This is a genomic window from Novosphingobium sp. TH158 (assembly GCF_002855555.1).
In the GTDB taxonomy this organism is placed as follows: domain Bacteria; phylum Pseudomonadota; class Alphaproteobacteria; order Sphingomonadales; family Sphingomonadaceae; genus Novosphingobium.
Genome location: NZ_PKRT01000002.1, coordinates 167,148 through 282,490, shown reverse-complemented (window position 1 = coordinate 282,490; position 115,343 = coordinate 167,148). Strand labels below are relative to the sequence as shown.

Sequence of the window (115,343 nt, the reverse complement as noted above, 5' to 3'; positions counted from 1 at the left end):
ACAGTATCACGTCCTTCGCGAGGCCGGGACGGAACGGGCCTTCACCGGCAAGTACGAAAGCAACAAGCAGTCCGGCCTTTACAAGTGCTCCGGTTGCGGTGCGCCGCTGTTCTCCAGCGAGACGAAGTACAATTCCGGCTCGGGCTGGCCGAGCTACACCGCCCCGGTCGCAGGCGATGCGGTGGAAGAACACCGCGACGGCTCGCACGGCATGGTTCGCACCGAAGTGCGCTGCGCCCGCTGCGAAGGCCATCTTGGCCATGTCTTTCCCGATGGTCCGCTACAGGCAGGCGGCCTGCGCTATTGCATCAATTCCGCCTCGCTCGATTTCGAACCGCAAGCGCCGGGCGGAGCGGCCTGAGCGACCAATATTCGCCGGTCCTGCAATTTGGCATTAACTATCTCTACCGATCTGCTTAGTATGCGCAGCGGGGACGGGCGACCGGTTCGCCGAAGAGAGGGTTGACGCATTCCATGGCACGCAACGCCACCAGGCAACGGATCGGTTCGCAGGGAGAGCCACCGCCCCCCGTGCGGGTGAAGAAGAAGCGCGGCTGGTTCCGCAAGCTGGTGATCTGGGGTGTCGCACTGTCCCTGCTTGGCGCGATCTTCCTTGGCGTGGCCGTGGCGGTCACCATGCAGTCGGTCCCCACTTACGAAGAGCTGAAGCGCAGCCAGAGTGGGCAGACCATCCTGGTCCGCGCGCGCGACGGTACCGAACTGTTCAACATGGGCCCCAGCTATGGCAAATGGGTGCCGATCAAGGACCTGCCCAAGGTCATGCCGCAGGCGATGACATCGGTAGAGGACCGGCGTTTCTACAGCCATATCGGCATCGATCCGCTGGGCCTGATCCGCGCCGCCTTCGTGTCCGTGACCAGCGGCAAGTCTATGCGGGCGACCTCCACGATCACTCAGCAGCTGGCGCGCAACCTGTTCCTCAACAACAGCCGCACGCTGACCCGCAAGGTCAACGAAGCGGTCTGGGCCATGGCGCTGGAGGCCCGGTTCTCCAAGGAACAGATCCTCGAGCTCTATCTCAACAAGGTCTATTTCGGCGGCGGCGCCTATGGCGTCGATGCCGCCAGCCGCAAGTTCTTCGGCCATCCGGCGAGCGAGATCACCCTGCCCGAGGCGGCGATCATTGCCGGACTGGTCAAGGCGCCGTCACACTATTCGCCCACCGCCGATGCCAAGGCTGCGACCGACCGCGCGCAAGTGGTGCTGCAGACCATGGTCGATAACGAAGTGCTGACCCCGTCAGAGATGGCGGCGGTGGACATGTCGAAGGTGGTTTTCGCGCCCGAGGGCGGCACCAATTCGGTGCGCTATTTCACCGATTGGGCCCTGCCGCAGCTTGACCTGCTGGTGCCGGAAAACACCGAACCGGTCGAAGTGTGGACCACGCTGGATACCGGCATGCAGGAAGCCGCGACCAAGGCCGTGGTGGCGAACGTTCCCAAGGGGGCGCAGGGGGCGCTGGTCTCTATGGACCGCGACGGGGCGATCCTCGCCATGGTCGGCGGTACGGACTATGTCAGCTCGAACTATAACCGCGCAACGCTGGCCGTGCGCCAGCCGGGATCGGCCTTCAAGCTGTTCGTCTATCTTGCCGCGCTGGAAGCCGGGTACAAGCCCGATGATGCCGTGGTCGATGAACCGGTGACGATCGAAGGGTGGAGCCCGCGCAATTCGGGCGGCACCTTCGCCGGACAGATCGACGTTCGCACCGCCTTTGCCTATTCCAAGAACACGGTTGCCGCGCAGCTGGGCAACGAAGTGGGCTTCGGCGCCATCGCCGGGGTCGCGCGCCGCTTTGGCATCACCACGCCGGTCAATACCATGCCCTCGATGGTGCTGGGCTCATCCGACGTCCGCGTGATTGACCTGACCCGCGCCTTTGCCACCGTTTCCGCCAAGGGCGTGCCGGTGGAACCCTATGGCATCAGCAAGGTCGTGACCACCGACGGGCGCATGCTTTACCAGCGTTCCGCCCCGGGGACCCAACCGATCGTGCCGCAATACGTGATCGCCGGCATCACCGACCTGCTGCAGACCGCCGTGAACATCGGCACGGGCAAGGCGGCGCAGATCGGGCGGCCCGTGGCGGGCAAGACCGGCACGACCAGTTCCAACAAGGACGGCTGGTTCCTGGGCTTTTCCAGCGGCATCACCACCGGCGTGTGGATGGGCCGCGACGATGCCAAGCCGGTCCCCGGGCTGCAGGGCGGCACGGCCCCGGCGCGCGCCTTTGCGCAGTTCATGAAATATGCCGTCGCCAAGCGCCCGGTCGAAAAGTTCGATACCGAGCTGAAGCTTCCCGCCTGGCAGCTCGAGCCGGATGACGAGGTCATCATGGCCGATCCCAACGACTATTCCTTCGTCGATGAGCAGGGCAACCTGATCGAGCCGCAGGAAGGCCAGAAGCCGCGTCCGGGCGATCCGGCGGGCCGACCGGAGGACCTGGGCCTGCCGCCGCGCGCCGCCGAGGATGATTTCCTCAACGAGGCAACCGGCCGCGAAGCTCCCAAGGTGCGGCGCGGTTCGCAGCCGCAGGCCAACTGACCGCTTGGCTCCAATGAAAAACCCCTCCCGCTGGGGGAGGGGTTTTCGTTTTCCCTGAAGGCCCGCGTCAGCGCAGGCGGATGGGGATATAGGCTGCCGGCTGGCCGCGGCGCTGGATGCGCAGCAGCAGGGCCGAGCGGTTGGCGGCCTTTGCTTCCTTGATCGCTGCTTCCAGTCCGCTCAGCGTCGTGACCGCGCGGTAATTCGCGGAAAGCACGATATCGCCGCGCTGCAGGCCCTTCGATGCGGCATCGGATGAACCGTCAACAGCGGTGATGACCACGCCCTGCGTGCCCGGCGCCGCGCCAAGCTGGTTGGCGATCTGCGGCGTCAGCGGGATGGCCGAGAAGCCAAGCGCCTTCTCGATCGCGCCGTCGCCCTGCTTTTCCGGATCGCGGTTGAACGGGTTGTCGTCGGGATCGCCCTGGTTGCCGAAGTTCTGCTGGGCAAGCTCCTCGTCGGTCGGGCGCTTGCCGACGGTGACCGTCACCGTCATGCGCTTGCCTTCGCGGATCAGGTCCAGCGGAATGCGGGTGCCCGGATTGGTATTGGCGACGATGAAGCTGAGCGTCTGCTCCGGCGTCACGTCCTTGCCGTTGACCTTCAGCACGATATCGCCCGGCTGCATGCCGGCTGCGGCCGCGCCGCCACCCGGCTGCACGCCCTGGATGATCTCGCCGCGCTTGCGGGACAGGCCGAGCGAATCCGCCACGTCATCGGTGACCGGTGCGATCTGGACGCCCAGGTAGCCGCGTTCGATGGCAACGCCGCGGATCAGCTTTTCGACGATGGGCTGGGCGGTTTCCGCCGGGATGGCGAAGCCGATGCCCACCGATCCGCCCGTGGGTGAGAAGATGGCGTTGTTGATGCCGATGACCTGGCCCTTCATGTCGAACATCGGGCCGCCCGAATTGCCGCGGTTGATCGAGGCGTCGGTCTGCAGGTAGCGGTCATAGGCGCCGCCCGCGCCGGTGTTGCGATAGACGGCGGAAATGATGCCGGCGGTAACCGTGCCGCCGAGGCCAAAGGGGTTGCCGATGGCGATCACCCAGTCACCCACGCGGGCGTTCCGGCTGTCGCCGAACTTGACGAAGGGCAAGGGCCGCTTCGATTCAATCTTCAGCACGGCAAGGTCGGACTGCGCGTCCTTGCCGATCAGCTTGGCCGGAAATTCGGTGCCGTCAGGCATGGTCACGGTAATCGATTCCACCGTGCTGCCGCGGCCTTCGGCGCTGATTACGTGATTGTTGGTGACGACATAGCCGTCGGCCGAGATGATGAAGCCCGATCCCAGCGACTGCGCCTCGCGCGTTTGCGGGCCCTGTCCGCCGAACAGGTCGCCAAACGGGGTTCCGGCGAAGGGGTTGGTCTGCACGCGCACGCGCTGGCGGGTGGAGATGTTCACCACCGCCGGCTGGAGCTGCTGCGTCAGGTCCGCAAAGCTGCCGGGCGCGCCCGCGCGCGGCACGATCTGGCCCATGTGCTGGGCATCGTTCTGGGCCACCTGCGCCCCGGCCGGAACGCCGGTCGCCAGCGAAATCGCGGCACCGCCAAGGAGCAGCGCCGTAGTCACTCCATAAGCATATTTCACGGGCTTCACGTCCTATGGTTTCCTTTGTCTCTCGTTTTCGTCCCCGATGGCGGATTCACGCCGTGGAGGATGAACGAAGATTGAATGGCAAGGTTGCTGACTGCGATTGTCACCTTCCCTTGAACTGGCGCAGGTAATCGCTGTCGGGCGAGAGGATGATGGTGGAGCGACCCGGGTTCTTCTGGTTGGAGAAGGTTGCGTCATAGCTCTGCATGGCGCGCCAGAAATCGTAGAACTGGGCGTCCTTGCCGAACGAGTTGGCATAGATCTGCGCCGATTGTGCCTGGGCATCGGCGCGGATCAGCTGCGCGTTCTTCTGGCCTTCGGCGATGATCGTGGCCGCTTCCTGGTCCTTTGCCGCCGTCATGCGGGCAAAGGCGCTGTCCAGCGGTGTGCCGGCGGGCAGGTCGGCGCTCTTGATCCGCACGTCGATCACCTGCGCGCCGTATTCGCGTGCCTGCTTGTCGAGGTTGTTGCGGATGTTGACCATCGCCTGGCCGCGTTCGGCCGTCAGCAGCGACTGGAACGTGCGCTTGCCCAGTTCCTGCCGCAGGACCGATGAAAAGATCGGCTGCAGGGCCGATACGACACGATCGGACGAGCCGGCCGAGCGCACCATGCGCGCCGGATCGATGATGCGGAAGCGGGCATAGGCATCGACCTCAAGCGGCTGCTGGTCGATCGAGAGGACCTGCTGCCGCTCCATCGGCACGGTCAGCATCCGCTTGTCGATGCGGACCATGGTTTCCATGATCGGGATGCGCCAGGTGAGGCCCGCACCGGTGTTGCCGAAATCGTCACCCGGGCGGAAGCGGTTGATCACGCGCTGCGGTTCGCCCAGCCGCATGACTACGGCCTGCTGGGTTTCCGGAACGACGACCAGCGTGGAAAAGGCAAGCACGACGAGCGCCCCGATGGCTACCAGCGCACTCTTCTGCTCTTCGAACAGGCGGTTCAGCATCACTGGCCTCCCTGCGGCTGGGCCTGCTGCTGGGCGCGGCGCACCTCGGGCAGCGGAAGGTAGGGAGTGACCCCGCCGGATTCGACGATCACCTTGTCGTTGTTGGAAAGCACGCGTTCCATGGTCTCGTAATAGAGGCGGCGGCGGGTGACCTCGGGGGCGAGCTTGTACTGTTCGTATACCTTGTCGAACTCGGCCGCGTTACCCTGCGCCTGGTTGATTACCTGCTGCGCCCACTGGCGTGCGCTGGTCACTTCCTGCTGGGCGTTCTGCTGCGCGGCGGTGACGCGCTGGAAGGCCTCGATCACCTTTTGCGGAGCGTCGGTCTTCTTGATTTCGACACCGAGGATGCGGATGCCCGAGCGGTACGCGTCGAGGATTTCCTGCATCCGCACGCGCACCTGGTTTTCCACCGACTGGCGGCCCGAACCGCCCATCGCGTCCTTCAGCGGCACTTCGGCCACGGCGGCGCGCATCGCGGCTTCTGCCACTTCGCGCACGGTATCGTTCGGGTTGTCGAGCTGGAACTTGTAGAGCTTCAGGTCCTTGATGTTCCAGCGCACGAGATAGGAGATATCGACGAGGTTCTGGTCGCTCGTCAGCATCAGCTTTTCATCCTCGCCGGCGGGGATCGAATCGTTGCGGACCGAGGTAACCTCTTCGACCATCATCGTTTCGATCGGCCAGGGCAGTGTCATCGAGACGCCGGGGCCAACGGTGCGGCTGTACTTGCCCAGCGTGGTGACGATGCCCTGCTGCTTGGAATCGAGCATGTGGGTGGTCGACCATAGCAGCCAGACGGCGACCGCGCCGATGGCGATGGGCTTGGCCCACGACTTGCCATCCGGGCGCGGTGGCAGCTTGGGAAAGCCGAAGCCTCCCCCACCGCCGCCGGGGCCGCCGCCGCCCTTGGGCGGGCGCAGGATGTCCTCGATCGAGGCGGAGCGGCGCGGGCCTTCATCGCCCGCGGGCGGCAGCCAGGGATTGCGCGGCCCCTTGGGCGGTTCGGAGGAGCCGGCAGGGGGTGAATCGGGAGAATCGCCGGAACCGCCCTGCGGCGGCGTTCCTTCGCCATCTCCCCCACCCGAAGGGCCGGAGCCCCAGGGCGACTTGCGCCCGGCCATGGCAAGCCGGGCCCCTGCGATCGCGTCGCTGATGATCTTCATGCCGTCCGTTATAGGAAGCAGTTTGCGAATTAACAGGGGCCTAGAGCGGATTTTACCGGCGCGAATTGCCTGCTAGGGCGCGCAGGCAAATCAGCGAGGTTCGAAAGTGACAGACAACAGCGGCGACAATCTCAAGGCCCACCTGCCGCAGGCACTGCAATCGCGGGTCAGCGCGCTGCGCCTGGCCGATGGCGTGGCGACGCTGGTGCTCGACGTGGCCGGTCTCGATGCCATCGAGCGCGAGCGCAGCGAGGAAGCCGCGCGCGAGGCGCTGGGCAAGGTCGCCGGCGTCAACGAGGTGCGCGTGGCGATGACGGCGGACAAGCCACAGCGCCGCATCATAGCGGTCGGTTCCGGCAAGGGAGGGGTGGGCAAGTCCACGCTTTCCGCCAACCTTGCCGTTGCGCTGGCGCGGCTGGGCCGAAAGGTGGGGCTGGTCGATGCCGATATCTACGGCCCTTCGCAGCCGCGCCTGCTGCAGACCGAGGGGGTGAAGCCCAAGGCCCGCAATGACAAGCTGGTGCCTGTGGAAAGTCCCTTCGGCCTTGGCGTCCTGTCCATGGGCAACCTCGTCGAGGCAGACCGCGCGATTGCCTGGCGCGGTCCGATGGCCAGTGGCGCGCTGGGCCAGCTGATCGATGCCGACTGGGGTGATGCCGAAATCATCGTGGTAGACCTGCCGCCGGGCACGGGCGACGTGCAGCTGACCATGTTGCAGCGGCACAAGCCCGCCGGGGCGGTGATCGTCTCCACCCCGCAGGACCTGGCGCTGATCGACGCCACCCGTGCCATGCAGCTGTTCCATCAGGCCGGGGTGCCGGTGATCGGCGTCGTCGAGAACATGGCCGGCTATGTTTGCCCCCATTGCGGAGAGGTTTCCGATCCCTTCGGCTCGGGCGGGGCAGAGGCAGAGGCCGGGCGGCGCGGCGAAAGCTTCCTTGGCCGGGTGCCGCTGACGCTCAAGATCCGGGAAGACAGCGATGCCGGCAAGCCCCCCGCAGCCGGGGACAGTCCGGAAGGGCAGGCCTTCCTTGCCATTGCCAGACGCGTCCTGACATGGCTTGATAACCAGTAATGGTTTCACGGCGGGGCATTCTGGCAGGGGCGGCCATCGGCGGCGGGCTGATGGTGGCCTATGCCCTGATCCCGCGCAGCTTTCCGCTGCCGCTGGAACCGCGCGATGGCGAATGGGCCTTTGGCGCCTGGCTGAAGATCGGCAAGGACGGCTTGGTTTCCGTCGCGGTGCCGCAACTGGAAATGGGGCAGGGCATCACCACCCTGCTGCCGCAGATCGCGGCGATGGAACTGGGGGCGGACTGGCGCCAGGTGGCCGTCGAACCCGCACCGCCCAGCGGCGCCTATGCCAATGTCCCGCTGGCGGCAAAGTGGGCGGACCTGTGGATGCCTGCCCTGGCCGGCATGGCCAAGGGTGAGGATCCGGCGATTGCCCGCAACTTTGCCGAGCGCAACCGCTTCAACGTGACCGCCGAGGGCACCAGCATCGCTGCCTATGAACAGCCGCTGCGGGTGGCCGCCGCCGCCGCGCGCGAAATGCTGGCCCGGGTCGCTGCCGATCGCTGGGATATCGACCCGACCGAGTGCAAGGTGGAGGGCGGCTTCGTTACCCATGGCAAGCAGCGGTTCGGTTTCGGGCAGCTTGCCGAGGAAGCAGCAAGCCTCGATCCGCCGTCGGCCCCCGTCCTCCGCGGGGAAGCGCCAAACGAAAAGGGCGCCGGGCGAGCACTCGGCACGCCAAACCGCTATCCGCGTCTCGACGGGCCCAGCAAGGTCATGGGATCGGCCAACTTCGCCGGGGACGTGCGCCTGCCAGACATGGTCCACGCGGCCGTTGCCCACGGGCCGGTCGGCGATACGCGGCTGGTCGGCTATAGCGAAAAGCGGATCGAAGGGCTTTCGGGCGATATCCGGCTGGTCAGGGGCGATGGCTGGCTGGCCGCCGTTGCGAGCAACTGGTGGGCGGCAAACCGTGCGCTGGAAGTGCTCAGCCCCCAGTTCGCCACGCGCAACGGGGTTGAAAGCGACCAGACCTACACCGCCCTCGACAAGGCGGTGAAGAAGGCACCGACGGAGCGCATTTTGACCGAAGGCGATCCCGATGGAGCGATCGGCGGCAAGCCGACCGTCATCGCCCGCTACGACGTGTCTCCGGCGCTGCACGGCACGCTGGAAACCGCCAGCTGCACCGCGCGGCTGCGCGATGGCACCTGCGAGCTGTGGCTGGCGACCCAGGCCCCGCAATCCGCGCGCGAGGCGGTGGCAGAAGCGCTGGGAATCAATGCCAAGGACGTAATTCTCTACCCGGTGCCGGCAGGCGGCAGCTTCGATGCCCGGCTCGACCATCGCCATGCCGTACAGGCAGCACTGGTGGCAAAGGAGGTTGGCAAGCCGGTGCAGCTCACCTGGTCGCGCTGGCAGGAGCACCTTGCCGCCCTGCCGCGCACGCCGGCTGCGGCCGTGCTGTGGGCAAGGCTTGCCGAACCGGGCGGGCAGGTGCTGGGCTGGAAGACCCGCATTGCGGTTCCGGCCACCGGGGCCGCTTTCGGCAGGCGGCTGTTCGAAGGCGAAAACGCAATGGCAGCCATGCGCGCCAGCGATGGCGAGGCCGATCCCATGGCGGTGGAAGGGGCGGTGCCGCCCTATGGCCTCGGTAATTTCTCGCTCGATCACGTGGCTGTCGTCACCGGGCTTCCCGCCGGCAGGATGCGCGGGCAGGCTCATGGCTATACTGCCTTCTTCACCGAATGCTTCATTGACGAGCTGGCCCATGCTGCCAAGCGCGAGCCGCTTTCCTATCGCATGGAAATGCTGGGGGATGACCCGCGCCTTGCCGCCTGCCTGCTGCGCGTTTCCTCGCTGGCCAACTGGAACGGTGGCAACGACGCCAGCGGACAGGGACTGGCCTGCCATCGCATCGGCAGCGCCGAAGCGGGCGGGCGCATCGCGGTGATCGTCACTGCCCGGCGCGATGCCGAAGGTGGCGTGCTGGTGGACCGCATTTCCGCGGCCGTGGACATCGGGCGCGTCATCAACCGCGATATCGCCAGGCAGCAGCTTGAGGGCGGGCTGATCTACGGCCTGGGCCTCGCCGCCGGATCGAGCACCAGCTATGCCGAGGGCGTGCCCTATGTCGGCAAGCTCTCCGGCCTTGGCCTGCCCCTTCTGGCCCAGACACCCGCCATCGAGATCGACCTGCTCGACAGTACCGCCCCGCCTGCCGATCCCGGCGAGCTGGGTGTCGCCGCGATTGCTCCTGCCATCGCCAATGCCCTGTTCTCGGCCACCGGTTTCCGGTTCCGCCGCCTGCCACTTCTGGAGTATGCCGAATGATCCGCCCCGAAGGCCATCCCCCCGTCAAGACCAAGGGTGTTGGCGTGCTGCTGATCAACCTCGGCACCCCCGATGCGCCCACGCCCGCCGCAGTAAAGCGTTATCTTGGTGAATTCCTGATGGACCCGCGCGTGGTTGAAATCCCGCGCATTATCTGGTGGCCGATCCTCAACGGCATCATCCTCAACACCCGTCCGAAAATGTCCGCCCATGCCTATAGCCAGGTCTGGACCGATGCCGGCTCACCGCTGGCTGCGATCACCAAGGCGCAGGCGGAGGCCTTGCAGGTTCGGATGGGGGAGGGTGTGCAGGTCGATTGGGCCATGCGCTATGGCAACCCCTCGGTCGCCTCGCGCATCCAGGCCCTGAAGGACCAGGGCTGCGACCGCATTCTCATTGCGCCGATGTACCCGCAGTATTCCGGTGCCACCACGGCGAGCGCGATGGACGCGGTGGGCGCGGCGCTCAAGGCGATGCGCTGGCAACCCGCCATCCGCACCCTGCCACCCTATTATGACGATCCGCTCCACATCGCCGCGCTGGCGCAGGACACCGCGCGTCAGCTTGCCGCCCTGTCGTTTCGCCCGGAAGTGCTGCTGCTTTCGTTCCACGGCATGCCCGAGCGCACGCTGCACCTTGGCGATCCCTATCACTGCCAGTGCCGCAAGACCGCCCGCCTGCTGGCCGAGGCGCTGGCGAAGGACTGGGGCGATGTTCGGTTCGAAGTCACCTTCCAGTCGCGCTTTGGCAAGGCCAAGTGGCTTGAGCCGGCGACCGATGCGGTGATCGCGGCAGAGGCGCAGAAAGGCACGAAGCGCCTTGCCATCGCCGCGCCGGGCTTTTCCGCCGATTGCCTTGAAACCATCGAGGAGCTGGGCATCCGCGGGCGCGAGGATTTCCTTGAAGCAGGCGGCACCGATTTCGCGACGCTGGAATGCCTCAATGCCGGAGAACCCGGCATGGCCATGCTGGAAGCGCTGGTGCGCCGCGAACTGGCCGGCTGGGCCTAGAAGTCGATCGCGATGCCGTCTTTCACCCAGTCGCCATAGCGGGTGGGGGAAAGGCCATCGGGCTCCTCGCCCTGCTGCCGGGCCTTGTCGGGCTTCGGCGCGGGATCGTTGGTCCAGTGGGTGGGCTTGACGAAGCCCTTCGGGCGTTGGGTGGCGCGTTGGGTCATGCGACGCATATGGTCCCGCTGGCGGCGGGATGCAATCGCGGCTAGGGCCACGCCATGTCAGATGTTCCCGGCCTTCCCGCCCGCCGCGCCGCGCTCAAGCTCCTCGATGCCGTGCTGCGCCGGGGCGAAACGCTTGAGCAGGCGGCGCACAATGCCTGCCAGGGGATCGTCGGCGGGCCGGACCGGGCCCTGGCTATCGCGCTGGCGAGCGAAGCGCTGCGCTGGCTGACCGATCTCGACGCCCTGATTGACAGCGCCACGCGGGATGTCCTGCCGGAAGATGCCAAGCCGCGTTCGGTGCTTCGGCTGATGCTGGCAGGCTGGCTGCGGCTCGATACGCCGCCGCACGCCGTGATCGCCACGGGCCTGCCCCTGCTGGCCGGCGGGCCGCGCCGCTTGGCGCACGGTGTCTTTTCCACCCTGTCGAAGCGCAGCGCGAGCCTGCCCGAAGTGCCCAGCTTGCCCCATGCCGTGGCCGGGCGCTGGGGCGATCGAGCGCCTGCCATCGCCGCCGGGCTTGCCCTGCCGCCGCCGCTCGACCTGGCCTTGCGCGATGCGGGATCGACCCTCGACTGGGCGGAATGGCTCGGCGGCGTTTCGCTCATGCCGGGCCATGTCCGCCTTTCGCGGGGCGAGGCGGTGGAAAATCTCGCTGGCTATGATGAAGGCGCCTGGTGGGTGCAGGATCTTGCCGCCAGCCTGCCCGCGCGCCTGCTGGGGCCGGGCGAGGGGCGCACCGTGCTCGATCTCTGCGCCGCGCCGGGCGGCAAGACGCTGCAACTGGCGGCAGCCGGCTGGCGGGTAACCGCGCTCGACGTCAGCGCCAAGCGGCTTGAGCGGTTGCAGGCCAACCTGTCCCGCACCGGGCTGCAGGCAGAGGTGGTCACCGCCGATGCCCTGAAATGGCAGCCCGAGGCGCAGTTCGATGCCGTGCTGATCGATGCGCCGTGCACGGCCACCGGTACTTGCCGCCGCCATCCCGATGTCCTGCACCGTGTGGGGCAGAGGCAGATGGCGGAAATGGCGGAATTGCAGAACGCCATGCTCCACCGCGCCGCCGACTGGATCAAGCCGGGCGGGTCGCTGGTCTATGCCGTATGCTCGCTCGAAGCGCAGGAGGGCGAGGCGCAGGTGGCCGCGCTTGACCTCGCTGTCGATCCCGTGCGGCCAGAGGAACTGCCCACAGGCATCGCGCCCACTGCCGAAGGCTGGGTGCGAACCGATCCGGGGATGCTGGCCGATGCGGGCGGACTTGACGGATTCTTCATCGCCCGTTTCCGGGCCTAGTCCTTCAATTTCTCGGAAAAGCCCTTCTGCAGCTTTGCCAGCTTCGGCGGAATGACCGCCAGGCAATAGGGATTGCGCTGGCCTTCGCCCTGCCAGTATTCCTGATGATAGTCTTCCGCCGGGAACCACTCGGCGGGCCCTTCGATGGTCGTCACGGCGATCTTGTCGTGTGCGGCATTCCAGCGGGTGATGGCATCCTCGGCTTCGGCGTGCTGCACCTCGTCAAGCGGGAACAGCGCCGAGCGATACTGCGTGCCGACATCGTTGCCCTGGCGGTTGAGCTGCGTCGGATCGTGCGTTGCCATGTGAATGTCGAGCAGGTCGGCATAGCTGACGACCTCGGGGTCGAAGGCAATGCGGATCGCCTCGGCATGGCCGGTCGTGCCGGTGCAGACCTGCTTGTAGGTCGGATTGGGCACCGTGCCGCCGATATAGCCGCTCTCTACCGCGCTGACGCCGGCGATCGAGCGGAACACCGCCTCGGTGCACCAGAAGCAGCCACCTGCGAAAATTGCCTCGGCCATGGTCGTGCGTTCCTCCAATTGTTCTTTGCGCTCCAGATAGGCAGCGCTGCCCGGCTTGTCATCGTTGCGCGTGCAACTAATAAAGGCACATCCCCCCTCAAGGAGCATATTTTCCATGCGACGCACTCTCTTAGCCTTCTGCGCCCTTGCCCTTTCCGCCCCGCTTGCGGTTGCCACGGCAGAGCCGGCCGCCGCCAAGGCGAAGATCCCCGCCGACCAGGCGCTCGCCGTTGTCCTCGCCGATCCGCGCCGCGACGGCGACCGCATCCGCGACCAGTATCGCCACCCGGCCGAAACGCTGGCCTTCTTCAAGGTGAAGCCGGGCATGACCGTGGTGGACTACATGCCCTCCAGCGGCTGGTGGACGCGCGTGTTGGTTCCCTACCTTGGCGAAAAGGGCCGCTACATCGGCCTCAATCCCGATGTCCGCACCGCCAGCGATCCGATGAAGCGCATGTTCGCTGACCTTGGCAGCAAGTTCCCCGCGCAGGTAAACGGCTGGACCGGCGCCAGTGCCGACCGGATCGGGGCCTACAACACCGATACCCTGCCCGATGATCTCAAGGGCAAGGTCGATCGCGTGATGGTCATGCGCGAGATGCACAACCTTTGGCGGCAGAACCTTGTCCGGCGCGAACTGCTGGCCATCCGCGACCTGTTGAAGGACGATGGCCTGCTGGGCATCGAACAGCACCGCGCGCGGGCCAAGGCGGACTTCGGCTATGCCAGCGGCAACAACGGCTATCTGCGGGAAAAGGACGTGATCGCCCTTGTCGAAGCGCATGGCTTCGAACTGGTCGCCCGGAGCGAGCTTAACGCCAACCGCAAGGATCCGGCCAACCACAAGAACGGCGTATGGATGCTGCCGCCCAATTTCCGCGGCGTGACGGATGAAGCGGAAAAGGCGCGGCTCACCGCCATCGGCGAGAGCGACCGGATGACCCTGCTGTTCCGCAAGCGTCGCTGAGGTCCGCAAGCGCTGGCCCGCGCGCGCGGGCAATGCTAGGGCGGCGGCATGACCATGCTGACTGTCGCCGCCCTGCAACTGCCGCTCGGTTCCGATGACGAGGCCGAGAACATCGCCGCCGTTTCCTCGCTGGTCGAGCAGGCGGCGCAGGCCGGTGCGCAGGTGATCCTGCCGCCCGAACTGTTCTCGGGGCCCTATTTCTGCCGTGAAGAGGATGAAGCGCTGTTCGCGCTTGCCCGCCCGCTGGCGGATCATCCGTCGGTGATTGCCATGCAGGCGCTCGCCGCGCGCCTGAAGGTTGCCATCCCGACCAGTTTCTTCGAGCGCGACGGGCACCACTATTACAACACCATGGCAATGATCGGCCCAGACGGCGCGATCATGGGCACCTATCGCAAGAGCCACATTCCCGATGGCCCGGGCTATGAGGAAAAATACTATTTCCGCCCAGGCAACGATGGCTTCAAGGTGTGGGGCCTGTTCGGCGCGAAGATCGGCGTGGGCATCTGCTGGGACCAGTGGTATCCCGAAACCGCGCGTGTGCTTGCCCTGATGGGTGCCGAGGTGCTGTTCTATCCCACGGCCATCGGCTCGGAGCCCTATGACGCCGATCTCGATACCAGCCGCATGTGGCGCCGCGCCATGCAGGGCCACGCCGTATCCAACTGCATGCCGGTGGTTGCCGCCAACCGGATCGGCAACGAATGCGGCCAGAACTTCTACGGCCACTCCTTCATCGCCGATGAATGGGGCGATCTGGTGGAGCAGTTCGGTGCTGAGGAAACCGGCGTGCTCGTCCATCGGCTGGATCTCGCCCGCGCGGCAAGGCACCGGGCCGGCATGGGCTTCTTCCGCGATCGCCGCCCGCAGCTCTACGGGCGCATCGCGCAGGATATCTGAGCGCGGCGCTTGCTTCACCGCTATCTGATCGCGCTGGGATCGAACCGCCGCCACCCGTGCCATGGCGATCCCCGACGCGTGCTGGCCGCCGCCATTACGACGCTGGAACGCGATGGCTTGCGGCTTCTGGCCTGCTCACGCGCCATCGCCAGCGCACCATTAGGCCCGTCTCTGCGCCGCTATGCCAATGCCGCCATCCTGGTCGAAAGCGATCTGGGGCCGGAGGCCATGCTCGATTGCCTGCAAGACGTAGAACGCCGCTTCGGCCGCACGCGCAGGGGCCAGCGCTGGGGACCGCGGGTGCTCGATCTGGATATCGTCCTGTGGAGCGGCGGGACATGGGCCGTGCCGGGCCTGACCGTGCCGCATCCCGAATTCCGCAAGCGGGATTTCGTACTCCGCCCCGCGCTAGACGTGGCGGCGCACTGGCGCGATCCCATCACCGCACAATCGCTCCGCCAGCTCCACACCCGCTTGACCCGACCCCGTCCGCTCCCCTAGGGCGGCTCCAACGGTGAGGGCCCTTAGCTCAGTCGGTAGAGCAACTGACTTTTAATCAGTAGGTCGCTGGTTCGAACCCAGCAGGGCTCACCATCCAGTCCGCAAATTGCCGGGATCCCTTTTGCCGAGTGAGGCGGGGTGCAGTTCGCCTTGGGCATTGGGCGTGCGATTGCGAAGCGGATGTTCATTCGGGTTAACGCCGTTTATGTGGTTGCCATCGCCCGCCACAGAATGGACGTGATTTGCCCACTGCCGCCACGGTTACGACGTCCATGCCTGACCGAATCGCGAGTGGCGACGCCGCCTTGCGGCTTGATTGGCTCGATTACGTGCGGCTGTTTTGCGCGCTGTTGGTCATGCTGCATCACTATCTCGTGCTGGCACCCGATCCGCGGATAGGTCATGGCATCACGAGCTTCGGCGCATTTACCCAGTACACCCAATTCGCCTCGACCGCGCTTTTCTCGTTCCTGATGATCAGTGGAATGGTCGTCACGCTGGTGGCGCAGCGTGAGAGGGCATCAACCTTTGTAGCCAACCGCTTCGCCCGGATCTATCCGACGTTCGTGCTATGCATGGTCCTCACCGCAATGCTCTCCCCGCTCGGACCGCCGCGCTTCCTCGATACCTGGCCACAGGTTCTGGCAAACCTGGTCTTTTACGCTCCGGCTTTCGGCTACCGCTATGTCGACACTGTCTATTGGACGCTGGTGGTCGAGCTGAATTTCTATTTGGCGATCGCCCTCCTGATCCTCACGGGAGCCATTCACCGATTGCAGATTGTCGTGGTCGTTTGGCTCGCCGGTCAATCGACCGCTGTGCTTGCCGGCATTGATGTGGCCCTGTTCGGCAAGCACTATCACTTCTTTTCTGCGGGAATGGTGATGGCGCTGCTCTATCAGCGGCGGAACGAGCGACTGAACCTGTTCCTTCTAGCCGTATCCTACGTCCTGTGCCTGGTTACCTCGCGCGCTTATGCCCGCGCGCTGGGCTTCAGCGAGCTGGGCAGTGCGGTGTTCATCGCGGCAGTATTCGCCTTGTTCCTGGTGATGCGAGGGCGGAGCCCCCGCTTGCCCTTTGCGCGGCGGATCGGTTCGCTGACCTATCCGCTATACCTGCTGCATTTTTCGCTGGGCATGACGATTTTCTACTGGTGGATTACCGAGGCGAACAAGTGGTTCCTGGTGATCGGCACAGTGGCGCTGTTCCTGATGATCTCTCTGGCAATCGACCATGTGATCGAATTCCGGTGTAAATCGCTATGGAAGCGGCTCGGCATGGCGACGATCGCCCGCCCGCTCGTCTGGTGGGAAGGGCGCCGAGCAGCCACCCCGGACCACGCCCGACTTCCTTGAACGGTCGGCCGACCCCGATCGTCGGGGGCAAGGCTGGCGTTGAGCAGCTTCGTCGAAGTGCCCCGGTCACGGCATGCTGCCGCAAGAATCGACGGACCGAGATCTGCGTCTCCACCTGCATGAAAAGCGGGCGACCAGACGGCATCGCTGGCTGCTTGCGTCAGGTACTGGGCCGTCCCGGTGCAGGGCGATCGCGATGGATCCAACCGGTCAGGCTGAAGCGCGAATCGATGAAGCGATTCTCCGGACATCGCACCGGCAAGACCTCATGCGGCCACCAGGAGGGAAACACGACCAGCCGTCCGGACAGTGGTTGAATGTCATGACCGGGATCGCCGGGTCGCGCGCCGAGGCTGTGCAGGCGCAGGAATCCGCCGCTGAATCCGCTCGGAATGCGGTGGAAATAGCATACCGCGCTGATCATGCGATCGCCGCGCGCGGCCTGGTCTGATCGATAGGTATCGCTGTGCAGGGCGAAGAATGCACCGTCGCCATGCGCCGCCAGCTCCAATTCCACTGTGCTGGGGGTGAAAGGAGATAGCCGGAGCGCATCGACCCAGCCAGCGACCTGCGCCAGCAGGCGCTGTTCGTAAAGGCCGGCAAAAGCTCCGATGTCGCGCAGGACGCGACTGACGCGCGCCTCTTTCACTATCCCCTGTTCTACCTGTGCTTCCGAAAATCGCCCTTCGTTCGACAGGGCCCATTCGAAGAGAGCGTCACTTTCTTCGGACGACAGAAAATCGTCGAGCACGAGATGAGGCGGCTTCATCCGATCATTCCGTGCCTGGGGGAGTGGCCCGATGAGCGGTTTCAAGCAGGAATTGCCGGACAAACGCCTCCGACTGGCCGTCTGCCTGTCGCTGCATTCGCGCCGGGGGGACGGGGCCGGGGTGGCCCAGATGGGCGAACAGACCGGACAGGGTCGGCGTGTAGGCACCGAGCAAGTCTTCGTAGGCTACGGCGATCGGCGGTTGGGGCATGGCGCCGAGCAGGTTGCGCCAATGGCCATGGGCATGGTCGGCATAGCTGATCTGATGCAGGATCGCCGCAGCATCGTAGGTGGGTTCGCGCACGCGCTGCATTCCGGCGCCCTCAATCGCGCGCCACTGCCCCGTTTCGTTCGCGATGCAGGCCGACACGGCCTGCCGGACCCGATCGCGACGGAACAGATGGATCGTGATCGGTGCCGGAAACAGCTGTTCAAGCAATGCTGCCGCACTGCGATAAACAGAAGCCGGGACCCTTTCCGGCGGCTGTTCGATCAGGGGCGCAAATAACACCGGGTCTGTCTCGATCGCCAGTTCCTGGATGTCGCGCCACATCAGCTTGACTGACAGCGTGCCCGAAGGATCGGTGCGATGGCGCCACACGGCATCGCGAAGGTCAGGCAAGGTGTGCGCTTGCCATGCTGAAGCAAAGGCCGGCCGAAAGCCGGCGTGGAAATATTCTAGCGGACAGCCAAGGCCCGAGGCGAAGTAGAACGCCTCGCCCAGCAGGGTGCTTCCCGAACGCGGCAGCGTGCAGATGAGGATCGACCGCCGCGGAGGTCCATCCCACATCGGAAAGTCATGCGCTGCGGTCGTCAGATCGTAGGGATCACGCACCGCGAGCTCGCCTTGGGTTCATGCGTCACCGAACCAGCTGCCGTGAAAGCAGCATGGCCCTCGTCACGCGACGCGGTCAGGCAGTCAGGTTGGAAAGGCCGTCGCTCGGCCTGTAGGAGATGCCTTCAGCGGCCTCGACCGGCTTGAACGACACGATTTCCGGCTTCACCCAAGCTTCAGGCTTTGCGTTGGTGTCACCGCCCAGCTCAGCAGAGATATCCTTATCGGCCACAATCGAACTCCCTCTTGTGAATTGCCTCTGTGGCGCTTGCACAGCGGCGATTTATTCTTCATTACCTGCTTGGTCAATCGACTGAAATAAAAAGATTTTTACGTATTTTCACGTAGTTTTGGCGATCGCCAGGCCTTCTTGGCTACCTCAGGATGAAAACGGATCAGGGTGAAATGAGCGAGCTTGCGAACCAAGACCGGCTCGCCGTCCTTGATCGAGCCCGCGAACTGCTCGGCGATCGTGCCGACGTCGCCATGGGCCTGGCGCGGCAATATGCAGCGGTAGGGTGCCAGGCCAAGGCAGTTGAACTGGCCAATGCCGCATTGGACGGTGCGCCCGGCGATGGAGAGATCCGCGCGCTCGCCGGCGAAGTCCTGGCCCAGACCGTGCCTGATTGGCATTTCGTCATAACCCGCGATCAGGTCCGTAATCAGGCCTACGCAGGGGCGCTTGCCCGTGTGGTGACGCCGGATACGCTCGTGCTGGAAATCGGCACCGGCACGGGGCTGCTGGCGATGATGGCGGCGCGGCTGGGAGCCCGCGTCGTAACTTGCGAAGCCAATGCGGCGATCGCAGCGGCCGCCCGCGAAGTAATCACGGCCAACGGTCTGGCGGATCGCATCAGCGTGGTGAACAAGCACTCGACCGCTCTGGACCTTATGGAAGACCTGGGCCGGCGTGCCGACGTGCTGGTTTCGGAAATCGTCAGCAACGACATGCTGAGCGAGCAGGTCCTTCCATCGCATGCCGATGCTGCGCTGCGCCTGATCCGGCCTGATGCCCATGTCATCCCGGCGCGTGGCCGCATTCGCGCTGCGCTCGCTCACGATGCGCGCGCTGGAACCCGGCTGATGGACCAGTCTTCCGGGTTCGACCTGTCTGCGTTCAACCGGTTGGCGCGGGTACATTACGAAATCCGGGTGGCCGACCCTCGCCTTGCATTGCGCAGCTCCCCTGCCGACCTGTTCACCCTGGCGTTCGACGGCAGCCAGCCGAGCCGGGACGGGCGCACCACCCTCGAACTGGTATCGTCCGGTGGGCCGGTCAACGGCGTGGTTCAATGGCTGGCGCTCGATATGGATGAGCTGGGCCTCTACGAGAACGAACCGGGCCGTGGCGAATCGTCGTGTTGGGCATCCTTGTTCTGGCCGTTCGCGGCCCCGCTTGATACCAAACCCGGCGATGTCATCCGCATCGGTGGATACCACACTCAGGAACGGGTGCGGTTATGGCGGCAGCCCGATTGAAGCGATGGCCGAGGACCCGTGCCCGACACGCCGCATCATTTGTGCACCCTGGGTCTCGTGGGGCCCGGCGGGGGCCGAGATCGTGCTGTTCGATAGCCGAAGCGGCAGCTATCACGCACTCAACGCATCTGCGACGGCGATCTGGCTGCATTTGAGCGCCGGCCTCCAGCCATCCGCGATCGCCGCAACCATCGCGGCAGAGAACGGCATCCCTTCGGATCAGGCCGCCGCCGACGTCGACGGATTCATCGAGGCGGTTCTCGCCGCCGATCTGGCGGTTGTCGAATGAACCGGCATCTGTGCAATCCGGGAGTGGCAGTTTGAGCGCGATCGCGGGCGTAATCTTCCGCCAGGCGGAGCGGGTTCCACGCGGGCTGCTTGATGCCATGGCCGCTGCCGCACTGCCGCGCGGATCGGATGGTACGACCCTGTGGGAGGATGGCCCTGCCGGGCTGATCCGCTTCGCCCATCACACGACTGTGGAGGCGCAGGCCGAACGTCAGCCGTTCATCGGGCCGTCGGGTGCGGTCCTGCTGTTTGACGGCCGGCTCGACAATCGCGAGGAAATCGCCGCCTTGCTGGGCTGGGGCAACGGGATCCTGGCGGCCGCGGCGGATGGTGCCCTGGCACTCGCATGGTTCGAGCGCCGCGGACGGGACTTCATCCATGATCTGGCCGGCGACTTCGCAATCGCGATCCATGAGCCCGGTCGCCGCCGGCTGTCCCTGTTGCGCTCGCCGCTTGGCTGGCGGCCACTGGTGTGGACCTGGAACGGGGAGCGACTGGCTTTTGCCACCGACGCGCGCACCTTGATCGTTGGCCTGGGCATGGACCGCAGGCTTAACGAAGGCGCCCTGGCCGAATTACTGAGCGGTCGTTTTGTCACGCAGACCGAAACCTTCTGGGCGGCGATCGAGCGGGTTGAGCAGGGCGGTGCGGTGATCCTCGAAGATGGCCGGATCGAACGCTGGCGCTGGCACGGAGGCCCGTTCGAGGACTGGACCGACCGGTCATTCGACGATCATGTGGCGCAGTTTTCCGAACTGTTCGATCAGGCGCTTATCGCCACCTCGCGCAGCAACGGTCCGGTCTCCGCGCAACTTTCCGGCGGTCTCGATTCTTCCACTGTTGTTTGCCGCGGCACCGAGCTGTTTCGCGCGGGCCGCGTTGCGCGTGCGCCGCAAGCCATCTCCGCGCGCTTCCCGGGAGAGCCGCACGACGAAACACTCTGGTCCCGGGCAGTGGAGGACCATCTCGGAATCGAGGCGGAAGTCACCGGCTCGGTCCCCTTCAGCGTCGATGAAGCCGAGCGCTGGGCTGCGGAAAGCTTTTACCTGCCGCTGCGGCCGAACGTCCTCGATACGTTTGCCGGTGCCATCCACCGTCTTGAGGCGACCGGCAGGCGCGTCCTGCTGACGGGGGAAGGCGGCGACGACTGGCTCAACGGGTCGCTGGCCCATTGGCCGGATCTATTGCTGCGCGGTCGCTGGGGTGATCTGGTGCGCCATGGCCGTTCCTTCTGGCCGGATAATCCGGCGGCGCTCAGCGCTGCCAAGACGCTCGTTTCGGCAGCGCGACCTTTGATCCTGCCGCGGTATCGCCAGGCTGTGCGGCATCCGGCACTCGATTGGCGCAACCCTGCCACGGACTGGATCCGCCCTGAATGGAGCGCCCGCACCGACCTTCGGGATCGCTGGCGTGGTCCGTCGCCGCGTCCCGGTGTGCGGGGGTTCGCCCAGCAATCGCGATACACCGTTTATTCGCACGCAATGCGCTCGATCGTCGCTGAAGGCGCTTGCGCCTATGCCGAGAGCAAGGGCGTCGAGATCCGCCATCCCTTTCACGATGCACGGCTTACGCGGTTCTGCATGGGGGCGGCAGGCAATCACCTTCGCGACAAGACCTATCGCAAGCGCATACTGCGCGCGGCGACGCACGGCACCTTGCCCGAGATCGTACGCACCCGGACAACCAAGGCGATGTTCGTTGGCCATTCGGTCGATGCCATCGACGCCCTGTTCCGTCGGCGTGCCACCAAGGACCTGCTGCCCGTGCAGTTCGGCTGGGTCGACGGCGCGCGCATCGAAGAACTTCACGCACCCTTCGCCGCCTGGCGCAGGAACGGATCGACCGGTGCGCTGCCCACGCAGCCGTGGGGTCCGGTCTGGTCGGTCCTGGCGCTGGACATCTGGTTACGCCAGGCGGTGGGACTGTGATCTTGGATAATCAATTTCGGAGGCAATTGCAGCTATGGCCATGACCGAGCATACCCGGATCAGCCGCCGTGAAACCGTCGTTTCGGCAGACGTCAGCGATGATGCCATTCTGCTGGATATCGACAGCGGTTACTTCTTCCAGCTCAACCGCACCGCGGCCCGTATCTGGAGACTGCTGGAAACTCCGCAGACTTTGGGCGAGCTGACGCATAGTCTGCGATCGAGTTTCCCGGCCGATGGTGATGCCATCCCGGCCGACCTCCACGTGTTTGTGGCCGACCTCGTCGATCGCGGGATCGTTGTTGCGGCTGCCGGTTGAGCGCATTGGCGATGGCAGGTTGGCGTCCATGATCGCAAAGATTGTCCGCCATCGCCGCGACCTTCCGCTGCTGCTCGAAGCTGCGGCAGAGCTGACCGCTGCAACCATCGCAATCCGCTGCATGCCGTTCCGCGTGATATTGCGCAGCGCCGGGCGCGCTGCACAGCAGCCGCCGTCGGGCAAGGCGGCCCGCCTGGCTATCTGTGACCGTATAAAGTGGGCAATCGGCGCCTGCGCTCCACGCCTGCCCTGGCGTCCGTTGTGTTTTCCGCAAGGTTTGGCCGCCCAGCGGATGCTGCGCCGGCGCGGTGTCCCAAGCGTCTTTTACTATGGTGCGCGGATCGAGGACGAGGGGATGAGCGCACATGTATGGGTTTGCGACGGGGAGCGCGTGATCGTCGGAGGCAAGGTTCCGGCCGATATGCGGGTGCTGCTCCGGGTTCCGCCGGCCTCAGCGGAGGGCGGCTGCGCGTGAGCCCCTCGTGGAGCCATCCAGCCGCTCGCTTCCTGCTTGCCTGCGCATTGCCCGCAGATCGGGTTGGGCCTGGCACCCTTGCCGGGCTGGCCGGGCAGATCGAGGACTGGGACGCCCTTTCCGCGCGCGCGCTCCATGCCCTCGCCGAGCCTTTGGTTCAGGCACGTCTCGCGGAACTGGGAGCCCTGGTGCCCGATCCGGCGCGCCAGCGGATCGACCGGCTTGCTGCGGCTTCCGCCGCTCGAAACCTGCGGCTTTCCGCGCTGCTGACCAGCCTCCACGATACCTGGTTCGTCCCCAACGGAATTTCCTACGTCGCGGTCAAGGGCGTCACCCTTGCGCAGCGATACTATGGCACAATCTCTCGCCGCACCTGCCGGGACCTCGACCTGCTTGTCGACCCGGCATCCTGCGCGAAGACCATTCTTCACCTAGTCGACGCCGGATTTCGCCCCTGTCGCGGGTTCGAACTGCCTGACGAACCTGGAAAGCGAGAGGTTCACGTTAGCGCGATGTGCGACCTCAACGACGAGATTTCGCTCCGCTCGCCGGCTGGCGATCTGGTTGATGTTCATACCGCGCTCGACCTCACTGGCGCAGACTTTCCGACCTCGCGATTGCTGGCAAAAACCGAAGCGGTTTCAATACTGGGCCGCTCTATCCCGTGTCTGCCGACCGAGGAGCTGTTCGTCTTCCTGTGCTACCACCACAGCCGTCACCACTGGACGCGGTTGCACTGGGTCGCCGATATTGGCCGTATCGCAAGTGCGCCCGATTTCGACTGCGCGCGGGTACTGGCAGCCGCGCGCCGCAACGGCATGGAAGGGCTCGTCCAGGCATGCCTGGGGATGCTCGAGGAACTGGCCCTGGCGGTTCATGGCACCGCACCTGCCGGCGACGGTCTGGCCGCGACCATGGCGCGCCAATGTCTGACGCACCTCGACCCCGAGGCCGAAGCGCCGATGGAGACCTATGTGCGCGGGATCCACGACTGGCGATTCCGCTGGCGACACTGGTTTGTCCTGACCGGGGAAGAATGGCGGTATCGCCGCGGGTTTGCGCGCAAGCTGCGCAGCCTGCTGCGAAGCAGTACGCCGTCATGGGAAGTCTATCGTGCCATGCCTCTGCCACGGGGATTGCGCTGGCTTTACGTCCCGATGCGCACTGCCATGCATCTGCTGCGTCATGTGCCGCGCTGGTGATCCGCTCCAGCGCAGCGGCGCCACGGCGTTCCCGATCACGCAGCCAGAAGCGCGTCCAGCCCGGATGATATGTCCTGATAGATCGAATACGACGCCGGATAGGTCAGCGACCACGCTGGAACGGTCGCGAGCATCCGGTTGAGCGCCGTAACCGAACCTACCCGCTCTGCCGCAGCGCGCCCATTGGGGTTGAGCAGAACGATCTGATGCAGCCCCAGCTCGAACGCTTGAGGCCTCGGCAACCGTTCGAAGGCAACAGCGCCGTCTGCCTGGCGGTCGAGGAAAAAGATTCCGGCTATCTGGGGATGCGCAGTCCCGGTCGGGACCGAACCGGACGGCTCGGGCTGATAGCAGAACTTGCCGTCGTAACCCGTCAGCGCCCGCAATGCCGGATCGGGCAAATCCATTGCTCCGCTGGTTTCGGGCCAGATTGCGACATCCGACCCTGCCGGTAACGCCAGGAAGCTCGGGGTTTCCTGGACGAGAGCGGCATCATCGCTCAGGATCGACCAGCCGCCCACCGATGCAAGCCCGAGAGTCATCGAGGATTTTCCGGCCCCTGTCGCTCCCATCAGGAGGATCGCCTTCCCGTTCCGAGCCAAGGCGGCAGCATGGTAAGTCTCACCGCCAAGCAGCTTCGTAACGCGGGGGAGGATGCGCCGGGCCAGCAGATCCCCCAACAAGGAATTGGCGAGATCTTGCGCGAAGACACGGAGCCTGCTGCCGTCGGCGGTGGCCAGGATGATCCCGGCAGGCGTTTCAAAGCGAAGCTCGGTTCCCGTTCGGCCAAGCTTGATCTCGAAACGCCCTGGCCAGTCGAACAGGCGCTCATCCTCGTCCGGAGCCGGGCCTCGTCCCGTCTCGATTGCGATCTGTCCGAACGGCTGCCCGTGCGGCAGCGGGGAACGCAACCGGGTCAGGGGGAATTCGGATATGATCGCGATGCCACCGAAACTATAGCTAAACGACAACATGGGCTCCCGGGCGACTTTGCGGTGCCGCGATTTAGGTGATGGGGGCGCATGACGCCATCGCAAAATGATGTTCCATCCCGTCGCACGGCGGATATGAGGTGACCGTCCTTGAGGCTCCTGTTCGCGCACGATAATCGTTTCATCCGCCTCGGCGACGATGTCTGGTCCGCCGGGCAGTTTGGCGCGGAAGGCTGGCAGCGCTATCTTGACCACGCATCCCGCATGACCGTCGTCGCGCGCGAGCAGTTGATGCCGGATCAACCGCTGGACCAGTTGGCCAGGTCTTCGCGTGATCGCGTCGCATTCCATTTCTTTCGAGACCTTTCCAACCTGCGTGGCCTCTTGCTGAGGCGCAGTGCGGCACTCGACGAAATGCGAACGCTGGTGCGGGCTCACGATGCCGTCGTTGCCCGGATGCCTAGCGAGATCGGCCACCTTGCCGTCGCCGCGGCACGCATCGAAAGGAAGCGTTGCTGGGTCGAGATCGTCGGATGCCCGTCGGAAAGCTTGCGGCATCATGGCGGGCTTCGCGCGCGCTTCTATGCGCCTCTTGCTGCGGCCAGACTGCGCGCAGTTTCCCGTCGCGCCGAACACGCAAGCTACGTTACTGCGGACTTTCTGCAGCGCCGCTACCCCACCGGTGCGACGAATGTCCTTTCGGTTTCCGACGTCCTGCTGCCGGCCTCCGATATTCGGGTGCTGCAGGACAGGCTGGTCCGGATTGCCGCGCAGCCAGCAGATGCGCCGCTGAAAATCGGCATGATCGGGGCACTCCAGAACAAGAACAAGGGACTGCAAGTTCTGCTTCATGCCCTCGCGCGGGTGCGGGATCGCATGCCGCCGGTCCGGCTTCGCGTTGTAGGGCAGGGCGATCTGGATGCCTGGCGGAATGTGGCGCAATCGCTAGGCCTTGGTGACCTGACCGTTTTCGAAGGCAATATCGCGCAGCCGGCAGACGTGTTTGGCTGGCTTCGTTCGATCGATCTGTACGTCCAGCCGTCGCTTACCGAAGGGCTGCCAAGAGCGCTGATCGAGGCGATGTGTCAGGCCTGTCCGGCGATCGGGTCATCCGCGGGAGGCATCCCCGAATTGCTACCCGGCCCTGACTTGGTCGCGCCGGGAAACGCAAACGCCCTTGGAGAGCTTCTCGCAAGGAGGGTGGCCGATCCATCCTGGATGGCGCGCAGTGCGCAGCGCAATTGGGAAAAGGCGCAATCGTTCGAAACCAGTGTGCTTGAGCCTGTCCGCCAGGCATTCTGGCAACGGTTCCTGGCTGGTGCCTAGCGAACAGCATCGGCGAAACGGAATTTCTGCCAACTGCCTGTGTCGCTGAGTCACAGTCAGCAAGTTGCCGATCAAAAAAACGGATGCGCAATGCAAGCACCGCGCATCCAGTTTCAGGAATCGATCAGCGCGGCGCGTAGGCCCAGCCGGGGAAAACCGGCAGGCGGGGCGCCGAGACTACGAAGACATTACCGGCCTGGACGGCCCAGCCGCGGTAAGTGGGTACCACGGCAACCCGCGGCGAGAACGCGTAGGGCGCATAGGGTGCAAGGCCGCGATAGGCCCAGCCCGGATAGGCCGCACCATATCGTGCAGGTCCGTAGTGAGGGCCACGAACGCCGCCGTAGGGGCCGTGGTAACCCCGGTCGACGCGTCCGTAGGACCTGTCGCCGCGATGGTCGAAAGCCTGCCGGCCGGACCGGCCCCAATCGCCATAACGGCCGTCCTTGCCGGACGGCCGGTCGTAGCGTCCACGATCCCTGTCGCCATCCCAGCGCTTGTCGTGATCCCCGCGCGAAGCGTATTTCGAGCGGTCCCCGTCGTACCGGCGCGCCTCGTGGTTGTCCGAGCGCCCCTGGCGATAGTCATGGCCACCGTAGCCCGAGCGATAGTCCCGCGAGCCTTCCGACCGCGATGGTGACTGATGGGACAATTGCGTTCGCGAGCTCTGCGAACCGGAGCCCGACTGGTAGCTGCCCGAGCCGCCCGTGGGCCCGGATCGAGTCATTTGTGCACTGGCGGTCGCCGGCAAGACGGCCAGGACCACCGCTCCGAGCAGGGCTGACTTTCCTGCGGTAACGGAGACGGCGGGACCGCTGTGCTTTTCAGTATCCCGGATCATTGCATTCCCCTTTCAATTGCTTGGAGAGAAAAGAGGGTGGGAACGAATTCCCACCCAGTTTCTCTTGTGCTTTCACGGCTATGATTGCCGTTTGATATTGACCGACACGGTAGGGGTTAGGCGGTCAATTCCGTGGTTACACCCCGCCAATCGTGCTGACGGAGCTGTTGCCGACAGCCTGTGCGGTGACGCTGTTGCCAGTGTTGCGCATGACCGAGCCGGTGGTGGAACCGGTTACGCCCATGTTGAACGTGACGTTCGAGGCAGTCGCGGAGATCGCGCCGCTGTTCGACTGCACGCTCGCTACTGCATTCGACGGCAGGCCGGCACCGAAGGTCGCCATGGTCAGGTTGTTGACCGCCGAGTTACCGTAGGCCAACGCATTGACGGCATTGTTGCTCGCCGATGCAGCCGAGTTCGACATGGCAGTGCCGGTGCCGGAGTTGAGCACGACCGCGTAGGTTGCGGCATCGCTCAGCGCCGTGACTGCGCCCGAGTTCGACTGATCGTTCAGGACCACAGCCGTGCCAGCCGCCGAGGACGTGCCGGTGATCGCCGTGCCGGTGGTGGGAGCGCTATAGGTAGCACCCACCGCATAGCTCAGCGTGTTGCTGGCCGTGTTGCCACGGGCCAGAGCTGTGGTCGTATTGCCGTCGATGTTGACCGAGCTGCCGCTCAGTGCCTTGCCGGTGTTAGCCGTGGTCATGGTGAAGCCGACCGAGCTGGTCGCCGTCGAGTTGACAGCGGCATCGCTGATCTGGGTGTTACCCAGCGCAGCCGTTGCGCCGTTGTCCAGGGCCGAAACCTGCAGGGCATTGGCAACGCGGTTGGCAGAGGCTTCAGCCGTGGTCGAGTTGCTGTTGAAGGCAACGCGGCTGTCAGCCGTTCCAGCGGTCGTGGTGTCAGCCTTTTCGCTGTTGAACAGCGTGCTGCTTGCGGTGCTGTCCAGCGTGCCATCGGCGGTCTGGAAATTGACCATGGCATAGTCGGCGCTGGCCGTATCGCTGCTGGTCGTCACCGAGCCGACGGTGGCTGCGCCATCGAGGGCCGTTGCGGCAACTGTCATCGAGTTGCTGGCATTGTTGATGACACCAAGAGCGGTATTGGCATTGTTGCTCAGCGTGATCGCCGATCCATCAGCCGCCGCATTGACATAGGCGTTCATGCGGGAGGTGGCGTCGATGTCCGCCGTATCGCCATCCTGCACGTTGCTCAGCGCAGCCGTCGGGTTGATGCCCGCACCAGCATCGGTTGCAGAGAGGGTGACGCGGTTGGTTGCCGTGTTGCCCAGCGCTTCGCCGAACTGGATGTTGCCGCTCACGCTCAGGCGAGAATCCGACAGGGTCATGTCGTCTGCCTGGTCGATCGCATAGGTGGCGGCGATCTGCGTGTTGGAGCTGCTGTCAGCGCCGAGCGACTGAGTGCTGGCCAGGCTGTAATCGCCGGTGGCGGTCAGGTCGCCGGTGTTGTCGCCCGTCGCAGTGGCCTTAACGTCGGTGCCGTCACCGTTCATGGTGGTGGCAGAGGCGCTGAGGGTATTGCTGGCCGAGTTGGCGATGGCCGAGCCGCGGGTGACATTGCTGTTCACCGAGACCGAGCTGTCCTCGACATCGTCCGAAAGAACCACCGTCACGCCGGCATCGGAAGCCGCGGCGCCAGCCGTGGTCGAGGTGTAGCCGATCGAGGCCAGCACATCGGCATTGCTCGACTGCGCGTTGACCAGGCCTGCGTCGGTTTCGACCGTCGTGGCCGAAAGCGAAACGCTGTTGGTCGCCTTGTTGCTCGTGGCGAAGGCATCGAGGCCATTGCTGTTGGAGGCGATGCTCGAGCTGGTAACGGCACCGGTCACCGTGGTGCTGACGACCGAAGGATCAAGCAGCTTGGCTTCGATGTCGCTGTCGCCGCTGGTCTGGACGTTGGCCACCGAGAACGCGGAATCGACAGTCGCAGTGCTGGAGGTCGAGTTGTAGTCGCTGTTGGCGGCGGCGGTGGTGTCAGCGCTGAGGGTCAGCGATGTGGCCGAAACCGCAAGGCTGTTGGTCGCCGTGGCACCTTCGGCATTGGCCTGCAGCTTGTTCGACGAGGTGGTGATTGCCGACGAAGTGACCGTCCCGCCTACGTTGGTAAGAATGCTGTTGGCAGAACCGGTATCGACAGTGGCCTTGACGTTAGCCCCGTCCGAGATGTTCTGGACGTTGGCGACGGTCGCGACATTGGCGATTTCGCCACCGTTGGCATCGGCTGCCTGGCTGAACGTGCCACCAACGGCGATTGCAGTCGAATTGCTGGTGGTCGCACCGATGGCACGCGCCGACAGCGTGTTGGCATCATTGGTGACCGTGCTGCCGCCCGACACGTTGCCGGAGACGTTCATCTTGATAGCGGCATCGGAACCGTCCGCCGTGGTCGTCGCGGAAACCGAACCGGCGACGAGCTGGTCGTTGATCACGGCATAGCCCGCTTCGACGGTTGCTGCGCCCGAAACGATGGTGGCGGCCACATCCGTGTCAGGCGCGCCCAGAGTAATGCCCGTAGCGCTGACGGACAGCGAGTTGGTGGTGGTTGCACCCGTCGCGCGCGACTGCATGGTGTTGTTCGTCGACGCTGCCGAGGCACCGGTGGCCAGCGAGCTGACGGTGAGCAGGGTGGATGCAGTCGTTGCGGCATCGACCGAGCTGCTGGCGTCGTTTTCCTGCTGCGCAACAACGGCTGCACCTGCGCCTACGGTCGTGCCGGAAAGCGCGATGCCGTTGGTTGCAGTGCTGCCGATAGCCGTTGCATCCTGCGTCGTCGCGTCGAGCTTGAGTGCCGAGGAAGTGGCCGCCCCGGCCGTGAGCTTGACGGTGGATCCGTCATTGGTGGCGGACACGTCTGCCAGGGAGTTCAGCTGCAGGCTCGCCGCAACGGCCTTGGCAACCGCGTCGAGATCCTTGGTGCCCGCAGTGTCGGCGGTCGCGTTGGCAGTCCCCAGCGTCAGGCTGGTCGCGCCCAGAGTCAGCGTCTGGGCAACGGTGTTGCCGGTGGCCGTGGCGCTATCGGTCACGTTCTTCACCGTGTAGTTGCCGCCGGTGGTGGCGCCAACGGTCAGCGAAACCAGCGTATCCGTGGTGTCGGCATCGACAGCCACGTCGGCGCCGCCAACGCCGCTAGTGCCGGTGTTGGTCTGGCGAGCGGTGATGACTGCGGTGGTCGCATTTTCTGCCCCGTCGGTGTCGGAGACAGCAAGTGTATCGGTATTGCCTACCGCCGCCGCACCGGTCTTGGACGTCGAGCCGTCAAGCGTGATCGAGCCGTTGGTCGTCGCGCCGGCAGACATGGTGTTCGTGGCCGAGGTCACGTCAGCCGTGACACTCTTGGTGTTCGACTGGTCGGAACCGGTCGCGGAATCGGCGCCGGTCACAGTAATGACCGAACCGATTTCCACGGTCTGGGCCTGGGCAATGCCAAGCGACAGAGTGCCGATGAGTGCAGTGCTTGCGCCTTGAAGCAAGCGCAGCTTGTTTATTTTAATCTTGCTCATTTTTTTCTCCTAAGAATGAAGTGAAATTCAGCGCATGACTCTCATTTTTGCTATCAATTGCACCCCCGGCTTTTCGCGATAGATTGTTGAATCGGTTGCTTGCGGCCGCCAGGTCAGGTTGCTGACCGATGCGGGAATGCCTCGGCTGGCCAGGCCCAGGATCAGACTGGCAATTCGCTGTTCGAGCAGGCGATTGCGCTGGCCGGGTTCGAGCTTTTCGGTTTCCGGTGCGAGCAGGGAGATGCTAACGCTGCCACCCTGCCGGACGATCGTCGCGATGCGGTCTATGACCGCCTGAGCCGAAGCGCTGAGGTTCGGGTTGCCCAGTTCGTAAGCGACAGAGAAAGCCTGCGTCGCCGCTGCTGCCGATGCAGCCGGATTCTGGAGCGTGGCATCTCGCGTCGTCGCCGGCTTGGCGGGGGCGGCTGCAGGTGGCTGTGCGGGTTTGGCCGCGGGACGGGCAGGCACAGGCGCCTGCTTGGGGGGCAAGCCCGGTTTCGGCTGAGCGCCGGTCGACTTCTCTTGCGCTGCGGCTGGTCTTGTCCGCGACTGCTCCGTTGCAGCCACTGGCTTCGCGGCCAGACGCGGCGATGCCGCCAGTGACGGCTTTGGCGCGACGGCTTCCGGTGCTTGTGCGGGCCTGGGGCCAGGGGCGACAAGTGCAGCGACTGGCTGGGCTTGCGGTTGCGGTGCCGGGGGAAGTGCGGGAGGTCGCTTCCCATCGGTCGCCAGGTTTCGCTGCGAAGCCTTCAGAGCGTCTTGTTTTGCCAGCTTCTGGAAGATTGCTTCGGCTGACTGGGGCTGGATTTCGTCCGTCCTCAGAGCCAGGCACGCTGACGGATCGATCCCCGATATGCGGGCTACCAGCCGGATCGCGGCTTCTTCGATCGTGGCGCGGATGCCAAGCTGCAGCGGTTCCTGACCCTTTGCGCCCAGGTTTACGTTGACAAGGCCGATGCCGAAGAAGCGGAACGAATTTGCCCCGACTTCATAGCCAACAAACTGCTTGGACAGGCTGATTGCATCCATCACGACGAGCGAGCGGCTGTCCACGATCCGCAAGTCGATGGCGATGCTCTGGCTGTAAGTGCGCCCCTTGAAGCCGATGTTGTCCAGCGCTGCCTCTGCGCCACCTGACGACAGGTTGTAGTTCACTTCGGTGATGCCGCCGACGATGTAGTAGTCGGACGCCTGAACCGTGCCGCCGAAATAGGGCAGCCATGGCACGCGCTGGCCATTTACTTCCTGGTACTGGCCATTGCCGAGCTGGCGCCGGTCCATGTAGGCCAGTTCACGTTCCGCGATCGATGGATCGTAACGTTCGGCGATCCGAACCGTACCGCCCATCTTGCCCAACGCCGAGAACAGCATCAGCGAACCGCCCTGGGTAACGACGTTGCCCTCGTTGATCGAATAGCGACCGGTGAAATCCTTGATTTCGCCAACCCCGATCACCATCGGCTTGCGGCCCGTGGCTGCGAGTGTGCGGGCAAAGCAAGCGAGCGATGCTTCCATCGGTGTCAAATTGTCGCGCGCCGGGGTGCCGAGCTGGATGGGCACTTCTCCGGGCGCAACCACCTGCCGGCGCACCTTTGTCGGGAAGGGTGCGCAGGCGGAGGTGGCCGCCACCAGCAAGCAGGCACCGGCGAGCATGCCAGCGCGGCGCCGACGCGTTCGATCGGGTGGGCTTTTCCACCCCTGGCCTTGCGGTTTCATTGCGAGAATCCGGTCGGGCCGCTGAACGAACACCCGTTCGAACCGTTGATGCTGGAATCCTGAAGACCGCTGTTGTCCTGGATCGTGTTCAGGACCTGACGCGAAAGGTTGTTCGATGCATCGGAGAAGGAATCGCCCGTAACCGTGGCAAGCACCGGACCGGTGTTGTCTTGCCCGCTGTTGAGGACGACATCGCCTGTCAGTCCCTGGGTCGATTCGGACGCCGTCGTCTGATTGCCGAAAGAGCTGCCCGAAGCGCCGGTTGCGCTTGGCGTGTTGGCGGAGGCAGTCGTGCTTCCGCTGTTGCCAGATGAGCTGGCCGAGTTGCTGCAGCTGAAGTTGTTCTGGGTGGCGATGTTGTAGGTGTAGGTGGGTGAATTGTAGGCACCGCTCTGATTTTTCCGCCTGATCTCCTCGATATAGGCCATGTTGGCCATTTCGGCCGTAGACTGGAATTGCCAGCCTGCGTTCTCGCCAACGTTGTTGGCTCGCGCTTGGGGGTGCCCTACAGCCCCCGCGATAACCAGCGCACATATGACTTTACGTGCAGTCATGATTGTAAAAACCTTATCAAAGCACAAGAGATAAATGAGCATATTAGACTGCTCACGGAGTCATGTGTTACGACCTCATGCTCGTCGAGCGTAAGATATGATTAATATGATTTCGGATCAAAACGCGGCGTTTTGATGCGGAATCGGATCAAGCCGCCAAACAAACCGTTATAAACTAGATAGATAACGCGAAATATCTGCTGTAGCGCTTGGGCGTCGCCGCGGTGGACGCCCTTGACAATTCTGCTGTCATGGTTCGTTAGATTTTATGAACTGCTTTCGAGCCGTTGCGAAGGTTGCGGATCGCGCTGCCTTTCCGGCCTTGAAGTGCGGTCTCGGTTCTGCCGCAGGGCAAACTGCAGTTAAATTGCGCTGTCGGGTCTCGTCGCCCGTCACGGTACAGGATGCGTAAAGTGACCGAAATGTTTCCCGACCGCATATGCATCATCGACGATGATACGGACTTCGCGCAGTTTCTTGCCCAGTATCTCGAGCTTCGGAAGGCTCAGGCAAAGGTGTTCGGCTCTGCTGAGGAATTCATGCAGAGCAACTGGATCGACGAATTCGATTTCTTCATCGTCGACCTAGGTTTGCCCGGGCTGGATGGCGTCGATCTGACGGCACTGATACGGGCACGCTCCGATGCCGGCATTCTGGTTATCAGCGGTCGCATGGGGCCAGACGCCTTCAACTCGGCTCTCGCCGCCGGGGCGGACATGTTCGTCAACAAGCCGGTGCGGTTCGATCAGGTTTCGCATGCGATCTCGTCTGTCTGGCGACGGGCGCCCAAGACGAAAGCCCGGGATAATGGCTGGTCCATCGACAAGCACGGCATGGCACTGGTCACGCCTGATGGCACCGAAGTTTCGCTCAGCGTCCTTGAATCCCGCCTCATCCTGCGGCTGATGGACGCGGATGGCCAGCCCGTGACGCGCACAGATCTGGTCGAAGCGGCCGAAATGCATGGCGGGTCAGACCACCGCAATCTGGACGCCGCGATCTTCCGCCTCAGGCGGAAGATCGAGAAGGAAAGCGGAATGCCCGCTCCCTTCAAGACAGTCCACGGCGTCGGTTACCAATTTGTCGGCGTGCGGAATGATGGCGGCGGAGCCCCTGCCGAATGATCTCCCTGGTTGAGACTGTCGGCTATATCTACACGGGTCAGGCTATCGCCTTCTCGCTCTGCATCATCATGGTGGGGCAGTCGGATTGGCACAAGGCCGTGTGGCTGATCTCCAACGTGTTCGGGGTAATCGGCGTCTACTTCTCAGCCACGTTGGGAACGCCGACGGGATATTTCGGAATAACCTATCCTTTGTATGTCATCATTGCCGGGCTGCTGAAGGGGCTGGCTTTGGGCGATGGCAGGATCACCTGGCGTCGCAACCGTACCTACCTAGTGCTGGCGGTTGTGTCGGTTGGCCTCGTCCTGATTTCGCACGTCGTGCCAAGAAATTACCATCTGCTCTTCATATCCAGTGGCGGCATGCTCGCTATGGCGGCCTCCGCGTTCCGTCTTGTCCAGTCCCGCTACTGGCGTGGGTCGTGGGCTTACAATCTCATGAGCTTTGCGTCGGTTGTGGGATCGATGATCCTGTTTCCCCGGTTCCTCACGGCCTATCCGATCGGCAACGAGGTGCAATTCTACGGCAGCAACCATAACCAGATCGTCTCGGTCCTCGCGATCATTGTGCTGTCGTTCTTCATGCAGGTCGCCTTCATAGGACTGCTGGCAAAGCGCGAGACGCGACAGCGGGTGCTGGCAGAGCGGCGATCGACACGGGCGGCAGAACGCAATCGTCTTGCAAAGGCTGCCGAGGAAGATGCGGCACGGCGCTCGGAGGAGCGGCTTGGTTTTTTGCGCATGCTCACGCACGAGGTGCGCCAACCTATGAACAATGCCCAGGCTGCGTTGCAGGCAATCGTGATGGAGATGGCGCTGCCGCAGGCAACGCCTGCCAAATTGCAGAGCACGGTAAGCAAGACCCAGACGGTGCTGGACGAGATTGTCCTGACCCTGTCGAATGCAATTGCCGGAGCGACGCTGATCGAGCGCGGTGCGGGGGCCAGCTTCAAGGCGGTCGATGTCATCTCCGTTTGCGAACTTGCGATTCTGGACTGTCCGGTAAATGAACAGCACAGAATCGGCTTCACCCGGACCGAAAACGAAATCTTCCTCGATTGCGATCCGATTCTCATGCGCCTTTGCCTGCGCAACCTTCTGGACAATGCGGTACGCTACTCCCCGCGCGGATCCGCGATAGACTTCCGCGTGATCGTCGATGAGTCGAGCTTCGGCATCAAATTCTCCGTGACCAATGAACTTGCTGACGACCTGTCGATGCACGGCAACCTGTTTGAAAAAGGCAAGCGCTCCGTCGACAAGATCTATGAAGGTTATGGCGTCGGCCTGTTTATCGCCAGCGAAACCGCGAAGGTGCACTTCGGCACTCTGGCGTACCATCAGGCTTCGCCAAGTGTCGTTACTTTCGATCTCTTTATTCCGGCCTGATCCGGAGAAGCCCGCAGTATGCCGGCGGAGGAGAGAGTGTAGGTTGATGAAGATCGTGTCTGGCCGGGTGAATTCCCCTCAGCGCTGATCGCAAACAAGAAGCGGTGCAGTCGGTCGAGGGAGCCGACTGTCCGCAATGAAGGGAAACACGGGTCGCATGGTGCTGGATAATGTTCTTTCAGCTGTAATCCTGCAAAGCATCTTGCTTGCAACGACCAGCATGTGCATCATCTTCGTGGCAGACGAGCACTATCGCCGTCTCGCCTACGTATGGGTGTTTAGCAACTTCCTCGCCGGCATCTCGCTGTATTCCTACCCGGCCAATCAGCCTGATGCGTCCAACCTGTTCAATGCCACGAATTCAGCCCTCGCCCTGCTGGGGGCATTCATCAAGTTTGTCTGTCTGAGCGCCGTCGCACAGCGGGCCTTCAGACAGCGACCAGCACTCTTCGTGGCACTGACCGCCGCAGTGTTCGTGCTCGCATGCTACATCTTCACCACGCCTTACCGGTTAGTGACACTGAGCCTCGGGGGAATGGCTCTTTCGGGCGTAGCATGGCTCGCTATGCGCAATAACCGCGCCTGGCGGGGCCTGCCGGCCAGGGGGCTGTTGATGACTACCTTTTCAGTCTCCTTCGTCATGCTGAGCTTGCGCCTGCCAAAGGCCTATCCCTTCGGGGAGCAGCAGGCCTTTGTCGGAACCCAACTCTCGCAGATGCTTTCGCTTGCGGTGCTGATCGCGGTGACCGTTTTTCTCCAGATCGGCTTCCTATGGCTGATTACCGGCCGGATGGCGCGGCTGCACCGCCTGGCTGATCGCCGCAAGGCGAGCTTTGGCGCACATTCGCGGCTGCTGCGCGAATACAACCGGCAACTGTCGCAATCGGGGCAGGAGAGGCTGATCCTGCTGCAATTGCTGACGCATGAAGTGCGCCAGCCGCTCAACAACGCCCAGGCGGCAATCCAGACGATCATCGCGGAACTGAAGCAGGCATCCCACCAGTCATCCAACAAGCGCCTTCAGGCGATGGCCACGCGCGTCCAGACCATCATCGAAGCGATAACGCTGGCTCTTTCCAACGCCATTGTCGGCGCATCGCTGGTCCATCGCAAGGAAAGCAATGCGGAACATGCAATCGAGATCACCGATCTCGTTAGGTTCGCGGCGCAGGATTGCCCTTCGGCCATGCAGCACCGGCTGGACATTGCCTGTCCGAGCGAGCCCGTGTTCATCGCTGTCGACCCTGGTCTCATGCGGCTGGCATTGCGTAACCTGCTCGACAATGCCCTGAAGTATTCGCCACCTGAGACCGTAGTGCACGCCGAACTGCAAATTTGCGAACAGCGGATGGGCATTCTGTTTTCGGTCACGAACCTGGTATCCGATCCTGTCCATCTTCAGGGTGAAATCTTTGCCCTCAAGGTGCGCGGCGAGGGGCAGATCGGCGAAGGGGAGGGTATCGGCCTCTACGTCGTATCGCAGGTTGCGCGCCTGCACAGGGGCTCGGTATCATTCAACCAGCCAACCGCCGACACGGTCCGGTTCGAGCTGTTTATCCCATTCTGAAGGCGAGAGACGGCATTCGGCGTTCGCCCTTGCCGGCCCGGAAATGGCGTCTTCCCTGACTGCAATCCAGTGATAGATACCGTGTCATGCCTTTGCCTGACGATCTGCGCAGCCATTTGACACTGCCCGCCTTTGCGGCGCCGATGTTCCTCGTCAGTGGCCCTGAACTGGCCATTGCCTGCTGCAAGGCAGGCGTGATCGGATCTCTGACCCGCAACCATTGCCGCGACCTGGAGGATCTGGAAGAGCAGCTTCGCACGGTAAGGTATGCGCTTGACCGGTTCGGCGCAGCCCATCCCGATCGCAAGGTCGGCCCGCTTTCGGTCAACATCTCGCCCACGTTCGGCCGCGATGAATTCCGCCAGCATCTCGACCTTTGCCGTCGCTATGGGGTGCGGATCATCGTCACCTCGGTAGGCAACCCGACCGAGAATGCCCCGCTGGTCCAGGAATACGGCCTGCTCCACTTCCACGATGCCACCAGCGTCCGCTTTGCCGAAAAGGCTGCTGCAGCGGGAGTCGACGGGATCGTATGCATCGGTGCCGGCGGTGGCGGACATGCGGGCACCATCAGCCACTTGGCGTTTGTCCCGCTGGTCCGGCGCATGTTTGGCGGGATTGTCGTGATGGCCGGGGCAATCTCTACCGGCGCGGCCATCCGCGCAGCCGAGGTGTTGGGCGCCGATCTGGCCTATGTGGGGACGCGCATGATCGCCACCCGTGAATCCGCTGCGCCCGATGCCTACAAGGCCATGCTCGTGGCTGGCAGCACGACCGATGTCATCTACACCCGGGGGGTCAACGGGCTCCCCGCGTCGTGGCTCAAGGCCTCGTTGACGGAGATCGGGCTCGATCCGGACAACCTCTTCATTCCCGAAGGTCGCAGCACCGAGCACCTGCCTGCGGGCAAGACCCCCTGGCGCGACATCTGGAGCGGTGGGCAGGGCATCGCCCTGATCGACGATGTGCCCACTGTCGCCGAACTGGTCGAACGCCTGCAACACGAATATGTCGCCGCCTGCGGCGTGCCCGACATGGCGGATGCTGCCCGCGCCGCCCTTTCCCGGGGAGTCCCTGCATGAGCGAGGCGCGTGTTCTGCGCCAAGACCGGGATGGCCTTGCCACCCTGACGCTTAACCGGCCTGACAAGCTTAATGCTCTGGATAACGAGAGCTTCCATGAGTTCGACGCCCATCTGGCCGATCTTGAGCGGCAGACGGAGACAATCGGCTGCGTTGTCCTGCGCGGCAGTGGCCGGGGTTTCTGCTCTGGCGCGGATCTGACGTCGATCTCGCCGGGGACACTCCAGTTCAAGCCGCGGATTATCGACCGGCTGGCGGCGTTGCCCCAGCCGACGATCGCGGCTGTTCACGGCGTCTGCTATACAGGCGGTCTCGAACTGGCGCTGGCTTGCGATTTCATCGTCGCCGATGCCGGGGCTCGCTTTGCCGATACTCATGGGAAGTGGGGGCTGGTGGGTGCCTGGGGCATGGTCCAGCGCCTGCCCCGCCGGATTGGTGCCCAGGCGGCCAAGGCAATGATGATGACGGGGCAGGTTCACTCCGCAGCCGAAGCCCATGCCATCGGGCTGGTCGACCTTCTCGCCGGGGAAGGGGAGTTCGAAACCCGGCTCGCCGGTTTTGCCGGGCAGATCCTTGCCAACTCGTGGCATACGAATGGTCATACCAAGCGGCTGATGCGCCTTGCCGACGGGATGTCGCTTGAACAGGCCTTGCAGTACCAGCGCGATAACGAGCCCGGCCGTGCACCTGATTACGAAGACCGCATCGCGGCCTTCAGCAGGCGGGGACAAGGAGTGGCCAAGTGAACCCTCGGGAACTCTATCGCTCCAAGCTGGTCGATGCCCGCGAAGCCGTTGCAGCGATAGGCTCGGGCATGAACCTGGCGATGGGAATGGCGGTCGCCGAGCCTCCCGCCCTGCTTGAAGCCCTGGCCCAGCGCGTGGAGAAGGCGGCGCTTTCGGACCTGCGGCTGTGGTATTTCCACTCGCTTGAACTCGCCGCACGTACGGTCCTGAAGCCGGAACTGCTCGGCCGGGTTCGCCCGCACTGCATGTTCCTGAGCAAGGTGGAACGCGACCTTGTCTCGAAGCTCGGGGCCGATGCGATCGAGTTCGTGCCAGTGGCCTTCAGCCAGTCCTCGCAATTGCTGACAGAACGGGTCGAGCTCGATGCCTGCATCACCTGCGTCTCGCCCATGGATCGCAATGGCTGGTTCACCTTCGGCACCAGCAACGATTACACTTCAACCGCCGCGCGCAGTGCCCGCCGCCTCATCGTTGAGGTAAACCCGGCCATGCCGCGGGTGTTTGGCGATTCCCTGCTGCACGTTTCCGAGGTGGATGCGATCGTCGAGCATGCCGCTGCGCTTCCGGAAATCACCTGCGGCCAGCCGAGTGATGCAGAGCTGGCGATTGCCCGCACCATTGCCGACATGATCGATGATCGCGCCTGCATCCAGACCGGTATCGGGACGCTGCCGATGGCCGTCTGCGCCTTGCTGGAAGACCGCAAGGACCTTGGCATCCATACCGAGCTGTTCACCCCGGCGCTGGCCCGGCTGATCCAGTGCGGTGCCGTTACCAACAAGGCAAAGACCACGTACCCCGGTCGCAGCGTGTTCACCTTTGCGATGGGCGACCGGGCATTCTACGATTTCATCGACGACAACCCGTCGATCCATTCGCTGCCTGTCCAGGTCGTCAACGATCCGCGCCACATCGCCAAGAATGACAATGTCGTTTCGATCAATGGCACCCTTCAGGTCGACCTTGGCGGTGCCTGCAATTCGGAGCATCTCCTCGGCCGCCAATACAGCGGTTCGGGCGGACAGCTCGATTTTGTCCGGGGGGCGGCCGCTTCAAGGGGCGGAAAATCTATCATCGCCTGCGAGTCCACGGCCCGGGGCGGGGAAGTGTCGCGCATCGTGCCTTCCCTGACCGGCCCCGTAACCACACCGCGAAACGATACGCACATTATCGTCACCGAATTCGGCTGGGCAGACCTGAAGGGCAAGTCGCTTCACCAGCGAGCCGAAGCCCTGATCGGGCTGGCTCACCCGAAATTCCGCGCAGAGCTGGAAAGGGCACTCGGCGAACCCGCCCTCCTGCGGGACGGGCAGCGCTAAGGCCGCAAGACGCAACGTCGCGATCAGCCCGCGTGGCTGGCCGCGCCGATCTGCTGCCTAAGCGGCGTTTTCCAGCCTACTTGCGCTTTGACGCGTCAAAGGCACTCGGACCCTGAAGGCCGGCAAGCCCGCCATTGCAGGTCGCGAACAGCCCGCCAAGGATCTGCGGATCGGAGCTGAGCATGGCATCCATCTGGTTGAACTTGACGAACTGCTGATAGCAGTTGCGGGCCATGATCATTTCATATTCGGTGGTGCCGCCGTTCAGTTTGCCAAGGGCCCACTTGAATTTGGCAACCACATCGGCGCGGCTCTGGCAGTTTACGAACACCATGTTGTAATCTTTCAAGGAATTGCGGCCCGCGCAGGCAAGATAGTATCCCCTTGGCGCTTTGAACTTTTCCTCGGCCAGCTTGCGATCCCGCTCCTTCATGGCCGCAGCGAACGAAACCTGAAGCTTGGCATACTCGTCGCTGCCCAGGATTTCGCTTGCCGCAAGCCTGCCCATCCGGATGTTGCGATCGTCGCAGACATAGGAAATCTCTGCCTGCGGATCGTCCTGGGTCAGGATGATGCCCTTGTACGGATCCTTGACCCGCCAGGGCCACCAGGTGTCAAGGCCGCGCTCTATCTCGGTGATCCCGGCCGGGCCATGAACCTTCCTCTGGCAGTCCATGACGTATTTCTGGTGCGACACATAGCCGCCATCGATCGTCAGCAGCGTATAGTACCGGTAGTTCCTGCCAGCGACGAACAGGTCCCTGAGCGAATTCACATCGATGTAGGTCTTCCGGGAGGAGTTCGGGAGCCGGTAAAGCAGGCGGAAGTCTTCGCCTGCCGTGCTGCTTTTCTCATACTGCCGGTAAAGCTCTCCTGCGAGGGCCCGGTCGGCTGCGCTGATTCTCTCCGTCAGGCTGCTGGCCTGGCCGATGTATTTTTCGCCCGACGCTTCCCTGATGGCGGCATTGTCGAAAACCGCGATCTTGACCTTTTGGCCAAGCGCGACTGCCTGGATATATTCGTCACGCGAAACAGGCGTAAGCCCCCGTTCGCTCTCGATCGCGAAAGACTGGCTGCACACGGACCGGACCGTTTCGCCCCTGGCATTCCTTGCATCGCAGGCGAAATCCTTAGCTGGCTTGAACGGCATGATCTTGCCGCAAAATTCGACCGCCTTGAGAATTCGCGCGTCGGTCGGCTTGATTCCTGCCGCCTCGATGCGATCGACTGTGTTCTTCTTGGACAGAAGGGCGGTGTTGACGCAATAGCGCACGTCCTTGGGTACCTGCGACCATTCGGCAGCTCCCACGCTGCTTTGTGCTGTAGAAGGGGAAGTTGTTGCGAACGCCGCGAACGACGAAGCCGTCAGCGCAACAAGTGCCAGGTTCGCTGGGATTTTCCTCACCGCGTGCTCCACATTTCGACAGGGCACAACTTCACGCCCCCCGTCGGAGGACATCTAGCATGATGCCGGTTCGGAGCAATCTGCGGGCGCAGGAAATCCCGGCGGCCGGTCTACTTCACCGTGAAGGTGATCTTGCCGCTTGCGCGCATGCCGTCCGCACCGGTTCCCTGCCAGCGGATATCATAGGTTCCCGTCCACAGCGGCTGGCGCAGCGAAAGCGTCAGCTTGCGGTTGCCCTCCGACCAGGCCGAAGTGAAATTGCGGATCGGCATGTCACCGTGATCGGCCATTCCGGGCATGGCCGTCATCACGATGGCGGCGGTGGTTGCAGTGGGCTGCATCGCTTCGCTGAAAGTGACTGTGAGGACCTTCGGGCGGGCGACGGTCGATCCGGCCGCCGGTGTCGATGCCGCCACCTTTGCGCGGGCAAGGCCGGCCTGCGGCAGGCCAAGGGTGGCCAGCGCGAGGATCGAGGCCATGATGATCAAACGCGAATGCATGGAGATGTCCTTCTGTCTCAAAACCAAAAGCGCAGGCCGGCGACGAAACTGGTAGCGCGCGTCTTCTCGCCCGCTGCCCTAGCATAGTCCGCACTGCCGCCCACACGCCAGCTTTGTTCAACCCCGATATAGGGTGCGAATTCACGCGTGATCTCGTAGCGCAGGCGCAGGCCCAGTTCCACCTTGTCCAGCCCCGCGCCGATGCCCAGCTGCGGAATGTCCTGCAGCGAAAAGCCTGCTTCTACGCGCGGCTGCAGGATGAGGCGCTGGGTGATGCGCTGGTCGATCTCTGCCTCGACCCGGGCCGTCACATCGCCGCGGTGCGAGATGAAGAGCGCCGCGTCCACCTCGAACATGTAGGGCGCAAGCCCCTGCACGCCGATCACCGCATGGGTCGTATCAGGGCCGGCGATGTCCTGCCTCAGGCCGAGTTGCAGGTCCCAATAGGGCGCGACGGCCCCGGACCACAAGACCTGCACCTCTGCCTGTTCGATCTTTTCGCCAAAAGCGCCTTCGCCTTCGCTCTTGAACCAGAAACGGCTGGTGGGGCCGCCGTAATATACCTGCAGGTCCCAGAGGTAGCCATCGGCCCCGTCGCGAACCTGTGCTTCAAGCCGGTCGGCCTGCACCCACAGGACGGGGAAATCGCCGTGCGCGGCATGTTCGCGGTGCCGCTCGGCAGCCATGACATCGGCGCCCCAGATCGCATCGGCTGCGCGCGGCGGGCCGCTGCCGGCTTCGGGCGGCGGGGGCGTTTCCATGGTCGGTCCGGGCGAGATTTCGTTGCCGCCGGACTGCGGCGCGGTGTCCTCGCCATCGTCGACTTGCGGCTGGGCCGGAGCAGGGGGGGCAGCTTCCCGCGGCGGCACCTTCGCGCCATGATCGTGGCCGGGACCGGAATGATCCTGCGCCAGCCCCGGTGCCGAAGCCAGCGCGCTGCCGATCAGGGCAAGCGCGGCAAGGGCCGGGCGGCTCATGGCTTGTCTCCCGGGCCCATGACGGTGACGATCTGCATCATCCCGCCGTGCATGTGGTAAAGCAGATGACAGTGGAACGCCCAGTCGCCGGGTTCGTTGGCGGTCAGGTCGAAGGTGGCGCTGGCACCGGGCTGGACCGTGACGATGTTCTTGCGCGGCTGGTGAGCGGGCGGCTGGCCATTGACCAGTTCGAAGAACATGCCGTGCAGGTGGATGGGGTGAGCCATCATGGTGTTGTTGACGAGCTTGACGCGCACCCGCTCTTTCCAGGCAAAGCGGATCGGAACGTCGCTCACCGCATCGAACATGCGTCCGTCGAACGACCACATGTAGCGTTCCATGTTGCCGGTAAGGTGGATTTCCAGCAGCCGCGAAGGCTCACGCGTGTCGGCGTTGGGCTCAAGCGCGCTCAGCATCCGGTAATTCAGCACCCGGTGCTTCACATCGCGCAGGCCCAGCCCGGGATCGCCCAGCTTGTCCACCGGGGCCATCGAGACCATGTCGAGGCCCGGACCGATGGCGACATCGGGCGGCAGCAGCGAGATATCGCGCATCGGCATGCCCTTCATGCTGTGCCCCGACGCTCCCTTTGGCGCTGCTTGCCCACCATCGCCGGTGCCGGCCTTTCCGGCGCCATGATCCATGCCTGCATGCCCCATCGCCGAATGGTCCATCCCGCCGTGGTCCATGCCTCCGTGGTCCGTTCCCGCTTGGCAGCCATCGCTGGGGCCATGGTTCATGCCCATGTCGGCCATGGTCAGCAGCGGCGGTTCGCGCAGGGCGGGAACCGGCGCGCGCGCACCGGGGCGGCTAGCCAGCATGGCCAGCGCCATGCCCGAGCGGTCCATCGATTCGCAAACGATGGCGTAGGCCTCCTCGCCGCGCGGCTCGACCACCACGTCATAGGTTTCGCCCACCGCGATCTGCAGCTCGTCCACTTCCACCGGGCGCACGTTCTGGCCGTCTGCGGCGATCACGGTCATGGCAAGGCCGGGAATGCGGACGTTGAAATAGGTCATCGCCCCGCCGTTGATCAGGCGCAGCCGCACCTTCTCGCCAGGCGTGAACAGGTATTCCATCCCCTCCTTCGGTCCGCGCCCGTTGGCGAGGTAGGTATAGGTCGGCGCGCTGACATCGGCGATGTCGGTGGGCGACATGCGCATCTGCGCCCACATCCGCCGTTCCTCGCCGATCATCGGGTACTTGTCGGTCCAGCTTGGCAGCTGCCGGTTGAAATAGTGCTCGCCGGTGCGCAGACGCTGCATGATGAACTTGGGGTGGAGCGGGGTGAACTCGCTGAGCAGCAGGATATAGTCGCGATCGGTGCGTACCGGCTCGCCGGCTACAGGATCGATGATCAGGGGGCCGTAATGTCCCGATTGCTCCTGTAGGCCCGAGTGGCTGTGATACCAGTAGGTGCCCGATTGTCTGACGGGAAACTCGTAAGTGAAGGTCTGGTGCGGCTTGATGCCCGGGAAGCTGACGCCGGGAACGCCATCGAACTGGAACGGCAGCAGCAGGCCGTGCCAGTGGATAGAAGTGTCCTCGTCAAGGTGGTTGGTAACGTTCAGGCGGATGTTCTGTCCTTCGCGCAGGCGCACCAGCGGGCCCGGCACGCTGCCGTTCACGGCAACCCCGCGCCCGCGCCTGCCCTGGACCATGCGCATGCCCGCGCCGACGGAAAGGTCGATCACCGGGCCGCGGACTTCGTCGAAGCCGGCGCGGATCAGGCCGGTCGCCTGTTCGGAAAGATTGGCTCCCCGGGCCCATGCCGGGGCTGCTGCCAGCGCGGCCCCGGTACCAAGGCCCCGGATCAATCCGCGGCGCGACAGGTTTATCGGTTCGGACACTGCTTGCTCCTGCTGGGCTTTCGGGATATAAATACCCCCCCGGGGGTATGGCAAGAGGGCGCCATGGGGAAGAGCAAGGCCGCAACGCTGAACCGGTTGAAACGTATCGAAGGGCAGGTGCGCGGCATCGCCCAGATGGTCAGCGACGACCGTTATTGCATCGACGTGCTGCAACAGCTGCACGCAGTAAAGGCAGCACTGGCCAAGGTGGAAAGCGCCGTGCTCAAGGACCATGCCGCCTGCTGCGTTTCCGACGCGATCGGCTCGGGCGACCCGGCGGAGCAAAGGGCCAAGTTCAACGAGCTGATCGACCTGTTCGAGCGCGTCCGTCGCTGACCGGATTGCAGCAGATGCTCCCGCTGGCGGCGGTCAGGCTGTCGCGCGGCCCAGTCTTTGTGCCACCAGCTTCACCAGTTCACGGCGTGCCACCTTGTTCGAATGCAGGATCGGCACCTCCTCGCGGGTAATCCATACCCAGGCGCGAGGCACCTTGTAGCCGGACAGCCGCTGGCGCATGGCCGCCTCGATCTCCGCGAAATCCGGATCGCAGCCGTCGGCGGCGATCACCGCGGCAACCACCAGCTGCCCGCGTTCCTTGTCGGGCAGGCCGAAGACGTAGGCTGCCTCGACCGTGTCGAGCGCCTGCAATTCCATCTCGACTTCGGCTGGCGATACGTTCGATCCGGCGGTCTTGATCATGTCGCCGTCGCGCCCGACGAAGTGTACGCGGCTGCCCTCAACCTCGCACATGTCGCCGGTGCGGTAATAGCCGTCGGGCGTGAAGTGGACGGAACGCTCGATCTTGTGCAGGCCCGGGGTCACCGGATAGCCGCGCACCTGCATCTCGCCGATCCCGCCATCGGGGACGGGCTGGTTGTTTTCGTCGGCGATGCGGATGTCATAGCCGTCGGCGAAATGGTCCATCGGTGCGCAGAGGGGCCTTCCGGGCGCGCGGAACTCGTCGGCATAGGAATAGGGCCCCAACGTTTCGCTCATCCCCAGACCCCACCAGGGCTTGGGCTGTTTCGACAAGGCGGCAAGGTCTTCCTCGGTCAGCACCGAGCCCATGGCGTAGCGGCTGTTGCTGAGCGTGCGGCCCGGGCAGACCACGGTCGCGCCCGCCTGCAGGCCCGGCATCAGGTACATCATCAGTCCGCCGATCCAGAACATGGGCAACTGCGCAATTACGTCCTTGCCCTTTTCGATGCCGAGCATGCCGCGAAGGTAGCCGGTGCGGAACAGCACCGGGCCGTGATTGTGGCGCACGCCCTTGGGCAGCGCCATGGAACCGGAGGTGTAGATTTCCACCATCTGGTCCGATGGGTGAACCTCGCTCTCCACTGAAAGCAGGATCTCTTCGCTGACTTCGTCTGCCGCATCGGTCAGCCAGGACAAGTCGCGGATGCCCCCCGGCAGGCCGGCGCCGGCTGAAACGATCCAGCGCAGGTAGGGGACTTCTGCAAGTTGGATGGATTTTCCATCGGCAGAGAGCGCCGGCAGCGCCTCGGCGACGCGCGCCGCATAGTCATAACCCATGAATTCGCGTTGCAGGATCAGGCCGCCGATGTCCGACTGGCGCAGGACGCGCACCAGTTCGCCTGCCTTGATCAGGGTCGATATCGGTATCGCCACCGCGCCGATCCGCGCCGTAGCGGCGAGCATTACGGCAAAGCCCGGGCCGTTGCCTAAGATGAAGCCGACGCGCGAACCCTTGCCGACGCCGCGTGCCAGCAAGCCGCGCGCCAACTGCGCCGATTGCCGTTCCAGCTCGGCAAAGCTGATCGCTTCTTCCATCCCGTCGGTGCCTTCGGCGCGGACAGCCACGGCATCGCCATAGGCAGCGGCGCTGGCGCGCAGGAGCTGGGGAAGCGTTACCGCGGCCTTAGGGCTGGTCACCGGAAATTCTCCCCAACACGATTTTCTCTGCAAGCGACTTGGCGCAAGAATGCCTTACCTCGCAAGGGCGGATCGTCGAATTCGCGGCTGCGGTGCGTCCATTCGACTTTGCGCTTGCGCCGGGCGATGAAATCGTCCCCAAAGCCGCGATGCGCCGCCTGCCCTCCGTCGATGCCCTGTTGCGCCTGCCAGAGCTTGCTGCGGCGCGGGCCGAGCACGGCCATGCGGCGACGGCGCAGGCCGTGCGCACGGTCCTTGCCGGTTACCGGGCTGACCCGGCCTGTGATGTGCCGGATCCCGCAGGCCTTGCCTCAAAGGTCTGCGAAGAGCTGGCATCGCGCGCGCAATCCAGCCTGCGCCGGGTATTCAACCTCACCGGCACGGTGCTGCACACCAACCTTGGCCGCGCGGTCCTTTCCGAGGCGGCGGTCGCGGCAGCTGACCTGGCGATGCGGGCGCCCTGCGCGCTTGAATTTGACCTTGCCGGTGGGAGCAGGGGAGATCGCGACACAGTTGTCGAAGGCCTGCTCTGCGAACTGACCGGGGCGGAAGCGGCGACAGTGGTCAACAACAACGCCGCGGCCGTGCTGCTGGTGCTGGCGGCCCTTGCGGCGCGGCGCGAAGTGGTGGTCAGCCGGGGCGAACTGGTGGAGATCGGCGGAGCCTTCCGCATTCCCGACGTGATGCGCGCGGCAAATGTCCGGCTGGTGGAAGTCGGCACGACCAACCGCACCCACGCCCGCGATTTCGAACAGGCGATCGGCCCGCGCACAGCGGCGCTGATGAAGGTCCACGCCAGCAATTACCGGATCTCCGGCTTCACCGCCGAAGTGGCGCAGGCCGAAGTGGCCGCCATTGCCCATGCGCACGACCTGCCGTTCATCGAAGACCTTGGCGCGGGCAGCCTCATTGACATGACCGAACTCGGCTTGCCCAAGGAGCCTGTCGTGCGCGACTGCATCGCCGCCGGGGTCGACGTGGTTACCTTCAGCAGCGACAAGTTGCTCGGCGGGCCACAGGCAGGCCTGATCGTCGGGCGCAAGGACCTTATCGCCAGGATCCGCCGCCACCCGCTCAAGCGCGCGCTTCGCGTGGGCAAGATCACCCTTGCCGCGCTTGAAGCAACGCTGCTGGCCTATCGCAAGCCGGACCTGCTGGCGCGCGACCTTCCCGCACTCCGCGCGCTGACCCGGCCACTTGAGGAGATGGAGGCGCTGGGACAGCGCATCGGACCCTGCCTCGCGGCGGCTCTGGGCGAGGACTGGAAGGTTCGCACAGTCACCAGCACGGCCCAGGCGGGGTCGGGATCGTTGCCTGACAGGGCCATTCCTTCACTCGCTCTCGCCATGCGCCCGCAGGGCAAGCCGGGACGGGCGCTTGAAAAACTCGCTGCCCGGTTCCGCGCGCTGCCAGTGCCGGTCATCGGCCGGATTCACGACGGTGCCCTGCTGCTCGACCTGCGCTGCCTTGATGACGAGGCTGGATTTCTTGAACAACTGGAACTGCTTTGATGTCTGATGAACCCCGCCTCACTTCGCTCAGCCACGGCGGCGGCTGCGGCTGCAAGATTGCGCCCGGGGTGCTTTCGGAAATCCTCAAGTCCACTTCAGGTTTGCCTTTGCCCGCGGAATTGCTGGTCGGAATCGAGACGAGCGATGATGCCGCCGTCTATCGCGTGGCGGACGATCTGGCGATTGTTGCCACCACCGATTTCTTCATGCCAATCGTCGATGACCCGCACGATTTCGGCCGCATTGCCGCGACAAATGCGATCAGCGATGTCTATGCCATGGGCGGCAGGCCGATCATGGCCCTGGCGCTGGTCGGCATGCCGATCAATGTTCTCAGCCCGCAAACCATCGGCCGCATCCTGGAGGGCGGGGCGGCGGCAGCGGCAGCGGCTGGCATCCCGGTCGCCGGCGGACATTCGATTGACTCGGTTGAGGCGATCTACGGTCTTGTTGCCATCGGCGTGGTCCATCCCGACCGCGTGCTGACCAATCGCGGGGCGCGGCCGGGGGACGTCCTTGTGCTCGGCAAGCCCCTGGGTGTCGGCGTGCTCTCGGCGGCGCTGAAGAAGGGGGCGCTTGACCCCGCCGGGTATGCGGAGATGATCGAGAGCACGACGCGCCTTAACAGCCCCGGGCCGGAGCTTGCGGCAATCGAAGGCGTGCAGGCCATGACCGATGTTACCGGTTTCGGCCTTGCCGGGCATGCGCTGGAAATGGCGCGGGGAAGCGGCTGCGACATTGCGATCGACTGGCGGCAAGTGCCGTTGCTTCGCGGGGTCAGGGGCCTTGCCGGGGCCGGGTTCGTGACCGGGGCATCCAACAGGAACTGGATGAGCTATCAGTCACAGGTCATTCTACCGGATGATTTTTCTGTCGAGGACCGGGCATTGATCACTGATCCGCAGACGTCGGGCGGCCTGTTGGTTTCCTGTTCGCCCGATGCGCTCGATCAGGTGCTCGGCTGTTTCCAGCGGCACGGTCATGCTGGCGCGGCGGTGATTGGCGAGGTGCTGAATCCGGCCGGGGCGAGCCCCTCGCTTGCGGTTGCCCTGTAGCGCCGCTGTGCCATACCCGCAGGTATGAAGCGAATGCGCCCCTCGCCAGCGGGCACTGTGACGATGCCCGTCCTGCGCAGCGACTATGCCCAGTCGCTGGTGCCGGAAGACCGGGCCATCGCCATCGAAGCGCCAGTCGCGATCGAGATCAACGGCGTGGCCTATGCCGTGATGATGGCGACGCCCTGCGATCTGGAAGACTTCGTCATCGGCTTCCTGCTCTCCGAAGGACTTGCCTGGGCAGAAGAGATCGGGCCGGTCGGTTTGCACGAAGTTGAGGGGCAGGGCTTCATCGCCCGCGTCACCCTGCCGCCCCACCGCGCAGAGCCGGTGCTGGAGCGGGCGCGGCGCCGGCTGGGTGACAGTTCCTGCGGCATCTGCGGCATCGAAAGCATCGAACTGGCCCTGCGCCCGCTTGAGCCGATGCCGCCCGCACCATTGCCGCAAGGTGAGGCTATCCGGCATGCGCTGATGGCCATGCGCGCTGCTCAGGCCTTGGGCAATGCAACTGCGGCAACGCATGCTGCGGCATTTTGCGACCGGGAAGGGCAGGTGCTGGTCCTGCGCGAAGACGTTGGCCGGCACAATGCGCTGGACAAGGTCATCGGTGCGCTCGTCCGTCAGGAAATGGCGGCAAATCAGGGCTTTATGGCCGTGACTTCGCGGGCATCCTATGAACTGGTGGAGAAGGCCGTGCGGGCCCGTTGCCCCTTGCTCGTCGCTATCTCGGCGCCAACGGACCTTGCCGTTCGTCGGGCCCGGCAAGCCGGGCTTGCCCTGGCCGTGGTGGCACGCGACGATGCCATGCTCTGGGCCGCAGGGCCGGCGTTCGATTAGGCAGCAAAAAGCCCGCGCGCGGGATACCGCACGCGGGCTTCTGCATTGGTTCCGGATCAGGCGGCGCGCTTGCCCGAAAGCGGCATCGAGCCGAAGACACCAGCCTTGACGTCACCGTTGATCGCATCGCCATCGACCGTGGCGGTGCATTCCAGCGTCATCGGCATCGGCACCTTCATGTCCATGGACCAGGTCAGCGTGTTGCCATCGACCTTGCCGTTGGCCACTTCCATCGCGCCCATGCCGCCGGCCATCGAACCGGTGAAGCTGTCACCATCGACGACGACGGTGAACGTCCCGGCCTGATCGCCCATGGGCGTCTTGACGTTGACTTCGTAAGTGCCGGCAACAGACATCATGCTCTCCTTCAAAAAGGGTTTCTGGCGGGGTTCAACGGCCTTTCGTGCCGGCTGTCAATTGCCCTGTTTCGGCGCTTCGCGCAGTTCCACCGGCATGCCCAGCGACTTGAGCTGCGGCTCGACCACCTTGCGATCGCCGACCACGACGAAGACCAGTCCTTCCGGCTGGAGGAACGTCTTGGCGGCGTTGTTGAGTGCCGTAGCGTCAATTGCCCGGTAACGGGTGGGCAGGGTGGCATAGTAATTGTCCGGGCGACCCAGGCGATCATTGCCGACAACGGCGGAGAGGACCTGCCCATTGGTCTGGAAGCGGTTGGGCAGCCCGCGAATATTTCCGTCCGTCACGCGGTTGTATTCGATCGGATCGACCGGTTTCTTGCCCGGGAAGGCGACCATGTTGTCCAGCAGCAGGCGAATCGAATCACCCGTGCGGTCGGCCTGGACCGGGGCTGAGATGGTGAAGCTGCGTGGCCCCAGCGGGCTGGCGACGGCAGAGCGCACGCCATAGGACCAGCCCTTGTCCTCGCGCAGGTCGAGGTTGAGACGGCTGAGGAAGCCGTTGCCGAGCACTTCGTTGGCAAGGTCCAGCGCTTCCTTGTCCTGGTCACGCCCGGTAATCGGAAGGACCCGTCCGCCAACGATCACCGACTGCGGCGAATTGGGCCGGTCGATCAGGACGATGCGCGGATTGGGCGCGGGCACCGGCGCGGAAAGCGGCTTCTTCGGGGCGGCAGTAGCAGGCACGGCCCAGCCGCCGAATGCCTTTTCCAGCATCGGCTTCAACTGGTCCATCGTAATGTCGCCCACTACGGTGATCCGGGCGAGATCGGGGCGGAACCACTTGCCGTGCGCAGCGGCGAGTGCCTGGGGGGTGAGGGCGGAAACGGTCTCCGTCTCGCCCAGTCCGTCGCCGGGCAGGCCATAGGGGTGGGCCGGTCCGAACAGCAGGGGCGAAAGGCTGCGTCCGGCAAGGGCCGAAGGATTGGCCTTTACCTGCGCCAGACGCGCCAGTTGCTGCGTCTTCACGCGGGCGACCTCGCCCGGAGCGAATGCGGGGTTGAGCGTGACGTCGGCCATCAAGGCCAGCGAAGGCGCAAGGTTGGCGCTCAGCGCATCGAGCACGACCGAGGAACTGTCGAGCCGTGCCCCGGCCGAGATCGTCGCGCCCAGGCGCTCCTGCTCCTCGGCAATCTGGACCGAGCTGCGCGTGCGCGTGCCTTCATCGAGCAGCGACAGCATGAGCGACTGGGTGCCCGGCGTATCGAGCAGGTCGGCACTGGTGCCGGCATCGATATCAAGGCTTACCACCACCTTCGGCACCGCCGTGCGACGCGCCAGCGCGACGGGGATTCCGTTCGAAAGGGTGGCGCGCTCGACGGCGGGGAAGGCCAGGTCGCCGACGGGGGCAACCGGCGGGGCCGTGCGCGGGGCAGACTTCGCGATGGGCGGGACCGGCTTCTTCGGGTCCTTGGCGCGTGCCGGGCTGGTGGCTTCATCACCCCATCCGCCCATGGTGTCGCCCTTTTCGGTGCGCTGGCCCGGCACGACGTTTACCGCCAGTGTCGGACGCGAGAGCCACTTGGCGACAGCCGCTCGCACCTTTTCCGGCGTCAGCGCGGCAAGCGCTTCGAAGTCCTTTTTGTACTTTGCCGGGTCGTTGGCATAGAGCGCGCCTTCGGCAAGGGTCGAGCCCTTGCCGCCGAAATCGCCGACCACCTCAAGCGCGCTCAGTTGCGAGCTGACGGAACGCGTGGCGGAGCGGCGCACTTCGTCCTCGGTCGGACCTTCGGCGATGAACTTTGCGATGACTTCGTCAAAGGCCTTTTCGGCGGCGGCGCGATCCACGCCGGGCTTCACGTCCATTCGCGCCTCGATGAAGCTGAGCTGTTCATGCTGCTGCGCGCTGGCGCTGACCGAAACCGCCTGCTGGCTGCCGCGCACCAGCGCATTGTCCAGCCGCGAGCTGGACAGGCCACCCAGGATATCGAGGCCGACCGAGAGCGCGACCGACTCTTCCTCGTTCAGGCCCGGCCCGGTCCAGTTGCGGGTCAGCCGCAGGGTCGGCACCTGATCGGTCATGTCGCGGGTAACGGCTGCGGGAAGCGTCACCGGGCCGGCATCGACACGCGGCGCTTCCGGCCCGCGCGGGATCGAGCCGAACCACTTTTCCACCAGCGGCCGCGCCGTCTTCGCATCAATGTCGCCCGAAAGCGCCAGGACTACGTTGTTAGGGCCGTAATTGTCCTTGAACCACTGGCGCACGTCGGAAAGAGTCGCGGCATCGAGGTCTGCCATCGAGCCGATCGTCGAATGGCGATAGGGATGGCCGACCGGCAGCAGGCCATCGCCGACAAGGTAGTCGGCCAGGCCATAGGGCTGGTTGTCACGCTGGCGCTTTTCGTTCTGGACAACGCCGCGCTGCTTATCGAGCTTGTCCTGCGTCACCGCGCCCAGCAGGTGGCCCATGCGGTCGCTCTCCATGAACAGCGCAAGGTCAAGCGCGCCGGTGGGCACGGTCTCGACATAATTGGTGCGATCGTACCAGGTGGAGCCGTTGGTGCTGGTCGATCCCGCGGCCTCGAGCGGCACGTCGAAGTTCTCGACGTTTTCCGATCCGCCGAAGAAGATGTGCTCATACAGGTGGGCAAACCCGGTCTTGCCCTTCGGTTCGTGCTTGGAGCCGACGCGGTAGTAGGTCGTCACGCCGACGATCGGGGCCTTGCGGTCGGTATGGACAAGCACGCGCAGGCCGTTTGCCAGGGTGAATTCCTCGTAGGGAATGTCCACCGCCTTGACCAGTTGCGACAGTGGCGCGGGCTGCGCTGCGGGTTCCACGAATGGAACAGCCGGTGCAGGCGGCGGTGCGGAAGCCGCCGGGCGCTGCGCCTGGTTGGCGCAGGCGGACAGGGCAAGGGCAAACAGCGAGGGAACGAGGAAACGGCGCATGGGCACTCCGGGATGCGGGAATTTCATCAGCTTACCTTAGCGCGCGCGCGAGCAAGGGCCAGCCCGTTGTGTCGAAGTTTCGACGAGTTACGTCTGTGTCCGATGGGCGTGGAGGGCGCGGCACCGCGCCCATGCCGCGATGTAACAGTTTGCAACAGGCGATTGAAATGCGGCGGCAATCGTGAAACTCTCCAAGGTGACGGTGGAGGGTCGTATTTCCATGGACACGAAGGCAATTCTGGATCGCCGCGCCGTTGTCGCAGCGCTCGGCACAGGGGTCATGCTGCTGCCGCTGACGGCGCGGGCGCAGGTGCTGGGCAACCTTGGCGTCGGCTCGGGCCTTTCGTCCTTGCTCGGCAAGGCAAGCGATTCCGCGCTCGACAAGCTTGCGACGCCGGGGGCGTTCTATGCCGATCCGGCCATCCGCATCATGCTGCCGCTGGTTGGCGGGGCAGGGGGCACCATCGGCAAGCTGCTGGGCGGTGCAGAGAAGCTTGGCCTGTCTGACGGGATAACGCGCAAGCTCAACGATGCCGCCGGGCTGGCAGCGAAAGAGGCAAAGCCGGTGTTCCGCGCTGCGATAGACCAGCTGAAGCTGTCCGATGTTCCGGGAATCGTCGGGCAGAACGACGGCGCTACCCAGTATCTGCGCCGCTCGTCGGGCGAGGTGCTGAAGGGCAAGTTCCGTCCGCTGGTCGATGCCGCCCTGGTCAAGGTGGGCGCCTTCGGTGCGGTGGACAAGCTGGCGAGGAGCAATTCGCTCGTTCGTGCCGCAGGCCTTTCGCGCGACAAGCTCGGCAATTCGGTGACCGACCAGGCGCTCAACGGCATCTTCCGCTATATCGCGGGTGAGGAAGGCAAGCTGCGCAGCGACCCGCTGGGCAAGGCGGGAGGCTTGCTGAAGGGCGTTCTGGGGAACTGAGGCGGGCCTATTCGCCGGCGACTTCGGCCGAGCGCCAGACCAGTTTCGTCTCGCTGCCGGGGGCAAGCGTCATGGCCCAAATCTGCTTGCCGGGCTTGCGGATCAGTTTCCCCGGCAGGCCGGTGTACGTCCGGTTGTCGCCGGCGGGGAATTCCATCTCGTAACGGATGGCGAAGGGATTGGCGTTGCGCAGGGTAACCGTATGGGTCCAGCTGCGCTTCGCCTTGTCCGCCAGTTCCTGGTTCTCGACCGTCACGCCGGTCGGCTCGCCGAAAACGAACTCCACTTCCTCGTCCACCGCCTTGTTGCCGGTCGAGGTTTCGCCGACGACCTGCCGGCCGAAATCTCCGTCCTGATAGACCACCACCTTGCCGGCCGGTAGCGGATCGCCAAGGCCCTGGTCCTTGCGGTTGCGGAAGCGGAACAGCATCTGCGGGTCTTCCGGCGCGCCGTAGACCTTGCTGCGATAGACCAGTTCTCCGCGGACGCGCGGAGCGTTGAGGAAGGCGACCTGCTTTTGCGACCTTGCCGCGACGGTGACCGGGATCGGGATGCGGTAGAGCTTGAGATCGCCCAGCGATTCAGACTTCGCGGTGACTGCCAGGGCCACGTTCTGCGCTCTTGCCACTTTCCGCATGCCACTTACCACGATGTCGCGTTCCATGGGAGGCGACATGGCCATCATCGGCGCGCCCGGCGGCGGCGGAGGTGGCAGAGGCACGCCGCGCAAAGATATCTGGTGGGTTCGCCCGGCGGGCCAGCAGTCTGCCCACTTGTTGAGCCAGCGCGCCTCGTTCTTCAGCCGATCGCTGGTATCGTCGCGGGTCTCCTCGGAACGGGCGATCTCGCCGGCAACCGCACTGGTCGCGGCGTCGGGAAAGCTCGTCTCGTCACCACTTGCCATGGTCAGCCAGGAAAGCAGCGCCATCGACTTGCCGTCCTCGGCCAGTGTCGCGACATAGGTCGCGTCCCAGTCGAAACCCGTGGCGATATAGGCCAGCGTCACCGTGGTCCTGCCGCCCGGCTGGTCCTTCGTGGTCATGGTCAGTACCGGCTTGGCAGAGAGCGTTGCCGGCGCTTCGGGATAGAGCAGCGTCTGGTTGAGCCCGCTGCAATAGACCGCCTCGCTGCCCGCCGATGTCGTGACGACCAGCCGTTGGGCGGCCGAGCGGACAGTTGCGTGCTCTTCGCTCACCTTGCCGGTTGCCGGATCGGTGCGGCGCAGGATCACCGACTGCCCGGTAAACGCGTCGACCAGCCCCTTCTGCGAAAGCAGGGCGGCATCGCGGTTTTTCTCGCGCGGGCCGGTGCCGAACAGGATGGCCGATTGCGGCACGATGCCGCCGGCCACGCCTTCGAAGCGCAGCACCACTTCACCTGGCGGCAGGTCTACCTCGCGGGTTTCTGCGATCAGGGCGAAAGCGCCCGGCCGCGCCTTGTAGATGGCCTTGCCCGGAGCGCGTTGCGGATCGCGATAGATCGTGACCGCTACCTGGCCGGGAGCGGCAGAGGCGACCACCGGGCGCTCGGCCAGCGCAGCGGCGGGCAGCAACGCGGCAAACAGGGCGATCAGGCGGCGCAAGGGCACCTCCTTACCAGGGAGTCAGGAAGGTAACCGTGAGCTCGGTCTTGCCGTTGGCAGGCACCGGCACTTCCCAGCGGCGGGTATCGGCACTGTCCTGCACGCCGGGGAGCGATTCCTGCGGTACGCGCACATCGCGCCACCACCACCAGCGGCCAAGCCCCGACTGGGCGACATCAACCGTAACCGGCACGTCGCGCGCGTTGGTGACGATGTAGCGCATCTGTGTGCGGTAATATTTCTTCGGTCGTTCGGCGACGACTTCCTTCACCGTACCGTCGGGGTACGTGACCTTGTAGCGCGCGAACTTCTCCCATTCGTCGAGCGTGATTTCCTCGCGCTTTTCGACCACGGGCTGGACCTTCACGTCAAAGGCTTCGCCGGTACGCAGCGCCAGGTTCGAGCCGCCGGGTGTGTGGTCGATCCCGCTTTCGCCGATGAACTGCGCCTGTCCCTTCGAATCGCGCATGTAGACACGCACCGTTCCTGCCGGAAGCGCCGCGCCGACGCCGCCGGAGCGGGCATTCGAAAACTTGAGGATCGAACTGGCGCTTACCGCCTCTCCTTCGGCGCCCATCCATTCGTTGGTATATTCATAGCCCTTGCGCGCGGGTACGCCCGATACGTCGAGGAAGCTGACCTGCTTGGTCTGGGCATTGGCGATCGTGGTGCGGCCAGCGATGGGGTAGACATGGAAATCGCCCATCTGCTGCCCCCCGCTTTCGCTGCCGGGGCGGTTGCCGCGCGGAACGGGGCGCGGGTTGTAACCACCGTTATACCCGCCATACTGGTTGACCTGGCCGACCGACCCCGCGACCATCAGCACATTGGCATTGGTAAAGGTGGTGCCGGTATTGTTGGTCAGCGTGACCCAGCCCTGGACGTCGATCTTGCCGGCCTTCTCATCGAACAGCGTTACGTAATCGGCTTTCCAGCTCATTCCGGGGGTCAGGTAGGAAAGGGTCAGCGGTCGCGGACCGGCAGACTTGGCATCCATCGTCACCGAAAGGGTCGGGCGGGCGCGCAGGTTGGGCGGGATGGCATCGAAGATCACCCGCACCGGCAGGCCATCGTCACGCAGCACCTCGATCCGTTCACCGATCTTGAGCACGACGCCGCCGTTTGCCGCCATCACCTGCGCCCGCTCGCGGGTTTCCGCCCCGGTTGCGGGATTAGTGCGGACCAGCGTAATCGTCTGGCCCACGGCTTTTTCCATCAGCGCGGCGGGGGTAAGCAGGTCATAGTCGAAGTTCTGTTCGACAATGCCGAAGCCCTCGCCGGAAAGCGTCACCGTCTCGGCCCGGATCATGGCGGAAACGTCGGGAAATTCCTGCCGGCTGCGGCCATTGGGCAGCGAAACCTGCCGCACGTCCTGCACCAGCGCGAGGTTATTGTTGTAGATGGTGACCGAGACATCGCCCTGTGCCGACCGGGCGGGCTGGGCCGCGTTCTGCGCCGGAGCGCTGGCGGGTAGCAGGGCCATTCCGGCCAGAAGCGCAAACCGTGTCAGTCGCATGATTGTCCCCTTCCTGTGTCCCGGCAATGAGCCTGCATTGCGCCAGCCGAGTTGACCAGCCTCAATGCCGCTATGCATTTTGCCTGCTACACCCTCTTGTGTTGCCACAATGCCACACTATCTCTCGGTGTAACAGGAGGCTGATACACCCATGAACCTCGAAAAGTTTACCGATCGCGCCAAGGGATTTCTCCAATCGGCACAGACGGTTGCCATCCGTCTCAACCATCAGCGCATTTCACCTGAACACCTGCTGAAGGCCTTGCTGGAAGATTCCGAAGGCATGGCCTCCGGCCTGATCCAGCGTGCCGGGGGCGATGCCCGGACCGCCCTTGCCGAAACCGACAAGGCGCTGGGCAAGATCGCGGGCGTGACCGGTTCCGGCGCGCAGCAATCGCCCGGCATCGACAACGATCTGGTGCGCGTGCTCGATCAGGCCGAACAGGCCGCGACCAAGTCCGGCGACAGCTATGTCACGGTCGAGCGCATGCTGCTGGGCCTGGCGCTGGCGACCACTACGGCGGCAGGGCAGGCGCTGAAGGCTGCCGGGCTGACGCCGCAAGGGCTGGAGGCAGCGATCACCGCGCTGCGCGGCGGCAAGAAGGCCGACTCGGCTTCTTCGGAAGACACTTACCAGGCGCTCGAGAAGTTCGCCCGCGACCTGACGCAAGCGGCGCGTGACGGCAAGCTCGACCCGGTGATCGGTCGCGACGAGGAAATCCGCCGCACCGTGCAGATCCTCGCCCGCCGCACCAAGAACAACCCGGCGCTGATCGGCGAGCCTGGCGTCGGCAAGACGGCCATCGCCGAGGGCCTTGCGCTGCGCATCGCCAATGGCGACGTGCCCGACAGCCTGAAGGACCGCCGCCTGATGGCGCTCGACATGGGCGCGCTGATTGCCGGGGCCAAGTATCGCGGCGAGTTCGAGGAACGGCTCAAGTCGGTGCTTGACGAGGTGAAGGGCGCCGAAGGCGACATCATCCTGTTCATCGACGAGATGCATACGCTGATCGGTGCCGGCAAGAGCGAGGGCGCGATGGACGCAGGCAACCTGCTGAAGCCCGCACTGGCCCGCGGCGAACTGCACTGCATCGGCGCGACCACGCTCGACGAATACCAGAAGTATGTCGAGAAGGACCCGGCGCTTCAGCGTCGTTTCCAGCCGGTGTTTGTCGGTGAACCGACGGTCGAGGACACGATCTCGATCCTGCGCGGCATCAAGGACAAGTACGAGGTGCACCACGGCGTGCGCATTGCCGATAATGCCATCGTTGCCGCCGCGACGCTTTCCAACCGCTACATCTCCGACCGCTTCCTCCCGGACAAGGCGATCGACCTTATGGACGAGGCGGCCAGCCGAATCCGCATGGAGGTGGAAAGCAAGCCCGAGGAGATCGAGGGGCTCGACCGGCGCATCATCCAGCTCAAGATCGAGGAAATGGCGCTTGCCAAGGAGACCGACCAGCCGAGCAAGGACCGGCTGGCGGCGCTGCGCGATGAACTGGCCAACCTTGAGCAGCAGTCCGCCGAGCTGACCACCCGCTGGCAGAACGAGCGCGACAAGATCGCAGCCGAGGGAAAGATCAAGGAACAGCTGGATGCCGCGCGCATCGAGCTGGAGCAGGCCCAGCGGACCGGCGACCTCGCGAAAGCGGGCGAGCTTTCCTACGGCACGATCCCGGCGCTGGAAAAGCAACTCGCCGAGGCGGCCGGGCAGTCCGACAATGCCTTGTTGCGCGAGGAAGTGACGGCGGAGGACATTGCCTCTGTCGTCAGCCGCTGGACTGGCGTCCCCGTCGACAAGATGATGGAGGGCGAGCGCGAAAAGCTGCTCAAGATGGAAGAGGTCATCGGCAAGCGGGTGATCGGCCAGCACGACGCGGTTGTCGCCGTTTCCAAGGCTGTGCGGCGCGCCCGTGCCGGGCTGCAGGACCCCAACCGTCCGCTCGGCTCGTTCCTGTTCCTCGGGCCCACGGGCGTCGGCAAGACCGAACTGACCAAGGCCCTGGCCGGTTTCCTGTTCGACGATGACAGCGCCATGGTCCGCATCGACATGTCGGAATTCATGGAGAAGCACTCGGTCAGCCGCCTGATCGGCGCGCCTCCGGGCTATGTCGGCTATGACGAGGGCGGCGTGCTGACCGAAGCCGTGCGGCGGCGGCCCTATCAGGTCGTGCTGTTCGACGAGGTGGAAAAGGCCCATGCGGACGTGTTCAACGTGCTGCTGCAGGTGCTCGACGATGGCCGCCTGACCGATGGACAAGGCCGCGTGGTGGACTTTACCAACACGCTGATCATCCTGACCTCGAACCTCGGCAGCCAATACCTCGCCAACCTCGAGGATGGTCAGTCAGTCGAGAGCGTCGAGCCGCAGGTGATGGAAATCGTGCGCGGCCACTTCCGCCCCGAATTCCTCAACCGTCTGGACGAGATCATCCTGTTCCATCGCCTTGGCCAGGAACACATGGCGCCGATCGTGGAGATCCAGGTGGCACGGGTGGCGAAGCTGCTCAAGGATCGCAAGATCACGCTGGATCTCAGCGATGCTGCCAAGCGCTGGCTGGGCCGGGTGGGTTATGATCCGGTCTATGGCGCCCGCCCGCTCAAGCGCGCGGTTCAGCGCTACCTGCAGGATCCGCTGGCCGAAAAGCTGCTGGGCGGCGAGATTCCCGATGGTGCGACCGTGACGATCGACGAGGGTGACGGGGCGCTGTCCATAGCTGTCGCCTGACCCCCGAAAAACCTCTGCAGGGAGGGGTGCCGGAGCGATCCGTGCCCCTCCCTGTGTGATTCAGGCCACAGCTGCCAAAAAAGTGTCATTTGGTACTATATCGGGCGCTAAAGTCGCATTCCCGGCTTTGACAAGCCCCTAGGGCTATTGCAGGTTGGCGGAATCAACAGGGGCTGGATACCTAGCAAAACGGTTGAGCGGGTTTGCGCACGGGGCGCGAGAACTTCGATCTGTCCGTTTTCCAGTCCCGTGATTTGTGACTGGAGTTGTCATGGGGACTATTCGTACTTCTTCTGTGAAGGCGCTGGCTTTTTCCGCCTCCGCCATTGCCATGCTTGTTGCGACGCCCGGCTGGGCACAGGATGCCGCCGCTCAGGCGCCAGCGCAAAGCCAGGAACCGGACTGCACGCCGCAAGCCGATGGCACTCTGCCCGATGGTTGTGCGAACGGCGAAATCCTCGTCACCGGTTCGCGCATCAAGCGCGACACCTATTCCAGCCCTTCGCCGCTGCAGGTTCTCGAAACCGACGCGACGCAGGACGTGGGCCAGTTTGACCCGACCCAGATCCTCCAGCGCTCCGAAGCTTCGGCCGGCCAGCAGATCGACGCCACCTTCGGCGGCTTCGTGCTGAACAACGGTCCGGGTTCGACCACCATCAACCTGCGCGGCCTCGGTGCCGACCGTACCCTGCTGCTGATCAACGGTCGCCGCATGGCACCGGCCGGCGTGGAAGGCGCGCCGACCAATCCGTCGCTCAACCTGCTGCCGGGTTCGCTGATCGAACGTTACGAACTGCTGCTTGACGGTGCATCGTCGGTCTATGGTTCGGACGCTATCGCTGGCGTCGGCAACGTCATCCTCAAGAAGCGTTTCAACGGGCTTGAGCTGTTCGCCCGTGGCAATGCCAACCCGCAGGGTGGCGGCGACGACTACACGATCAGCGGTTCCTGGGGTAAGAACTTCAACAACGGCTTCATCGGTATCGGCGCGGAATACGACTATCGCGATACCGTCCGCCTGAACGACCGCGATTTCTTCAGCGGCTGCGACCGTAACTACGAAATCACCAACACCGGCGAAATCCGCACGCTTGGCCTCGCCGACAATGCCGCAGTGCGCAACCGCACCCCTGGCGTGACGGTGAAGGAAAGCGAGTGCAAGGTCACCGGCATCAGCGGCCGTATCTTCATCCCGCTGACCAACCTGGGTTCGGTCTATTACAAGCCCGGTTCGGCAGCCAACCTGGCCATTCCGAACTTCTCGGAATCGACCAACGCCGCCGGTCGCGACCTCGACCTCAATGGCGATGGCAAGCGCGACGTCGACTTCCAGGACGTGAACACCAATGCGGCTGACCTCGACCAGGTCTTCCTGAGCCAGCAGAAGCTGTTCAACGTCATGGCGGTGGGTGAGTACACCTTCCCGGGCGAAGCGAACCTCACCACCTTCTTCGAGGCGAACTACAGCCGCGCAGAAATCTTTGCTGACAATACCGGCACACCGCAGCTGTTCCCGTACCTGCCGGACATCAACCCGTTCAACCCCTGCTTCCGTACCCAGCACGGCGGTTCGGGCGTTGACTGCCGCGCTGCGGACAACACGCTGAACAACCGCGGTCTCTCGACCGGCTTCTCGCTGCCCGTGCAGCCGATCGTCGCGGTTCGCGGCGATCGCAACGGCACCGACGTGAAGCAGGAGCAGTACCGTGGCGTCCTTGGCCTGCGCGGCAACCTGCCGTTCATCGCGCCGAGCTGGAGCTTCGAACTTGCCGGCACCTATTCGCGTGCGGTCGGTCGTTCGGTTCGCTACGGTATCCGCGAGGACAAGCTGGCCCTGGCGCTCGGCATGGATCCCACCGCGGATTACAACGGTGACGGTATCGTCGATAACAACGGCGACGGCATCGCCGACGATTACGATCCGAACTTCGAACCCTATGCCCGCTTTGGCGACACCCAGGTCATCGGCGTCTGCAACGTCGCCGGCCTCGCCAATCCCAGCAAGGCCATGGCCGACCTGGCACAGGGCTGCGTTCCCGTGAACATGCTTGCCGGCAGCCTGCTTGGCTCGGCAATCGGCGACTTCGCCACCCAGGCGGAACGCAACTACCTGTTCGGCACCCGCGTGTTCAACACGGTCTACGAACAGACGCTGCTTTCGGGCTTCGTCACCGGTGACCTGTTCAAGCTTCCTGCCGGCGATGTCGGCGTGGTGCTCGGTGCCGAATGGCGCCGCGACAAGATCGACTCGCGTCCGGACGATATCGCGAAGAACGGCCTGTTCTTCGGCTTCTTCCAGGATTCGGGCGCGGTCGGTGCCAAGAACACCAAGGAAGCCTTCGCCGAACTCGATATTCCGCTGATCGCCGACGTTCCGGGTATCCGCGAGCTTAACTTCAACGTTTCGGGACGCCTGACGGACGACCAGTTCTACGGCACCAACGGCACCTACTCGATCAAGGCCACCTGGCGGCCGATCAACCAGCTGCGCCTGAAGTTCAGCTACGGCAGCTCGTTCCGTGCACCGAACCTGCGCGAGAACTTCCTGCTGGGTCAGTCGGGCTTCAACACGCTGTTCGATCCCTGCGCGGTGCCGACCGATGCCTTCGTGGGCAACGTCTACAACGCCTCGCTCGATACCCGCGAGCAGACCACGCTGGACAACTGCCGTCGTGAAGGCCGCGATCCGACCCGCGTCGGCATTGATCCGCAGAACCTGAATACCATCCAGTCCTCCAGCGTGGAAATCACCACCGGCGGTACCCTCGATATCAAGCCGGAAACGTCGAACTCGCTGACTGCCGGTTTCGCTTTCGAGGAAACCTTCGGCAACGGCTTCGACGTGGCGGTTGGCTTCAACTACTACGACATCAAGCTGAAGGACTCGATCATCGAGCCGTCGTCGCAGTTCATCATCAATGACTGCTACACGCGCGATGATGGTCAGCGCAGCCCGTTCTGCGATCGTATCGTCACTGATCCGACCGCAGCCGGCCGCTTCCTGATCTCGGAACTGAACTCGGGCTTCATCAACCTGAACAAGGAACGGGTCCGCGGTATCGACATCAACGCCTCGCTCTCGAAGGAAGTCGAGCTGTTCGGCAAGAACATCGATCTCGGCCTGAACCTGCGCGCCAACCACCTGATCGAGCGCAGCGATACCTTCGTGGATGACGTAGGTGTCGAAACCTACGACGACGACGCTGGCGAGTTCGGCCTGCCCAAGTGGACCGGTCGCGCCACCTTCACCGCCGATATCGACAAGTTCCGCTTCACCTGGGAAACGCGCTACATCGGCCCGGTTGCCCAGGATCCGGACGGCGTCGATCCGTTCAGCGACGTCTTCGGTCGCGGTCCGGACGGGCGTCCCACCGGTGTGACTGGCGATACCTGCCTCGGCAACGGTTCGGGTACCTACAGCAGCTCGACCCAGACCTTCACCGCGAACGGCCGTGTCCCTGGCGACAACGTGTTCTGCCGCGACGTCGGTTTTGCCAAGCGCCAGTTCCTCCACACCGCTTCGCTGCGTTACCGCAGCGACTCGTGGACGGCTCGCGTCGGTGTGAGCAACATCTTCAACACGCGTCCGCCGCTGGTGGACTCGAGCGAAGTGCTCGCGATTGGCAACACCGCGATCGGTAACGGCTATGACTATGATGGCCGTGAGTTCTTCTTCACGCTTGAGAAGAAGTTCTGATCCAGGTCGCCTGACCAAGGCATTGAAGCAGCCCCGTCGTTTCGGCGGGGCTGTTTTCTTTTGAGCCAGGTGGATCGCCGCAGCGGGAAGTGGCTAACCTGCCACCTGCCGGTTGACCGTTCTGCCCCGGCTGACTTAACTGGCCGCTTAATCCGCCTGGCAGGCGGCTATGAAGAGGGATCCAATGAAACTCGATTCGTCCATTTCCGCCGTTGTCACCGGCGGCGCTTCCGGCCTCGGCGAAGCTACTGCCCGGGCGCTTGCCGCCAAGGGCGTGAAGGTTGCCATTTTCGACATGAACGCCGAGCGTGGCGAGGCAATCGCTGCCGAGATCGGCGGCGTGTTCTGCCAGGTCAACGTTGCCGACGAACAGAGCGTTGTCGACGGTTTCGCCAAGGCCCGTGCGGCCAACGGACAGGAACGCGTGCTGGTCAACTGCGCGGGCATCGCCACCGCCATCAAGACGGTCGGCCGTGATCGCGAAACCGGCGCGGTGAAGCCTTATCCGATGGATTCGTTCGAGAAGGTGATCGGCATCAACCTCATCGGCACCTTCCGCTGCATCGCCAAGTTCACCGAAGGCGTGCTGACCGCCGATCCGATCGATGCCGATGGCCAGCGTGGCGTGATCATCAATACGGCTTCGGTTGCGGCGCAGGATGGCCAGATCGGCCAGGCGGCCTACACCGCATCGAAGGCTGGCGTGCTCGGCATGACCCTGCCCATCGCGCGCGACCTGATGAACGAAGGCGTGCGGGTCAATACGATCCTGCCCGGCATCTTCGAAACCCCGATGATGAAGAGCCTGCCCGAACCGGCGCAGATCGCGCTTGCGGCGGCAGTGCCGTTCCCCAAGCGCCTCGGCAAGCCGGAGGAATATGCCAAGACCGCGCTGTTCCTGATCGAGCACGATTACATCAATGCCGAACACGTCCGCATGGACGGCGGCATTCGCATGGGCCCGAAGTAAGAGCTCCGGGTGGACGCCGTGGTCGAGAAGAGCGAACTGGCCGCATCCGCGGGTGCGCGCACGCAGCTTCTCGACACGGCTTCCGCCATCATGCGCGAAGGCGACATCGTCGATATCTCGCTGTCCGACCTGTCGCGGCAGTCGGGCCTCAATTCGGCGCTGGTCAAATATTACTTCGGCAACAAGGCGGGGCTGCTCAAGGCGCTGATCGAGCGCGAATGGGTCGCCATCGTCAAATCGGTCGATGCCTTGCTGCGCAAGGATCTCGATCCCGAAACCAAACTGCGCATCCACATGGAAGGCGTGGTCGATAACTTCTTCCGCACGCCCTACACCCACCGCCTGCTGATGCGCCTGATCCGCGAAAGCGCACCAGACGAGGCCCAGAAGCTGGCGGATTCCACGATCAGGCCGCTGCTCGATGCCTATGAAAAGCTGATCGGCGAGGGCGTTGCCGCCGGCGTGTTCCGTCCGGTCGATCCGCAGCTGTTCTACTTCACCGTCATCGGCGCGGCCGACCGCTTCTTTTCCGCCCGGCTGGTGCTCAAGTACTGTTCGGATACCGACGTTCTCGACGAGGCATTGCGGGACCGCTATCGCACCCACCTCAACGATTTCGTCGTGGCCGGGATCCTGGTGCAAAGATGAACTGGCATATCGGCGTCATTGGCGGATCGGGCCTTGCCGAAGGTCTGGACCTTGAAGACGCCCAGGAGATTCCGGTTTCCTCCCCCTTTGGCAAACCTTCCGGACCCGTCGTTACTGGCCGCCTTGCCGGACGGCGGGTCACTTTCCTGGCGCGGCATGGGAAGGGCCATCGGCTGCCCCCCTCCGCAGTCGATTATCGCGCCAATATCGACGTCCTGAAGCGCTGCGGCGTGACCGACGTGCTGGCACTGTCCGCCATCGGATCGCTGCATGAGGACATGGCGCCCGGCCATTTCGTTGCCGTGGACCAGTTCATCGACCGCACGCAGGGCCGGAAAGGCAGCTTCTTCGGCGAGGGGCTGGTTGCCCATGTCTCGCTGGCGGATCCGGTCTGCGCGCGGCTTTCGAGCCTCGCCGCAGATGCCGCAGAGGCGGCCGGCGGCAGAGTGCACCGTGGTGGCTGCTATGTGACCATCGAAGGACCGCAATTCTCCACTCGCGCCGAAAGCGCCCTGTACCGCCAATGGGGTGCGCACGTGATCGGCATGACCGCCATGCCCGAGGTGCGCCTCGCCCGCGAGGCGGAACTGCCCTATGCCCTGCTCGGCATGGTTACGGACTATGACTGCTGGCGCGAAGGCGAGGCGGTGGGCGCGGCAGAGGTTTTCGCCGTGATGAAAGCCAACGCCGCCCTTGCGCGCGAGGCCGTGCGCAAGCTTGTCGAGGCCCTGCCGGAACAGCGGACGCCCAGCGCGGTTGACACGGCGCTTGACGGGGCAGTCGTCACGGCGCCCGCGGCTCGCGATGGTAAGCTCGTCGCCATGCTTGATGCCGTGGCGGGAAGGGTGCTGAGATGACGGAACTGGTCCTGCACGATTACTGGCGGTCATCTTCCGCCTATCGCGTGCGGATCGCGCTGAACCTCAAGGGCGTGGACTATCGCGGAGTCGAGGTTGACCTGCTGGCTGGCGAGCAGCGCAGCGATGACTATGCAACGGTCAATCCGCAACGGCTGGTGCCCGCGCTTGAAGTGAACGGACAGGTTCTTACCCAGTCCCTGGCGATTATCGACTGGCTGGACAGCCGCTTCCCCGAACCCCGGCTGATCCCCGCCGATCCGCTTGAGCGCGCGCAAATGCTGGCGCTGACCCAGATTATTGCGGCCGATGTCCAGCCATTGCAGAACCTGCGCGTCCTGAAATACCTGCGGGCCAATTTCGGTGCGGACGATGCAGCGGTGGAAACGTGGATTCGCCACTGGATCGGCGAAGGGGTGGCCGCCCTGGAAGCGCAGGCACCGGTAGAGGGGTTCCTTGGTGGCGCCGGTCCGGGACTGGCGGACGTATTCCTGGTGCCGCAACTGTACAATGCCAGACGCTACAAGCTTGATCTGGAAGCCTTTCCCCGGCTGGTGCGAATAGATGCCGCCATGCGGGCGATCGATGCCGTGGCGCAGGCTGCGCCCGAGGCGATCCGTCCTGCGTGAATCCCCTTGCGTGACAAACCGGTTGCATTAGAAATAGTTTCACTATGGCCAGACCAATTCCGCCGCTCACCGACTTCCTGCCATACCTGCTGGCAATCACCTCGAACGCGGTCAGCGGCCGAATAGCCGACGATTATCGCGTCCGCTTCGGCCTTCGCATCCCCGAATGGCGGGTGATGGCCGTGTTGGGAGATGGCGGTTCGATGACCCAGCGCGAGATGGTGCAATCCACCGTGATGGACAAGGTTGCCATCAACCGCGCCTGCAAGGTCCTTGAAGAGCGCGGCCTGGTAGAGCGCAGTCCCAACCAGCGCGATGGCCGCTCACACCACCTTGAACTGACGGAAGAGGGGCGCAAGCTCTACAGCGAGGTCATGCCGATGACCTACCACATCTTCGAGCGCATCTTCGCCGATATCGAACCCAGGGAACAGGAGGCGCTGAAGGCGTTGCTGGCCCGCATTCGCGATGGCGTCGTGGCGATCGACAGGGGGCCGAAGGCATGAAACTTGCCAGCCTGCCCGGGGGCCGCGATGGCCGGCTTGTCGTCGTTTCGCCCGATCTTGCATGGTATGCAGATGCCTCAACCGTAACCGCCACGCTGCAATCGGCGCTGGATGACTGGGAGCGGTTCGAGCCGCAGCTGCGCGCCCTTGCGGAAAACCTTGCGCACGGATCGGTGCCGCGCGAGCGTTTCCACGAGCGTGAGGCGCTTGCCCCGTTGCCGCGCGCTTACCAGTGGGCCGATGGTTCGGCCTATGTCAATCACGTGGTGCTGGTGCGCAAGGCGCGCGGCGCGGAACTTCCGGACAGCTTCTGGCACGATCCGCTGATGTACCAGGGCGGCAGCGATGACCTTCGCGGCGCGCGTTCCCCGATCGTCCTTGCTGACGAAGCCTGGGGCTGTGACATGGAGGCAGAGGTCTGCGTGGTCACCGGCGACCTGCCGCAGGGTGCCTCGCGTGAGGAGGGGCTGGCAGCCGTCCGGCTTGTCGGGCTCGTCAACGACGTGTCGTTGCGTAACCTCATCCCCGGCGAACTGGCCAAGGGTTTCGGCTTCGTCCAGTCCAAGCCCGCGACGGCGTTTTCGCCGGTATTCGTTACGCCCGATGAACTTGGCGATGGCTGGAAGGACGGTAAGCTCTCGGGCGTTTTGATGGTCGATCTGAATGGCGAACCTTTTGGCCGCGCCGATGCCGGGCAGGAGATGACGTTCGATTTCGGCACGCTCATTGCCCACCTCGCCAGGACACGGAACCTGGGGGCGGGATCGATTATCGGATCGGGCACGGTTTCCAACCGGGATGCCGATGGTTCGCCCGGCCGGCCGGTGAGCGAAGGCGGGCGCGGCTATTCGTGCATTGCCGAACAGCGCATGGTCGAAACCATCCTGACTGGCGAGGCGAAGACCCCCTTCATGCACCATGGCGACCGGGTGCGGATCGACATGCGCGACGCTGCCGGCCATTCGATTTTCGGGGCGATCGAGCAGGAAGTGGTCCCGCTCGCCTGATCAGCGTTTGCGCGTGATGCGAAAAGGGGCGGCCCGTTTGGAGCCGCCCCTCGTTTCTTCCGGACCCGGACGAAAGTTTATCCGCCGTTCTGGCCCTTGAAGCCGTCCATAAGGGCGCAGCCGGCCGGACCGATGATGACGATGAACAGCACCGGCAGAATGAACAGGATCAGCGGCACGGTCATGATCGCGGGCAGGCGGGCTGCCTTTTCCTCGGCGCGCATCATGCGCTCGTTGCGGAATTCGGCCGAGAGCACGCGCAGCGCCGATGCCAGCGGGGTGCCGTAGCGCTCGGTCTGGATCATCGTCGTTACCACCCCGCGCACAGCGTCGAGATCGACGCGATAGGCGAGGTTTTCAAAGGCCATGCGGCGTTCGGTAAGGAACGAAAGCTCGATCGAGGTCAGCGTGAACTCGTCACCCAGCTCGGGATAGGCGCGGCCCAGTTCGCGGGCCACACGGCCGAATGCGGCGTCCACGGTAAGACCGGCCTCGGCGCAGATCACGAGCAGGTCGAGCGCATCGGGAAGGCCCTTGCGGATCTTGTCGGTGCGCTTCTGGATGATGTTCTTCAGGTAGATTTCCGGCCCCTTGTAACCAAGGCCCAGGGCACCGGCGAAGAAGGCAAGCTTCTTGATCGGAGTCCAGTCCGGAAAGGCGTTGAAAACATAGACGGTCAGCGCCGCGGCCGTGCCGAACACGATCGGCAGCACCATGCGCGCGAAGATGACCGCGACGGCCCATTCCTTCTTGCGGATACCGGCCTGCGCCAGTTTCTGCTGGATGATCTGGACCTGGCTGTCCTGAAGGACCTTCAGCTTGTCCAGCGTGTCCTTCATCTTCTCGGTCGTCTGGTTCTTGCGAACCAGGCTCTGGCGGCGCTTGGACGTGTCCTTGACGATGCCGGCCTTGAGCTGCTCGCGCCGCTCGTTCAGCGCCTTCACGCGCTTGGCCATGGGATCGCGGATCGTCACGGCCGAATAGATCGCGAAGATCATGGCCAGCGCGGCGACAGCCATCAGGATCGAACCGACCCAGATGACGTCGATGCCGAGGATTGTGGGTCCGGGCGGGGTTTTCAACATGGTTGCCGTCTTTCCTCGCTCAGATTTCGAAGCTGACCATCTTGGCCATGATGCCCACGCCGATGCCCATCCACACCAGGCCACCCAGGCCGGCGACCATCAGGCGCTCGTCGGCGAAGAACTTGCCGATGTAGTCGGGGTTGATCCACCACAGCAGGGTGAAGACCACGAAGGGCAGCGAGCCGACGATGTAGGCAGAAGCCTTGGATTCCGAGCTCATCGCCTTGATCTTCAGCTTCATCTGGGCGCGCTTGCGCAGCACGTCGGCCAGGTTCGAGAGCGTCTCGGCGAGGTTGCCGCCGGTCTCGCGCTGGATGGCAAGGGTGATGCAGAAGAACTGGAACTCGGGGATGCCCAGGCGGTCGGCGGTTTCCTGGAGGGCATCCTCCATGGTCTTGCCGATGCGGATACGCTCGGTGATGAGCTTGAATTCCTCGCCCACCGGGCCGGGGATTTCGCCCGAGATCACCGCCAGCGTCTCGGTCACCGGAAGGCCCGAGCGCAGGCCGCGGACGATCAGTTCGATGCCGTCGGGGAACTTGGAGATGAAAGAATTGATGCGGCGGCTGATCATGAAGCCGACGACCATGTGCGGCAGGCCGGCGCCCAGCAGCAGGCCGGCACCAAGCGAGAGCATGGCGGCGTGCGACTTGAGATAGACCACCACCGTGACGACCAGGGCCAGGCCCAGCGAAGCGTAAAAATACTGCTGCAGCGTCCACGGCATGCCAGTGCGGTGCAGGCGCAGGGCCAGCGCCTCGATGCGCGATCCCGAACCGGCGATCTTGTGCATCTTCGGCTTGCGCGAGGCGATGGCCTTGCGCATCTGCGCCTCGACCCGGTCGGTCGTGCTTTCGGAATGGCGATAGCGCACGGATTGCAGCCGGCGCGCGCTTTCCTTGGCCGGATTGGGGCCGGACAGTGCCGACCAGCCAAGCACCATCATGGCCATCAGGCCGCAGGCGATCAGCAAAAGTTGCAGCAGGCTCATGCGCCTTTACTCCGCCTTTTCAAACACGAGGCCGGACGATTGCCGGCCGGAAGCGAAGGCCCGGATCACGCCGGGGCCTTCTCCTTCACCTTGCCCTTTTCCTTCTTGGCAAGGATCGACTTGAGATCGAACTTGCCAAGCAGGCTCTTCTTTTCCTTGCCCGTAACCGGTGCCTCTTCGGCATCGCCCACGCCCAGGATGTGGCTGGCGACATCGCGCACGACTGCGCCGGCCTTGGTGGTCCGGTTCGCTTCGGCAAAGGTCTGGCCCAGCTTCGCGGCGTTGGCTGCGCCCTTCAGGTCGAACGGAATGGCGAAGTTCACCTTTCGCTCGATCGAGGCTTCGAAGTCAGCGCGGCTGATCTCCTGCGCCCCGGTCTGCACCTTGTTGGCCACGACGATGGTCTGCGCGTGGGCGGCATTGGCCTTGAGCCACGAAAGGATGCGGATCGCGTCGCGCGCCGAAGCCAGGGTGAACTCGGTCGCGAGGATCAAGACGTTCACGTCTGCCATCAGGTGCGGGAAGTTGATCAGCATGTTGCGCGGCAGGTCGATCACCGTCATCTCGAAGGCCTGCCGGAATTCTTCCTCCAGCTGGATGAAGGCCGTGCCGTCGGTCATCAGCGGCGAGTTGATCGGCGCTTCTGCCGAAAGGATCGACAGGTTGTCGTTGGCGCGGATCATGGCGCGTTCGATGAACAGGCCGTCGATGCGGCTCGGGTTCTCGATCGCGTCGGTCAGCCCGCGGCCCGGCTCGAGATCGAGGCTCAGCGCGCCAGTGCCGAAGTGCACGTCAAGATCGAGCAGCGCCGTCGGCATCTTGTGATCGGTCGAGAACAGCCACGAAAGGGACGTTGCAAGCAGCGAGGCGCCCACGCCGCCGCGGGTGCCGACAACCGCCGTCGAGATGTGGCGCTTGGCGGCCGAACCTTCGGCATGGCGCGGCTGCGAGAACACGGCTTGGGCCTGAACCAGCGCATCGCGGATCTGGCCGGGCTGCAGCGGCTTCAGCAGGTAATCGTGAATGCCGCTGGCAACGAGGTCGCGATAGAGCCGCACGTCGTTGACCTGGCCGACCGCGATCACCACCGTACCGGGTTCGCAAACCTCGGCCAGCGCGTTGATGTCGTTCAACGGGTCGCCGCTTTCCGACAGGTCGACCATCAGGATGTTGGGGCTGGCCGTGATCGAGAGCGACTGGACGGCGTTACGCAGGCCACCCTTGTTGCACTTCTCGGGCTGCCAGCCCATTTCGATCACGACCGGGCGCAGCACTTCCAGCGCTGCCTCGTCGCACAGGAATGCGGCAAAGGGATCGCGGTTGCCCGGTATGGATGCTTTCCAGGGAGCGTTCATGGCTTAGTTGCCCTCCTTGCTGGACTGCTGCTTGACGGTCGTGCCGCCGTTGCCGGTCGGCTTCGCCTCGCGGTACGTGTCGATGGCCTTGTTCGAGCTCATGACGGTGGTGCCGCCAGCGTTGGTCGAGCCCTTGATGAGGTCTTCGGGGTTGGCGACCATGGCGGCGAGGTTGCCGTTGATCGCGCAGCCATAGCCGCTGGCCGTGGCGTTGTGCATGTTGGTGTCCGACTTGGTGCCCCAGTCCGGGCAGCCACGAACCGATGCGGTGGAACGCGAGACGACGACGCGGACGGTGCCGGGATTGACGTAGCCCGGGGTCGCCGGGGCCTCGCCGGCAAGCAGCATGCCATAACGTGCCACAACGGCTTCCACCGAAGCGCGGTTGGCGCTCGAACTGGTGGGATCATCGATGGTGATCTTGTCGCCATAGCGCAGGTCGAGCGCTTCGAACCAGCCGGACAGGCGGCGCTGTTCGGAAGGGGCAAGGCCGCCGCCCGAAGCCGTCAGGTCCATCGTATAGTTGGTCCGCTGCACCACCGGCTGGTGGACGCTGTCGAGGCTGCGGTTCACCGGAACGCCGGAGCTGGTGCAGCCCGAAAGGCCGGCCGAGCCGAGTGCGAGGGCGAGTGCGGCTGCTGCCGTGCGATTGAACAGGTTGCTCATGGGTCTCACCTTCCTCAATTCAGCGAAAATCCGGGGCGCGTCTCATCGCCCGCGGCGGCGGTCTTGGGCTTGCCCTTCTTGGCAGGCTTGGCCGGGGTTTCGGGTTCCAGAAGCTCGCCGACCTTGGGGGCGACGTTGGCATCGGGAACGGTCGTCGGCTTGGGCCGGTCACCGCCGGTCTTGCCGTCCGACTGGATGTTGCCGAAGATCTGCTGGCCAAGGTTGGCGGCCTGGAAGCCGTCGGTCGGCAGCTTGATCTCGTTCGCGTTGACCGGGTTCACCAGGTACGGCGTGACCACGATCACCAGCTCGCTCTGGCCCTTGCGGAACTCGTTGGAGCGGAACAGCGAACCCAGGATCGGGATGTCACCCACGCCGGGGGCCTTGTCGATGGTCGACTGGGCATTGTTGCTCATCAGGCCGGCGATCATGAAGCTCTGGCCCGAACCGAGTTCCACGGTGGTTTCCGCGCGGCGGATCGTCAGGGCGGGGATCTGGAAGCCGTTAAGCGTGACGGCGCCTTCCGACGACAGCTCCGACACTTCCGGACGGACGCGGATCGAGATGCGACCGTTCGCAAGGACCGTCGGCGTATAGGCTAGGCTGACGCCGAAGCGCTTGTATTCCACCGTCGTGGTGCCCAGGCCCTGACTGATCGGGATCGGGTATTCGCCACCGGCCAGGAAGTCGGCGGTTTCGCCCGAAAGCGCGGTCAGGTTGGGGCTGGCAAGCGTGGTGATCAGGCCATCGCGTTCTGCAAGGTCGAAAGCGGCACCAAGATCGAGGCCGAGGAACTTGCCGAAGCCGCCGATGGTCGTCTTGCCGGAAAGGCCGTTGAACGTCACCTTGCCGGGCACGCCCGGAGTCGTCGGCGTAGCAGCCACCGGCGGGGTGATCTCGATCGCATTGCCGCGACCGCTGGCCACGCCGAACTTGAAGCCGCTGGTGCTGTCGTTCGAGAGCAGGTTGCCGCCGATTGCGCGAACCAGCGAGCGGCTGACTTCGGCAAAGCGGACCTGCAGGTTGACCTGAAGCGGAGTGGCCGTCTTCAGGCGGGTGATGACGTTCGATTCCTTGCCCATGAAGGCTTCGACCAGGCGCTTGGCCTCGGCCGCATCCTCGGGCGCAGCAACCGTGCCGGTCAGCAGGACCGTGTTCGTGCCCAGCGTGGAAACGCCGATCTTGGCGTCCGGCATGGCGAGGTGGAGCATCTGGTCCACCGAGTCGAGGTTCGAGCTGACCCGGACATTGGCCGACCAGACGATCTGGCCCGCGGAGTTGCTGGCATAGACCGTGGTGGTGCCGCCGCCCTTGCCGAAAACATAGAGCTGGTTGGGCGACTTCACCTGAACATCGGCGACCTTGTCATCGGCGACGAAAACGTCTGCCATGCGACCGGGAACGTTGATCAGCTGGCCACGACCGATGGAGAGTGCGACATCCTGAGCCGCGCGGGTCACCGACTGGGCCTGGACGGTGCCGGCGGGCGCGAAGGCCAGCGGTACCGAGACGCAGGTGGCAGTCAGCAGGGTGATGAACAGGCGTTTCATGGTCTTGCCCCTCGAAAGCGCGGCGGATTTGCGGATTGCGTTGCTGGTCATGGCTTACTTCCCGACCTCTTCTTCGGTGGTCACCTTGCCGCGGGTGACACGGACAACCGGGCCGACCTTGACGAAGGGGTTGCCTGCAGCCGCATTGCGCGGTCCGGCAGCGTTGACTGCGGCGGTGACGATCTGCTTGGCCATGTCGGCGCGGCTGGTCGGCATCGACGAACGCTGGAAGCGCGAGACGTCGCCACCGGTCGAGAACGAACCCTTGCTTTCGTCGGGGCGGTTCATCGCGGCGGTGAGGATGCGTTCTTCCTCTTCCTTGCTGGCGCCGGTGGGCACCTTGACCGCGCCGCTGGCGACGAGGCGTTCCAGCTCGGCCTGGTTGTCGGCGATCGAGCGCAGCGCCAGGCTCAGCGTGCCGATGGTTTCGGCAACGGCGATCTTTTCGGCGATCTTGGGCGTCACTTCGAGCGTGACGGTGCGGAATTCACGAACCACGGTCTTGCCGTCGACAACTTCGCTGTCGGTGGCCTGGTCGGTGGCGAGCACGCGCAGGTTCTTGAGGATCGTTTCGGTGGCCTTCAGCGCCTGGCCTTCACCGCCATCGCCGCGCACCGTCTGGGTGAGCATCAGGTCGATGTGGTCGCCCGGGAAGATGAAGCCGGCAACGCCAGTACGGGCCGAAACGTTGATCGTGATGGCGCGCATGCCCGGCCCGAGAGCCGCAGCGAGGAAGCCGCGGTCGCCCGGCTTGACCAGAGCGCCCTGGGTGACCGGCTGGCCGGCCGTGACCGGATAACGCACCACCGTGCCGAGCAGCTTGGCCATGTCCGCCTCGCCTTCGACGAAATAGGCATCCTGGACCATGTCCTTGGGCCACAGCTGGAAGCTGATCGAATCGGCCGTGATGATCGTGCCGACCGGCAGCGCCCGCTGGGCGACGAGCACCTTGGGGCCTTGCGGCACCGCCTGCTGGGCGGCTTCCGCCTTGGGCGCGGATGCGCCGGCGAACAGGCTACGGGCGGCCAGCGCCGTACCGATCGCGATGACCAGTGCGCCAACCAGCAGCAGGAGTTTCTTCTTGTCCATGGCTTTTCAAGGCCCCCTTGGGAATTCCCGGATACGTTCCTAAGAATGGTTCCAATTGGTTAAAAACAGGTTCACCCTGCCGGATGCGCCGCCAGCATCGGCAGGCTCTTGTCCACGAGGGTGAGCAGGCCGGCGCTCGCAATCGCGATGCCGTAAGGGATGGCGGCCTTGCCCTGCTTGCGCAGGGCCATCCGCCAGGCGGCGATCATGATGGTCAGCACGCCGCCGAGCAGCGCCATGACGATCACGAGGAACAGGAAGTGCGAAGGCAGCACCCAGAGGGCCAGCGCGGTCAGCAGCTTGACATCGCCGCCGCCCATCATCCGCATGGCGAAGAGGCCGGCAGTGAGAACGAACGTAGCCAGTGCCAGGCCCAGCTGGATGCCTACGCCCGGCCACAGCGAAAGCCCGCTTGCCCACCAGTAGAGCGGGGCAGCAAGGGCCACTGCGGCGTTCAGCCAGTTATCGATCTGGCGGCGCTTGATGTCGGTGAAGGCAGCAACCAGCAGCGCGATTGCCAAGGCGCCAATCAGCCCATAGGAAAGGATTTCGCTGCGCAAGGCACGCCCCCCGGAATTTGAACCCCTGTGTTCAATCGGCGGGTCTAGACGTCAGTGATTACCAAATAGTAACCAGAGCGCTGAGGCTGGAATTAGGGATGCATACGAGGTGAGCGAAGCATCCCGGCAACCATTCGACGGACGCACAATCCCCGCCGGAGCCACGGAATCCCGCTGGATTGCGCCAGATGGCCACGCGATCCGCCGGATCGACTGGCCGGCACCGCAGCCGTGCCGGGGCTCGATCCTCTTCCTGCCTGGCCGTGGCGACTTTTACGAGAAGTACCTTGAGGCCCTGGCCTACTGGAATTCCCGTGGCTGGCGGGTAACCAGTGCGGACTGGCGCGGGCAGGCCGGTTCGGGCCGGCTCGGTTCCGATGCCGTGACCGGCCACGTCGGCGATTTCGTTCAGTGGGTGGATGACCTTGCCGCCCTGTGGGAGGACTGGAAAGCCTCCACGCCCGGTCCGCACGTGCTCGCCGCGCATTCGATGGGCGGGCATATCGTGCTGCGCGCGCTGGTGGAACGAAGGGTCGATCCCGATGCCATGGTGCTTTCTGCCCCGATGCTGGGCTTCCACACCTATGGCTTGCCTTTGCCCGTGCTTCACGTCGCCGCGCGCTTGATGTGCGCGCTGGGCGATCGCCGCCGGCCTGCATGGAAGTGGAGCGAGAAGCCGGGACAGGTACCGGAAGGGCGGGACGTGCTGCTCACCCACGATGCCCGCCGCTATGAGGATGAGATGGTCTGGCGCGAACAGCGCCCCGAACTGGTGATGGGGCCGGGCTCATGGGGCTGGGTCGAGCGGGCCTATGCCTCTGCCCGCCTGATGTTCGCAGCCGGCCGGCTTGAAGCGGTCGGGACCCCGGTGTTCATCGTCGCCACTTCGGAGGACAAGCTCGTCAGCGCCGATGCCATCCGCCTCGCCGCCCGGCGGCTTCCCGCCTGCGAAATGCTGATGTTCGGCAAGGAGGCCCGCCACGAAATCCTGCGCGAGGCAGATGGCGTGCGAGACCGCGCGCTTGCGGCCATCGACGATTTCCTTGACCGCAAGGCCCCGAAGCGGAACTAGCGCGCAAATGATTCCCCGGTTCGATATTGCCATTGTCGGCGCCGGAATGGCCGGTGCAAGCCTTGCCGCCGCGCTGGCGGACAGCGGCAGCCGCATTGTGCTGATCGAGGCCGAGGGCCAGCCGGGCTATCACGCCACCGGCCGTTCGGCCGCGTTCTGGACCGAGAGCTATGGCGGCCCAGGGGTCTACCCGCTGACTGCGGCCTCCGGCGATGCCCTGCGCTCGGGCGGTTACCTACATGAGCGCGGGGCGCTGACCATTGCCCGCAAGGGTGCCGAAGCGCGGCTCGATACCTTCGCCGACGAATTCGCGGGGCTTGGAGTAGCCGTCGAGCGGCTCGATCGGGCCGGACTTGAGGCGCGCTTGCCCGGCCTCTTGCCCGAATGGTCGGTCGGCGCGCTTGAGCCCGATTGCAGCGATATCGACGTGGCCCGCCTGCACCAGGATTACCTGGCGGCCACCCGCCGCGCGGGGGCCGAACTGTGGACGCGGGCCCGGCTGGCAAATGCCGCGCCGGATGGCGATGGCTGGCTTGTGGCCTGCGAGGACGGCCGCGAGTTGCGTGCCGGCCTGCTGGTCAACGCAGCGGGGGCCTGGGCCGATGGCGTGGCGCAACTGGCGGGTGTTGGCCCGCTGGGCTTCACCCCGTTCCGCCGGACCATCGCACAGCTGCGTACCGCACCCGAACCGCCGGTTGACCTGCCCCTGGTGCTGGACCTTGACGAGAAGTTCTATTTCAAGCCCGAGGCTGGCCGTCTTTGGCTCTCTCCGCATGACGAAGTGCCCAGCGCCCCTTGCGATGCTGCGCCGGAGGAGCTGGCGGTTGCCGAAGCGATCGAGCGGATGCAAAACGTTGTAAACTGGAATGTGGAACGGGTGGAGCACAAGTGGGCCGGGCTGCGCACTTTCGCGCCCGATCGCCTGCCGGTCTATGGCTTCGACAAGCAGCAGCCGCGCTTCTTCTGGTTCGCAGGACAGGGCGGTTTCGGCATCCAGACGGCCCCGGCGGCGGCTGCGCTGGCGGCTTCCCTGATCACCGGGAGCGGCAACAGTCCGGTTGACCCCCAGCCTTATTCGCCGGGAAGATTCCGCTAGAAAACCGTGGTTTGTGCGCTAATCTCATTGCCGGGAAAACCAGCCGGAAAGGGACGCAAACCATGGCTCACCGCTTCGAAATCCGCAAGAACAAGGCCGGCGAGTTCGTCGCCTACTTCTGCTACAACAATGAAACGATGTTCTGGACCGAAGGCTATGCCAGCAAGGCCAGCGCGCAGAACGCAATCGAATCCATGAAGAAGAACGGCCCCGGCGCTCCGGTCGAAGACAAGAGCTGACCTCATCGGCGTTCAGCCGCGTGAAAGCCGGCTGACCCTAGCCCGCAAGTCAGGTTCGCGCGCAAGCCGGATCGGGTTCCGCAAGGTGCGGGGCTGAGGCCAATGCGCGCGATTTAGGGGAATGCCCATGAACAACCGGTCTTTCGGCACTATCGCCGCTACGCTGGCGGCCTTCACCATGATGGCGACGCCGGCCTTTGCCGCCGCGCCTGTGCATCACGCCCGCCACGGTACACCAGCGGCTGGCAGCCTGCCCGCCGATGTCGCACAGAATCGCGGCTGGGGTGGTTGGGGTCGTGGCTGGAACGAAGGCTGGGGTCGCCGTTATCGTCACGATGATGGCGTCAGTGCCGGCGATGTTCTGGCCGGCGTGCTGGTGATCGGCACGATCGCCGCGATCGCTTCTGCCGCCAGCAAGAGCAGCAAGGACAAGCGTGAGCGCGAGCGTGATGATCGCGACCGCCGCGATGACGATGGCTGGCGTTATGGTGACGACCGGCGCGAAGATACCCCTCAGGACTGGGGCCGTTCGCGCTCTCTGGACAGCGCAGTGGACGGCTGTGTTGCCGAGGTGGAGCGTGGCACCAGCAGGGTCGATACCGTCGATGCCGTCAACCGGGATGGCGAAGGCTGGCGCGTCGAAGGGCGCACCAGCAACGGCTCGCCGTGGAATTGCTCGGTCGATGGATCCGGCCGTATTCGCGGGTTCTCGGTCGAAACCGCGCAACCCCTGCGCAACTGATCAGTCCGTCCCTCGATGGCGCTGCCTGCTGCCATAGGCGGGCAGCGCCAGTTTTTTGCGGATTGCCGCCCCGCGCAGGGTAAAGCCTGCGGCCATGGCCACGGACCAGGCGAAATGGCGATCGAGCGAGGATATCGCCGCTGCCAGCGTTGCGGAGAGCGCTGCCGCCGTCACGTAGAGTTCCGGCCGCATCAGGATCGAGGGGCGCCCGGCAAGCACGTCGCGGATAACCCCGCCGACGCAGCCGGTGATAATCCCCATCAGCACGGCGGGAACCATGGGGACGCCAAAGGCGAGCGACTTGGCGGTGCCGATCACCGAATAGGCGGCGAGGCCCGCCGCATCGGCCCAGTCGAGCAATTCGCCTTCCCACCAGTGCGTGGGGGTGAACCAGGCAAGCAGCGCCGTTCCCAGGCACACCGGTGCAACCCAGGGGTCATGAATCCAGAAGACGGGCGCCCCGATCAGCAGATCGCGCACTGATCCGCCGCCAACGCCGGTTACCAACGCAAAGAAGGCCACGGTCACGAAGGTCTGGCGCAGTTGTGCGGCAAGCAGCGCTCCGGTGAGGGCAAACACGGCTATGCCGGCAAGGTCGAGCGCTGCCGGGATCGAGGCGAGAGGGAAATCGGGAGCTGTCATCGCCGCTTCGCCGGAACCGGGCGGAAGGTGACCGGCTTTCCGGCGCTGTCTGACGCCTGGTAGCCGCCGCTAGGTTGCCAGAGCCACTTGCTGTCCATCGATTGCGGATCATTGGCCGGTGCAGCGCGCATCGATCCGGTGAAGTCGATGCCGGAGGCTGTTGCCCGGGCCTTGCCTTGGCCCACCCCGCCAAGCGAGTTGATATAGGTGAATTCCACCTCGGCAGCGGCATGGCTGTAGATGGTCTCGCCGCGATAGGCAGCCTTGCCGTCGATCGTCACAACATGCCGGTCGCGGACGTGCTTGCCGCCGAAGACCTTTTCGAAACAATGGGTGTCGCTCGCGCCCGGGCCGATCGAAGCAACGAAGCACTTGCCGGCCAGCCGGTCGAACATGGCGAGCGACTGGTCCGGCGGGCCGTCCGCCGCAAGAGCCGGGACTGCGGGGGCGAGCGACAGGGCGAAGAGGCAGGTTCGCATGCCGCAAGCATAGCGCAAGGCCGGCTGATTCCTAGCCGGCGCTTGAACATGCCCCCACGGCGATTGACAATCGCGAGGATGCTGGGCTTAATGATCCACACTATATCATAACGGGAGAAGGCCGGTGCGCGATTTCGCCAAGGTCGATTTTTACACCGACGCCGAACTGGTCGAGGAAACGCACGAATACTTCCACTGGCTGCGCGCGCAGGGGCCGGTGACCAAGCTGCCCGGGCGCAACGTCTACGCCGTGACCGGCTTTGACGAGACGATCCAGCTTGCGCTCGATACGGAGCATTTCAGCACGATCAATTCCGTGATCGGCGCGGAAGTGAAGCTTCCCTTTGAGCCCGCCGGGGACGACATTACCGCCGAGCTGGAGGCGGCGCGCAGCAAGATCGAATTCTCCGACCAGATCACTTCGCAGCAGGGAAAACGCCATGCCGACCTGCGCTCGATCCTGGCCCGCCTTTTCACGCCCAGCCGCCTGCGCGAACTGGAGCCGGGGCTGCGTGAAACGGCCGACAGCCTGATCGAGGAATGGGTCGCCGACGGCAAGGTGGAGGTCGCCACGCAATACGGCGGTCCCTATGCCACGCTGGTGATCGCCGACGTGCTGGGCCTGCCCGATGATGTGCGCAACCGGTTCCGCAAGCTTCTGGAAGGGACGGTTCCGGTGAAGATCGGCGCAACGCGCGAAGAAATGATGCAGAACCCGCTCGTGGCGTTGGGCAAGGACCTGTTCAAGATCCTTGCCCGTCGGCGGCTGGCTAACCATCCGCTGATGGCACCCTTTGCCCGCCTGCTCGGCAAGCGGGACGACGTGCTGAATGACGTGGCGACTGCCCGCTTCCCCGATGGGGCCAAGCCGGGTCTGGTTGACATTACCGCGCTGTCTGCCTTCCTATTCGGTGCCGGCCAGGACACGACCAACCGCCTGCTTTGCGCCTGCCTGAAGGTCATCGCCGAACGGCCAGACGTGCAGCAGGCGTTGCGTGACGACCCGAAGAAGATCCCCGACTTCATCGAGGAGTGCCTGCGGCTCGACGGTGCAGTGAAAAGCGGCGGGCGCATCTGCCAGAAGACGACGACGCTGGGCGGCGTTGAGATCAAGGCCGGCACGGTGATGATGTATTCGCCGATGGCCGGAAACCGCGATCCCCGCCGTTGGGAAAGCCCGGACGAATTCCGCATGGACCGCCCCAAATTGAAGGAGCACCTGGCCTTCGGACGTGGCGCCCATACCTGCATCGGAGCCCCGCTGGCGCGCCGCGAGGTGACGGTGAGCCTTGAGCGCCTGCTGGCCCGGATGGGCAATATCCGGCTTTCAGAAGCGCATCACGGCCCCGAAGGCGCGCGCCGCTTCCGCCACGAACCGACCTATGTGCTCAACGCACTGGCCGAACTGCACCTGGAATTCGATCCGCTGCCCGGCTGATCACTTGGCGCGGCGACGCCGGCGGAACAGCAGGATCGCGCCCAGCAACGAGGTTGCCAGCGCCGTGCTGCCCAACGTCCATACCCAGGGGTTGTGCGCGTTTTCCCGGCCTTCGAGGTCCATGATGTGCAGGCCCCAAAGCAGGTCATAGGCGCGCCACCAGCGGGTGCGCAGCGCCAGCACCTCGCCACTCTGCGCGTCGATGTAAAGGTTCGTGCCATCCGCGAAGCTGGCCTGCCAAGATGGACGCGGGCGGCGCAGTTCGAGCGGAGCGGCGTCTGCGGCGAAAGCGCTGATCCCCAGCAGGGCGTGCTTTCCGGCATAGGTCGACGAGGCGATGCGCCGGGCCTCTGCCTCGTCCACCGGGCCAAGCCGTGCTCCGCTGCGGGCATCGAAACGCTGCACGGACTTGTCAGCAGTTGTGACCGTCCAGACCGGACGTCCCGCCTGGTCGACAAGGGCGATCCTGGCGATGCTCCCGGTTGCACGCGGCGCGACAAGCCCTGCGGCATCGACCGGCACGGCAGGCCTGCGCAGGTGCTCTCCGCGCACTTCCTCGATCGGCCGGGCGGCCATGAACAGGCCGCTGGCAAGCCAGAGCAGGACAGGAATTGCGACGATCCACCCCAGCCAGATGTGCCAGCGGGCGAAGCGGCGCATCATGGTTTCAGTCTTCGTCTTCGACCAGGGCCTGAACCTTGTTCAGCACGGCCTGAATGCGTTCCGCTGCCTCGTTGAAGGTTTCGACCTCCTCGCGCGCATTGTTGCGGCCGCGGGCTTCCTTGGCGGCTTCGAGGTAGCCTTCCATGTCCGCTTCGAGAGCATCGACGAGGATTTCGAGCTCATCCTGGTTGAGCTTCAGAGAAACGGTGCTGGACATGGGATTTCCTTCTTAATCGGCTGAGCCATTGCAGGCGCGCTGGGGCGACCCGGCCGCCGGTTAAGGCGCCGGATTGCCATGGCGCACGCGCCCTCGCAATGGCGAAAAGGTCTCAGATGTGGATCGGTTTGCCGGTCACGGCCATGGCGGCTTCCTTGACCGCTTCCGAATGGGTCGGATGGGCGTGGCAGGTATAGGCAATGTCTTCCGACGTGGCGCCGAATTCCATGGCCTGTGCCGCCTGCGCGATCATCGTGCCTGCCACCGAAGCGATGCACCACACGCCCAGCACGCGATCGGTGCGGGCATCGGCGATCACCTTCACGAAGCCATCGGGCTCGTGATTGGTCTTGGCGCGGCTGTTGGCCAGCATCGGGAACTTGCCGACCTTGATCTCACCCTGTTCGCGGGCGGCTTCCTCGGTCAGGCCGACGCCGGCGAATTCGGGCATGGTGTAGACCACGCCCGGGATGACCGCATGATTGACGATGCCGGTGCCGGTGGCGATGTATTCCGCCACGGCAATGCCTTCGTCCTCGGCCTTGTGGGCGAGCATGGGACCGGGAATGACATCGCCGATTGCACGCACGCCGCCGACGCTGGTGCGGAAATCGTGGCCGGTATCGATCTGGCCGCGCGCGTTGAGCTGCAGGCCGATCGCCTCGATGTTAAGGCCCGCCACGTTCGGGCGACGGCCGATGGCGACAAGCACGCAGTCCGCTTCCAGCGTTTCGGCGGCACCGCCCTTGGCCGGTTCCAGCGTCAGCGTTGCCTTCTTGCCCTTGACCACGGCGCCCGTGACCTTGGTGCCCAGCTTCAGCTCCATGCCCTGCTTCTTGAACACCTTGGCGGCTTCCTTGCGGATATCGCCGTCCATGCCCGGAAGCAGCTGGTCGAGGAATTCGACCACGGTCACCTTGGCACCGAGACGACGCCATACCGAGCCAAGCTCCAGCCCGATAACGCCGCCGCCGATCACCACGAGGTGCTGCGGCACCTTGGCAAGCGCCAATGCGCCGGTGGAATCGACGATCACGCCCTTGTCGTTGTCGACATCCACGCCCGGCAGCGGGGTAACGCTCGAACCGGTCGCGATCACCACTTCGCGGGCGGTGTAATCCTTGCCGGCAACCGTGATGGTATGCGCATCCTTGAATGCGCCATTGCCCTTCAGCCAATCGACCTTGTTCTTCTTGAACAGGAATTCGATGCCGCCGGTGAGCCCTTTGACAGCTTCCGCCTTGTCTGCCTGGAGTGCGGCAAGATCGAGTTCGACCTTGCCGAGCTTGACGCCATAGCGGGCGAGCGAGCCGTTGGCGGCTTCCTCGAACTTTTCGGAGCCGTGCAGCAGCGCCTTCGACGGAATGCAGCCAACGTTGAGGCAGGTTCCGCCAAGCGTTTCGCGGCTTTCCACGCAAGCGGTCTTCAGCCCCAGCTGCGCCGCGCGGATCGCGCCGACATAGCCGCCGGGACCGGCGCCGATGAAGATCACGTCATAATCGTAGGTCTGGTCAGCCATGGTCGGCTCCTTACAGGTCGATCAGGAGGCGGGTGGGATCCTCGATCGCTTCCTTGATGATCTTCAGCGCGGTCACGGCTTCGCGTCCGTCGATGATGCGGTGGTCATAGGACAGGGCGATGTACATCATCGGGCGGATGACGATCTCGCCATTGCGGACAACCGCGCGGTCTTCGATGCGGTGCAGGCCGAGCACGGCCGACTGCGGCGGGTTGATGATCGGGGTGGACATCAGCGAGCCGAAGACGCCGCCGTTGGAAATGGTGAAGGTGCCGCCCTGCAGGTCGGTCAGCTTCAGGGTGCCTTCCTTGGCCGCCTTGCCATAATCGGCAATCGCCTTTTCGATGCCCGCGAAGGACAGATCCTGGCAATCGCGCACGACCGGCGTGACGAGACCGTTGGGTGCCGAAACCGCGACCGAGATGTCGACGTAGTCGTGATAGACGATTTCGTCGCCTTCGATGTAGGCGTTGACGGCAGGCACGTCCTTCAGCGCCAGGCAGGCTGCCTTGGCGAAGAAGCCCATGAAGCCAAGGCGCGTGCCGTGCTTCTTCTCGAACAGGTCCTTGTACTTGTCGCGAGCGGCAATAACGGCCGACATGTCGACATCGTTGAAGGTGGTAAGCAGCGCGGCATTTTCCTGCGCTTCCTTCAGGCGACGGGCGATGGTCTGGCGCAGGCGCGTCATCTTGACGCGTTCCCCGTTGCGGCCCCCGGCAGGGGCGGCGGCAGGTGCAGCCGGGGCGCTGGTGGTGGTGGCAGGGGCCGAGGCCTTTGCAGCGGCGGCGGCGATCACGTCTTCCTTGGTGATGCGGCCGTCCTTGCCGGTGCCCTTGATGCTGGCCGGGTCGATCCCGTGCTCAAGAATGGCACGGCGCACCGCCGGAGAAAGAGTGACGGGATCGCCCGCCGGCTCACCGGCCGGAGCGGCGGCAGGCGCAGGCACCGGAGCGACGGCAGGTGCAGCCGCTGCGGCAGCGCCGCTGCCTTCCTCGATGGTTGCGATCAACGCGCCGACCGAGACGTTGTCGCCTTCCTTGGCAAGCTGTGCGCCCATGACGCCGGCAACCGGTGCCATGACCTCGATCGCGACCTTGTCGGTTTCAAGGCTGGCAATGGGCTCGTCTGCCTTGACCGCCTCGCCGGGCTGCTTGAGCCACTGGCCGATGGTGGCCTCGGAAACGGATTCGCCCAGGACGGGAACTTTGACTTCGGTGGACATGGTGTTTCCTCAAGCCTTCTTCTGGCGGCGGATTTCCTTGCGGACGGACAGGCCCAGCGCATCGGCGACGAGCGCGCCCTGTTCCATGGTATGGCGCTTGGCGAGACCCGTGGCGGGCGATGCGCTGGCCGAACGGCCGGCATAGCGGGCGCGGGTGATGCGGCACTTCGCCGCCTCCAGCGCTTCCTCGATCAGCGGTTCGACGAAGAACCAGGCGCCGTTGTTTTTTGGCTCTTCCTGGCACCAGACGACCTCTTCGAGGTTCTTCATGCGCGAAATGCGCAGGGCCAGCGGCTCCCCGGGGAAGGGGTAGAGCTGTTCGAGCCGCAGCACGGTGGTATCGTCCAGCCCTTCGGCATCGCGGGCTTCCATCAGGTCGTAGCCGACCTTGCCCGAGCACAGCACCAGCCGCTTGATCTTGTCATCGGCGGGCGGAGTCCGGTCAGACATGATGCGGCGGAAGTGGCTTTCGCCGATGAAGTCCTCAAGCTCGGACTTGGCCAGCGGGTGGCGAAGCAGGCTCTTGGGCGTCATGATGATCAGCGGCTTGCGGAAGGGCCGGTGCATCTGGCGGCGCAGCGCGTGGAAATAGTTGGACGGCGTGGTGATGTTGCACACCTGCATGTTGTCCTGCGCGCAAAGCTGCAGATAGCGTTCAAGCCGGGCGGACGAGTGTTCCGGGCCCTGGCCTTCATAGCCGTGCGGCAGCAGCATCACGAGGCCGTTGGCGCGCAACCACTTGCTTTCCGAGCTGGCGATATACTGGTCGATGACGATCTGCGCACCGTTGGCGAAATCGCCGAACTGGGCTTCCCAGAGCACCAGCGTCTTGGGGTCGGCGCTGGCATAGCCGTATTCGAAGCCCAGCACGCCGTATTCCGAAAGCGGGCTGTCATGCACTTCGAAGTGGCCATGCGGCACGGTGTTGAGCGGGACGTACTTGTCCTCGTTGGTCTGGTCGACCCAGACCGCGTGACGCTGGCTGAAGGTGCCGCGCCCCGAATCCTGGCCCGAGAGGCGCACTGCATAGCCTTCCGACAGCAGCGATCCGAAGGCCAGTGCTTCGCCGGTGGCCCAGTCGAAGCCGGTGCCGGACCGGAACATCTCGCGCTTGGCTTCCAGCACGCGGTCCAGCGTCTTGTGAACCGTCAGACCTTCGGGAACCGTGGTCAGGGTGCGGCCAAGGCTTTCCAGCAGCTTGCCGTCGATGCCGGTCGGCACGTTGCGCCGCGCGGTTTCGGGATCGACCGGCTTGTTGAAGCCCGACCAGCGACCGCCAAACCAGTCAGCCTCGTTGGCCTTGTAGGTCTTGCCGGCCTCGAATTCCTTTTCGAGGTGGTCGGTAAAGCCGTTGACGATGCCGGGCGCGAAGCCGTCGTCGATCACGCCTTCGCTCACCAGGCGGCTGGCGTAAAGCTCGCTCACCGGCGGATGCTGGCGGATGCGCTGGTACATCAGCGGCTGGGTGAAGCCGGGCTCGTCGCCTTCGTTGTGGCCGAAGCGGCGATAGCACCACATGTCCACCACGATGTCGCGACCGAAGGCCTGGCGATAGTCGATCGCCAGCTTGCAGGCGAAGGTTACCGCTTCCGGATCATCGCCGTTCACGTGGATGATCGGCGCCATCACGCCCTTCGCAACGTCCGAAGGATAGGGCGATCCGCGCGAGAACTGCGGGCTGGTGGTGAAGCCGATCTGGTTGTTGATGATGAAGTGGATGCAGCCGCCGGTGTTGTAACCCTTCACGCCGGAAAAGCCGAAGCACTCCCATACGATGCCCTGACCGGCAAAGGCGGCGTCGCCGTGGATCAGCACCGGCAGGACCTGCTTGTGACGGCCCTTGCCGATATCGTCGCGGAAACGCTGGTAGGCGCGCACCTTGCCCAGAACCACCGGGTCCACCGTTTCAAGGTGGCTGGGGTTGGGCATCAGGCTCATGTGCACCTTGATCCCGTCGAACTCGCGGTCGGTGCTGGTGCCGAGGTGGTACTTGACGTCACCCGAACCGCCGACGTCTTCCGGATTGGCCGTGCCGCCCGAGAACTCGTGGAAGATCACCTTGTACGGCTTGGCCATGACATTGGCGAGCACGTTCAGGCGGCCGCGATGGGCCATGCCGTAAACGATTTCCTTCACGCCCAGCTGGCCGCCGTACTTGATCACGGCTTCCAGCGCCGGGATCATCGATTCGCCGCCATCAAGGCCGAAGCGCTTGGTGCCGACGTACTTCTTGCCAAGGAAGCGCTCGTACTGCTCGCCGCGGATCACGGCGGAAAGGATCGCCTTCTTGCCTTCGGGCGAGAATTCGATGTGCTTGTCGGCGCCTTCCATCCGGTCCTGGAGGAAACGGCGTTCCTCCACGTCCGAGATGTGCATGTATTCAAGGCCCACCTTGCCGCAGTAGTTGCGGCGCAGCGTATCGACGATTTCGCGCACCGTGCCCCATTCGAGGCCGAGGTAGCCGCCCAGGTAGACGCGACGATCAAGATCGGCCTCGGTAAAGCCGTGGTAGGCCGGGTCGAGGTCTGCCGGGATCTCCTGCTTGGCGATGCCCAGCGGGTCGAGATTGGCCGCGAGGTGCCCGCGCACGCGGTAGGTGCGGATCAGCATGACCGCGCGGATCGTGTCCGAAGCGGCGGCCTCGAGCGCGCGCTCGTCCAGCGCGGCACCGGCCTTGGCCGTTGAGGCCTTGATCGCTGTCTTCAGGCTCATGGGGTCGAGCGCCTGGGTCAGATCGTCTTCCGACGCTCCGCCCACAAGCGGCCATGACCGCCGCTGCCAGCTGGGGCCGGGCTGCGGGTCTGCCGGATAGAAATCGTAGCTCTCGTTACCCATGAGTCACCTACAGCGCAGCCGGTTGGCCCGGCCGCTCCAAGTCCGTGTTTTCAGGGCGAGGGCGCTCCCGGGGAGGAAAGCGGCTCATGCCCTGGTTATGCTTGCTCCGGCCTGAAGCGAAGGCTCAGGCAAGTTCCTTAAGCACTTCGACCAGGGTCGTGCCGAGCTCGCTGGGCGAGGGAGAAACGCGGATGCCCGCTGCTTCCATCGCTGCGATCTTGTCTTCCGCACCGCCCTGGCCGCCCGAAACGATGGCGCCGGCATGGCCCATGCGGCGTCCCGGAGGCGCCGTGCGACCGGCAATGAACCCGACCATCGGCTTCTTGCGACCGCGCTTGGCTTCGTCTGCCAGGAACTGCGCCGCTTCTTCTTCCGCCGAACCACCGATTTCGCCGATCATGATGATCGACTTGGTCTCGTCGTCGGCCAGGAACATCTCGAGGACGTCGATGAAGTTGGTGCCGTTCACCGGGTCGCCGCCGATGCCGACCGCGGTGGTCTGGCCAAGGCCGGCGTTGGTGGTCTGGAACACGGCTTCATAGGTCAGCGTGCCCGAGCGGCTGACGACGCCGACCGAACCCTTGGAGAAGATGTTGCCCGGCATGATGCCGATCTTGCACTCGTTCGGGGTCAGCACGCCGGGGCAGTTCGGCCCGATCAGGCGCGACCTGGAGCCGGACAGCGCGCGCTTGACGCGAACCATGTCGAGCACCGGAATACCCTCGGTGATGCAGACGATCAGTTCCATCTCGGCATCGATCGCTTCAAGGATGGCATCGGCTGCGCCCGGAGGCGGAACGTAGATGCACGATGCGGTCGCGCCGGTGACGGCCTTGGCTTCGGCCACGGTATCGAACTGCGGCAGGTTGAGGTGCGTGGTGCCGCCCTTGCCCGGCGTGACGCCGGCAACCATCTGCGTGCCATAGGCCAGTGCCGCTTCAGTGTGGAACGAGCCGGTCGAACCGGTCATGCCCTGCGTGATGACCTTGGTGTTCTTGTTGACGAGAATGGACATCGAAATCGCGCTCCGGGGAGGGAAGTGGGAAAAAGAGAGGGGGGCTTTCGCCCCCCGCTCGTGATCAGGCGAGGCTGCCGTCGATGCCCTTGCAGGCGCCGACCAGTTCCTTGACCGCGTCGATCGAAACCTGGAGGCCGGCCTTGGCGGCATCGTCCAGCTCGATCTCGACAACCTGTTCAACGCCGTCCGAACCGATGATCACCGGCACGCCGACATAGAGGCCGTCGATGCCATACTTGCCGTCGACATAGGCGGCGCAGGGCAGGACGCGCTTCTGGTCGCCCAGGTAGCTTTCGGCCATGACGATGGCGCTGGCGGCCGGGGCGTAGAACGCCGAGGTGCCGAGCAGGCCGACGATCTCGCCGCCGCCAACCGCGGTGCGCTTGATGATCGCGTCGATGCGTTCCTGCGTGGAACGGCCCATCTTGATGAGGTCGGGAACCGGGATGCCCTTGACGGTCGAGTACTGGGCAACCGGCACCATGGTATCGCCATGGCCGCCAAGCACGAAGCTGGAAACGTCACGCACCGAAACGCCGAATTCCTGCGCGAGGAAGGTCGAGAAGCGGGCCGAATCGAGCACGCCGGCCATGCCGACCACCTTGTTGTGCGGCAGGCCGGAGAATTCGCGCAGCGCCCAGACCATCGCGTCGAGCGGGTTGGTGATGCAGATCACGAAAGCGTCGGGGCAGTTGTTCTTGATGCCTTCGCCAACAGCCTTCATCACCTTGAGGTTGATGCCCAGCAGGTCGTCGCGGCTCATGCCCGGCTTCCGGGGGACGCCGGCGGTGACGATGACAACGTCCGCACCCTTGATGTCGGCATAGTCGTTCGAGCCGGTGACGTTGACGTCGAAGCCTTCGACCGGGCCGCACTGCAGCAGGTCAAGAGCCTTGCCCTGGGGCACGCCCTCGGCAATGTCGAACAGGACGACGTCGCCCAGTTCCTTCTGAGCTGCCAGATGGGCAAGCGTGCCGCCGATGTTGCCGGCGCCAATGAGGGCAATCTTCTTGCGAGCCATGTATTGCATTCCCTGTTGCGGGAGAATCTCGCGATAAAGGGCGTGCCGCACTAGTCCCGCTGGCATGACGGTGGCCCGGTTTACGCCGAGTGCCCTAGGCCCCTGCGTGAGGGATTGCAAGTCAGGAAATGGCCAGAATACGGGATTTTTATGCAAATGCGAAGCAGTTGCAATAAGGGCCCAGGCAAGCCTGACCCAGTCTTTCGAAACCAGCCGTGCTGAAGCATCGCAGCGCAAGGCCCGGACTGCACGGCCCGGGGCTTACGGCTGAAACGGAGGGTGGAATTCTGCCGGCAGTGGCCGGAGGTTCAGGCCTGCAGCTGCGCGACCTGGCTTTCCAGACGGCGCGCCATGCGCCGATCAAGCTGGCGACAGATCGCCAGCCAGTGCCGGCCGTTCTGCTCGTCATTGGCGGCAAACGCGGCCACGGCCTCGTTGCGGGCAACGTCGGCTGCGGCCAGTCCGTGCCGCGCGAAGTGAAGCAGCGTGGAACGCAGCACCTGCGGATCGGCCATCAGATCACCGATGGGGCGGCCGTTGTCATTGGCGGCCCGGCTTGGCCCCTTGCGCTCGAACATGCGGGCAAGGATGGCGTCGTTACCGGTGCGGGAAGCGGCGAAGTGCAGGGGCATGTGTGGTTCGGCAGGCTCGGCTGTTTGTCTCTGCAGCCGTGATAGGCCAAGCGCGAAAAGGCTTCCTCTACGCCTATGGTTTACACGTGTTTACTCTCGCCAGCTCAGGTGCCGGGCTGGGCAATCCACTGGCCCGAGTTCTGGTATTCGGGCCGGATGCCCTGGGAATCCGGAAGTTTCTCGCCGCGATAGAGCCGGTCTCCGCCGCGTGCCTGCACTTCGGGGGCATAGCTGGGGGCAGGTGCCGGTCGCGCGGGGGCAAGTCCGCCCTGCGCGGTGGGCACTACGCTGGTCTGGGCGTTCTTGAGGCCCTGTTCGTAAGCTTTCTGGATCAGCAGCGGATCGACTGCCGGATCGGCCTTGCTGGCGGGGATCGAACTGCGCGGGTTCGGCGCGGGGAGGGGTTCGCCGCCAACATAGGCGGTGCGGAACGCCCCCGGTGTGCCGGCAGGCCCATTGAACTTGTAGAACCGGTGCGCGCCGATGGTGCCCAGGTAATGCAGCTTGGGCGCCCAATAGGGATTGACCGCAATGGTGTGATAATGCGTCGCCAGCCCGACCGGGGCATAGACATAGCCCGATAGTGCGGCACGGGCGACGCTCTCTGCCCGCAGCCAGAACATGCGGTGCGGCACGCGATTGAGCGCGCCATCGCAGGTGAACGAGAACTGGCAGCCCGTGGTCCGCTCCGAACCCTGGAACACCACGCCGCAGACCGTATTCGGATAGGATGGATGGGCCACCCGGTTGAGCACCACTTGCGCCACGGCGCGCTGCCCGGCATCCGGTTCGCTGGCGGCCTCGTAATAGATCGCCTGGGTCAGGCAGGTCAGCGCCCGCTGCCGGTCCATCTCGCTGCCGGTCACCCGCATGGACCGCGCCGTGGGACCGCCGAAGGGATCGACTGGCGTCTGCCCGTTTTCATAGTCCCACTGCGCCCCGGTATCGAGCGGCCTGGTCGGCTCGTCCGGTGCAAGATAGTAGAAGGCCGAACCGGGAAAGCTGTCGCCGGTGCGTTCGAAGGGCATGGGTTCAAGCTGGACCTCGGCGCGCCCGGCATTGCCGATGGCGAAGTTCGTCCACTCGCCCGGCGCGGCGATGGCCGGGAAGGCGACTGCCGCCAGAAGGACCGCCGCCCGCTTGCCCACGTGCTGCCGGCGTTGGCGGGCGCCGATGCCGGGCGCGCGCCGACCAAGCCGCGCGGCGAAATCGCGCGGCCGAAGTTCGGCATGGACCGGCATGGTGGCGAACATCGTTTCCTCGCACCCGTTACGCGCTTGCGCGTAAACCGCAGCACCCCTTGCTTGCACGTGCCGAATCCGCACCGTGCCGGAAGGGGACACCCGGCGAGTCTAGGGTAAACCGGTTAATGAACCTTGCTGGCGGAACGAGGCAGGTCAGCGGAAAAATGACCAGTTCTCAAAATTTCCCGCCGAATTTTCGTTACCTTTGACGCAGGTCAAGGTCAGCAGGCGGGCAGGGTCCTAGGCGGGGTGGGCAAGCTCTTCGGAGCTTCCGCTTTCTCCCCGCCTCGAGCGGCTGTCACACGTGAACAGCCGCTCGTTTTTTGTGCGCGCAAGGCGCCGGCGGGATTGGTTGCAGCGATCTTCCGAGCCGATCAGACAGCGGAACTGAAGCGGCGCAGGCTGTCCTGGCGATAGACGTCGAACCGCGCGGCAATGGTCCGCGCATAGGGCAGGCCGGCCGGCGTGATCGACAGCCATTCGCCATCGATTGCCGCAAGGCCGCGTTCGATGAACGGGCGAAGCCCCTCGCGCAGATCGGCCAGCAGTTCGCCGCCGACTTTGGCCCGACCCTGGCAGAGCAGCGCCTCGATGATGGCAGCGCGGGCTTGGTCCTGCGCATCGCGGCGCACGCCCAAAGCGCCCGGCAGGCGATCCTCCGAAAGGATCGAGCGATAGGTTCCGGCGTTCTTTTCGTTCTGCACGATGACATCGGGGAAGCAGCTGATCGCGGTTGCCCCCAGGCCAACGAGGAAATCGGCCCGGTCTTCGGTGAAGCCCTGGAAATTGCGCCGCAGGGTGCCGTTGCGCACCGCCTCGGCCATCGGATCGCCGGGCCGGGCAAAGTGGTCGAAGCCTACCGGGACATAGCCGGCGCGGGTGAAGAACTCGTGGCCGAAGGCGGCCATGGCAAAGCGCTCGTCCTGTCCGGGCAGGGCACTGGCATCGATCCGCTTCTGGCGCGGGATCATGTGCGGCACATGGGCATAGCCGAACAGCGCCACCCGATCTGCCCCAAGCTCGACCGTGCGAGCCAGCGTCGCCTCGAGATCCTCCATCGTCTGCCCGGGCAGGCCATACATCAGGTCGAAGTTCAGCGACGTGATGCCGCCGCGGCGGAGAAGGGCGGTTGCCCGTTCGATCTCCTCATCGGGCTGCACGCGCCCGATGGCCTGCTGCAGGCGCGGCGAGAAGGTCTGCACACCAAGGCTGGCCTTGGTAACGCCGATCACCGCCAGCACGGAAACCCAGGCAGAGGTGAGGTGCCGCGGATCGATTTCCACCGACCATTCGGGCGATTCCAGCGGCATGTGCACTGTCAGCGCATCGGCAAGACGGACAAAGTCGGTCGGCTGCAAGGCGTTGGGGCTGCCGCCGCCAAAGGCAATGCGGCGGATTTCCCCGCGCTTGCCCAGTTTGGCGCCGGTCAGCGCGATATCGTGGTGCAGCGCATCGAGATAGGCTTCTAGCCGGCTGCGCTTGTTCGCCGCCGCCGTGTTGCAGCCGCAATACCAGCAGATCTGCTCGCAGAAGGGGATGTGCAGGTAGAGCGAAACCGCTCCCGATACCTGCGCCAGTGCGGCCAGCTGGTCCTTCTCGCCAACAGAGCCGTCAAACTCCGCCGCCGTCGGGTAGGACGTGTAGCGGGGCACGGGAGTTGCCAGCAGGTCAGGATGGTAGGGCCACATGATGCGACTATCTTGCCGTGAAACCGGAGAGTTTCATTGCGTCGGGTCAAATTGCCGCATCGGCTTCTTGCGGCTGCCGCTGGAATGGCACCCCTTGGCGCAGCAGGGGCTTTCCTGGCTGCGCGCCGGTCCGCCGGGGATCGGCAGCTCGATGGTGCGCTGTGAATTGGCACCGGCACAGATCGGCACGACGAGCCCGGCCGATGCCGCCGCAGGCCCGGTGCTGAAGGCAGCCGGTCCCAGTGCAACCAGTGCAAAAATCGCGAATGCCTGGTTCACTGCGCCGGGCCCTCATCGTCGATGAGGATGCGGTTGGCCGAGCCTTCCATGTCATCGAACTGGCCGCGCTTCAGCGACCAGAAGAAGGCGAACAGCCCCATGCTGCCCATGACGAGCGCGAGCGGGATGAGGAGGGCAATCGAGTTCATCTTGCGGCCCTTACCAGCCTGAGGGAATTGGCCACGACGATGACCGAGCTGGTCGACATGGCGACAGCAGCCATCAACGGGGTGAGGTAGCCGCCCATGGCGAGCGGCACCGCGAGCACGTTGTAGCCGATGGCGAGGACGAAATTCTGGCGCACGACCGACATCGTGCGCCGCGCCGCCGCGATTGCCCGGGGAAGGGCAAGCAGCGAATCGCCGAGGAAAACCATGTCGCTTGCCTGCCTGCCGACATCGCTTGCCGAACCCGGTGCGATCGAGGCGTGCGCGGCAGCGAGCGCGGGGCCGTCGTTCAGTCCATCGCCGGCCATCAGCACCTTGTGCCCGCTCGCCTGAAGCCGCTCGATGGCTTGCTGCTTGCTGGCCGGGGTTGCGGCGCACTCGGCGGTCAGCCCCACTTCACGCGCGACGGTGGAAACGGCGGCGGCATTGTCGCCCGAGAGGATCGAGCTTTCGATACCCATGGCTTTCAGGCGGGCCAGCGCTTCCACCGCATCGGGGCGCAGCGCATCGGCGAAGGTGATTAGCCGCACCGGCTCGCCTTCGATATCCAGCGCCGTGGCCATCGAGGTGCTGGCATCGGGACGGCGCAGCGAAACGGCCTTGCCGTTTACCGTTGCGGACACGCCGAAGCCCGGCTTTTCGCTGGCGCCTTCAATCGGGGAGGCGACGACACCGGCCTTGGCCAGCGCTTCTGCAAGCGCGCGGCTGAGCGGGTGGGCGCTGTTCGATGCGAGGGCAAGGGCGATTCCCGCTGCCTGGGGCGACAGGGCGGCAAGGGCTCGTTCATCGGGCACGGGACGGCCGAGCGTGAGCGTTCCGGTCTTGTCGAGCAGGGCGCGGGTCACCTGGCTCATGCGTTCGAGCGCGGAGGCGTCCTTCACCATCACGCCCTTTTTCATCAGCGCGCCCGAGGCGACGACCTGGGCCACGGGAACGGCGAGGCCAATGGCGCAAGGACAGGTGATGATCAGGACGGAGATGGCAATGACCAGCGACTGGTGCCAGCCGGCACCAAGCGCCAGCCAGGCAAGTCCGCTGACGAGAGCAAGCGTGTGGACCGACGGGGCGTAAAGCTTCGATGCGCGATCGGCGATGCGGACATAGGCAGAGCGCGACTGGCCTGCCGCTTCCATCAGGCGCGCAATTTCCGCCAGCGCCGTGCCCTTGCCCGCGCGGCTGACCTTCACGTCCACCGGGGCATCGAGGTTCAGCGTTCCGGCCAGCACTTCCGCACCTTCGCTGGCGGGGATGGGGGCGCTTTCACCGGTGAGGAGCGACTTGTCGAAGCGGCTGGAGCCAGCGGATATGACGCCGTCCGCTGCGAGACGTTCACCGGCGGCCACGCGCATGACCATGCCGGGCACAAGATCGCGAGAGGGCAGCCATTCGACGGTGCCGGACCGGCCGACGACCATCGCACCGGGCGCAGCCTGGCGCAGCAGGGCATCGACGCCGGCGCGGGCGCGATCGCGCATCATGGCGTCGAGCGTGCGTCCGGCCAGAAGGAAGAACAGCAGCATCAGCACGCCATCGAACCAGGCATGGTGGCCGCTGGTGAAGGTTTCGTAGAGGCTGAGAGCCGTGGCAAGGGTGACGCCGATGGTGATCGGCACATCCATGTTGGTGCGCCAGTGCTTCACCGCGCCCCAGGCCGAACGGAAGAACGGCAGGCCGGAATAGGCGATCGCCGGAACCCCGATCAGCGCCGAAATCAGGTGGAACATGTCGCGCGTTGCGCCCTCGGCACCGTACCAGACGCCGACGGACAACTGCATCACGTTCATCGCGCCGAAGGCGGCGACAGCAAGGGGGGCGAACAGCGCACGCGCGGCGGACGGCGGCGGCGCCATGTCTTCCTCGCGCGGCTGGCTGGCGAAGCCGGTTGCGGCAAGGGCGGAAACCAGCCGAGGGGTATCGACCGTCTGGTCGTGGCTTACGCGTACCTGCCGCGCCGTGAGGTTTACCCGCGCCGAGGCGACGCCCTCGATCGCACCAAGCGAGCCCTCGACCTTGGCCATGCAGCCGGCACAATGCATGCCGGGCACGACAAGCACCGTCTCCGTCAGCGTGTCGGGGGCAAGGTCGCGGGCAGGGGCGTTCATCGCACGTCCTGCTCGGTGCGGAAGCGCTGGCCCTGCGCGGTCACTTCAAGCCGCACGCGCCAGCGCCCGGCGGCGAGCTTTTCGCGGCTGGTGTAGCTTCCATCGGCTGCGCGTTCGAAGGTGAAGTCCTGCGATTGTTCCAGGCCAAGCGGATGGCGGGCATGGGCGGTGAGTGTGACCTCTGCGGCGGACACGCCCTCAAGCGTGATGGCCAGGCGGTTGTCGGGCAGGCGGCTGGCGCGGGCCTTCCAGCCCAGCGCCTTTTCCTTTTCTGCTTCGTCCAGCCAGGTGTTGAACTTCTGGCTGGCGACATAGGAGTTATCGACCACCGTGCCGCCAAAGCTCTTCATCGCGAGCCGAGCCATGGTGAAGTTGACCACGATGATGACGCCGAAGAAGGCGATCAGGATCGCTGCCATGTGGTAGCCTGTGAAAGGCCGGGGGCTGGCCTTGCTCATGTTCATTCTCCAGGTGTGCTGAAGTGGGTTTCAGACCGGTCGCCGCCGCCATCGGCATCCTGCGCGGCGAGCTGGAAGGCAAAGTCCTGCCCGGCGGTGCCAGTCGGCACCATCACGTAGGCGCGCACCGGCAGGGTGGTATCGGCCGGAACGGTCATCGTCAGTTCGCGGGCTGCCTGCTCGCGCGGCATGGAATCGGTCCACATCACCGCGCCGGGCAGTCCTTCGATCGAGACCTTCATCGGGCGGGGGCGGTTTTCCATGTTCTTGAGCTTGAGCGTCCAGGCATTGCGGATCTCGCCCTTGCTGAGAACCATGTAGGGCGGGTTGCGATCCTTCTGTATGGCGAGGTCGATATGCTTGCGGGTGCCGAGCATGAACAGCAGGCCCAGGCCCAGCGCGCTCCAGATCGCGAGATAGACCAGCGTGCGCGGGTGCCAGATCAGCTTCCAGTGCGCAGTTGGCGGGGCGCCCTTTTTCTCGGATTCGGCATCCTCGAGCGTGGCATAGTCGATCAGGCCGCGGGGGCGGCCGATCTCGGCCATGACGCGATCGCAGGCATCGATGCACAGGGCGCAGGTGATGCAGCCGATTTGCGGTCCTTCGCGGATGTCGATGCCGGTCGGGCAGACGGCCACGCACTGGCGGCAATCGATGCAATCGCCAACCGCGCCGGGGTTCTTTTCGGCCTTCTTGATCGACCCGCGCGGTTCGCCGCGCCAGTCCTTGTACGTGACGATCAGGCTCTTTTCATCGAGCATGGCCGACTGGATGCGCGGCCAGGGGCACATGTAGACGCACACCTGTTCGCGCATGAAGCCGCCGAACCAGAAGGTGGTGGCGGTCAGGACGGTGACGGTGGAATAGGCGATGGACGCCGCTTCACCGGTCCAGAACTCCCCCCACAGTGTGGGAGCGTCGGCGAAATAGAGGATCCATGCGCCGCCGGTGGAGAAGGCGATCAGCAGGTAGATTGCCCACTTGAAGGTGCGCCGCGCGATCTTGGCGGGGCCCCAGGGGGCGGCATCGAGCCGCAGCTGTGCGTTGCGATCGCCATCCAGCCAGCGGTCAAGATGCTGGTAAAGGTCGGTCCAGACCGTCTGCGGGCAGGCATAGCCGCACCATGCACGGCCGACGGCGCTGGTCACCAGGAACAGGCCGATGCCCGCCATGATCAGCAGCCCGGCCACGAGGTAGAACTCCTGCGGCCAGATTTCGATCGAGAACATGTAGAACCGGCGGTGCGCCAGATCGATCAGCACCGCCTGGTCCGGGGCATAGGGGCCCCTGTCCCAGCGCAGCCAGGGGGTGATGTAGTAGACCGCGAGGCACGCGATCATCACCGCCCATTTCAGACGGCGGAACTTGCCGTCGACCTTGCTGGGACAGACTGCCTTGCGTTTTTCGTAGAGCCCTTGGGGGACTTGGGCCGGATTACGCATGATACCTTACCTTGTTTGCCCCTGGGGAGCGCCGGCAGCCGCAGCGGCAGCCGGTTGGGCAGGGGCGGGGGCGGGGGCGAACTTCTCGCCGCCTCCGAGCGAGTGGACATAAGCAGCCAGCATCTTGATCGTTACCGGATCAAGCCGCTTGCCCCAAGCCGGCATCGCACCTGCATGGGCGACATTGATGCTGGCGACCACGTCGGACTTCTTGCCGCCGTAAAGCCAGATCGCATCGCTCAGGTTCGGTGCGCCGAACTGGCGCAGGCCCTTGCCGTCGGCACCGTGGCAGGTGGCGCAGTTGGCGGCGAACAGGGCCGCACCGCTGCCGGTCGCCCCGGCCTTGCCCGAAAGCGAAAGCACGTGGTTGGCAACGTCGCTGACCTGCGCGGAAGTCAGGATGCCGTCCTTGCCGAAGTTCGGCATCAGGCTCATCCGCGTGGCGCTGTCGTCCGGCGAACGGATGCCGTGGATCAGGGTGGTTTCGATGGCCTTCAGGTCACCGCCCCACAGCCAGTCGTCGTCGTTGAGGTTCGGGTAGCCCTTGCTGCCGGCGCCCAGCGCACCATGGCACTGCACGCAGTTGACACGGAAGGCCGCCTTGCCGCCCGCGACGGCTGCCGCCATCAGTTCAGGCTTGGACTGCAGTTCCTCAATCGGCACGTTGGCCAGTTCGGCGCGGACCTTGGCGTGGATCGCGTCGCCTGCCGTCTTCTCGGCGGCGAGCTGCCCGCGGCTGGTCCAGCCCCACAGGCCCTCGGTGCCCTTCGACAGCAGGGGAATGGCCGGATAGACCACCACATAGGCAATCGAGAACAGGATCGAGGCGTAGAAGGTCAGCACCCACCAGCGCGGCAGCGGGGTGTTGAGCTCTTCGATGCCATCCCATTCGTGACCGACAGTTGCCGTGCCGGTGGCTTCATCGATGCGCTGTTCAGCCATTGTCGTCTTCCTTGAAGATGCTCATCGCGGCGTCGTGGTTGCGTTGGCTCGCGCCGGGACGGAAGGGCCACAGCGCGAAGACCGTGAAGGTCACCACCATGGCGAGCAAGCCCCAGCTGTCTGCCAGCTGGCGCAGGGTTTCATATGTCGAGTGCGGAGAGATCACCGGCCCTTCTCCTTGGCGAGATCTTCCTGGGCGGAGACCGCGTTGACGTCGACCATGGTGCCGAGCACCTGGAGGTAGGCGATCAGCGCGTCCATTTCGGTGAGACGCGAGGGGTCGCCGTCGAAGTCACGGACCTGTACCTTGGGGTAGCGCTTGGCGACATCGCCCGCATTCAGCGGGTCGGCCTGGCCGACAAGATCCTCGTTCGCCTTGGCGATCTGGTCCTTGGTATAGGGCACGCCGACATTGCTGAGTGCAGTCAGATCGGCCGACATGTCACCCGCCTTCAGGTCGCGCTTGGCGAGGAAGGCGTAGGGCGGCATGATCGATTCCGGCACCACCGAGCGCGGGTCCTTGAGGTGATCGACGTGCCACTGGTCGGAATAGCGACCGCCGACACGCGCCAGATCGGGACCGGTGCGCTTGGAGCCCCACTGGAACGGATGATCGTACATCGATTCCGCGGCGAGGCTGTAGTGGCCATAGCGTTCGACCTCGTCACGGAACGGACGGATCATCTGGCTGTGGCAGACGTAGCACCCTTCGCGCACGTAGATATCGCGCCCGGCCTGTTCCAGCGGGGTGTAGGGACGGACGCCCTCCACCTTTTCGATCGTGTTATCGATCCAGAACAGCGGGGCGATTTCCACGATGCCGCCGACGGTCACTGCCAGGAAGGCGCATACGCCAAGCAGTGTGATGTTGCGCTCCAGCTTCTTGTGGCCGGAGAAGACGTCCTTTGCGTTTGCAGACATGGTTCGTTTTTCCCTTAGGCGGCGGCTGCAGGCAGCGGGTGGTCACGGCTGGCATCGAACTTGGCATCGTCCATCGGGGCTTCGACGCGAAGCTTGCCGGCGATCGTCTGCCAGACGTTGATGACCATGATCACGGCACCGGCGAGGTAGAGCAGGCCACCGAATGCACGCAGCAGGAACATCGGGTGGAGGGCGGCAACCGTTTCGGCGAAGGAGTTCACCAGGTAGCCGTCGACCCCGTATTCACGCCACATCAGACCCTGGGTGATACCTGCAACCCACATCGAGGCGGCGTAGAACACGATGCCCACGGTGGAGAGCCAGAAGTGCCAGTTGACCATGCGCAGCGAGTAAAGCCGCTCGCGGTTCCACAGGCGCGGGACGAGGTAGTAGAGCGTGGCGAAGGTGACCATGCCGTTCCAGCCGAGCGCACCGGAGTGCACGTGGCCGATCGTCCAGTCGGTGTAGTGCGACAGCGCATTAACCGAGCGGATCGACATCATCGGGCCTTCGAAGGTGCTCATGCCGTAGAAGGCAAGGCTCATCACGAACATGCGGATGATCGGGTCGGTGCGGATCTTGTCCCAGGCGCCATTCAGCGTCATCAGGCCGTTGATCATGCCGCCCCAGCTGGGCATCCACAGCATGATCGAGAAGACCATGCCCAGCGTCTGCGCCCAGTCGGGCAGAGCCGTGTAGAGCAGGTGGTGCGGACCAGCCCAGATGTAGAGGAAGATCAGCGCCCAGAAGTGGATGATCGAAAGCCGGTAGGAATAGACCGGACGTTCGGCCTGCTTGGGCACGAAGTAGTACATCATGGCCAGGAAGCCGGCGGTCAGGAAGAAGCCCACGGCGTTATGGCCGTACCACCACTGCACCAGCGCGCCCTGCACGCCCGACCACAGCGGATAGCTTTTCGAGCCGACGATGCTGACCGGCAGGTTCACGTTGTTCACCAGGTGCAGCATGGCAACCGTGATGATGAACGACAGGTAGAACCAGTTGGCCACGTAGATGTGCGGTTCCGCGCGGCGCGCCAGAGTGCCGACGAAGACCACCAGGTAAGCCACCCAGACGATCGTCAGCCAGAGGTCGACGTACCATTCGGGCTCGGCATATTCCTTGCCCTGGGTGATGCCCAGAAGGTAGCCAGTCGCGGCCAGCACGATGAACAGCTGGTAGCCCCAGAAAACGAAACGGGCGAGGCCGGGGAAGGCCAACCTCGCCCGGCAAGTGCGCTGGACCACGTAGAATGACGTGGCGATCAGCGCGTTGCCTCCGAAAGCGAAGATCACGGCCGAGGTATGCAACGGCCTCAGGCGCCCGAACGTCGTCCATTCGAGGTCGAGGTTGAGGACCGGGAAGGCCAGTTGCAGCGCGATGAAGAGCCCGGCGGCAAAGCCCGCCATGCCCCAGAACACCGTGGCGATAACCCCCCAGCGAATGACGTCGTCATAATATTTGCCGCGATCTTCCGCAGCGGGCGGATTGCCGGAGTAGTCTCCGCTCCGCAGGGCGACGACAAGACCGATCAGCGCGGCGAGCGATGCGATGCCCATATGGACGGCAAAGCCCCAGTCCGCGGCAGCGGCAGTTGCGACGATAGCAAGAAACAGCACGACCAGCCAAATGCCGGCGCGCGAAAGTACGCGTTCCATGAGCCTTCCCTCATAGTGTCTGAACGCCGCAGAAAGCCTGAACCCAGCCCTTCCAACGGCATTACCGCCCCTGCGCCTGCCTTCGGCGGGGCTCATTGACCCGGATCAAATTGCTAGCGCGAGTGAGAATATTTCGCAGTCCGCCGCGATTTTGCGCTCGATCAAGAAAAGACCTGATCCCGGTCAATGCCTTGGCTGTCGAAGCGGCCGAATGACGCCCCCGACGCCGCGCAAATCCCGCATGGGGCGGGAGGGCGGCGAACAATGAGGGAAACCATGAAGAAGATCGCGATCACCGCCGCCCTGCTTGCGGCTGCAGCCGTCAGCGCCCCGGCCCAGGCCGGCGATGCCCAGGGCAAGTGGCAGGTCAAGATCCTGGCGACCGGCGTGCTGCCCGATGCCAAGATCGACACCGGCGCTCCGGTAATCAACGCGGGTGTGCTCAACGCCACCAACGACACACAGGCGAACGACAATGTCGTGCCGACGCTCGCCGTCGAATATTTCGCCACCCCGAACTTCTCGATCGAGACGATCTGCTGCTTCACCCAGCATCACGTTTCGGTCACCGGCACGCCGTCGCTGTCGAACGCGATGGATCACGTCCTGATCCTGCCCGCCACGGTGACCCTGAAGGCCCACCTGCCGGCCGGCGCGTTCAAGCCCTATGTCGGCGCTGGCGTGACCAACTTCTTCATCTTCGGCGAAAAGCCGGGTTCCAGCCTGCCTGCAACCGTGACCAGCGCCAAGCTCGACAACACCTTCGGCTTCGTGCTGCAGGGCGGCGTGGACATCGCGGTCAACGACAGCGGCATGGGCATCAGCCTTGACGCCAAGAAGTACTTCGTCCGTCCGCGCTCGCACTTCTATGCTGGTGCTACCGAAGTGCTCAGCGCCAAGCACAAGCTTGACCCGTGGGTTCTCAGCGGCGGTGTAACCTTCCGCTTCTGATCCGGTGTTCGGGCCGGGCAGGGGGACATTCCCGGCTCGTACAGGAGGGCGCGTATCGCGGAAGCGATGCGCGCCCTTCGCTTGTTTTGCGCCCGGTCAAAGCAACCATTGCGCGGCAACCGTCATGATCGCGGAAAATCACGCATCAGGAGGGTGCCATGAACGAGATCACCAAATTCATCGACCGGTCTGCCGATGTCCTGCCCGCCGAACGGCACGGCGTGGAAGCCTATATCAGCCCCGAATATGCGCGGGCCGAGCAGGACAAGCTGTGGCGCAAGTGCTGGCTTCAGGCGGGCCGGCTGGAAGATATTCCCGAAGTTGGCAACTTCATCACCTATGACATCCTCACCGACTCGGTCCTGATCGTCCGTGCCAAGGAAGGTGAGGGGCCGGGCGCGATCAAGGCCTTCGCCAATGTCTGCACGCATCGTGGCCGCCGTCTGGTCGATACACCCAAGGGACAGCGCAATGCCCATGGCAAGCGCGCCAACTTTGTCTGCGGCTTCCACGCCTGGACTTTCGACGTAACCGGCGAAAACGCGGGCGTCTGTTCCTACATCCAGCAGAAGGAGGAATGGGGCGGGGCGCTGAACGATGCCAATACGCGCCTGGGTGAATTCAAGGTGGATACCTGGGGGGGCTGGGTCTGGATCAACCTCGATCCCCAGGCCGAGCCACTGCGCGATTACCTTGAGCCTGCCGCGACCATGCTCGACCCTTTCCAGCTTCAGAACATGCGCCCGCGCTGGCGCTACTGGACGGTGTTCGACTGCAACTGGAAGGTGGCGCTCGAAGCCTTCAACGAGACTTACCACGTCGCCGGCACCCACCCCGAATTCATGGCTTTCGGCGATTTCACCGGCTGGGGTCGCCAGCAGGGCAAGCACAGCCACATCGGCTATGACGTGCCCAAGGATGCCGATCCGACGCTTGGCGAGAACAAGGGCAAGCTGCGGCTGGGAACCGGCGATCCGCGTGTGGCTACCGCCGAGCTCCAGAAGTTCACCTGGGAAGGCGTGAACACCAACACCACCCAGACCCTCTACGAAGTCGCGCAGACGCTGCCCGATGCCCTGCCTGAAGGCACTCCGCCCGAAGAGGTGCTCAAGTACTGGCTGGAAACCGCCCGCCGTATCGACGCCGAGCGTGGTGTCGTCTGGCCGGCGGTCGATTCCTCGCACACCGGCGCGAGCGGCACGTCCTGGCAGATTTTCCCGAACCAGCAGATCGGCCACGCGGTCAACAACATGCTCTGCTACCAGGCCCGCCCTTACGGTTTCGATCCGGACAAGTGCTATTTCGAGGTCGCCGTTTATGAACTCTACCCCGAGGGCGGTGCACCCGAAACGCAGTGGGGCTATCTTGAGCCCGTCCAGTTCCCGCACGTCTTGCAGCAGGATTTCTCGAACATGGCGGCTGTGCAGCAAGGCATGAAGAACGTCGCTTTCCGCGGCAATATCCCCAATCCGAAGAACGAAGGCGCAGTCACCAGCCTGCACCGCAACCTGGCGCGCTACATGGGCACCGGAGCACCCGAACCACTCAAATGAGCGGTCTTTGGGACAGCTTGAAGGGGGCGCCGGTCAACCGGCGCCCCTTTTGATTCACGTCAAGGATGGGCGGGCTGCGACTCGCTAGCCATAATCAACAGAACTGTTGATTAGCGTTCAAACGCCGGAGGATGCCATGTCGATCTACAATCCCACCGTCTGCCCCGAAGTCACGCCTGAACAGAAGGCGGCGATCCATGCCAAGTACCTGGTCGAGCGCGATCGTCGCATCAAGAAGGACCACAACGACCAGTACATTCCGGCCAGCGGCAAGTGGAAGGACATCTACGAGGTCGATCCCTATACGCCCGTCGCCCCGCGTGACCCGATCACCGGCGAAACGGACTGCGTAATCCTGGGCGCGGGCTATTGCGGCATGATGGTGGCTCACCAGCTCAAGAAGGCGGGCATCACCAACTTCTACAACGTCGACCACGGCGGCAATTTCGGCGGCACCTGGTACTGGAACCGCTACCCCGGCATCCAGTGCGACAATGACAGCCTGGTCTACATGCCGCTGCTCGAAGAAACCAACTACATGCCGTCGAAGAAGTTCGCCGATGGCTATGAAATCTACGATCACTGCCAGATCATCGCCGATACCTTCGGCCTGCGCGAACACGGACTGTTCCACACGCTGATCGAATCGCTGAAGTGGGACCCCGAAATCAACCGCTGGCATGTCGGCACCAACCGCGGGGACAACATCAAGGCCCGCTTCGTGGTGCTGGCCATGGGGCCGCTCAACAAGCCCAAGCTGCCAGGCATCCCCGGCATCGACCAGTTCAAGGGCAAGATCTTCCACACCGCCCGCTGGGACTATGACTACACCGGCGGCGAATGGCGCAATCCGGCGCTGACCAAGCTGGCCGACAAGAAGGTGGCGATCATCGGCACCGGCGCCACGGCCGTGCAGGTTGTCCCCTATCTCGCCAAGTACGCCAAGCAGACCTACGTCATCCAGCGCACCCCCTCGACCATCGACGAGCGCAACAACCGCCCGATCGATCCCGACTGGTACAACAGCCAGGAACCCGGCTGGCAGGAAAAGCGCATCCGCAACTTCCACGAAGCGGCCATGGAATACCTGCGTCCGGGCGATCCCGACCTTGTCGAGGACATCTGGACCGAAATCAGCAAGAATGTGAACGCTGAACTGGAAGCCGAAGGCTGGCCGGAAATCTCCATGGAGGAATTCCAGGCCCGCCGCGAGATGATGGACTATCGCGTGATGGAGCGCCTGCGCGCCCGCTGCGACATCGTCAAGGATCCGGCCACAGCCGAAGCACTCAAGCCCTATTACCGTTACCTGTGCAAGCGTCCTGCCTCGAACGACGATTTCTACCCCTGCTTCAACCAGGACAACGTCAAGCTGATCGACGTTGCCGAGACGCAGGGGCTGGAACGGTTGACCGAGAATGGCTTCGTCCACGACGGCGTGGAATACGAGATTGACTGCCTGATCCTGGCATCGGGCTATGAAGTCACCAACGATCTCGATCGCCGCTGGGGCATCAAGACCATCGAGGGCGAAGGCGGCCTTTCGATCTACGATTACTGGCGCGACGGTTTCCAGACGTTCCAGGGCATGACCGCGCACAACTTCCCCAACATGTTCTTCACCGGCTTCACCCAGGCCAGCCCGAACGCCAGCAATTCCAAGACCTTCATCGATCAGGGCTTCCACATCGGCTACATCGCCAGCGAAGCGCTGCGTCGCGGTGCGGTGCGCATCGAGCCGGATGCCCAGGCGCAGGAAGACTACATCCGCACCCTGCGTTCGATCGCGGTCGATACCTCGGAGTTCACAAACGAATGTACGCCCTCGTACTTCAACAACGAAGGCGACCAGCAGAAGAAGCGCGGCATCTTCGGCGAGCCCTGGGGCCACGGCTATTACGCCTTCTCCGACATGCTTGATGCCTGGCGTCAGGCCGGCAAGCTGGAAGGGCTCAACCTCACCTTCGAACAGGTCGCGGAGCCGGCGGAATAAGCCGGCCCCCAGGAGAGGAGATCTTTCATGAACAAGCCCGAAAAGATTGTCGCCGAGGACCTGTCGGATGCCGTGACCTATCCGGTCGAGGCCTTCATCAGCCGCGAATATGCCGAGGCAGAGCCTGACAAGCTGTGGTCAAAGGTGTGGCAGCAGGCAGGCCGCGTGGAGGAACTGAAGCAGGTGGGTGACTTCATCACCTACAATATCTGCCACGATTCCATCCTCATCGTGCGCGACACGCCGACGACGCTCAAGGCGTTCCACAACGTCTGCCCGCACCGTGGCCGCCGGCTCGTCGGCAATAACACCGGCGGTGGGCCAAAGACCGTGGCTCAGGACAAGGGCGCGCACTCGGCTCGCGGCAGTCAGATGAAGTTCGGCTGCAATTACCACGCCTGGACCTTCAACCTTGACGGCGATGCCACCTACATCCCCGACAAGGAGGACTGGCAGGGCGCGCTGGACAATGTCTGCACCAGCCTGACGCCGGTCCAGGTCGATACCTGGGGCGGCTGGATCTGGATCAACATGGATCTTGAGGCAGGCCCGCTGCGCGAATGGCTGGAGCCGATCGCATCGCTGATCGACCCCTTCGAGTTCGACAAGATGCGCTATCGCTTCCGCTACTGGGGGCTGTTCGATTGCAACTGGAAGGTTGCGCTCGAAGCGTTCCTTGAGCCCTACCACGTGCAGGGCACGCACCCGCAGCTGATCAAGTACGGCGATTTCTACTCGTTCTCCAAGGCCTTCGGCTTCCACGGGCAGACCGGTTTCGATTCGAAGGCTCACCGCGATGCGGGATCGGCAGTCGAAACCTCGGTCCACCGCGCAGCAGGCGATGGCGATCCCCGCACGACGATCGCGCAGATGCAGGCGGAGTACTGGGAGACCATCGGCGCCTCTACCTCCGAAACGCTGGTCAAGACTGCCCAGCGCCTGCCCGAGGAGCTGCCCGAAGGCACGCCGCCGGCAGAAGTGCACAAGTACTGGATGAAGATCGCCAAGGAAGCCGATGCGGCGCGCGGCGTGGAATGGCCGGACCTGACCGATGCCCAGATTGCCGCGGCAGGCCTGGCGCTCTCGATCTTCCCGAACGTGAACTTTATCCCGGGCCCGACCTTCAGCCTTGCCTATCGCGTGCGCCCCTGGGGCACCGATCCGGACAAGTGCATCTTCGAGGCTGTTGCGCTCGACCGCTTCGGGGAAGGCGAGGAGCCGGAGACCGAATGGACCTTCGTTGAGCAGGATCTCGACAAGTGGCCCTATGTCATTGCGCAGGACATCTCGAACATGGTGGAGATGCAGCGCGGCTACAAGTCACGCGGGTTCAAGGGCAACCTGCCGAACCCCTGGCAGGAGCGCAAGGTGACGAACCTGCATCGCGGCCTTGCCCACTACATGGGAACCGGCGGGCTGACCCGCATCGACTGACCGTGCCTGCCAATCGCCGGAGCGTTGCCGTGATTTGCGAAAGATCAAGGTGACATCCGGCGGCAGGCATCAGTCTGCACCGCAAGTGGGGCATCGCGCCCTGGTTGGAGAACAAGATGACTGTCCTCGAGACAACCCGCCTCAAATACGAGGAAATCAAGCCGAACATCGGCGCACGCGTGCTCAATTCCAAGGAAGAGCTGCTCTCGGGCGAGCTTTCGGCCGATATTCGCGAGCTGATCGAGCGCAAGGGCGTGCTGGTGTTCAAGCAGGTCCATTTCACCAATGAGGAACAGGTCGCCTTCACGCGCACGCTGGGCACTTTCATGCCCGAAGGCGAGGGTGAGGACGTGTTCAACATCTCGCTCGATCCGAAGCTCAATGCCAACAAGGATTACCTGAAGGGTTCGCTGTTCTGGCATGCCGACGGCACCATGAACCCGCTGCCGATCGGATACGCGATCCTGTCCAGCCGGGTCCTGCCGACCTGGGGCGGCAACACCGAATTCTGCAACACCTATGCCGCCTACGATGCGTTGGACGAGGAAACCAAGGCGAAGATCGCCAAGCTCAAGGTGATGCACGCCGCGTGGAATTCGGTGTTCTATTACGAACCCGAACCTTCGCAGGCCTATCTCGAAGCGATGATGCGCATCGGCAATATCGAACTGCCGGTGGTCTGGACGCACAAGTCGGGGCGCAAGAGCCTCGTGCTGGGCTGCACCGCGCACCACGTGGTGGACATGGACTGGGTGGAAAGCGCCCGCCTGCTCAACGGTCTTCGCGAATGGGCGACCTCGGAACCGTTCCACTATGCCCACGAATGGGAAGTCGGCGATGCCGTGATGTGGGACAACACCGGCACCATGCACCGCGCACGCCCCTATGACCCGGACTGCGGCCGCCTGCTGGTGCGCACCAAGACCGGCGGCGAAGAACCGATCGTCTGAAAACACGACTGGAGAGGACAAGGAAATGGCTGATTTCGATGCAACCGAAGCCCTCAAGGCGGTCGGTAACCCGTTCAAGGTGACGGATCCGGAAAAGATCCCGTCCAAGCGCTTTTACGACGAGGAGTACTTCCGGCTCGAAAGCGAAGCGGTCTGGGATCACTGCTGGCAGATGGCCACGCGGCTGGAGAACATTCCCAACCCGGGCGACTGGGTGGAATACACGATCCTGGGCAAGTCGGTTCTGGTGGTGAACACCAAGAACGGCGTGAAAGCCTACAACAACCACTGCCGCCACCGCGGCGTGCCGGTTGCAGGCGGCAAGGGCAATGAACATGGCAACTGCGCCAAGACCGGCTTCATCTGCCCGTTCCATGGCTGGCGCTGGAACATGGATGGCCAGTGCACCTTCGTTTACGGCAAGCACCTGTTCAACCAGGACCTGCTCGACAACGAGGAACTGAAGCTGATCCCCGTCCGTTGCGAAACGCTGGGCGGCGAGGTCTACATCAACTTCGACAACAACGCTCCTTCGCTGCGTGACTGGATGGGGCCGATCGCCGATGCGCTTGACGCCCGCAACATGGCCGACCTGCGCGCCGAGTGGTGGTACGGCACCGTGCTGCCGTCGAACTGGAAGATTGCCATGGAGGCCTTCCAGGAAGGCTACCACGTCATGAAGACGCACCCGCAGCTGCAGCACGCGACGCCGGTGCTCTACAATGCGCGCTATGGCAACGAGACCGGCGGGCTTGGGCCGGCCATCGATCCCGGCCTTACGACCCGCCAGCACATCGACCAGCACTTCCGCCAGATGGAACTGCTGAGCGAAGGCATGGCCGGCCTGATCCACGCCAAGGAAGTCGAGATCGCCCGCACCCTGGTCGATGCCGATCTGCCCGAAGATCCGGCGGTGGGCGTGCCGATGTGGTTCGGGATGGTGCAGGACGCGATCAGCAAGCAGCTGAAGGAAAAGGGCGAGAACGTGCCCGATCTCAACGCGGTGTGCCAGCAGTACCCGGTGGAGGCGCTGCAGTTCCTGTTCCCCAACCACTTCCTGCTGATCTACTTCACCGGCATGACCAGCTACCGCGTGCGGCCGCTGACGGCGGAAACCTGCCTGTTCGAAATCTGGTCACTGACCCACATGGCGCCGGGCACCGAAACGCCGGCGCCGATGGATCCGATCATCCTGCCCTACGACAGCAAGGATTTTCCGCAGATCCCGCAGCAGGACTACTCGAACATTCCGATCCAGCAGCGCGGCATGCACTCGCCCGGCTTCGAGTTCATGCGCCTTTCGAAAGACCGCGAGGGCCTGATCAGCAACAATCATCGCACCATCGATGCGCTGATCGAAGGCAAACCGCTGGATCAGGTGGCCAAGGCCGTTCATAAGCTTGCTTACAATTTCGATGGCGCGATCATCGATGATCTTGGATTTTGAGGAGCCGAAAGATGGAAATGAATGACATGGTGGTGATTTCCACCGACGACCATATCTGCGAACCGCCCAACCTGTTCGACAACCAGCTCTCCGGCGAGCTGCTGGCCACCGCGCCGAAGCTCAAGACCGATCCGCGTGGCAAGAACTACTGGGAATACCAGGGCCAGCTCAAGGGCTCGATCGGGCTTAACGCCGTGGTCGGCCGTCCCTTCGAGGAATACGGCATGGAGCCGACCGCGCTCGAGCAGCTGCGCGATGGCTGCTATGACGTGCATGCCCGCATCGACGACATGGACGTGAACGGCATTGCCGCCTCGATGTGCTTCGGCAACTCGATCGCATTCGACGGCGCGACCTTCCACAAGGCGGCGGACAAGAAGCTCGCCCTGCGGCACATGCAGGCCTACAACGACTGGCACTACGAGGAATGGTGCGGCGCCTATCCGGGCCGTTTCATCCCCATCGGCGTGCTGCCGACCTGGGACCAGCAGGCGACGATCGACGAGATCAACCGCCTCGGAAAGAAGGGCTTCCGCGTTCTGCAGATGAACGAGAACCCCACCGTCCAGGGCCTGCCCAGCATTCACAACGATTACTGGAACCCGATCTACAAGGCGATTGTCGATAACGACATGACCATCGCCCTGCACATCGGTTCGGGCAATCCGGCGCCGCACGCTTCGATGGAAACCCCGATCGAGGCCTGGATCAGCACCATGCCGCTGTCGGTTTCGCAGGGCGTGTCGGACTGGCTGCAGCTCGATGAACTGTTCCAGTATCCCGACATGCGCATCATCGTTTCGGAAGGCTCGATCGGCTGGGTGCCCTACCTGATGGAGCGCGCGGACTTTTCCAACTGGCGCCATGGCGTGTGGACCAAGTCGCGCTTCCAGGCGAACAACATCAAGCCCTCCGAACTGCTCAAGCGCCACTTCTGCCATTGCTTCCTGTGGGATCCCTATGGCCTGAAGAATCTGGGCGAAGTGGGTGAGGACAACGTGACTTACGAAGTCGATTATCCGCATTCGGACGCTGTCTGGCCCGATGCCGCCGAAATGCTCTGGCAGCAGATCAAGGGCACTACCCTGACCGACGAGCAGATCGACAAGATCACTCACCGCAACGCGATGAACTGGCTGCGCTTCGATCCGTTCGAGCACAACCGTCGCGAAGACCTCACCGTGGGTGCATGCCGCGCCCGTGCCAAGGCCAAGGGTGTCGACGTGACGCCGAAGGCTTCTGGCGGCGCGGTGCCGCTTACCGAGGACCGTCCGGTCACCTCGGGCGACATCATGGGCATGTTTGCCGAACATGCCGAACGTCGCGCCAAGGAAAAGGAAACGGCCTGATCCAATTCGGCCCTGCCTTCGGGCGGGGCCGAACCAATGTTTCGCCTAATCGCAGATGCGATTGCGAGGCTTTGATTGCTCTGGTATTTGCAGGGGGCAATGTCCTCCTGCGAATCCTGTTTGGTGCGCAATCGCGCAATTTGCTCGGCTCTCAGCCAGACTGAAGTGAATGCGCTGAATACCATCGGCCGCCACCGACATCTCGAACCGGGCCAATCACTTATCTGGGAAGATGAGGATTCGATCCTGGTCGCCAATGTGGTCGAAGGCGTCCTGAAGCTCAGCACCGGCACCGAAGACGGACGCGAACAGATCGTCGGAGTCGTCTATCCTTCTGACTTCATCGGGCGCCCCTTTGGCGGCAAGACCGGCCATTCCGTTACCGCGCTGACCGAATCGAAAGTCTGTGTTTTCGGTCGTCGCGATTTTGACGAATTCGCGCGCAATCACCCGGCGCTGGAACACAAGCTGCTTGAGCGTACGCTGGGCGAACTGGAGCGCACCCGCCGCTGGATGCTGCTGCTTGGCCGCAAGTCGGCCAGCGAAAAGATCGCGACGTTCCTGCTCGACATGTCCGAGCGCCTTGTCGATCCGACCTGCCAGAGCGCGGACGATGGCGCGCTTAGCCGCTTCGAACTGCCGTTCTCGCGCCAGCAGGTGGCCGACGTTCTGGGCCTGACCATCGAGACGGTCAGCCGCCAGCTTACCCGCCTCAAGTCCGAAGGCGTGATCGACCTGCCTTCGCGTCGCGAAATCGTTATCCGCGACCGAGCGGAGCTCTCGGCCCAGGCGGGATAACGCCGCCGTCAGGCCTGTTCGTTTTCCGACTGTTCCGGCAAACCCTGCCAAGGACGCTTTCGCCGCTTGCTAACCTGGGTTAGGGCGCGGACGTGAGCGAGCAGTATCTCCCGCAAGCGCAACGCACCATGGTCACGGTTTCGATCATGGCGGCGGCGATCATGAACCAGGTGGATACGACCATCGCCAATGTCGCCCTGCCGCACATGCAGGGCACGACCTCCGCCTCGCGCGAGCAGATCAGCTGGGTTCTCACCAGTTACATCATTGCCATGGCCATCACCACGCCGCTTTGCGGCTGGCTGGCGGAGCGGTTCGGGCGGCGGAACGTTCTGCTGGTGTCTATTGCCGGCTTCACGCTCGTTTCCGGGCTGTGCGGCATGTCGACAAACCTTGAACAGCTCGTCGGCTTTCGCCTGCTGCAGGGCATGTTCGGCGCATCGCTGATCCCCATTGCGCAGGTGATCCTGATGACGCTGAACCCGCCGGAGGAGCGGGGCCGATCAATGGCGATTTTCGGGCTGGGCTTCATCATGGGCCCCCTGATCGGCCCGCTGCTGGGCGGCTGGCTGACCGAAAACTATTCTTGGCACTGGGTTTTCCTGATCAACCTGCCGGTTGGCGTGCTCGCCTTCCTTGGAACCTGGACCTACCTGCCCGAGAAGCTGGACGAGGACGCCCGGCCGTTCGACCTGTTCGGTTTCGGGCTGCTGGCACTTGGGATCGGGGCGATGCAGCTGGTTTTCGATCGCGGCCATGCGGTTGACTGGTTCGAATCGACCGAGATCTGGATCGAGGCTTCGATCAGTGCGCTGGCCCTGTTCCTGTTCGGGGTGCACTGCGCCACCACGCGGCACCCTTTCGTGCGCTTCGAAATATTCCGCGACCGCAACTTCGCTGTCAGTTCGGCGCTGGGCCTGGTGGTGGGCGTGCTGATGTTCGGCACCATGTCGTTGCTGCCCCCCATGCTTGCGGGCCTGTTCGGGCAGCCGATCATGGACGTGGGCGTGGCCATGGCGCCGCGAGGAATCGGCACCTTCTTTGCGACCCTGATCGTCGGCGGGCTGATCGGCAAGACCGATGTCCGCCTGCTGGCGCTGGTCGGGCTGGGCGGCAGCGCGATTTCGTCACTGATGCTGTCGACCATGTCGCTGCAGTCGGACATGACCGTGGTAATGGTCACCGGCTTCCTCAACGGCTTTGCCATGAGCTTCCTGTTCGTGCCGCTCTCGACCACATCGTTCGCCACGATCCCGCCCGAATACATGAACGAGGCTTCGGCGGTTTCGACGCTGATCCGCTATATCGGCTCGGCAGCCGGCATTTCCGCGGTGCAGGTGCTGACCAGCCATAACGAGGCGGTGGTGCAATCGCGGCTGACCGAAGGCCTGCGGCCCGACAACCCGATTATCTGCTGGGCCAGGCCGGGCATGGATATCGGAGCTGTTGAGGGCGCGGGCAGCGCCACCGGAGAGGCCGTGCGGCAGGCGCTGATGGTCGCCTATATCGATACCTTCTGGATGCTGTTCCTGATGTGCGTCATCGCGATGCCGCTGGTCCTGCTGCTGAAGAAACCGCCGCAACACGACATGGGCGGCCAGAGCGAACTCCGGCCGCTCCACGCGGACTAGGTCTGAAGCTATCTTACTTGCGCTTCTTCTCGGGCGCGACGGTGATCCGCACCGTTTTGCCCGAGCGACCGGGGAAGTCGGTGAACATAGCTTCGACCAGGTTCGGCACGAGATAGCCCAGGCGATTCGAAGTCGATACGGCTTCCGCCTTGCCTTCGAACAGGCGGCGGCCATCGGCGCGGTTATCGATCTTCAGTTCGATGCCGCTGGTATAGACGGTGTAGCTTTCGACACCGCCATCAAAGAACGGATCGTACCAGCCATAACCCCAGGCGCCATAGGGCCGCAGGCGATAGGGGCGGCCCCAATAGCCGGCGCCGCCATAACCGTACCACGGGCTCCAGAAGGGATCGGCACCGAAGCTGTTGGAGCGCAGGCGTTCGCGCCCCTTGTCCACGCCATAGTCGAAGCGGACCAGCAGGTTCGCCTGTTCGGGCGAGGAGGGGACATAGCCGAGCGCCGCCATGCGTGCCTGCACCAGGCTGGCGTACTGCGAGAATTCAAGGCCGCCGGCGAGAGCCGGATCGTCTGCTACCACGGCGAAGGTCTGCCCGGCAGGTGCCGGCAGCTGGGCCTGGAACCGCTTTACATTGGCGTTGAAGCCACTGGTGCAGGCCGCAAGCGCCAAAAGGAGCGGGGCGGCGGCAAGGAGACGGAGTTTCGTGCGACGCGTGTTCATCGGTATTCCCCAAGACCATGCGGGGAAACGCCAATTGCGCCCATTCCGGCCGCGCGCAACGCATCCCCGTTGATGACAATCTGCCCTAGTGCGAGCGCGCTGAACAGGGGTTGAATGCAGGGCGTATCAGCCCCGGACAAGTCCCAGCGCTTCGTAGGTCCGTTCCAGCGTCGGCACGGCCAGCGCGCGGGCCTTCGCCGCACCTTGGTGCAGGATGGCATCGAGCGCAGCACGGTCCTGGCGAAGTTCGATGAAACGGGCGTTGATCGGGGCCAGCTTGCTCACCAGCAGGTCACCCAACGCGGGCTTGAACTTGCCAAAGCCTTCGCCGCCGAAGTCTGCCAGCACGGCATCGACAGTCATTCCCGAAAGCACGGCATAGATGCCCACGAGGTTCGCCGCCTCGGGCCGGCCCTCAAGCCCTGCCTTGTCGGAAGGAAGCGGCTCGGGATCGGTCTTGGCCTTCTTCACCTTCTGCATGATCGTATCGGCATCGTCCGTCAGGTTGATGCGGCTCATGTCGGAAGGATCCGACTTGCTCATCTTCGCCGAACCATCGCGCAGGCTCATGATCCGGGCCGCTTCGGGCGGGATGATCGGATCGGGCAGGGTGAAGACGGGGGCCTGCTCGGAAGCGAAGTCGTTGTTGAACTTCTGCGCGATGTCGCGCGCCAGTTCCAGGTGCTGCTTCTGGTCCTCGCCCACCGGCACGTGGGTGGCCTGGTACAGCAGCACGTCGGCCGCCTGCAGAACGGGATAGGTGAACAGCGCGATGGAGGCACCCTCGCGGTTCTTGCCCGCCTTGTCCTTCCACTGCGTCATGCGGTTCAGCCAGCCCATGCGGGCCGTGCCGTTCAGCAGCCACTGCAGCTCGGAATGCTGGGGCACCTGGGCCTGGTTGAACAGGATCGACCGATCGGGATCCACGCCGCAGGCCACCAGCGCTGCCACCATCTCGCGCGTGTTGGCGGCCAGTTCCGCAGGCACGTGCGGCATGGAAATGGCGTGAAGGTCAGCAAGGAAGAACAGGCACTGGCCGCCACCGGACGATACCTCGTCCTGCATCCGCACCCAGTTGCGGATCGCCCCCAGGTAATTGCCCAGGTGGAGATTGCCGGTTGGCTGGATGCCGGAGACGACACGCATGATTACTGAACCTCGATGATTTCGTTGTCTGACTTGGTGCGCTTGGAGCGGCGGCGCTTGAGCAGCTTGATCAGGTCTTCGTCAAGCGCGCCAACCATCCAGGCGACGCCGAAGAACACGACCAGTCCCAGCCCGACCAACGCGGAGAGCGACCACACGCGATCGATAACCGGGCCGCCATAACGGCTGGCCAGCATCGGCATGGCCCACCACAGCGCCGCACCCAT

103 protein-coding genes and 1 tRNA gene (2 of these 104 cut by a window edge) are annotated in these 115,343 nt (G+C 64.2%); 51 read left to right on the top strand and 53 right to left on the bottom strand.

The genetic code is table 11. The features are described 5' to 3' along the window. Positions 1-361, top strand: partial view of a peptide-methionine (R)-S-oxide reductase MsrB gene (gene msrB, locus C0V78_RS14380; protein WP_101798597.1) — the 3' portion only. It extends 56 nt beyond the left edge of the window; 361 of the gene's 417 nt are visible here — the last part of the coding sequence; its start codon lies beyond the left edge, outside the window; its stop codon occupies positions 359-361. Between the two features lie 113 nt (positions 362-474). Continuing rightward, a complete protein-coding gene (locus C0V78_RS14375; protein WP_101798596.1) occupies positions 475-2,565 on the top strand; it encodes a transglycosylase domain-containing protein in 2,091 nt (696 codons plus the stop codon). Positions 2,566-2,632: 67 nt separating this feature from the next. On the opposite strand, the gene C0V78_RS14370 is transcribed toward C0V78_RS14375, so the two are convergent. From C0V78_RS14370 to hflK, 3 genes are all read right to left on the bottom strand, one after another. Then, positions 2,633-4,156 carry a Do family serine endopeptidase gene (locus tag C0V78_RS14370; RefSeq protein ID WP_173843460.1) on the bottom strand — a complete coding sequence of 508 codons (1,524 nt, stop codon included), beginning with the start codon at positions 4,154-4,156 and terminating at the stop codon, positions 2,633-2,635. Positions 4,157-4,265: 109 nt separating this feature from the next. Continuing rightward, the gene (gene hflC / locus C0V78_RS14365) at positions 4,266-5,117 is read right to left on the bottom strand and encodes a protease modulator HflC (protein ID WP_101798595.1); all 852 of its coding nucleotides are present in this window, start codon (positions 5,115-5,117) and stop codon (positions 4,266-4,268) included. Then, positions 5,117-6,283 carry a protease modulator HflK gene (gene hflK, locus C0V78_RS14360; protein ID WP_254049965.1) on the bottom strand — a complete coding sequence of 389 codons (1,167 nt, stop codon included), beginning with the start codon at positions 6,281-6,283 and terminating at the stop codon, positions 5,117-5,119. Before hflK ends, hflC begins: the two co-directional genes overlap by 1 nt. Positions 6,284-6,593: 310 nt before the next feature. On the opposite strand from hflK, the gene C0V78_RS14355 reads away from it, so the two are divergent. From C0V78_RS14355 to hemH, 3 genes are read left to right on the top strand one after another with little or no spacing between them, the layout of a single operon-like run. After that, a complete protein-coding gene (locus tag C0V78_RS14355; protein ID WP_216822202.1) occupies positions 6,594-7,358 on the top strand; it encodes an Mrp/NBP35 family ATP-binding protein in 765 nt (254 codons plus the stop codon). Then, positions 7,358-9,631, top strand: coding sequence for a molybdopterin cofactor-binding domain-containing protein (locus C0V78_RS14350; RefSeq protein ID WP_101798593.1), 2,274 nt, complete (start codon positions 7,358-7,360; stop codon positions 9,629-9,631). The genes C0V78_RS14355 and C0V78_RS14350 overlap by 1 nt, the downstream gene beginning before the upstream one ends. Further along, positions 9,628-10,641 carry a ferrochelatase gene (gene hemH / locus C0V78_RS14345; RefSeq protein WP_101798592.1) on the top strand — a complete coding sequence of 338 codons (1,014 nt, stop codon included), beginning with the start codon at positions 9,628-9,630 and terminating at the stop codon, positions 10,639-10,641. The genes C0V78_RS14350 and hemH overlap by 4 nt, the downstream gene beginning before the upstream one ends. Here the strand turns inward: hemH and C0V78_RS14340 are convergent. Then, entirely contained in the window at positions 10,638-10,808 is a 171-nt protein-coding gene (locus C0V78_RS14340) for a DUF1674 domain-containing protein (RefSeq protein WP_101798591.1), read from the bottom strand. The two genes, hemH and C0V78_RS14340, sit on opposite strands and share 4 nt — an antisense overlap. Positions 10,809-10,862: 54 nt before the next feature. Between C0V78_RS14340 and C0V78_RS14335 the strand changes: the two genes are divergently transcribed. Further along, complete coding sequence (locus tag C0V78_RS14335; RefSeq protein WP_101798590.1) at positions 10,863-12,095, top strand: RsmB/NOP family class I SAM-dependent RNA methyltransferase; 1,233 nt, start codon at positions 10,863-10,865, stop codon at positions 12,093-12,095. Here C0V78_RS14335 and msrA read toward each other — a convergent pair. Continuing rightward, positions 12,092-12,619 (bottom strand): peptide-methionine (S)-S-oxide reductase MsrA, encoded by a 528-nt coding sequence (msrA, locus tag C0V78_RS14330; RefSeq protein ID WP_101798670.1) that lies wholly within the window; start codon positions 12,617-12,619, stop codon positions 12,092-12,094. The two genes, C0V78_RS14335 and msrA, sit on opposite strands and share 4 nt — an antisense overlap. 115 nt (positions 12,620-12,734) lie before the next feature. Between msrA and C0V78_RS14325 the strand changes: the two genes are divergently transcribed. The 5 genes from C0V78_RS14325 (at position 12,735) to C0V78_RS14305 (ending at position 16,342) form a co-directional block, all read left to right on the top strand. After that, positions 12,735-13,586, top strand: a complete 852-nt coding sequence (locus C0V78_RS14325) for a class I SAM-dependent methyltransferase (RefSeq protein ID WP_101798589.1) — start codon at positions 12,735-12,737, stop codon at positions 13,584-13,586. Positions 13,587-13,634: 48 nt separating this feature from the next. Next, positions 13,635-14,486, top strand: a complete 852-nt coding sequence (gene aguB, locus C0V78_RS14320) for an N-carbamoylputrescine amidase (protein ID WP_101798588.1) — start codon at positions 13,635-13,637, stop codon at positions 14,484-14,486. 9 nt (positions 14,487-14,495) lie between these two features. Beyond that, positions 14,496-14,987, top strand: a complete 492-nt coding sequence (gene folK, locus C0V78_RS14315) for a 2-amino-4-hydroxy-6-hydroxymethyldihydropteridine diphosphokinase (protein ID WP_101798587.1) — start codon at positions 14,496-14,498, stop codon at positions 14,985-14,987. A 17-nt stretch (positions 14,988-15,004) separates the two neighbouring features. Further along, positions 15,005-15,080 (top strand) — tRNA-Lys (locus tag C0V78_RS14310). Between the two features lie 179 nt (positions 15,081-15,259). Beyond that, positions 15,260-16,342, top strand: a complete 1,083-nt coding sequence (locus tag C0V78_RS14305; protein ID WP_101798586.1) for an acyltransferase — start codon at positions 15,260-15,262, stop codon at positions 16,340-16,342. Positions 16,343-16,502: 160 nt separating this feature from the next. On the opposite strand, the gene C0V78_RS14300 is transcribed toward C0V78_RS14305, so the two are convergent. The 3 genes from C0V78_RS14300 to C0V78_RS14995 all read right to left on the bottom strand — a co-directional run bounded on the left by C0V78_RS14300 (position 16,503) and on the right by C0V78_RS14995 (position 18,178). Beyond that, entirely contained in the window at positions 16,503-17,111 is a 609-nt protein-coding gene (locus C0V78_RS14300) for a 2OG-Fe(II) oxygenase (protein ID WP_101798585.1), read from the bottom strand. Between the two features lie 4 nt (positions 17,112-17,115). After that, positions 17,116-17,901 (bottom strand): Stf0 family sulfotransferase, encoded by a 786-nt coding sequence (locus C0V78_RS14295; protein WP_101798584.1) that lies wholly within the window; start codon positions 17,899-17,901, stop codon positions 17,116-17,118. A 121-nt stretch (positions 17,902-18,022) separates the two neighbouring features. Next, on the bottom strand, positions 18,023-18,178 hold the full coding sequence (locus C0V78_RS14995; protein ID WP_158241573.1) for a hypothetical protein: 156 nt from the start codon (positions 18,176-18,178) through the stop codon (positions 18,023-18,025). A gap of 173 nt (positions 18,179-18,351) precedes the next feature. Between C0V78_RS14995 and C0V78_RS14290 the strand changes: the two genes are divergently transcribed. The 6 genes from C0V78_RS14290 to C0V78_RS14265 are packed head-to-tail and all read left to right on the top strand — an operon-like array spanning position 18,352 to position 23,637. Next, a complete protein-coding gene (locus C0V78_RS14290) occupies positions 18,352-19,425 on the top strand; it encodes a 50S ribosomal protein L11 methyltransferase (protein ID WP_158241572.1) in 1,074 nt (357 codons plus the stop codon). A gap of 4 nt (positions 19,426-19,429) precedes the next feature. Further along, positions 19,430-19,714: a PqqD family protein gene (locus tag C0V78_RS14990; protein WP_216822201.1), complete on the top strand. Its 285-nt coding sequence runs from the start codon at positions 19,430-19,432 to the stop codon at positions 19,712-19,714. A gap of 31 nt (positions 19,715-19,745) precedes the next feature. Next, a complete protein-coding gene (locus tag C0V78_RS14280; RefSeq protein ID WP_101798581.1) occupies positions 19,746-21,641 on the top strand; it encodes an asparagine synthetase B family protein in 1,896 nt (631 codons plus the stop codon). A gap of 40 nt (positions 21,642-21,681) precedes the next feature. After that, positions 21,682-21,960, top strand: coding sequence for a PqqD family protein (locus tag C0V78_RS14275; protein ID WP_158241570.1), 279 nt, complete (start codon positions 21,682-21,684; stop codon positions 21,958-21,960). A 28-nt stretch (positions 21,961-21,988) separates the two neighbouring features. Further along, on the top strand, positions 21,989-22,435 hold the full coding sequence (locus C0V78_RS14270) for a lasso peptide biosynthesis B2 protein (RefSeq protein ID WP_158241569.1): 447 nt from the start codon (positions 21,989-21,991) through the stop codon (positions 22,433-22,435). After that, positions 22,432-23,637: a nucleotidyltransferase family protein gene (locus C0V78_RS14265; protein WP_158241568.1), complete on the top strand. Its 1,206-nt coding sequence runs from the start codon at positions 22,432-22,434 to the stop codon at positions 23,635-23,637. Before C0V78_RS14270 ends, C0V78_RS14265 begins: the two co-directional genes overlap by 4 nt. Positions 23,638-23,672: 35 nt before the next feature. On the opposite strand, the gene C0V78_RS14260 is transcribed toward C0V78_RS14265, so the two are convergent. After that, positions 23,673-24,611 carry a hypothetical protein gene (locus tag C0V78_RS14260; protein ID WP_101798577.1) on the bottom strand — a complete coding sequence of 313 codons (939 nt, stop codon included), beginning with the start codon at positions 24,609-24,611 and terminating at the stop codon, positions 23,673-23,675. 108 nt (positions 24,612-24,719) lie between these two features. Here C0V78_RS14260 and C0V78_RS14255 point away from each other — a divergent pair, with 108 nt between their 5' ends. Further along, on the top strand, positions 24,720-25,895 hold the full coding sequence (locus tag C0V78_RS14255) for a glycosyltransferase (protein ID WP_101798576.1): 1,176 nt from the start codon (positions 24,720-24,722) through the stop codon (positions 25,893-25,895). A 124-nt stretch (positions 25,896-26,019) separates the two neighbouring features. Here C0V78_RS14255 and C0V78_RS14250 read toward each other — a convergent pair whose 3' ends face one another. The 4 genes from C0V78_RS14250 to C0V78_RS14235 all read right to left on the bottom strand — a co-directional run bounded on the left by C0V78_RS14250 (position 26,020) and on the right by C0V78_RS14235 (position 32,409). After that, positions 26,020-26,622, bottom strand: coding sequence for a hypothetical protein (locus C0V78_RS14250; protein WP_144039927.1), 603 nt, complete (start codon positions 26,620-26,622; stop codon positions 26,020-26,022). A gap of 250 nt (positions 26,623-26,872) precedes the next feature. After that, positions 26,873-30,256 carry a hypothetical protein gene (locus C0V78_RS14245; RefSeq protein WP_101798574.1) on the bottom strand — a complete coding sequence of 1,128 codons (3,384 nt, stop codon included), beginning with the start codon at positions 30,254-30,256 and terminating at the stop codon, positions 26,873-26,875. A 27-nt stretch (positions 30,257-30,283) separates the two neighbouring features. Continuing rightward, positions 30,284-31,885 (bottom strand): CsgG/HfaB family protein, encoded by a 1,602-nt coding sequence (locus C0V78_RS15075; RefSeq protein WP_254049964.1) that lies wholly within the window; start codon positions 31,883-31,885, stop codon positions 30,284-30,286. 83 nt (positions 31,886-31,968) lie between these two features. Further along, positions 31,969-32,409, bottom strand: a complete 441-nt coding sequence (locus C0V78_RS14235; protein WP_101798573.1) for a hypothetical protein — start codon at positions 32,407-32,409, stop codon at positions 31,969-31,971. Positions 32,410-32,948: 539 nt separating this feature from the next. Between C0V78_RS14235 and C0V78_RS14230 the strand changes: the two genes are divergently transcribed. The 6 genes from C0V78_RS14230 (at position 32,949) to C0V78_RS14205 (ending at position 39,752) form a co-directional block, all read left to right on the top strand. Beyond that, positions 32,949-33,650, top strand: a complete 702-nt coding sequence (locus C0V78_RS14230; RefSeq protein ID WP_254049972.1) for a response regulator transcription factor — start codon at positions 32,949-32,951, stop codon at positions 33,648-33,650. Beyond that, complete coding sequence (locus tag C0V78_RS14225) at positions 33,647-35,038, top strand: sensor histidine kinase KdpD (protein ID WP_101798571.1); 1,392 nt, start codon at positions 33,647-33,649, stop codon at positions 35,036-35,038. Before C0V78_RS14230 ends, C0V78_RS14225 begins: the two co-directional genes overlap by 4 nt. Before the next feature lie 136 nt (positions 35,039-35,174). Continuing rightward, positions 35,175-36,605, top strand: a complete 1,431-nt coding sequence (locus C0V78_RS14220) for a sensor histidine kinase KdpD (protein ID WP_101798570.1) — start codon at positions 35,175-35,177, stop codon at positions 36,603-36,605. Positions 36,606-36,691: 86 nt separating this feature from the next. Next, positions 36,692-37,687: a nitronate monooxygenase family protein gene (locus C0V78_RS14215; RefSeq protein ID WP_101798569.1), complete on the top strand. Its 996-nt coding sequence runs from the start codon at positions 36,692-36,694 to the stop codon at positions 37,685-37,687. Then, positions 37,684-38,433, top strand: a complete 750-nt coding sequence (locus C0V78_RS14210; RefSeq protein WP_101798568.1) for an enoyl-CoA hydratase/isomerase family protein — start codon at positions 37,684-37,686, stop codon at positions 38,431-38,433. The genes C0V78_RS14215 and C0V78_RS14210 overlap by 4 nt, the downstream gene beginning before the upstream one ends. Then, entirely contained in the window at positions 38,430-39,752 is a 1,323-nt protein-coding gene (locus tag C0V78_RS14205; protein WP_101798567.1) for an acetyl-CoA hydrolase/transferase family protein, read from the top strand. The genes C0V78_RS14210 and C0V78_RS14205 overlap by 4 nt, the downstream gene beginning before the upstream one ends. 76 nt (positions 39,753-39,828) lie before the next feature. Here the strand turns inward: C0V78_RS14205 and C0V78_RS14200 are convergent, their stop codons facing one another. From C0V78_RS14200 to C0V78_RS14185, 4 genes are all read right to left on the bottom strand, one after another. After that, positions 39,829-41,169 (bottom strand): hypothetical protein, encoded by a 1,341-nt coding sequence (locus C0V78_RS14200; RefSeq protein ID WP_144039925.1) that lies wholly within the window; start codon positions 41,167-41,169, stop codon positions 39,829-39,831. 98 nt (positions 41,170-41,267) lie between these two features. Continuing rightward, complete coding sequence (locus C0V78_RS14195; RefSeq protein ID WP_101798565.1) at positions 41,268-41,657, bottom strand: copper resistance protein CopC; 390 nt, start codon at positions 41,655-41,657, stop codon at positions 41,268-41,270. A gap of 17 nt (positions 41,658-41,674) precedes the next feature. Beyond that, positions 41,675-42,634, bottom strand: a complete 960-nt coding sequence (locus C0V78_RS14190; protein WP_101798564.1) for a copper resistance protein B — start codon at positions 42,632-42,634, stop codon at positions 41,675-41,677. Further along, the gene (locus C0V78_RS14185) at positions 42,631-44,484 is read right to left on the bottom strand and encodes a copper resistance system multicopper oxidase (RefSeq protein ID WP_101798563.1); all 1,854 of its coding nucleotides are present in this window, start codon (positions 44,482-44,484) and stop codon (positions 42,631-42,633) included. The genes C0V78_RS14190 and C0V78_RS14185 overlap by 4 nt, the downstream gene beginning before the upstream one ends. A 63-nt stretch (positions 44,485-44,547) precedes the next feature. Here C0V78_RS14185 and C0V78_RS14180 point away from each other — a divergent pair, with 63 nt between their 5' ends. Further along, complete coding sequence (locus tag C0V78_RS14180) at positions 44,548-44,820, top strand: metal-sensitive transcriptional regulator (protein WP_101798562.1); 273 nt, start codon at positions 44,548-44,550, stop codon at positions 44,818-44,820. A 33-nt stretch (positions 44,821-44,853) separates the two neighbouring features. Here the strand turns inward: C0V78_RS14180 and C0V78_RS14175 are convergent, their stop codons facing one another. Further along, positions 44,854-46,380: a class I adenylate-forming enzyme family protein gene (locus tag C0V78_RS14175; RefSeq protein ID WP_144039924.1), complete on the bottom strand. Its 1,527-nt coding sequence runs from the start codon at positions 46,378-46,380 to the stop codon at positions 44,854-44,856. A 38-nt stretch (positions 46,381-46,418) separates the two neighbouring features. Between C0V78_RS14175 and selA the strand changes: the two genes are divergently transcribed. Genes selA through fdhD form a run of 3 tightly spaced genes read left to right on the top strand, consistent with a single transcriptional unit; the run spans position 46,419 to position 49,783 of the window. After that, positions 46,419-47,891 carry an L-seryl-tRNA(Sec) selenium transferase gene (gene selA / locus C0V78_RS14170; protein ID WP_216822198.1) on the top strand — a complete coding sequence of 491 codons (1,473 nt, stop codon included), beginning with the start codon at positions 46,419-46,421 and terminating at the stop codon, positions 47,889-47,891. Continuing rightward, positions 47,891-48,946 (top strand): selenide, water dikinase SelD, encoded by a 1,056-nt coding sequence (gene selD / locus C0V78_RS14165; protein ID WP_101798560.1) that lies wholly within the window; start codon positions 47,891-47,893, stop codon positions 48,944-48,946. Before selA ends, selD begins: the two co-directional genes overlap by 1 nt. 24 nt (positions 48,947-48,970) lie before the next feature. Next, the gene (gene fdhD / locus C0V78_RS14160; RefSeq protein ID WP_254049963.1) at positions 48,971-49,783 is read left to right on the top strand and encodes a formate dehydrogenase accessory sulfurtransferase FdhD; all 813 of its coding nucleotides are present in this window, start codon (positions 48,971-48,973) and stop codon (positions 49,781-49,783) included. A gap of 56 nt (positions 49,784-49,839) precedes the next feature. Here fdhD and C0V78_RS14155 read toward each other — a convergent pair whose 3' ends face one another. Further along, positions 49,840-50,139, bottom strand: coding sequence for a hypothetical protein (locus C0V78_RS14155; RefSeq protein WP_101798668.1), 300 nt, complete (start codon positions 50,137-50,139; stop codon positions 49,840-49,842). A 57-nt stretch (positions 50,140-50,196) separates the two neighbouring features. Continuing rightward, complete coding sequence (locus C0V78_RS14150; RefSeq protein WP_254049962.1) at positions 50,197-53,115, bottom strand: pitrilysin family protein; 2,919 nt, start codon at positions 53,113-53,115, stop codon at positions 50,197-50,199. Positions 53,116-53,269: 154 nt separating this feature from the next. On the opposite strand from C0V78_RS14150, the gene C0V78_RS14145 reads away from it, so the two are divergent. Further along, the gene (locus C0V78_RS14145) at positions 53,270-54,010 is read left to right on the top strand and encodes a DUF4197 domain-containing protein (RefSeq protein WP_254049961.1); all 741 of its coding nucleotides are present in this window, start codon (positions 53,270-53,272) and stop codon (positions 54,008-54,010) included. Between the two features lie 7 nt (positions 54,011-54,017). Here C0V78_RS14145 and C0V78_RS14140 read toward each other — a convergent pair whose 3' ends face one another. Continuing rightward, positions 54,018-55,592 carry a DUF4139 domain-containing protein gene (locus C0V78_RS14140; RefSeq protein ID WP_101798557.1) on the bottom strand — a complete coding sequence of 525 codons (1,575 nt, stop codon included), beginning with the start codon at positions 55,590-55,592 and terminating at the stop codon, positions 54,018-54,020. A gap of 10 nt (positions 55,593-55,602) precedes the next feature. Then, complete coding sequence (locus tag C0V78_RS14135; RefSeq protein ID WP_254049960.1) at positions 55,603-57,075, bottom strand: DUF4139 domain-containing protein; 1,473 nt, start codon at positions 57,073-57,075, stop codon at positions 55,603-55,605. 184 nt (positions 57,076-57,259) lie between these two features. Between C0V78_RS14135 and clpB the strand changes: the two genes are divergently transcribed. From clpB to C0V78_RS14095, 8 genes are all read left to right on the top strand, one after another. Then, positions 57,260-59,839, top strand: coding sequence for an ATP-dependent chaperone ClpB (clpB, locus tag C0V78_RS14130; RefSeq protein ID WP_101798556.1), 2,580 nt, complete (start codon positions 57,260-57,262; stop codon positions 59,837-59,839). 271 nt (positions 59,840-60,110) lie between these two features. Then, a complete protein-coding gene (locus C0V78_RS14125; RefSeq protein WP_101798555.1) occupies positions 60,111-63,536 on the top strand; it encodes a TonB-dependent receptor domain-containing protein in 3,426 nt (1,141 codons plus the stop codon). A 184-nt stretch (positions 63,537-63,720) separates the two neighbouring features. Then, positions 63,721-64,506: an SDR family NAD(P)-dependent oxidoreductase gene (locus C0V78_RS14120; RefSeq protein ID WP_101798554.1), complete on the top strand. Its 786-nt coding sequence runs from the start codon at positions 63,721-63,723 to the stop codon at positions 64,504-64,506. Positions 64,507-64,515: 9 nt separating this feature from the next. Next, positions 64,516-65,154, top strand: a complete 639-nt coding sequence (locus C0V78_RS14115) for a TetR family transcriptional regulator (RefSeq protein ID WP_371514449.1) — start codon at positions 64,516-64,518, stop codon at positions 65,152-65,154. After that, positions 65,151-66,011 (top strand): S-methyl-5'-thioadenosine phosphorylase, encoded by an 861-nt coding sequence (mtnP, locus tag C0V78_RS14110; RefSeq protein ID WP_101798553.1) that lies wholly within the window; start codon positions 65,151-65,153, stop codon positions 66,009-66,011. Before C0V78_RS14115 ends, mtnP begins: the two co-directional genes overlap by 4 nt. Further along, a complete protein-coding gene (gene maiA, locus C0V78_RS14105; protein WP_101798552.1) occupies positions 66,008-66,640 on the top strand; it encodes a maleylacetoacetate isomerase in 633 nt (210 codons plus the stop codon). The genes mtnP and maiA overlap by 4 nt, the downstream gene beginning before the upstream one ends. A 44-nt stretch (positions 66,641-66,684) precedes the next feature. Continuing rightward, positions 66,685-67,146, top strand: a complete 462-nt coding sequence (locus tag C0V78_RS14100) for a MarR family winged helix-turn-helix transcriptional regulator (protein ID WP_101798551.1) — start codon at positions 66,685-66,687, stop codon at positions 67,144-67,146. Then, a complete protein-coding gene (locus tag C0V78_RS14095) occupies positions 67,143-68,153 on the top strand; it encodes a fumarylacetoacetate hydrolase family protein (RefSeq protein WP_101798550.1) in 1,011 nt (336 codons plus the stop codon). Before C0V78_RS14100 ends, C0V78_RS14095 begins: the two co-directional genes overlap by 4 nt. Positions 68,154-68,230: 77 nt before the next feature. Here C0V78_RS14095 and C0V78_RS14090 read toward each other — a convergent pair whose 3' ends face one another. From C0V78_RS14090 to C0V78_RS14060, 7 genes are all read right to left on the bottom strand, one after another. Then, a complete protein-coding gene (locus tag C0V78_RS14090; protein WP_101798549.1) occupies positions 68,231-69,238 on the bottom strand; it encodes a type II secretion system F family protein in 1,008 nt (335 codons plus the stop codon). Between the two features lie 19 nt (positions 69,239-69,257). After that, entirely contained in the window at positions 69,258-70,229 is a 972-nt protein-coding gene (locus C0V78_RS14085; protein ID WP_101798548.1) for a type II secretion system F family protein, read from the bottom strand. Positions 70,230-70,294: 65 nt separating this feature from the next. Further along, a complete protein-coding gene (locus C0V78_RS14080) occupies positions 70,295-71,584 on the bottom strand; it encodes a pilus assembly protein CpaE (RefSeq protein ID WP_101798547.1) in 1,290 nt (429 codons plus the stop codon). Between the two features lie 3 nt (positions 71,585-71,587). Further along, a complete protein-coding gene (locus C0V78_RS14075; RefSeq protein ID WP_101798546.1) occupies positions 71,588-72,250 on the bottom strand; it encodes a CpaD family pilus assembly protein in 663 nt (220 codons plus the stop codon). 14 nt (positions 72,251-72,264) lie between these two features. Further along, positions 72,265-73,851 carry a type II and III secretion system protein family protein gene (locus tag C0V78_RS14070; RefSeq protein ID WP_254049958.1) on the bottom strand — a complete coding sequence of 529 codons (1,587 nt, stop codon included), beginning with the start codon at positions 73,849-73,851 and terminating at the stop codon, positions 72,265-72,267. A 3-nt stretch (positions 73,852-73,854) separates the two neighbouring features. Next, on the bottom strand, positions 73,855-74,889 hold the full coding sequence (cpaB, locus tag C0V78_RS14065; RefSeq protein WP_101798545.1) for a Flp pilus assembly protein CpaB: 1,035 nt from the start codon (positions 74,887-74,889) through the stop codon (positions 73,855-73,857). A 71-nt stretch (positions 74,890-74,960) separates the two neighbouring features. Further along, positions 74,961-75,449, bottom strand: coding sequence for a prepilin peptidase (locus C0V78_RS14060; protein WP_101798544.1), 489 nt, complete (start codon positions 75,447-75,449; stop codon positions 74,961-74,963). Between the two features lie 109 nt (positions 75,450-75,558). Here C0V78_RS14060 and C0V78_RS14055 point away from each other — a divergent pair, with 109 nt between their 5' ends. The 4 genes from C0V78_RS14055 to C0V78_RS14040 all read left to right on the top strand — a co-directional run bounded on the left by C0V78_RS14055 (position 75,559) and on the right by C0V78_RS14040 (position 78,598). Then, a complete protein-coding gene (locus C0V78_RS14055; RefSeq protein ID WP_101798543.1) occupies positions 75,559-76,521 on the top strand; it encodes an alpha/beta hydrolase in 963 nt (320 codons plus the stop codon). A gap of 7 nt (positions 76,522-76,528) precedes the next feature. Beyond that, positions 76,529-77,617 (top strand): FAD-binding oxidoreductase, encoded by a 1,089-nt coding sequence (locus C0V78_RS14050; protein ID WP_101798542.1) that lies wholly within the window; start codon positions 76,529-76,531, stop codon positions 77,615-77,617. Positions 77,618-77,679: 62 nt separating this feature from the next. Next, complete coding sequence (locus C0V78_RS14045; protein WP_101798541.1) at positions 77,680-77,856, top strand: DUF1508 domain-containing protein; 177 nt, start codon at positions 77,680-77,682, stop codon at positions 77,854-77,856. Between the two features lie 127 nt (positions 77,857-77,983). After that, positions 77,984-78,598 (top strand): hypothetical protein, encoded by a 615-nt coding sequence (locus C0V78_RS14040; protein WP_254049957.1) that lies wholly within the window; start codon positions 77,984-77,986, stop codon positions 78,596-78,598. Here C0V78_RS14040 and C0V78_RS14035 read toward each other — a convergent pair whose 3' ends face one another. Then, positions 78,599-79,240, bottom strand: a complete 642-nt coding sequence (locus C0V78_RS14035; protein WP_101798540.1) for a trimeric intracellular cation channel family protein — start codon at positions 79,238-79,240, stop codon at positions 78,599-78,601. Further along, a complete protein-coding gene (locus tag C0V78_RS14030) occupies positions 79,237-79,719 on the bottom strand; it encodes a hypothetical protein (RefSeq protein ID WP_101798539.1) in 483 nt (160 codons plus the stop codon). The genes C0V78_RS14035 and C0V78_RS14030 overlap by 4 nt, the downstream gene beginning before the upstream one ends. 124 nt (positions 79,720-79,843) lie before the next feature. Here C0V78_RS14030 and C0V78_RS14025 point away from each other — a divergent pair, with 124 nt between their 5' ends. After that, entirely contained in the window at positions 79,844-81,157 is a 1,314-nt protein-coding gene (locus C0V78_RS14025; protein WP_101798538.1) for a cytochrome P450, read from the top strand. Here the strand turns inward: C0V78_RS14025 and C0V78_RS14020 are convergent, their stop codons facing one another. The 19 genes from C0V78_RS14020 to ccoN all read right to left on the bottom strand — a co-directional run bounded on the left by C0V78_RS14020 (position 81,158) and on the right by ccoN (position 101,185). After that, complete coding sequence (locus tag C0V78_RS14020; RefSeq protein WP_101798537.1) at positions 81,158-81,820, bottom strand: hypothetical protein; 663 nt, start codon at positions 81,818-81,820, stop codon at positions 81,158-81,160. Between the two features lie 4 nt (positions 81,821-81,824). Continuing rightward, positions 81,825-82,037, bottom strand: coding sequence for a hypothetical protein (locus C0V78_RS14015; RefSeq protein WP_101798536.1), 213 nt, complete (start codon positions 82,035-82,037; stop codon positions 81,825-81,827). A 112-nt stretch (positions 82,038-82,149) separates the two neighbouring features. Further along, the gene (gene lpdA / locus C0V78_RS14010; RefSeq protein ID WP_101798535.1) at positions 82,150-83,556 is read right to left on the bottom strand and encodes a dihydrolipoyl dehydrogenase; all 1,407 of its coding nucleotides are present in this window, start codon (positions 83,554-83,556) and stop codon (positions 82,150-82,152) included. A 10-nt stretch (positions 83,557-83,566) separates the two neighbouring features. Beyond that, positions 83,567-84,778, bottom strand: a complete 1,212-nt coding sequence (odhB, locus tag C0V78_RS14005) for a 2-oxoglutarate dehydrogenase complex dihydrolipoyllysine-residue succinyltransferase (RefSeq protein ID WP_101798534.1) — start codon at positions 84,776-84,778, stop codon at positions 83,567-83,569. 9 nt (positions 84,779-84,787) lie between these two features. Continuing rightward, entirely contained in the window at positions 84,788-87,613 is a 2,826-nt protein-coding gene (locus tag C0V78_RS14000) for a 2-oxoglutarate dehydrogenase E1 component (RefSeq protein WP_101798533.1), read from the bottom strand. A gap of 124 nt (positions 87,614-87,737) precedes the next feature. Then, the gene (sucD, locus tag C0V78_RS13995) at positions 87,738-88,628 is read right to left on the bottom strand and encodes a succinate--CoA ligase subunit alpha (RefSeq protein WP_101798532.1); all 891 of its coding nucleotides are present in this window, start codon (positions 88,626-88,628) and stop codon (positions 87,738-87,740) included. Between the two features lie 64 nt (positions 88,629-88,692). Next, positions 88,693-89,652 (bottom strand): malate dehydrogenase, encoded by a 960-nt coding sequence (mdh, locus tag C0V78_RS13990; protein WP_101798662.1) that lies wholly within the window; start codon positions 89,650-89,652, stop codon positions 88,693-88,695. 308 nt (positions 89,653-89,960) lie between these two features. Beyond that, complete coding sequence (locus C0V78_RS13985) at positions 89,961-90,284, bottom strand: hypothetical protein (protein ID WP_101798531.1); 324 nt, start codon at positions 90,282-90,284, stop codon at positions 89,961-89,963. Positions 90,285-90,388: 104 nt separating this feature from the next. Then, on the bottom strand, positions 90,389-91,537 hold the full coding sequence (locus C0V78_RS13980; protein WP_254049956.1) for a cell wall hydrolase: 1,149 nt from the start codon (positions 91,535-91,537) through the stop codon (positions 90,389-90,391). 365 nt (positions 91,538-91,902) lie between these two features. Next, the gene (gene hemN / locus C0V78_RS13975) at positions 91,903-93,216 is read right to left on the bottom strand and encodes an oxygen-independent coproporphyrinogen III oxidase (protein WP_101798530.1); all 1,314 of its coding nucleotides are present in this window, start codon (positions 93,214-93,216) and stop codon (positions 91,903-91,905) included. A gap of 33 nt (positions 93,217-93,249) precedes the next feature. Beyond that, positions 93,250-93,495: a hypothetical protein gene (locus C0V78_RS13970; protein WP_101798529.1), complete on the bottom strand. Its 246-nt coding sequence runs from the start codon at positions 93,493-93,495 to the stop codon at positions 93,250-93,252. Then, positions 93,492-93,644, bottom strand: coding sequence for a cbb3-type cytochrome oxidase assembly protein CcoS (gene ccoS, locus C0V78_RS13965; RefSeq protein WP_101798528.1), 153 nt, complete (start codon positions 93,642-93,644; stop codon positions 93,492-93,494). Before ccoS ends, C0V78_RS13970 begins: the two co-directional genes overlap by 4 nt. After that, positions 93,641-95,764, bottom strand: a complete 2,124-nt coding sequence (locus C0V78_RS13960) for a heavy metal translocating P-type ATPase (RefSeq protein ID WP_101798527.1) — start codon at positions 95,762-95,764, stop codon at positions 93,641-93,643. The genes ccoS and C0V78_RS13960 overlap by 4 nt, the downstream gene beginning before the upstream one ends. Next, positions 95,761-96,222, bottom strand: a complete 462-nt coding sequence (locus C0V78_RS13955; RefSeq protein ID WP_173843454.1) for a FixH family protein — start codon at positions 96,220-96,222, stop codon at positions 95,761-95,763. Before C0V78_RS13955 ends, C0V78_RS13960 begins: the two co-directional genes overlap by 4 nt. 2 nt (positions 96,223-96,224) lie before the next feature. Next, positions 96,225-97,664, bottom strand: coding sequence for a cytochrome c oxidase accessory protein CcoG (gene ccoG / locus C0V78_RS13950; RefSeq protein WP_101798525.1), 1,440 nt, complete (start codon positions 97,662-97,664; stop codon positions 96,225-96,227). A gap of 6 nt (positions 97,665-97,670) precedes the next feature. Continuing rightward, positions 97,671-98,606, bottom strand: coding sequence for a cytochrome-c oxidase, cbb3-type subunit III (gene ccoP / locus C0V78_RS13945; protein WP_101798524.1), 936 nt, complete (start codon positions 98,604-98,606; stop codon positions 97,671-97,673). Continuing rightward, positions 98,599-98,772, bottom strand: coding sequence for a cbb3-type cytochrome c oxidase subunit 3 (locus tag C0V78_RS13940; RefSeq protein WP_371514448.1), 174 nt, complete (start codon positions 98,770-98,772; stop codon positions 98,599-98,601). The genes ccoP and C0V78_RS13940 overlap by 8 nt, the downstream gene beginning before the upstream one ends. Continuing rightward, a complete protein-coding gene (ccoO, locus tag C0V78_RS13935) occupies positions 98,769-99,527 on the bottom strand; it encodes a cytochrome-c oxidase, cbb3-type subunit II (protein ID WP_101798523.1) in 759 nt (252 codons plus the stop codon). The genes C0V78_RS13940 and ccoO overlap by 4 nt, the downstream gene beginning before the upstream one ends. 14 nt (positions 99,528-99,541) lie before the next feature. Continuing rightward, on the bottom strand, positions 99,542-101,185 hold the full coding sequence (ccoN, locus tag C0V78_RS13930; RefSeq protein WP_101798522.1) for a cytochrome-c oxidase, cbb3-type subunit I: 1,644 nt from the start codon (positions 101,183-101,185) through the stop codon (positions 99,542-99,544). Between the two features lie 276 nt (positions 101,186-101,461). On the opposite strand from ccoN, the gene C0V78_RS13925 reads away from it, so the two are divergent. The 9 genes from C0V78_RS13925 (at position 101,462) to C0V78_RS13885 (ending at position 113,291) form a co-directional block, all read left to right on the top strand. Then, positions 101,462-102,136 carry an OmpW family protein gene (locus C0V78_RS13925; protein WP_101798659.1) on the top strand — a complete coding sequence of 225 codons (675 nt, stop codon included), beginning with the start codon at positions 101,462-101,464 and terminating at the stop codon, positions 102,134-102,136. A 158-nt stretch (positions 102,137-102,294) separates the two neighbouring features. Beyond that, a complete protein-coding gene (locus C0V78_RS13920; RefSeq protein ID WP_101798521.1) occupies positions 102,295-103,689 on the top strand; it encodes an SRPBCC family protein in 1,395 nt (464 codons plus the stop codon). 136 nt (positions 103,690-103,825) lie between these two features. Beyond that, the gene (locus C0V78_RS13915; protein ID WP_101798520.1) at positions 103,826-105,682 is read left to right on the top strand and encodes an NAD(P)/FAD-dependent oxidoreductase; all 1,857 of its coding nucleotides are present in this window, start codon (positions 103,826-103,828) and stop codon (positions 105,680-105,682) included. 27 nt (positions 105,683-105,709) lie between these two features. Continuing rightward, positions 105,710-107,116 carry an SRPBCC family protein gene (locus C0V78_RS13910; protein WP_101798519.1) on the top strand — a complete coding sequence of 469 codons (1,407 nt, stop codon included), beginning with the start codon at positions 105,710-105,712 and terminating at the stop codon, positions 107,114-107,116. Positions 107,117-107,232: 116 nt separating this feature from the next. Next, positions 107,233-108,066 (top strand): TauD/TfdA family dioxygenase, encoded by an 834-nt coding sequence (locus C0V78_RS13905; RefSeq protein WP_101798658.1) that lies wholly within the window; start codon positions 107,233-107,235, stop codon positions 108,064-108,066. A gap of 25 nt (positions 108,067-108,091) precedes the next feature. After that, the gene (locus tag C0V78_RS13900; RefSeq protein ID WP_101798518.1) at positions 108,092-109,513 is read left to right on the top strand and encodes an SRPBCC family protein; all 1,422 of its coding nucleotides are present in this window, start codon (positions 108,092-108,094) and stop codon (positions 109,511-109,513) included. Positions 109,514-109,524: 11 nt separating this feature from the next. Beyond that, positions 109,525-110,862: an amidohydrolase family protein gene (locus C0V78_RS13895; protein WP_101798517.1), complete on the top strand. Its 1,338-nt coding sequence runs from the start codon at positions 109,525-109,527 to the stop codon at positions 110,860-110,862. A 99-nt stretch (positions 110,863-110,961) separates the two neighbouring features. Continuing rightward, positions 110,962-111,660 (top strand): Crp/Fnr family transcriptional regulator, encoded by a 699-nt coding sequence (locus C0V78_RS13890; RefSeq protein WP_101798516.1) that lies wholly within the window; start codon positions 110,962-110,964, stop codon positions 111,658-111,660. Positions 111,661-111,752: 92 nt separating this feature from the next. Then, the gene (locus C0V78_RS13885) at positions 111,753-113,291 is read left to right on the top strand and encodes a DHA2 family efflux MFS transporter permease subunit (protein WP_254049955.1); all 1,539 of its coding nucleotides are present in this window, start codon (positions 111,753-111,755) and stop codon (positions 113,289-113,291) included. 13 nt (positions 113,292-113,304) lie between these two features. Here C0V78_RS13885 and C0V78_RS13880 read toward each other — a convergent pair whose 3' ends face one another. The 3 genes from C0V78_RS13880 to murJ form a co-directional block, all read right to left on the bottom strand. Continuing rightward, positions 113,305-113,970, bottom strand: coding sequence for a DUF4136 domain-containing protein (locus C0V78_RS13880; protein ID WP_101798514.1), 666 nt, complete (start codon positions 113,968-113,970; stop codon positions 113,305-113,307). A gap of 126 nt (positions 113,971-114,096) precedes the next feature. After that, on the bottom strand, positions 114,097-115,116 hold the full coding sequence (trpS, locus tag C0V78_RS13875) for a tryptophan--tRNA ligase (protein WP_101798513.1): 1,020 nt from the start codon (positions 115,114-115,116) through the stop codon (positions 114,097-114,099). 2 nt (positions 115,117-115,118) lie between these two features. Then, a protein-coding gene (gene murJ, locus C0V78_RS13870) for a murein biosynthesis integral membrane protein MurJ (protein WP_101798512.1) crosses the window boundary here: on the bottom strand, positions 115,119-115,343 show its 3' portion. Its footprint extends 1,395 nt past the window's final position; only the last 225 of its 1,620 coding nucleotides appear in the window; its start codon lies beyond the right edge, outside the window; the stop codon is at positions 115,119-115,121.

Excerpts from the sequence above, each read along its gene's own strand:
- C0V78_RS14375 (WP_101798596.1), top strand. The coding sequence starts at position 475 with ATGGCACGCAACGCCACCAGGCAACGGATCGGTTCGCAGGGAGAGCCA.
- hflC (WP_101798595.1), bottom strand. The coding sequence starts at position 5,117 with ATGCTGAACCGCCTGTTCGAAGAGCAGAAGAGTGCGCTGGTAGCCATC.
- hflK (WP_254049965.1), bottom strand. The coding sequence starts at position 6,283 with ATGAAGATCATCAGCGACGCGATCGCAGGGGCCCGGCTTGCCATGGCC.
- C0V78_RS14355 (WP_216822202.1), top strand. The coding sequence starts at position 6,594 with ATGACGGCGGACAAGCCACAGCGCCGCATCATAGCGGTCGGTTCCGGC.
- C0V78_RS14350 (WP_101798593.1), top strand. The coding sequence starts at position 7,358 with ATGGTTTCACGGCGGGGCATTCTGGCAGGGGCGGCCATCGGCGGCGGG.
- hemH (WP_101798592.1), top strand. The coding sequence starts at position 9,628 with ATGATCCGCCCCGAAGGCCATCCCCCCGTCAAGACCAAGGGTGTTGGC.
- C0V78_RS14340 (WP_101798591.1), bottom strand. The coding sequence starts at position 10,808 with ATGACCCAACGCGCCACCCAACGCCCGAAGGGCTTCGTCAAGCCCACC.
- C0V78_RS14335 (WP_101798590.1), top strand. The coding sequence starts at position 10,863 with ATGTCAGATGTTCCCGGCCTTCCCGCCCGCCGCGCCGCGCTCAAGCTC.
- msrA (WP_101798670.1), bottom strand. The coding sequence starts at position 12,619 with ATGGCCGAGGCAATTTTCGCAGGTGGCTGCTTCTGGTGCACCGAGGCG.
- C0V78_RS14325 (WP_101798589.1), top strand. The coding sequence starts at position 12,735 with ATGCGACGCACTCTCTTAGCCTTCTGCGCCCTTGCCCTTTCCGCCCCG.
- aguB (WP_101798588.1), top strand. The coding sequence starts at position 13,635 with ATGACCATGCTGACTGTCGCCGCCCTGCAACTGCCGCTCGGTTCCGAT.
- C0V78_RS14305 (WP_101798586.1), top strand. The coding sequence starts at position 15,260 with ATGCCTGACCGAATCGCGAGTGGCGACGCCGCCTTGCGGCTTGATTGG.
- C0V78_RS14300 (WP_101798585.1), bottom strand. The coding sequence starts at position 17,111 with ATGAAGCCGCCTCATCTCGTGCTCGACGATTTTCTGTCGTCCGAAGAA.
- C0V78_RS14295 (WP_101798584.1), bottom strand. The coding sequence starts at position 17,901 with ATGTGGGATGGACCTCCGCGGCGGTCGATCCTCATCTGCACGCTGCCG.
- C0V78_RS14290 (WP_158241572.1), top strand. The coding sequence starts at position 18,352 with ATGAGCGAGCTTGCGAACCAAGACCGGCTCGCCGTCCTTGATCGAGCC.
- C0V78_RS14990 (WP_216822201.1), top strand. The coding sequence starts at position 19,430 with ATGGCCGAGGACCCGTGCCCGACACGCCGCATCATTTGTGCACCCTGG.
- C0V78_RS14275 (WP_158241570.1), top strand. The coding sequence starts at position 21,682 with ATGACCGAGCATACCCGGATCAGCCGCCGTGAAACCGTCGTTTCGGCA.
- C0V78_RS14270 (WP_158241569.1), top strand. The coding sequence starts at position 21,989 with ATGATCGCAAAGATTGTCCGCCATCGCCGCGACCTTCCGCTGCTGCTC.
- C0V78_RS14260 (WP_101798577.1), bottom strand. The coding sequence starts at position 24,611 with ATGTTGTCGTTTAGCTATAGTTTCGGTGGCATCGCGATCATATCCGAA.
- C0V78_RS14250 (WP_144039927.1), bottom strand. The coding sequence starts at position 26,622 with ATGACTCGATCCGGGCCCACGGGCGGCTCGGGCAGCTACCAGTCGGGC.
- C0V78_RS14245 (WP_101798574.1), bottom strand. The coding sequence starts at position 30,256 with ATGAGCAAGATTAAAATAAACAAGCTGCGCTTGCTTCAAGGCGCAAGC.
- C0V78_RS14235 (WP_101798573.1), bottom strand. The coding sequence starts at position 32,409 with ATGGCCAACATGGCCTATATCGAGGAGATCAGGCGGAAAAATCAGAGC.
- C0V78_RS14230 (WP_254049972.1), top strand. The coding sequence starts at position 32,949 with ATGTTTCCCGACCGCATATGCATCATCGACGATGATACGGACTTCGCG.
- C0V78_RS14225 (WP_101798571.1), top strand. The coding sequence starts at position 33,647 with ATGATCTCCCTGGTTGAGACTGTCGGCTATATCTACACGGGTCAGGCT.
- C0V78_RS14220 (WP_101798570.1), top strand. The coding sequence starts at position 35,175 with ATGAAGGGAAACACGGGTCGCATGGTGCTGGATAATGTTCTTTCAGCT.
- C0V78_RS14215 (WP_101798569.1), top strand. The coding sequence starts at position 36,692 with ATGCCTTTGCCTGACGATCTGCGCAGCCATTTGACACTGCCCGCCTTT.
- C0V78_RS14210 (WP_101798568.1), top strand. The coding sequence starts at position 37,684 with ATGAGCGAGGCGCGTGTTCTGCGCCAAGACCGGGATGGCCTTGCCACC.
- C0V78_RS14195 (WP_101798565.1), bottom strand. The coding sequence starts at position 41,657 with ATGCATTCGCGTTTGATCATCATGGCCTCGATCCTCGCGCTGGCCACC.
- C0V78_RS14190 (WP_101798564.1), bottom strand. The coding sequence starts at position 42,634 with ATGAGCCGCCCGGCCCTTGCCGCGCTTGCCCTGATCGGCAGCGCGCTG.
- C0V78_RS14180 (WP_101798562.1), top strand. The coding sequence starts at position 44,548 with ATGGGGAAGAGCAAGGCCGCAACGCTGAACCGGTTGAAACGTATCGAA.
- selD (WP_101798560.1), top strand. The coding sequence starts at position 47,891 with ATGTCTGATGAACCCCGCCTCACTTCGCTCAGCCACGGCGGCGGCTGC.
- fdhD (WP_254049963.1), top strand. The coding sequence starts at position 48,971 with ATGAAGCGAATGCGCCCCTCGCCAGCGGGCACTGTGACGATGCCCGTC.
- C0V78_RS14155 (WP_101798668.1), bottom strand. The coding sequence starts at position 50,139 with ATGTCTGTTGCCGGCACTTACGAAGTCAACGTCAAGACGCCCATGGGC.
- C0V78_RS14150 (WP_254049962.1), bottom strand. The coding sequence starts at position 53,115 with ATGAAATTCCCGCATCCCGGAGTGCCCATGCGCCGTTTCCTCGTTCCC.
- C0V78_RS14135 (WP_254049960.1), bottom strand. The coding sequence starts at position 57,075 with ATGGCCCTGCTACCCGCCAGCGCTCCGGCGCAGAACGCGGCCCAGCCC.
- clpB (WP_101798556.1), top strand. The coding sequence starts at position 57,260 with ATGAACCTCGAAAAGTTTACCGATCGCGCCAAGGGATTTCTCCAATCG.
- C0V78_RS14125 (WP_101798555.1), top strand. The coding sequence starts at position 60,111 with ATGGGGACTATTCGTACTTCTTCTGTGAAGGCGCTGGCTTTTTCCGCC.
- C0V78_RS14120 (WP_101798554.1), top strand. The coding sequence starts at position 63,721 with ATGAAACTCGATTCGTCCATTTCCGCCGTTGTCACCGGCGGCGCTTCC.
- mtnP (WP_101798553.1), top strand. The coding sequence starts at position 65,151 with ATGAACTGGCATATCGGCGTCATTGGCGGATCGGGCCTTGCCGAAGGT.
- maiA (WP_101798552.1), top strand. The coding sequence starts at position 66,008 with ATGACGGAACTGGTCCTGCACGATTACTGGCGGTCATCTTCCGCCTAT.
- C0V78_RS14100 (WP_101798551.1), top strand. The coding sequence starts at position 66,685 with ATGGCCAGACCAATTCCGCCGCTCACCGACTTCCTGCCATACCTGCTG.
- C0V78_RS14095 (WP_101798550.1), top strand. The coding sequence starts at position 67,143 with ATGAAACTTGCCAGCCTGCCCGGGGGCCGCGATGGCCGGCTTGTCGTC.
- C0V78_RS14090 (WP_101798549.1), bottom strand. The coding sequence starts at position 69,238 with ATGTTGAAAACCCCGCCCGGACCCACAATCCTCGGCATCGACGTCATC.
- C0V78_RS14085 (WP_101798548.1), bottom strand. The coding sequence starts at position 70,229 with ATGAGCCTGCTGCAACTTTTGCTGATCGCCTGCGGCCTGATGGCCATG.
- C0V78_RS14080 (WP_101798547.1), bottom strand. The coding sequence starts at position 71,584 with ATGAACGCTCCCTGGAAAGCATCCATACCGGGCAACCGCGATCCCTTT.
- C0V78_RS14075 (WP_101798546.1), bottom strand. The coding sequence starts at position 72,250 with ATGAGCAACCTGTTCAATCGCACGGCAGCAGCCGCACTCGCCCTCGCA.
- C0V78_RS14070 (WP_254049958.1), bottom strand. The coding sequence starts at position 73,851 with ATGACCAGCAACGCAATCCGCAAATCCGCCGCGCTTTCGAGGGGCAAG.
- cpaB (WP_101798545.1), bottom strand. The coding sequence starts at position 74,889 with ATGGACAAGAAGAAACTCCTGCTGCTGGTTGGCGCACTGGTCATCGCG.
- C0V78_RS14050 (WP_101798542.1), top strand. The coding sequence starts at position 76,529 with ATGATTCCCCGGTTCGATATTGCCATTGTCGGCGCCGGAATGGCCGGT.
- C0V78_RS14045 (WP_101798541.1), top strand. The coding sequence starts at position 77,680 with ATGGCTCACCGCTTCGAAATCCGCAAGAACAAGGCCGGCGAGTTCGTC.
- C0V78_RS14040 (WP_254049957.1), top strand. The coding sequence starts at position 77,984 with ATGAACAACCGGTCTTTCGGCACTATCGCCGCTACGCTGGCGGCCTTC.
- C0V78_RS14035 (WP_101798540.1), bottom strand. The coding sequence starts at position 79,240 with ATGACAGCTCCCGATTTCCCTCTCGCCTCGATCCCGGCAGCGCTCGAC.
- C0V78_RS14030 (WP_101798539.1), bottom strand. The coding sequence starts at position 79,719 with ATGCGAACCTGCCTCTTCGCCCTGTCGCTCGCCCCCGCAGTCCCGGCT.
- C0V78_RS14020 (WP_101798537.1), bottom strand. The coding sequence starts at position 81,820 with ATGATGCGCCGCTTCGCCCGCTGGCACATCTGGCTGGGGTGGATCGTC.
- C0V78_RS14015 (WP_101798536.1), bottom strand. The coding sequence starts at position 82,037 with ATGTCCAGCACCGTTTCTCTGAAGCTCAACCAGGATGAGCTCGAAATC.
- lpdA (WP_101798535.1), bottom strand. The coding sequence starts at position 83,556 with ATGGCTGACCAGACCTACGATTATGACGTGATCTTCATCGGCGCCGGT.
- odhB (WP_101798534.1), bottom strand. The coding sequence starts at position 84,778 with ATGTCCACCGAAGTCAAAGTTCCCGTCCTGGGCGAATCCGTTTCCGAG.
- C0V78_RS14000 (WP_101798533.1), bottom strand. The coding sequence starts at position 87,613 with ATGGGTAACGAGAGCTACGATTTCTATCCGGCAGACCCGCAGCCCGGC.
- sucD (WP_101798532.1), bottom strand. The coding sequence starts at position 88,628 with ATGTCCATTCTCGTCAACAAGAACACCAAGGTCATCACGCAGGGCATG.
- mdh (WP_101798662.1), bottom strand. The coding sequence starts at position 89,652 with ATGGCTCGCAAGAAGATTGCCCTCATTGGCGCCGGCAACATCGGCGGC.
- C0V78_RS13985 (WP_101798531.1), bottom strand. The coding sequence starts at position 90,284 with ATGCCCCTGCACTTCGCCGCTTCCCGCACCGGTAACGACGCCATCCTT.
- C0V78_RS13980 (WP_254049956.1), bottom strand. The coding sequence starts at position 91,537 with ATGTTCGCCACCATGCCGGTCCATGCCGAACTTCGGCCGCGCGATTTC.
- hemN (WP_101798530.1), bottom strand. The coding sequence starts at position 93,216 with ATGTGGCCCTACCATCCTGACCTGCTGGCAACTCCCGTGCCCCGCTAC.
- ccoS (WP_101798528.1), bottom strand. The coding sequence starts at position 93,644 with ATGAACTCGATTGCCCTCCTCATCCCGCTCGCGCTCGTCATGGGCAGC.
- C0V78_RS13960 (WP_101798527.1), bottom strand. The coding sequence starts at position 95,764 with ATGAACGCCCCTGCCCGCGACCTTGCCCCCGACACGCTGACGGAGACG.
- C0V78_RS13955 (WP_173843454.1), bottom strand. The coding sequence starts at position 96,222 with ATGAGCAAGGCCAGCCCCCGGCCTTTCACAGGCTACCACATGGCAGCG.
- ccoG (WP_101798525.1), bottom strand. The coding sequence starts at position 97,664 with ATGCGTAATCCGGCCCAAGTCCCCCAAGGGCTCTACGAAAAACGCAAG.
- ccoP (WP_101798524.1), bottom strand. The coding sequence starts at position 98,606 with ATGGCTGAACAGCGCATCGATGAAGCCACCGGCACGGCAACTGTCGGT.
- ccoO (WP_101798523.1), bottom strand. The coding sequence starts at position 99,527 with ATGTCTGCAAACGCAAAGGACGTCTTCTCCGGCCACAAGAAGCTGGAG.
- ccoN (WP_101798522.1), bottom strand. The coding sequence starts at position 101,185 with ATGGAACGCGTACTTTCGCGCGCCGGCATTTGGCTGGTCGTGCTGTTT.
- C0V78_RS13925 (WP_101798659.1), top strand. The coding sequence starts at position 101,462 with ATGAAGAAGATCGCGATCACCGCCGCCCTGCTTGCGGCTGCAGCCGTC.
- C0V78_RS13920 (WP_101798521.1), top strand. The coding sequence starts at position 102,295 with ATGAACGAGATCACCAAATTCATCGACCGGTCTGCCGATGTCCTGCCC.
- C0V78_RS13915 (WP_101798520.1), top strand. The coding sequence starts at position 103,826 with ATGTCGATCTACAATCCCACCGTCTGCCCCGAAGTCACGCCTGAACAG.
- C0V78_RS13910 (WP_101798519.1), top strand. The coding sequence starts at position 105,710 with ATGAACAAGCCCGAAAAGATTGTCGCCGAGGACCTGTCGGATGCCGTG.
- C0V78_RS13905 (WP_101798658.1), top strand. The coding sequence starts at position 107,233 with ATGACTGTCCTCGAGACAACCCGCCTCAAATACGAGGAAATCAAGCCG.
- C0V78_RS13900 (WP_101798518.1), top strand. The coding sequence starts at position 108,092 with ATGGCTGATTTCGATGCAACCGAAGCCCTCAAGGCGGTCGGTAACCCG.
- C0V78_RS13895 (WP_101798517.1), top strand. The coding sequence starts at position 109,525 with ATGGAAATGAATGACATGGTGGTGATTTCCACCGACGACCATATCTGC.
- C0V78_RS13890 (WP_101798516.1), top strand. The coding sequence starts at position 110,962 with ATGTCCTCCTGCGAATCCTGTTTGGTGCGCAATCGCGCAATTTGCTCG.
- C0V78_RS13880 (WP_101798514.1), bottom strand. The coding sequence starts at position 113,970 with ATGAACACGCGTCGCACGAAACTCCGTCTCCTTGCCGCCGCCCCGCTC.
- trpS (WP_101798513.1), bottom strand. The coding sequence starts at position 115,116 with ATGCGTGTCGTCTCCGGCATCCAGCCAACCGGCAATCTCCACCTGGGC.